General features: G+C 70.3%; 108 protein-coding genes and 7 pseudogenes. 50 read left to right on the forward strand and 65 right to left on the reverse strand.

Annotation, left to right across the window (positions count from 1 at the left end; genetic code table 11):
• Positions 1–230 (reverse strand): transposase family protein (locus ACIOWN_RS30775; protein WP_401984046.1); only part of this gene is annotated, 230 nt, incomplete at its 3' end.
• A gap of 598 nt (positions 231–828) precedes the next feature.
• On the opposite strand from ACIOWN_RS30775, the gene ACIOWN_RS30780 reads away from it, so the two are divergent.
• Positions 829–1,173 (forward strand): MerR family transcriptional regulator, encoded by a 345-nt coding sequence (locus ACIOWN_RS30780; protein WP_281155543.1) that lies wholly within the window; start codon positions 829–831, stop codon positions 1,171–1,173.
• Here the strand turns inward: ACIOWN_RS30780 and ACIOWN_RS30785 are convergent.
• The 12 genes and pseudogenes from ACIOWN_RS30785 to ACIOWN_RS30840 form a co-directional block, all read right to left on the reverse strand.
• Positions 1,118–1,518 (reverse strand): annotated as a pseudogene (locus ACIOWN_RS30785) (hypothetical protein); the annotation flags it as partial. The gene ACIOWN_RS30780 and the pseudogene ACIOWN_RS30785 overlap by 56 nt on opposite strands.
• A gap of 86 nt (positions 1,519–1,604) precedes the next feature.
• A complete protein-coding gene (locus tag ACIOWN_RS30790; protein WP_401983960.1) occupies positions 1,605–3,092 on the reverse strand; it encodes an oxygenase MpaB family protein in 1,488 nt (495 codons plus the stop codon).
• Positions 3,089–3,913, reverse strand: a complete 825-nt coding sequence (gene uppS / locus ACIOWN_RS30795; protein ID WP_401983962.1) for a polyprenyl diphosphate synthase — start codon at positions 3,911–3,913, stop codon at positions 3,089–3,091. The genes ACIOWN_RS30790 and uppS overlap by 4 nt, the downstream gene beginning before the upstream one ends.
• A 755-nt stretch (positions 3,914–4,668) precedes the next feature.
• A complete protein-coding gene (locus ACIOWN_RS30800) occupies positions 4,669–5,397 on the reverse strand; it encodes a histidine kinase (RefSeq protein WP_362357805.1) in 729 nt (242 codons plus the stop codon).
• A 31-nt stretch (positions 5,398–5,428) separates the two neighbouring features.
• Positions 5,429–6,637 carry an RNA-guided endonuclease InsQ/TnpB family protein gene (locus ACIOWN_RS30805; RefSeq protein WP_401983964.1) on the reverse strand — a complete coding sequence of 403 codons (1,209 nt, stop codon included), beginning with the start codon at positions 6,635–6,637 and terminating at the stop codon, positions 5,429–5,431.
• Positions 6,634–7,056, reverse strand: coding sequence for an IS200/IS605 family transposase (gene tnpA / locus ACIOWN_RS30810; RefSeq protein WP_401791447.1), 423 nt, complete (start codon positions 7,054–7,056; stop codon positions 6,634–6,636). The genes ACIOWN_RS30805 and tnpA overlap by 4 nt, the downstream gene beginning before the upstream one ends.
• 380 nt (positions 7,057–7,436) lie before the next feature.
• Positions 7,437–7,970 (reverse strand): dihydrodipicolinate synthase family protein, encoded by a 534-nt coding sequence (locus ACIOWN_RS30815; RefSeq protein ID WP_401983965.1) that lies wholly within the window; start codon positions 7,968–7,970, stop codon positions 7,437–7,439.
• 133 nt (positions 7,971–8,103) lie between these two features.
• Positions 8,104–10,233 (reverse strand): BTAD domain-containing putative transcriptional regulator, encoded by a 2,130-nt coding sequence (locus tag ACIOWN_RS30820; RefSeq protein ID WP_401983967.1) that lies wholly within the window; start codon positions 10,231–10,233, stop codon positions 8,104–8,106.
• Between the two features lie 254 nt (positions 10,234–10,487).
• Positions 10,488–11,039, reverse strand: coding sequence for a DUF3558 family protein (locus tag ACIOWN_RS30825; RefSeq protein ID WP_401983968.1), 552 nt, complete (start codon positions 11,037–11,039; stop codon positions 10,488–10,490).
• 32 nt (positions 11,040–11,071) lie between these two features.
• The gene (locus tag ACIOWN_RS30830; protein WP_401983970.1) at positions 11,072–12,508 is read right to left on the reverse strand and encodes a hypothetical protein; all 1,437 of its coding nucleotides are present in this window, start codon (positions 12,506–12,508) and stop codon (positions 11,072–11,074) included.
• Between the two features lie 583 nt (positions 12,509–13,091).
• Complete coding sequence (locus ACIOWN_RS30835) at positions 13,092–13,595, reverse strand: DUF3558 family protein (RefSeq protein WP_401983972.1); 504 nt, start codon at positions 13,593–13,595, stop codon at positions 13,092–13,094.
• A 330-nt stretch (positions 13,596–13,925) separates the two neighbouring features.
• Positions 13,926–15,359, reverse strand: coding sequence for a M20/M25/M40 family metallo-hydrolase (locus ACIOWN_RS30840; RefSeq protein ID WP_401983973.1), 1,434 nt, complete (start codon positions 15,357–15,359; stop codon positions 13,926–13,928).
• Positions 15,360–15,631: 272 nt separating this feature from the next.
• On the opposite strand from ACIOWN_RS30840, the gene ACIOWN_RS30845 reads away from it, so the two are divergent.
• The 3 genes from ACIOWN_RS30845 to ACIOWN_RS30855 all read left to right on the forward strand — a co-directional run bounded on the left by ACIOWN_RS30845 (position 15,632) and on the right by ACIOWN_RS30855 (position 19,834).
• Positions 15,632–16,072, forward strand: a complete 441-nt coding sequence (locus ACIOWN_RS30845) for an Lrp/AsnC family transcriptional regulator (protein WP_362357793.1) — start codon at positions 15,632–15,634, stop codon at positions 16,070–16,072.
• Positions 16,073–16,135: 63 nt separating this feature from the next.
• Positions 16,136–19,093, forward strand: a complete 2,958-nt coding sequence (locus ACIOWN_RS30850) for an aminotransferase (RefSeq protein ID WP_401983974.1) — start codon at positions 16,136–16,138, stop codon at positions 19,091–19,093.
• A gap of 213 nt (positions 19,094–19,306) precedes the next feature.
• Complete coding sequence (locus ACIOWN_RS30855) at positions 19,307–19,834, forward strand: GNAT family N-acetyltransferase (protein ID WP_362357789.1); 528 nt, start codon at positions 19,307–19,309, stop codon at positions 19,832–19,834.
• Positions 19,835–19,893: 59 nt separating this feature from the next.
• Here the strand turns inward: ACIOWN_RS30855 and ACIOWN_RS30860 are convergent, their stop codons facing one another.
• From ACIOWN_RS30860 to ACIOWN_RS30875, 4 genes are all read right to left on the reverse strand, one after another.
• Positions 19,894–20,184, reverse strand: a complete 291-nt coding sequence (locus ACIOWN_RS30860) for a LysR substrate-binding domain-containing protein (RefSeq protein ID WP_362357787.1) — start codon at positions 20,182–20,184, stop codon at positions 19,894–19,896.
• Positions 20,097–20,651 (reverse strand): hypothetical protein, encoded by a 555-nt coding sequence (locus ACIOWN_RS30865; protein WP_362357785.1) that lies wholly within the window; start codon positions 20,649–20,651, stop codon positions 20,097–20,099. The genes ACIOWN_RS30860 and ACIOWN_RS30865 overlap by 88 nt, the downstream gene beginning before the upstream one ends.
• Positions 20,652–20,745: 94 nt before the next feature.
• Entirely contained in the window at positions 20,746–21,315 is a 570-nt protein-coding gene (locus ACIOWN_RS30870) for a hypothetical protein (RefSeq protein WP_401983976.1), read from the reverse strand.
• A 33-nt stretch (positions 21,316–21,348) separates the two neighbouring features.
• The gene (locus tag ACIOWN_RS30875; RefSeq protein ID WP_401983978.1) at positions 21,349–21,504 is read right to left on the reverse strand and encodes a hypothetical protein; all 156 of its coding nucleotides are present in this window, start codon (positions 21,502–21,504) and stop codon (positions 21,349–21,351) included.
• Between the two features lie 531 nt (positions 21,505–22,035).
• On the opposite strand from ACIOWN_RS30875, the gene ACIOWN_RS30880 reads away from it, so the two are divergent.
• From ACIOWN_RS30880 to ACIOWN_RS30900, 5 genes and pseudogenes are all read left to right on the forward strand, one after another.
• Positions 22,036–22,692 carry a hypothetical protein gene (locus tag ACIOWN_RS30880; protein ID WP_401983980.1) on the forward strand — a complete coding sequence of 219 codons (657 nt, stop codon included), beginning with the start codon at positions 22,036–22,038 and terminating at the stop codon, positions 22,690–22,692.
• A 213-nt stretch (positions 22,693–22,905) separates the two neighbouring features.
• Positions 22,906–23,196, forward strand: a pseudogene (locus tag ACIOWN_RS30885) (transposase); the annotation flags it as partial.
• Between the two features lie 59 nt (positions 23,197–23,255).
• Positions 23,256–23,753 (forward strand): HAD domain-containing protein, encoded by a 498-nt coding sequence (locus ACIOWN_RS30890; protein WP_362358022.1) that lies wholly within the window; start codon positions 23,256–23,258, stop codon positions 23,751–23,753.
• Between the two features lie 88 nt (positions 23,754–23,841).
• Positions 23,842–24,198, forward strand: coding sequence for a transposase family protein (locus tag ACIOWN_RS30895; RefSeq protein WP_401983982.1), 357 nt, complete (start codon positions 23,842–23,844; stop codon positions 24,196–24,198).
• A 12-nt stretch (positions 24,199–24,210) separates the two neighbouring features.
• A pseudogene (locus ACIOWN_RS30900) lies at positions 24,211–24,516 on the forward strand (transposase family protein); the annotation flags it as partial.
• 602 nt (positions 24,517–25,118) lie between these two features.
• Here the strand turns inward: ACIOWN_RS30900 and ACIOWN_RS30905 are convergent.
• The gene (locus ACIOWN_RS30905) at positions 25,119–25,967 is read right to left on the reverse strand and encodes a chitosanase (RefSeq protein WP_362358021.1); all 849 of its coding nucleotides are present in this window, start codon (positions 25,965–25,967) and stop codon (positions 25,119–25,121) included.
• 218 nt (positions 25,968–26,185) lie between these two features.
• On the opposite strand from ACIOWN_RS30905, the pseudogene ACIOWN_RS30910 reads away from it, so the two are divergent.
• The 3 genes and pseudogenes from ACIOWN_RS30910 to ligA form a co-directional block, all read left to right on the forward strand.
• Positions 26,186–27,045 (forward strand): annotated as a pseudogene (locus ACIOWN_RS30910) (transposase); the annotation flags it as partial.
• Positions 27,046–27,234: 189 nt separating this feature from the next.
• Entirely contained in the window at positions 27,235–27,786 is a 552-nt protein-coding gene (locus ACIOWN_RS30915; RefSeq protein ID WP_362358019.1) for a hypothetical protein, read from the forward strand.
• A 369-nt stretch (positions 27,787–28,155) separates the two neighbouring features.
• On the forward strand, positions 28,156–30,243 hold the full coding sequence (ligA, locus tag ACIOWN_RS30920; protein ID WP_401983984.1) for an NAD-dependent DNA ligase LigA: 2,088 nt from the start codon (positions 28,156–28,158) through the stop codon (positions 30,241–30,243).
• 489 nt (positions 30,244–30,732) lie between these two features.
• Here the strand turns inward: ligA and ACIOWN_RS30925 are convergent, their stop codons facing one another.
• A complete protein-coding gene (locus tag ACIOWN_RS30925; protein ID WP_362348692.1) occupies positions 30,733–31,464 on the reverse strand; it encodes a TioE family transcriptional regulator in 732 nt (243 codons plus the stop codon).
• 57 nt (positions 31,465–31,521) lie between these two features.
• Here ACIOWN_RS30925 and ACIOWN_RS30930 point away from each other — a divergent pair, with 57 nt between their 5' ends.
• The 3 genes from ACIOWN_RS30930 to ACIOWN_RS30940 all read left to right on the forward strand — a co-directional run bounded on the left by ACIOWN_RS30930 (position 31,522) and on the right by ACIOWN_RS30940 (position 35,238).
• Positions 31,522–32,724 (forward strand): erythromycin esterase family protein, encoded by a 1,203-nt coding sequence (locus tag ACIOWN_RS30930; RefSeq protein ID WP_362348693.1) that lies wholly within the window; start codon positions 31,522–31,524, stop codon positions 32,722–32,724.
• Positions 32,725–32,961: 237 nt separating this feature from the next.
• Positions 32,962–33,249, forward strand: coding sequence for a hypothetical protein (locus ACIOWN_RS30935; RefSeq protein ID WP_362348695.1), 288 nt, complete (start codon positions 32,962–32,964; stop codon positions 33,247–33,249).
• A 1,257-nt stretch (positions 33,250–34,506) separates the two neighbouring features.
• Positions 34,507–35,238 (forward strand): hypothetical protein, encoded by a 732-nt coding sequence (locus ACIOWN_RS30940; protein WP_401983986.1) that lies wholly within the window; start codon positions 34,507–34,509, stop codon positions 35,236–35,238.
• On the opposite strand, the gene ACIOWN_RS30945 is transcribed toward ACIOWN_RS30940, so the two are convergent.
• Positions 35,198–35,698, reverse strand: coding sequence for an NUDIX domain-containing protein (locus tag ACIOWN_RS30945; protein ID WP_362348697.1), 501 nt, complete (start codon positions 35,696–35,698; stop codon positions 35,198–35,200). The two genes, ACIOWN_RS30940 and ACIOWN_RS30945, sit on opposite strands and share 41 nt — an antisense overlap.
• A 270-nt stretch (positions 35,699–35,968) precedes the next feature.
• Here ACIOWN_RS30945 and ACIOWN_RS30950 point away from each other — a divergent pair, with 270 nt between their 5' ends.
• On the forward strand, positions 35,969–36,550 hold the full coding sequence (locus tag ACIOWN_RS30950; RefSeq protein ID WP_362348699.1) for a hypothetical protein: 582 nt from the start codon (positions 35,969–35,971) through the stop codon (positions 36,548–36,550).
• A gap of 355 nt (positions 36,551–36,905) precedes the next feature.
• Here ACIOWN_RS30950 and ACIOWN_RS30955 read toward each other — a convergent pair whose 3' ends face one another.
• The 4 genes and pseudogenes from ACIOWN_RS30955 to ACIOWN_RS30970 form a co-directional block, all read right to left on the reverse strand.
• Positions 36,906–37,676, reverse strand: a complete 771-nt coding sequence (locus ACIOWN_RS30955; protein ID WP_362348701.1) for a glucose 1-dehydrogenase — start codon at positions 37,674–37,676, stop codon at positions 36,906–36,908.
• A gap of 307 nt (positions 37,677–37,983) precedes the next feature.
• Positions 37,984–38,688 carry a DUF2064 domain-containing protein gene (locus ACIOWN_RS30960; RefSeq protein WP_401984048.1) on the reverse strand — a complete coding sequence of 235 codons (705 nt, stop codon included), beginning with the start codon at positions 38,686–38,688 and terminating at the stop codon, positions 37,984–37,986.
• A 14-nt stretch (positions 38,689–38,702) separates the two neighbouring features.
• A complete protein-coding gene (locus tag ACIOWN_RS30965) occupies positions 38,703–39,401 on the reverse strand; it encodes a glycosyltransferase family 2 protein (protein WP_362348705.1) in 699 nt (232 codons plus the stop codon).
• A 43-nt stretch (positions 39,402–39,444) separates the two neighbouring features.
• Positions 39,445–40,526 (reverse strand): annotated as a pseudogene (locus ACIOWN_RS30970) (NAD-dependent epimerase/dehydratase family protein).
• An 80-nt stretch (positions 40,527–40,606) separates the two neighbouring features.
• On the opposite strand from ACIOWN_RS30970, the gene ACIOWN_RS30975 reads away from it, so the two are divergent.
• A complete protein-coding gene (locus tag ACIOWN_RS30975) occupies positions 40,607–41,980 on the forward strand; it encodes a glycosyltransferase 87 family protein (RefSeq protein WP_362348707.1) in 1,374 nt (457 codons plus the stop codon).
• 35 nt (positions 41,981–42,015) lie between these two features.
• On the opposite strand, the gene ACIOWN_RS30980 is transcribed toward ACIOWN_RS30975, so the two are convergent.
• Complete coding sequence (locus ACIOWN_RS30980; RefSeq protein ID WP_362348709.1) at positions 42,016–42,459, reverse strand: GtrA family protein; 444 nt, start codon at positions 42,457–42,459, stop codon at positions 42,016–42,018.
• Between the two features lie 360 nt (positions 42,460–42,819).
• On the opposite strand from ACIOWN_RS30980, the gene ACIOWN_RS30985 reads away from it, so the two are divergent.
• Together ACIOWN_RS30985 and ACIOWN_RS30990 are read left to right on the forward strand one after the other, a co-directional pair.
• On the forward strand, positions 42,820–44,103 hold the full coding sequence (locus tag ACIOWN_RS30985) for a molybdopterin-dependent oxidoreductase (protein WP_362348711.1): 1,284 nt from the start codon (positions 42,820–42,822) through the stop codon (positions 44,101–44,103).
• 1 nt (position 44,104) lies between these two features.
• Complete coding sequence (locus tag ACIOWN_RS30990; RefSeq protein ID WP_362348713.1) at positions 44,105–44,608, forward strand: hypothetical protein; 504 nt, start codon at positions 44,105–44,107, stop codon at positions 44,606–44,608.
• A 348-nt stretch (positions 44,609–44,956) separates the two neighbouring features.
• Here the strand turns inward: ACIOWN_RS30990 and ACIOWN_RS30995 are convergent, their stop codons facing one another.
• The 6 genes from ACIOWN_RS30995 to ACIOWN_RS31020 are packed head-to-tail and all read right to left on the reverse strand — an operon-like array spanning position 44,957 to position 51,697.
• The gene (locus ACIOWN_RS30995) at positions 44,957–46,105 is read right to left on the reverse strand and encodes a VWA domain-containing protein (protein WP_362348715.1); all 1,149 of its coding nucleotides are present in this window, start codon (positions 46,103–46,105) and stop codon (positions 44,957–44,959) included.
• Positions 46,098–47,003, reverse strand: a complete 906-nt coding sequence (locus tag ACIOWN_RS31000; protein ID WP_362348716.1) for a MoxR family ATPase — start codon at positions 47,001–47,003, stop codon at positions 46,098–46,100. The genes ACIOWN_RS30995 and ACIOWN_RS31000 overlap by 8 nt, the downstream gene beginning before the upstream one ends.
• Positions 46,996–47,922 (reverse strand): XdhC family protein, encoded by a 927-nt coding sequence (locus ACIOWN_RS31005; RefSeq protein ID WP_362348718.1) that lies wholly within the window; start codon positions 47,920–47,922, stop codon positions 46,996–46,998. Before ACIOWN_RS31005 ends, ACIOWN_RS31000 begins: the two co-directional genes overlap by 8 nt.
• Positions 47,923–47,932: 10 nt before the next feature.
• A complete protein-coding gene (locus tag ACIOWN_RS31010) occupies positions 47,933–50,305 on the reverse strand; it encodes an aerobic carbon-monoxide dehydrogenase large subunit (protein WP_362348720.1) in 2,373 nt (790 codons plus the stop codon).
• A complete protein-coding gene (locus tag ACIOWN_RS31015; RefSeq protein ID WP_362348722.1) occupies positions 50,302–50,823 on the reverse strand; it encodes a (2Fe-2S)-binding protein in 522 nt (173 codons plus the stop codon). The genes ACIOWN_RS31010 and ACIOWN_RS31015 overlap by 4 nt, the downstream gene beginning before the upstream one ends.
• Position 50,824: 1 nt before the next feature.
• Complete coding sequence (locus ACIOWN_RS31020) at positions 50,825–51,697, reverse strand: xanthine dehydrogenase family protein subunit M (protein WP_362348724.1); 873 nt, start codon at positions 51,695–51,697, stop codon at positions 50,825–50,827.
• A 124-nt stretch (positions 51,698–51,821) separates the two neighbouring features.
• On the opposite strand from ACIOWN_RS31020, the gene ACIOWN_RS31025 reads away from it, so the two are divergent.
• Positions 51,822–51,968: a hypothetical protein gene (locus ACIOWN_RS31025; protein WP_362348726.1), complete on the forward strand. Its 147-nt coding sequence runs from the start codon at positions 51,822–51,824 to the stop codon at positions 51,966–51,968.
• A 122-nt stretch (positions 51,969–52,090) separates the two neighbouring features.
• Here the strand turns inward: ACIOWN_RS31025 and ACIOWN_RS31030 are convergent, their stop codons facing one another.
• Both ACIOWN_RS31030 and ACIOWN_RS31035 read right to left on the reverse strand, forming a co-directional pair.
• A complete protein-coding gene (locus ACIOWN_RS31030) occupies positions 52,091–52,357 on the reverse strand; it encodes a hypothetical protein (RefSeq protein WP_401983990.1) in 267 nt (88 codons plus the stop codon).
• A 6-nt stretch (positions 52,358–52,363) separates the two neighbouring features.
• Complete coding sequence (locus ACIOWN_RS31035; protein ID WP_401983991.1) at positions 52,364–53,782, reverse strand: MFS transporter; 1,419 nt, start codon at positions 53,780–53,782, stop codon at positions 52,364–52,366.
• 477 nt (positions 53,783–54,259) lie between these two features.
• Here ACIOWN_RS31035 and ACIOWN_RS31040 point away from each other — a divergent pair, with 477 nt between their 5' ends.
• A complete protein-coding gene (locus ACIOWN_RS31040) occupies positions 54,260–56,626 on the forward strand; it encodes a M4 family metallopeptidase (protein ID WP_401984049.1) in 2,367 nt (788 codons plus the stop codon).
• Positions 56,627–57,118: 492 nt separating this feature from the next.
• On the opposite strand, the gene ACIOWN_RS31045 is transcribed toward ACIOWN_RS31040, so the two are convergent.
• Positions 57,119–57,499: a TraR/DksA C4-type zinc finger protein gene (locus tag ACIOWN_RS31045; protein WP_362348731.1), complete on the reverse strand. Its 381-nt coding sequence runs from the start codon at positions 57,497–57,499 to the stop codon at positions 57,119–57,121.
• Positions 57,500–58,150: 651 nt separating this feature from the next.
• Here ACIOWN_RS31045 and ACIOWN_RS31050 point away from each other — a divergent pair.
• Entirely contained in the window at positions 58,151–58,348 is a 198-nt protein-coding gene (locus ACIOWN_RS31050) for a hypothetical protein (protein WP_401983993.1), read from the forward strand.
• Positions 58,349–58,521: 173 nt separating this feature from the next.
• On the opposite strand, the gene ACIOWN_RS31055 is transcribed toward ACIOWN_RS31050, so the two are convergent.
• Complete coding sequence (locus ACIOWN_RS31055; protein ID WP_362348735.1) at positions 58,522–59,859, reverse strand: hypothetical protein; 1,338 nt, start codon at positions 59,857–59,859, stop codon at positions 58,522–58,524.
• Positions 59,860–60,170: 311 nt separating this feature from the next.
• Here ACIOWN_RS31055 and ACIOWN_RS31060 point away from each other — a divergent pair, with 311 nt between their 5' ends.
• A complete protein-coding gene (locus ACIOWN_RS31060; RefSeq protein WP_362348737.1) occupies positions 60,171–60,449 on the forward strand; it encodes a hypothetical protein in 279 nt (92 codons plus the stop codon).
• A 65-nt stretch (positions 60,450–60,514) separates the two neighbouring features.
• Positions 60,515–60,700, forward strand: coding sequence for a hypothetical protein (locus ACIOWN_RS31065; RefSeq protein WP_401983995.1), 186 nt, complete (start codon positions 60,515–60,517; stop codon positions 60,698–60,700).
• A 15-nt stretch (positions 60,701–60,715) separates the two neighbouring features.
• On the opposite strand, the gene ACIOWN_RS31070 is transcribed toward ACIOWN_RS31065, so the two are convergent.
• From ACIOWN_RS31070 to ACIOWN_RS31080, 3 genes are read right to left on the reverse strand one after another with little or no spacing between them, the layout of a single operon-like run.
• Complete coding sequence (locus ACIOWN_RS31070) at positions 60,716–61,054, reverse strand: sulfurtransferase TusA family protein (RefSeq protein WP_362348741.1); 339 nt, start codon at positions 61,052–61,054, stop codon at positions 60,716–60,718.
• Positions 61,051–62,238, reverse strand: coding sequence for a cysteine desulfurase family protein (locus ACIOWN_RS31075; protein WP_401983997.1), 1,188 nt, complete (start codon positions 62,236–62,238; stop codon positions 61,051–61,053). The genes ACIOWN_RS31070 and ACIOWN_RS31075 overlap by 4 nt, the downstream gene beginning before the upstream one ends.
• Positions 62,235–62,903 (reverse strand): metalloregulator ArsR/SmtB family transcription factor, encoded by a 669-nt coding sequence (locus ACIOWN_RS31080; protein WP_362348745.1) that lies wholly within the window; start codon positions 62,901–62,903, stop codon positions 62,235–62,237. Before ACIOWN_RS31080 ends, ACIOWN_RS31075 begins: the two co-directional genes overlap by 4 nt.
• A 285-nt stretch (positions 62,904–63,188) precedes the next feature.
• Between ACIOWN_RS31080 and ACIOWN_RS31085 the strand changes: the two genes are divergently transcribed.
• The 3 genes from ACIOWN_RS31085 (at position 63,189) to ACIOWN_RS31095 (ending at position 64,416) form a co-directional block, all read left to right on the forward strand.
• Positions 63,189–63,851, forward strand: coding sequence for a M15 family metallopeptidase (locus ACIOWN_RS31085; protein WP_401983998.1), 663 nt, complete (start codon positions 63,189–63,191; stop codon positions 63,849–63,851).
• 118 nt (positions 63,852–63,969) lie between these two features.
• Positions 63,970–64,119: a hypothetical protein gene (locus ACIOWN_RS31090; RefSeq protein ID WP_362349145.1), complete on the forward strand. Its 150-nt coding sequence runs from the start codon at positions 63,970–63,972 to the stop codon at positions 64,117–64,119.
• A 129-nt stretch (positions 64,120–64,248) separates the two neighbouring features.
• A complete protein-coding gene (locus ACIOWN_RS31095) occupies positions 64,249–64,416 on the forward strand; it encodes a hypothetical protein (RefSeq protein ID WP_362348749.1) in 168 nt (55 codons plus the stop codon).
• Positions 64,417–64,430: 14 nt separating this feature from the next.
• On the opposite strand, the gene ACIOWN_RS31100 is transcribed toward ACIOWN_RS31095, so the two are convergent.
• The gene (locus ACIOWN_RS31100; RefSeq protein WP_362348751.1) at positions 64,431–65,486 is read right to left on the reverse strand and encodes a protein kinase family protein; all 1,056 of its coding nucleotides are present in this window, start codon (positions 65,484–65,486) and stop codon (positions 64,431–64,433) included.
• Positions 65,487–65,637: 151 nt separating this feature from the next.
• Between ACIOWN_RS31100 and ACIOWN_RS31105 the strand changes: the two genes are divergently transcribed.
• Positions 65,638–66,009, forward strand: coding sequence for a hypothetical protein (locus tag ACIOWN_RS31105; RefSeq protein WP_401984000.1), 372 nt, complete (start codon positions 65,638–65,640; stop codon positions 66,007–66,009).
• Between the two features lie 114 nt (positions 66,010–66,123).
• Here ACIOWN_RS31105 and ACIOWN_RS31110 read toward each other — a convergent pair whose 3' ends face one another.
• Together ACIOWN_RS31110 and ACIOWN_RS31115 are read right to left on the reverse strand one after the other, a co-directional pair.
• Entirely contained in the window at positions 66,124–66,630 is a 507-nt protein-coding gene (locus ACIOWN_RS31110; RefSeq protein ID WP_401984002.1) for a DinB family protein, read from the reverse strand.
• 367 nt (positions 66,631–66,997) lie between these two features.
• Positions 66,998–67,141 (reverse strand): hypothetical protein, encoded by a 144-nt coding sequence (locus tag ACIOWN_RS31115; RefSeq protein ID WP_362348756.1) that lies wholly within the window; start codon positions 67,139–67,141, stop codon positions 66,998–67,000.
• Between the two features lie 71 nt (positions 67,142–67,212).
• Here ACIOWN_RS31115 and ACIOWN_RS31120 point away from each other — a divergent pair, with 71 nt between their 5' ends.
• Together ACIOWN_RS31120 and ACIOWN_RS31125 are read left to right on the forward strand one after the other, a co-directional pair.
• Positions 67,213–67,629, forward strand: coding sequence for an ester cyclase (locus ACIOWN_RS31120; RefSeq protein WP_362348758.1), 417 nt, complete (start codon positions 67,213–67,215; stop codon positions 67,627–67,629).
• A gap of 66 nt (positions 67,630–67,695) precedes the next feature.
• Positions 67,696–67,920, forward strand: a complete 225-nt coding sequence (locus ACIOWN_RS31125) for a hypothetical protein (RefSeq protein ID WP_362348760.1) — start codon at positions 67,696–67,698, stop codon at positions 67,918–67,920.
• Here the strand turns inward: ACIOWN_RS31125 and ACIOWN_RS31130 are convergent.
• The 5 genes from ACIOWN_RS31130 to ACIOWN_RS31150 all read right to left on the reverse strand — a co-directional run bounded on the left by ACIOWN_RS31130 (position 67,879) and on the right by ACIOWN_RS31150 (position 71,492).
• Positions 67,879–68,562, reverse strand: a complete 684-nt coding sequence (locus ACIOWN_RS31130; RefSeq protein WP_362348762.1) for a glyoxalase — start codon at positions 68,560–68,562, stop codon at positions 67,879–67,881. The genes ACIOWN_RS31125 and ACIOWN_RS31130 overlap by 42 nt on opposite strands.
• The gene (locus ACIOWN_RS31135; protein WP_401984004.1) at positions 68,562–69,080 is read right to left on the reverse strand and encodes a helix-turn-helix transcriptional regulator; all 519 of its coding nucleotides are present in this window, start codon (positions 69,078–69,080) and stop codon (positions 68,562–68,564) included. Before ACIOWN_RS31135 ends, ACIOWN_RS31130 begins: the two co-directional genes overlap by 1 nt.
• Before the next feature lie 154 nt (positions 69,081–69,234).
• Positions 69,235–69,645, reverse strand: coding sequence for a VOC family protein (locus ACIOWN_RS31140; RefSeq protein ID WP_362348765.1), 411 nt, complete (start codon positions 69,643–69,645; stop codon positions 69,235–69,237).
• A 39-nt stretch (positions 69,646–69,684) separates the two neighbouring features.
• On the reverse strand, positions 69,685–70,629 hold the full coding sequence (locus ACIOWN_RS31145) for a PP2C family protein-serine/threonine phosphatase (RefSeq protein WP_401984006.1): 945 nt from the start codon (positions 70,627–70,629) through the stop codon (positions 69,685–69,687).
• A 410-nt stretch (positions 70,630–71,039) separates the two neighbouring features.
• Positions 71,040–71,492 (reverse strand): Lrp/AsnC family transcriptional regulator, encoded by a 453-nt coding sequence (locus ACIOWN_RS31150; RefSeq protein WP_362348769.1) that lies wholly within the window; start codon positions 71,490–71,492, stop codon positions 71,040–71,042.
• Positions 71,493–71,622: 130 nt separating this feature from the next.
• On the opposite strand from ACIOWN_RS31150, the gene ACIOWN_RS31155 reads away from it, so the two are divergent.
• Positions 71,623–72,240 (forward strand): LysE family translocator, encoded by a 618-nt coding sequence (locus ACIOWN_RS31155; protein WP_362348770.1) that lies wholly within the window; start codon positions 71,623–71,625, stop codon positions 72,238–72,240.
• An 86-nt stretch (positions 72,241–72,326) separates the two neighbouring features.
• Here ACIOWN_RS31155 and ACIOWN_RS31160 read toward each other — a convergent pair whose 3' ends face one another.
• Positions 72,327–73,811, reverse strand: a complete 1,485-nt coding sequence (locus ACIOWN_RS31160) for a penicillin-binding protein 2 (protein ID WP_362348772.1) — start codon at positions 73,809–73,811, stop codon at positions 72,327–72,329.
• Positions 73,812–74,227: 416 nt separating this feature from the next.
• On the opposite strand from ACIOWN_RS31160, the gene ACIOWN_RS31165 reads away from it, so the two are divergent.
• Positions 74,228–74,989, forward strand: coding sequence for a maleylpyruvate isomerase family mycothiol-dependent enzyme (locus tag ACIOWN_RS31165; RefSeq protein ID WP_401984008.1), 762 nt, complete (start codon positions 74,228–74,230; stop codon positions 74,987–74,989).
• Positions 74,990–75,206: 217 nt separating this feature from the next.
• Positions 75,207–75,632, forward strand: coding sequence for a VOC family protein (locus ACIOWN_RS31170; RefSeq protein ID WP_362348774.1), 426 nt, complete (start codon positions 75,207–75,209; stop codon positions 75,630–75,632).
• A gap of 106 nt (positions 75,633–75,738) precedes the next feature.
• On the opposite strand, the gene ACIOWN_RS31175 is transcribed toward ACIOWN_RS31170, so the two are convergent.
• Both ACIOWN_RS31175 and ACIOWN_RS31180 read right to left on the reverse strand, forming a co-directional pair.
• On the reverse strand, positions 75,739–75,999 hold the full coding sequence (locus ACIOWN_RS31175) for a hypothetical protein (protein ID WP_100570841.1): 261 nt from the start codon (positions 75,997–75,999) through the stop codon (positions 75,739–75,741).
• A 41-nt stretch (positions 76,000–76,040) separates the two neighbouring features.
• Positions 76,041–76,223, reverse strand: coding sequence for a hypothetical protein (locus ACIOWN_RS31180; protein WP_362348776.1), 183 nt, complete (start codon positions 76,221–76,223; stop codon positions 76,041–76,043).
• 342 nt (positions 76,224–76,565) lie between these two features.
• Here ACIOWN_RS31180 and ACIOWN_RS31185 point away from each other — a divergent pair, with 342 nt between their 5' ends.
• A complete protein-coding gene (locus tag ACIOWN_RS31185) occupies positions 76,566–78,131 on the forward strand; it encodes a serine/threonine-protein kinase (RefSeq protein ID WP_401984010.1) in 1,566 nt (521 codons plus the stop codon).
• 39 nt (positions 78,132–78,170) lie between these two features.
• Here the strand turns inward: ACIOWN_RS31185 and ACIOWN_RS31190 are convergent, their stop codons facing one another.
• Together ACIOWN_RS31190 and ACIOWN_RS31195 are read right to left on the reverse strand one after the other, a co-directional pair.
• Positions 78,171–79,037: an SDR family oxidoreductase gene (locus ACIOWN_RS31190; RefSeq protein ID WP_362348780.1), complete on the reverse strand. Its 867-nt coding sequence runs from the start codon at positions 79,035–79,037 to the stop codon at positions 78,171–78,173.
• On the reverse strand, positions 79,034–79,870 hold the full coding sequence (locus ACIOWN_RS31195) for a DUF1990 domain-containing protein (RefSeq protein WP_401984012.1): 837 nt from the start codon (positions 79,868–79,870) through the stop codon (positions 79,034–79,036). Before ACIOWN_RS31195 ends, ACIOWN_RS31190 begins: the two co-directional genes overlap by 4 nt.
• Before the next feature lie 116 nt (positions 79,871–79,986).
• On the opposite strand from ACIOWN_RS31195, the gene ACIOWN_RS31200 reads away from it, so the two are divergent.
• The 3 genes from ACIOWN_RS31200 to ACIOWN_RS31210 all read left to right on the forward strand — a co-directional run bounded on the left by ACIOWN_RS31200 (position 79,987) and on the right by ACIOWN_RS31210 (position 81,727).
• Positions 79,987–80,199, forward strand: coding sequence for a hypothetical protein (locus tag ACIOWN_RS31200; protein WP_362348783.1), 213 nt, complete (start codon positions 79,987–79,989; stop codon positions 80,197–80,199).
• Positions 80,200–80,204: 5 nt separating this feature from the next.
• The gene (locus tag ACIOWN_RS31205; protein ID WP_362348785.1) at positions 80,205–80,924 is read left to right on the forward strand and encodes a DUF1990 family protein; all 720 of its coding nucleotides are present in this window, start codon (positions 80,205–80,207) and stop codon (positions 80,922–80,924) included.
• A 653-nt stretch (positions 80,925–81,577) separates the two neighbouring features.
• Positions 81,578–81,727, forward strand: a complete 150-nt coding sequence (locus ACIOWN_RS31210; RefSeq protein ID WP_401984053.1) for a hypothetical protein — start codon at positions 81,578–81,580, stop codon at positions 81,725–81,727.
• Positions 81,728–81,759: 32 nt separating this feature from the next.
• Here the strand turns inward: ACIOWN_RS31210 and ACIOWN_RS31215 are convergent.
• From ACIOWN_RS31215 to ACIOWN_RS31235, 5 genes and pseudogenes are all read right to left on the reverse strand, one after another.
• A pseudogene (locus tag ACIOWN_RS31215) lies at positions 81,760–81,930 on the reverse strand (alcohol dehydrogenase catalytic domain-containing protein); the annotation flags it as partial.
• Positions 81,931–81,984: 54 nt separating this feature from the next.
• Positions 81,985–83,190 carry a ferritin-like domain-containing protein gene (locus ACIOWN_RS31220; protein ID WP_401984014.1) on the reverse strand — a complete coding sequence of 402 codons (1,206 nt, stop codon included), beginning with the start codon at positions 83,188–83,190 and terminating at the stop codon, positions 81,985–81,987.
• Entirely contained in the window at positions 83,187–84,041 is an 855-nt protein-coding gene (locus ACIOWN_RS31225; RefSeq protein WP_362348789.1) for a PhnD/SsuA/transferrin family substrate-binding protein, read from the reverse strand. The genes ACIOWN_RS31220 and ACIOWN_RS31225 overlap by 4 nt, the downstream gene beginning before the upstream one ends.
• Entirely contained in the window at positions 84,038–85,195 is a 1,158-nt protein-coding gene (locus tag ACIOWN_RS31230; RefSeq protein ID WP_362348791.1) for an acyl-CoA dehydrogenase family protein, read from the reverse strand. Before ACIOWN_RS31230 ends, ACIOWN_RS31225 begins: the two co-directional genes overlap by 4 nt.
• A 233-nt stretch (positions 85,196–85,428) precedes the next feature.
• Entirely contained in the window at positions 85,429–86,238 is an 810-nt protein-coding gene (locus ACIOWN_RS31235) for an SDR family oxidoreductase (protein ID WP_401984016.1), read from the reverse strand.
• A gap of 329 nt (positions 86,239–86,567) precedes the next feature.
• On the opposite strand from ACIOWN_RS31235, the gene ACIOWN_RS31240 reads away from it, so the two are divergent.
• On the forward strand, positions 86,568–87,224 hold the full coding sequence (locus ACIOWN_RS31240; RefSeq protein ID WP_401984018.1) for an HAD family hydrolase: 657 nt from the start codon (positions 86,568–86,570) through the stop codon (positions 87,222–87,224).
• Between the two features lie 118 nt (positions 87,225–87,342).
• Here the strand turns inward: ACIOWN_RS31240 and ACIOWN_RS31245 are convergent, their stop codons facing one another.
• Together ACIOWN_RS31245 and ACIOWN_RS31250 are read right to left on the reverse strand one after the other, a co-directional pair.
• The gene (locus ACIOWN_RS31245; RefSeq protein WP_401984020.1) at positions 87,343–87,477 is read right to left on the reverse strand and encodes a zinc-binding dehydrogenase; all 135 of its coding nucleotides are present in this window, start codon (positions 87,475–87,477) and stop codon (positions 87,343–87,345) included.
• Complete coding sequence (locus tag ACIOWN_RS31250) at positions 87,474–87,776, reverse strand: zinc-binding dehydrogenase (protein ID WP_401984021.1); 303 nt, start codon at positions 87,774–87,776, stop codon at positions 87,474–87,476. Before ACIOWN_RS31250 ends, ACIOWN_RS31245 begins: the two co-directional genes overlap by 4 nt.
• A gap of 339 nt (positions 87,777–88,115) precedes the next feature.
• Between ACIOWN_RS31250 and ACIOWN_RS31255 the strand changes: the two genes are divergently transcribed.
• The 10 genes from ACIOWN_RS31255 to ACIOWN_RS31300 all read left to right on the forward strand — a co-directional run bounded on the left by ACIOWN_RS31255 (position 88,116) and on the right by ACIOWN_RS31300 (position 97,186).
• The gene (locus ACIOWN_RS31255; protein ID WP_362348798.1) at positions 88,116–88,550 is read left to right on the forward strand and encodes a VOC family protein; all 435 of its coding nucleotides are present in this window, start codon (positions 88,116–88,118) and stop codon (positions 88,548–88,550) included.
• A gap of 160 nt (positions 88,551–88,710) precedes the next feature.
• The gene (locus tag ACIOWN_RS31260) at positions 88,711–89,559 is read left to right on the forward strand and encodes a transporter substrate-binding domain-containing protein (protein WP_362348800.1); all 849 of its coding nucleotides are present in this window, start codon (positions 88,711–88,713) and stop codon (positions 89,557–89,559) included.
• A complete protein-coding gene (locus tag ACIOWN_RS31265; protein WP_362348802.1) occupies positions 89,556–90,401 on the forward strand; it encodes an amino acid ABC transporter permease in 846 nt (281 codons plus the stop codon). The genes ACIOWN_RS31260 and ACIOWN_RS31265 overlap by 4 nt, the downstream gene beginning before the upstream one ends.
• The gene (locus ACIOWN_RS31270; RefSeq protein WP_401984024.1) at positions 90,398–91,192 is read left to right on the forward strand and encodes an amino acid ABC transporter ATP-binding protein; all 795 of its coding nucleotides are present in this window, start codon (positions 90,398–90,400) and stop codon (positions 91,190–91,192) included. The genes ACIOWN_RS31265 and ACIOWN_RS31270 overlap by 4 nt, the downstream gene beginning before the upstream one ends.
• A gap of 439 nt (positions 91,193–91,631) precedes the next feature.
• Positions 91,632–91,838: a hypothetical protein gene (locus ACIOWN_RS31275; protein WP_362348805.1), complete on the forward strand. Its 207-nt coding sequence runs from the start codon at positions 91,632–91,634 to the stop codon at positions 91,836–91,838.
• 291 nt (positions 91,839–92,129) lie between these two features.
• Positions 92,130–92,774 (forward strand): dihydrofolate reductase family protein, encoded by a 645-nt coding sequence (locus ACIOWN_RS31280; RefSeq protein WP_362348807.1) that lies wholly within the window; start codon positions 92,130–92,132, stop codon positions 92,772–92,774.
• Positions 92,775–92,949: 175 nt separating this feature from the next.
• Entirely contained in the window at positions 92,950–93,339 is a 390-nt protein-coding gene (locus ACIOWN_RS31285; RefSeq protein ID WP_401984027.1) for a DUF5707 domain-containing protein, read from the forward strand.
• Between the two features lie 128 nt (positions 93,340–93,467).
• On the forward strand, positions 93,468–93,998 hold the full coding sequence (locus tag ACIOWN_RS31290) for a (2Fe-2S)-binding protein (RefSeq protein WP_401984029.1): 531 nt from the start codon (positions 93,468–93,470) through the stop codon (positions 93,996–93,998).
• Positions 93,985–94,974, forward strand: coding sequence for a xanthine dehydrogenase family protein subunit M (locus tag ACIOWN_RS31295; RefSeq protein ID WP_362348813.1), 990 nt, complete (start codon positions 93,985–93,987; stop codon positions 94,972–94,974). The genes ACIOWN_RS31290 and ACIOWN_RS31295 overlap by 14 nt, the downstream gene beginning before the upstream one ends.
• A gap of 4 nt (positions 94,975–94,978) precedes the next feature.
• Complete coding sequence (locus tag ACIOWN_RS31300; protein WP_401984031.1) at positions 94,979–97,186, forward strand: xanthine dehydrogenase family protein molybdopterin-binding subunit; 2,208 nt, start codon at positions 94,979–94,981, stop codon at positions 97,184–97,186.
• 43 nt (positions 97,187–97,229) lie between these two features.
• On the opposite strand, the pseudogene ACIOWN_RS31305 reads toward ACIOWN_RS31300, so the two are convergent.
• Positions 97,230–97,564, reverse strand: a pseudogene (locus ACIOWN_RS31305) (hemin transporter); the annotation flags it as partial.
• A 173-nt stretch (positions 97,565–97,737) separates the two neighbouring features.
• On the opposite strand from ACIOWN_RS31305, the gene ACIOWN_RS31310 reads away from it, so the two are divergent.
• Positions 97,738–98,220 (forward strand): GNAT family N-acetyltransferase, encoded by a 483-nt coding sequence (locus tag ACIOWN_RS31310; RefSeq protein ID WP_362348816.1) that lies wholly within the window; start codon positions 97,738–97,740, stop codon positions 98,218–98,220.
• Positions 98,221–98,267: 47 nt separating this feature from the next.
• Here ACIOWN_RS31310 and ACIOWN_RS31315 read toward each other — a convergent pair whose 3' ends face one another.
• The 6 genes from ACIOWN_RS31315 to ACIOWN_RS31340 form a co-directional block, all read right to left on the reverse strand.
• Positions 98,268–99,125, reverse strand: a complete 858-nt coding sequence (locus ACIOWN_RS31315; protein WP_401984032.1) for a hypothetical protein — start codon at positions 99,123–99,125, stop codon at positions 98,268–98,270.
• 132 nt (positions 99,126–99,257) lie between these two features.
• Positions 99,258–99,674 carry a hypothetical protein gene (locus ACIOWN_RS31320; RefSeq protein ID WP_401984034.1) on the reverse strand — a complete coding sequence of 139 codons (417 nt, stop codon included), beginning with the start codon at positions 99,672–99,674 and terminating at the stop codon, positions 99,258–99,260.
• 171 nt (positions 99,675–99,845) lie between these two features.
• Positions 99,846–100,382 carry an ArsR/SmtB family transcription factor gene (locus ACIOWN_RS31325; protein WP_401984037.1) on the reverse strand — a complete coding sequence of 179 codons (537 nt, stop codon included), beginning with the start codon at positions 100,380–100,382 and terminating at the stop codon, positions 99,846–99,848.
• A gap of 176 nt (positions 100,383–100,558) precedes the next feature.
• The gene (locus tag ACIOWN_RS31330; protein WP_401984039.1) at positions 100,559–100,996 is read right to left on the reverse strand and encodes a cytidine deaminase; all 438 of its coding nucleotides are present in this window, start codon (positions 100,994–100,996) and stop codon (positions 100,559–100,561) included.
• A gap of 116 nt (positions 100,997–101,112) precedes the next feature.
• The gene (locus ACIOWN_RS31335; protein WP_401984042.1) at positions 101,113–102,369 is read right to left on the reverse strand and encodes a M20 family metallopeptidase; all 1,257 of its coding nucleotides are present in this window, start codon (positions 102,367–102,369) and stop codon (positions 101,113–101,115) included.
• Positions 102,366–103,103, reverse strand: coding sequence for a trimeric intracellular cation channel family protein (locus tag ACIOWN_RS31340; protein ID WP_362348825.1), 738 nt, complete (start codon positions 103,101–103,103; stop codon positions 102,366–102,368). The genes ACIOWN_RS31335 and ACIOWN_RS31340 overlap by 4 nt, the downstream gene beginning before the upstream one ends.
• A gap of 361 nt (positions 103,104–103,464) precedes the next feature.
• Between ACIOWN_RS31340 and ACIOWN_RS31345 the strand changes: the two genes are divergently transcribed.
• Positions 103,465–103,701 (forward strand): hypothetical protein, encoded by a 237-nt coding sequence (locus ACIOWN_RS31345; protein ID WP_401984044.1) that lies wholly within the window; start codon positions 103,465–103,467, stop codon positions 103,699–103,701.
• Positions 103,702–104,096: the final 395 nt, after the last annotated feature.

Below are 104,096 nucleotides of genomic sequence, written 5' to 3' on the forward strand. Positions count from 1 at the left end.
CCGATGGCGCGGTCGAGGGCGTCACCGTCCGCGGCGGCCAGGACGAGACGGATGGTCGTGGCATGGGGCGGGCGGATCAGGCCGGTCAGCGGATCGGGCCGGAACCCGAGCAGGGCCAGGGCCCTCTGCGGTGCGTCGGCGACCCACTCTCCGATCGCCGTAATCGAGGCGGCGCCTGCCAGAACGGCGGCGGCCGCAGCGGTGAGCAGGGCTGTCCAAGGGTGACGTATGCGCGACGGGCCCGTGGGTCAGGCACCGTGGCCATATAACTCCGCAGGTCAACGGCTGCCTCCAGCGGGGCTGAGCCGGAGACGTCCCCCAGTTGTCGAAGGCATGACGGCATGCGGGAAGATGGGTGTGCAGGCATGGACTCGCTCGGTGCTCATACGGACTCGACACCCACATGATCACCAGCGGCCATGCCTGTTCTGCGTCCAGGGTCACCCACAGACAGAAGTCGACAAGCCGTCACAACCGGTGCTCAGCAAGCGAACCCGCCCACCTCGGCACTTCTCAAAGACCCTGGGCACAGGGGGCGCGAGCAGTACCCGCAGTATCCAGCTTTACAACCGAGTAACCGAAAGTAAGGAGTCGAACGCCATCCAGGATCGCCCGGGCCAGGAAGGAAGTCCGCCCGGGTACCGCAGGCCTCGGATTGGAAGTTGGTCCCCGGTCACGCATCCGCGATCCCCGCAGCCCCGCCCTCCCAGGCGGAACCTGCGGACACAGAAGGCTGGCGCAGTGTGCCGGTAGATGGTGTTGAAAGCTCGGGGCCGGGTGCCTGCACGGCACCCGGGCCCCCCGACGCGTCCACGAAAGAAGAGGTTTATGCCCCCTGCCGCTTCCCGTCCCACCGACAACCTCGACGATGACGACTACCCCGCCTACACCATGGGCCGGGCCGCCGAAATGCTTGGCGCCACCCCCGCCTTCCTCCGCTCCCTCGGCGAACACCGCCTGATCACCCCCCTGCGCTCGGATGGCGGCCACCGCCGCTACTCCCGCTACCAGCTGCGCATCGCTGCCCGCGCCCGCGAACTCGTCGACCAGGGCACCCCCATAGAGGCCGCCTGCCGCATCATCATCCTCGAAGACCAACTCGAAGAAGCCCAGCGCATCAACGAGCAACTGCGCACACAGGGCCGCGAGTCCCCATCGAAGACCTCAGCCTGACAGGACGCCGGGCGCCGAGTCGGACGCCGACAGCCAGCGGACAGATCAAGGTGCGGTCCAGCAGCTCCCGCCAACAGGTCCGCACCCACCTCTCCATGACCGAGTTCATTCTCGGCATCCGGGCTCCCGTCAGCACGACCTCGATCCCCACGTCGGCGAGAACGGGGTCGAACAGGGCGGAGAGCCTGCCGTCCCGGTTGCTGTGCTCGATTGATCTCCCAGACGGTGGGGGCGGCCACCTTCACGCCTGAGATCAGCAGCTCACCGTGGACGCGCCGGTACCCCCCACCCGGGAACTTCCCTTACCAGGCGCAGGACGAGGGAGACGGTCGGTGGCCGACTCGAACATGGCCGCCTGCACGTACGGCAGTCACCGACGCGAGTGATCAAGTGCGAGACGACGTTCGAAGCCCCAGGTCAAAGAGATCACATCAGGCGTCCGCGAGGAGGGGGTCGTACGGGGTGCCCGTGCGGCGGGCGGACATGAAGGAGAGGAAGTCACTCACGAAGGCGCTCCGGCCGTAGATTCCGTCGGTGGTCGTGAGGTCGCGGCGGAAGGCAGTGCGGAAGAGAGTCCGGTACTCGTCGGCGTCGATGGCCCCGCTGCCGTCCTTGTCGGCGGCGTCGAAGAGCACCTCGGCGACGCGGATGAGCGCGGGTCCGGCGAGGGAGGGGACGGCGGCGGCGTACTCGTCGGCGCTGACGCGGCCGTCGCCGTCCGTGTCGAGGGCGGCCTGGAGTTCGCGCCACCAGGCAGCGAAGGCCTCGTAGAGCCGGGTCTCCTCGGGTTCGTCCAGGTCGAGGCGGGTGGAGAGTTCGCGGGCCATGGCGGCGAGGTCAGGCCAGTCGATGTGGCCGTCGCCGGTCTGGTCCAGCACCTGGCGGAAAAACTCCTCCGCTGAACGTCGGCCCTCCCCCGTGCCCGCCCCGGATGCCGGGTCCGGATCGGTGTCACCGCCCAGCGGGGTCAGTAGGCGGAGCAGGGCGGATGCCCGCCTCATGCGGCCGCGCAGGGCGGCCACGGTCCGGGAGCGGGGGTCGTCGCTCCCGGGCGAGAGCGAGAGGAGTTCGATGACGTTTTCGGCGTTGAGCCAGCCCTCGGGCAGGAAGCGGGCCAGTCCGGCGGCGAGGTAGGCGCCCTGCATGAGGGTCTGGGCGCCGGGCATCTCCGGCAGGCCGGCCCGGCGCCGGTACGGCCCGGGGAGCGAGGCGACGGTGATCGCGCCGAGGAGAGGTCCGGCAACGGCCCGGCCTGCCGCCCACAGCGTCGGGGCGCCGTCGAGCAGCGGCGGGGCGGGCAGGTGGTCGAAGATCCGGTAGAGGATGACGCGGGCCGCCTCGGTGTACTCCAACTCGTTCTCGACGACCCGGTCGAAGTACTGCCAGAAATCGTGGAGGTCTTCGGGGAGTTCTCCGGCGTCACCGTCGAGGGCTGCCAGGAACGCGCGGTACTCGGCGTACATACGCTCCATCGTGTCCTGGTCGAGCGGCTGGCCGCTCAGCCGGCACATGGTGACGGCGCTCTCGAAGAGGGTGGCGACCACCCAGGCGCGGGTCGTGCGGTCCATCGCGTCATAGGCCCGCCCTCGGGAGTCGGAGCCGCTCATACGGGCGTGCAGCCGGTTGAGCCGGGCGGCCTCCCGCTCGCGTACCGCAGGGTCGGCGTCGAACATGCGCCGCATGCTGAGGAAGGTGTTGCGGAGCCGGCGCCAGGGGTGGGCGACAAAGGTGGAGTTGTCGACGAGGGCGGCGCCGATCTGCGGGTGGGCCGCCTCCAGCACGGTCGCGCGGACCATGGCGAGCGCCCAGCGCGGGTCGTCGAAGAACGCGTGGAACTGCGAATCCGGCCCGAACAGGGGCGTTCCGTCGGCCGGTCGCGTGGTGTCCGTGCGGGTCGCGCCGGTCGTTGCGGTCGTCATCGCGGGTCTCCGTTCGTCTGGGGCGGTAGGCCGCCGAAGCGGCGGTCGCGGCGCCGGTAGGTGTGCAGGCAGGCGAGGAAATCGGGGGCCCGGAAGTCCGGCCAGAGCACCTCGGGGAAGACCCACTCGGCGTAGGCGACTTTCCAGAGCATGAAGTTGGAGATGCGCTGCTCGCCGGAGGTGCGGATGACGAGGTCGACGTCCGGGGTGTCGGGGAACGGCAGGTGCTCCGCGAAGAGCCGCTCGGTCACCTCGTCCGCGGGCGTTCCGCTGCGGATCAGCGACCGGGTGGCCTCGACGATGTCCCGGCGGCCGCCGTGGTCGAAGGCCACGGTCAGCGTCATCCCCCGGTTGTCGCCGGTCAGCGTCGTCAGGTCGTCGAAGTCCCGGGCCAGTTCGCGGGGGATGCGCGGGTCGGCGGCCCCGAGGAAGCGGCAGCGGATGCCGCGGGCGAGCAGCAGCAACGCGTGCTTCCGTACGACCCGGCGGACCAGGCGCATCAGGTAGTCGACCTCGGCGCCGGGCCGGTTCCAGTTCTCGGTGGAGAAGGCGTACAGGCTGAGCCACTCCACGCCGGCGGACCGGGCCGCCTCGATGATGTCGATGACGGTGTTCTCGGCGGCCCGGTGGCCCGCCGCGCGCGGCAGTGAACGCCGCTCCGCCCACCGGCCGTTGCCGTCCATCACGCACGCCACGTGCCGGGGCACCGCAGGCGGCGCCCCGTCGCCCTGCCGTTGTCTGCCCTGCCCGTCGCTCCGCCGTTCACGGCCCGGCCGGTCCTCCGTCGCCGCGCGTCCGCCCGGGACGCCGTGGTCCGTCATGCCCGGTCCCCCCCCGGAGCGGCACGACCGGTCGTGCCGCGCTCGGTCACGCCCACCCCGCCTCGCCGCCCCCGCCTCGCCCGCGCCCCCACCGGCGCCTCGCCTGCCGGAATTCTGGCAGCGCAAAGAGGCCCGTACAGCCGATACGGGGCGCCGTCACCCTTGGCTCGTACGTCCGAGTCTTTTCACGCCGGTGTCGGCAGCGTCCCTCCGGCGACCGCGGTCGACGATCTCGTACGCCTCTGCCCGCCGTCCACCGTGAACAGGGCGCGGAACGAACGCACCCTCGGCGTGGCTCCCCCGGGGACAACAATCGGCTCGCCGAGACGTACGGTGCCGGGGTCTTCGACGAGATCGTCCGGCTGCTCGCCCCGACGCGGACCGCGCCGACTGCGCTGGGCGGAGCCGGGTGGGCGGGTGGTGCCGTGGGCCTTCGAGGAGCGGCCGCTGTGCGGCTGCGGGCCGGGTACGCGGTGACGGTCCGTGCGAACGCGGACCGGGCGCGTCAGCCGCTTCCACCGCACGCGGCACATCGACGTGCGGCACCGGGCAGGATTCGACAGGCCCTGGGTTGTTCTGGTCCGTCTGGAACTGGGCGCTCGTCGAGTGGGGGGCGGGACCCGTCGGCCGGTGGGCACGCCCGGCGGTCCGTTCGAGGCCCTGCCGCCGTCGGCGACGCTCGGTCATCACCGCGCCGAGGTCGCCGCATTGTGCGGACACGGCCGTGATTTGAGGCGCGTTCAACCAGCATTGCCTCAGACCAAGACGGTGATAGTGACGCGCGTCGGGCCGCCGGCCGGACTGTCGACGTCGAGCTGACCGTCGAGGATCGCCAGCCGTTGGACGATGCCGTGCAGGCCGCGGCCGGGTGCGACAACGGCGCCGCCGACGCCGTTGTCGCCCACCTCGACCCGCAGCACCTGCGGGTCGGTCACGTAGGTCACGGATGCCGCGGTCGCCTGGCCGTGTTTGACCGTGTTGGCCAGGCATTCGGCGATGGCGAAGTACCCGGCCGTCTGGACCGCCACAGGGATGTCCGGCGGCGGGTCGCCGGTGATGGTGACCGGCAGCGGCAGGTCGAGCGCGAGTGCCCGGACCGCGTCGGCAAGGCCGCGGTCGGCGAGTACCGGCGGCTGGATGCTGTGCATGACGGTACGGAGGTCCTCCAGCGCGCTGCCGGCGGTGGAACGGGCCTCGCCGAGCATCTCCGCCGCGGCGTCCGGGTCGCGGTGGATCAGGTCCTGAGTCATGCCGAGGGTCAGGCCGAGCGACACCAGGCGGGCCTGCGCACCGTCATGCAGGTCGCGTTCGACCCGCTTCAGCTCGGCCGCCTGGCTCTCCACCGCACCGCGGCGGGTACGAGTGAGCGTGTCCACCCGTGCGACCAAGGCCCGCTCCCGGTCGTCGGGGTGGCGGCTCACCAGGAACGCGTGTGTGCCCCACACCATGGACAGTGCCAGAAAGGTGAAGGTGACTCCACCCACGCGTAAACGCGCGGGCTTCCTGCGTCGGTGGTTAAGCCGCCGCGCAGAGGACCAGCCCGGCCCTGTTGAGGACGTTCGTCGCGCCGACGTGGTCCGCGTTCCCCGCGAACCCGCACGCCGTGCACTGGAACCTTTCCTGGGTGACGCGGTTCTCCTTCGCTACGTGCCCGCATTCGGGGCACGTGCGGGAGGTGTTGCGCGCGTCCACCGGGACCGTGAGGCGACCGGCACTCTCAGCCTTGTTCGCCAGGATTCCGAGGAACTGCGCCCAACCCGCGTCGAGGATGCTGCGGTTGAGGCCGGCCTTCGCGGCAGCACCGTTCGGCAGGAAGCTGCCGGGCTGCTCGGGGTCGGCCTTGGGTGCGGGGCTCTTGGTCAGGCCCACTGTGTTCAGTCGCTCGTGCGCGATCACGTCGTGGTCGGTGATCAGCGTACGTGCGGTCTTGTGGTGGAAGTCGGCGCGCTGCCGCCGGATCCTGCCGTGCAGCTTGGCGACCTTCCGGGCCGCCGCGCGGTGGCGCTTGGTGCGCTGCCGGGTCCGCTTCGGGAACGTCGCGAGGTGCCGCTGCGCTTCGGCGAGTTCGTCGGCCATCGCCTGGAGGAAGCGCGGGTTGGCGACGTGTTCACCGTCCGAGGTGGTGAGGAAGTGGGCGATGCCCATGTCGATACCGACGATCGCCCCGGTGGGCGGCAGCTCCTCGGCGGACACGTTGTCGCAGGCGAGGACGACGTACCAGCGGCTCCCTTCGCGCTTCACGCTGATCGTCTTGACGCGGCCCTGTACGGGCCGGTGCTGGTGCACACGGACGTGCCCGACGCCCTGGAGCCGTACGCGGGTCCGCGCATCGTGTGGGGTGGAGTCCCAGCGGCAGCCGTCGCCGTCCTTGGGGAAGGTGACGGTGCCGAAGTGCCCTGCGCCCTTGAAACGGGGGTAGCCCGGGGTCTGCCCGGCCTTGACCCGGCGGAAGAACGCCTGGAACGCCTTGTCGAGACGGCGCAGGGTGGCCTGCTGGGAGGAGAACGACCAGCGGCCCTGCCGCTCCGGGTCGAATGCGCGGATGTCTTTGAGCTGGGCGGACTGGTCGCCGTACTTGATGCTCGTCTTCGAGCTGTGCCGGTAGGCGTCCCGGCGCTCCTGCAACGCGCCGTTGTACAGGGAGCAGTGGTCCCGCAGCATCTCGCCGAGCGCTGCCGTCTGACGGGCCGTGGGGCGCAGGAGGAACTTGTACGCGCGGATCACGAGCCGTCCCCCTTCTTCCACGGGCGTTCCCACTGGGTGTTGATGTACTTCTCGACCGTGGCCGCCGACACGGCGCCGACCGAGGCGGCGAAGTACGACGACGACCACAGGGTGGGCATCCGTGACTTCAGGTGCGGAAACTCCTCGCGCAGCACGCGGGATGTGAAGCCCTTGAACTGGTTCGCCACGTACGAGGCCGACGACTTCGGGTCGTGCTTCACGAACAGGTGCACGTGGTCGGGCATCACCTCAAGGGCGATGACCTCCCACCCGCGTTCGTCGGCCTTCTGCCGGATCAACTCGTCCAAGCGTTCCGCGACCCGCCCGCCGAGGACCGGACGGCGGTACTTCGGGCACCACACCACGTGGAGCCCGAGGTCGTACACGCCGCCGGAGAATCGGCGAACCTTCCTGGTCACAGTCACAGGATCACTATACACGCGCCGCATGTCTAGTGCGGTAGAGAGGCCGGCTCAGGTGAACAGTGCAGATCCGTGCACCCAGTTGAGGCCAGAGCAGGGCTCAGAAGCCATTCCCCACCCCGCTAAAGCCGGGCGTCCCCTGGCTAGGTACTGATGGCAGAGAAGCGACGGAAGTTCGATGCGGAGTTCCGCGCCGGGGGCCGTACGGATCGTTACCGAGACCGGCAGGACCGTCGCCGAGGTCGCGAAGGATCTGGGACGCCGGAATCCGGGAGCGGGTGCGGGGCCGGGTGCTGGAGGTGATCGCCGAGGACACACTGGTGGTGGTGGCGCAGTCGCTGGGCTCGAGTTCTGATCGCGCGCGAATTTACGGACCGCTATAAACCGTATTGAGTCGAAGCGAGGTAGTTGTCACATATGCAGGCTTGCAGCGCCGAGCGGTTCGAGCCTTCGCCGATTTCGGCGCGGGGCGGGTGAACACCCTCCGCTCCGCCCGCGCGAGGGCCGCCAGTATCTTGCCGCGCCGCGGGGCGGCTGCAGCGAGTCGTCGATCGGAAGTCGTGGTCGTTGAGGGAGAAATCCTCGTCAGAGAGTGGCGTGCCATCGGCTGCCCACAGTTCCAGCATCCCGAACGGGGGCGGGGCGATGGCGTCGGCGGCCCGCGCCGCGAGCGGTTCGTACACCGTGCGGGCCTCCGCCAGCTTCCCGGCGACGGCCAGGTCGTACAGGCAGGCGGACTCCGCCGCGAAGGCGTTCGGGAAGCCGGCGAACCAGCCGGTGGCGCCCATCAGCAGACTCTCCAGCATGACGTCGTCGGCGCCGCTGATCACTTCCAGGCCCGGCGAGGCGTACCTGGGCCAGGGTTGCCGTGGGGCGGGTTCCCTCTCCGTGACGACCGCGGGATCGCTCATACCCGGCCGCTCGTTCTCGACGTGTGGTCGGCGCTTGGCCGGAGATGGTCGCGATCCGGCGGCCGACGTCCGGTGCGGCCCGGGACCGGGCGGGAGAGGCGAACCGTACGCCGCGGGCTTCCCGCCCGGGCGGTCACTCCGTGGGGAAGGGTGCGGGGCGGACATCGATCTCGTGCATGCGCTCGGCGTAGTCGCGGTAGCGGCGGCGTGCTTCGCCGTGCCGGCCCGCCGCGGAGAGTGCGGCGATCAGTCCGAGGTGGGCCGACTCGTCGTAGCCGTCCTCGCCGATCAGGCGCAGGTACCAGCCCGCTGCCGCGCCGCAGCGGTCCAGCCGCAGGCAGCGCCGGGCGAGGGTACGGACGACGTCGCGGTGCAGTTCGGCGAAGGCCGCGCGCGGGCGGTCGCTCCACTCCCCGGTGAGCTCACCGTCGTGGCCGAAGTCGCCGGTGTACATACCGACGACCACTTCGAGGCGCGCCACCACGTCGGCGGCGGCTGCCCTGTCCCGGCTGCCCTCGACCGCGGCGTACGCCGCGATGGCCGCACGGGCCGCGTCGTGGAACCGGACCGTGTCGAGGACGACGTGGTCCGTGTTGAGTCGCACGGTGGAGGTGTCGGTGACCAGAAAGCGGTTGGCCGGGTGCCGCCGCGCCGGGTCGAGGACCGCGCGCACCGTCGAAATCAGCACCGACAGCCGGCGGTTGGCCACCTCCTGAGGCGTCTGCGGCCACAACAGGGCGGCGAGCGCGGTCCGGGTGACCGGTCTTCCCAGCTGACCCGCCAGGACCATGACCAGCTCACGGGCCTTCCGTGACTGCCATCCGGCCGGGGGCACGGGCGTTCCGGAGAGCAGCACCGCGAAGTGGCCCAGGGTCTGCACGGCGACCTCGGGGACCGACGGCGGACCGATCGCCGCCAGCGGCCCTGCGATGTGCCAGACGTCGTCGCACACCCCGAGCCGGTGCATCCGCTGCCAGGCGACGTCCTCGGACAGCCGGTCGCCCGCATGGCGCGCCCGCAGCAGCGCGTTGGTGGCCAGGGCGATTTCGTTGCCCGCGTCGGTCCAGATCGCGGCCGCCTCCACCAGCCCGGCGGCACGGCGTCCAGCAGGGCGTCCCGGCGCCGCGGCCGCATCACTCCGGTATGCGGCGAGCGCGGCGAGTTCCATCGCCTCGGCCAGCCCGGCCGGGTCGCGGCGGCGGCCGGCCTCCGAGCGGACGTCTGCGGCGTACCGGGCGGCCGAGGCGGTGTCTCCGCTGCACAATGCGACCCAGCCCGCGGCCAGCTGACCGGTGACCGGCCCGGCGGCGCTCGGATGCGTGAGGGACAACTCCGCGTACCGCGCCGCCTCGGCCGGATCGTCGGCGTAGCAGGTGCGCGCCAGTCCGGCCCATGCCTGTGCGACGACCTGGGCGTTGCCGTCCGGCTCGGCCATCGCCACGGCCTCGTGGTACGCCGCCATGGCCTGCCAGGACGAGCCCCGGGCCAGGTGCACCCGGGCGATCATCAGCAGTCCGAACGCGGCGAGCGGGGAGCCCTCCCGCTGCCACAGGGTGAGCGCACGGTCGGCGTCCGCGCGGGCGGCGTTGAGGTCGCTGAGTCCCAGCCAGGCCTCGGCGCGGTTGTGCAGGGCCAGTGCGAGCAGCGTCTGCTGGGGGGTGCCCTCACCGAGACCGATCGCCTCGGTGAGGGCACCGACCGCCTCACGCAGACGCCCCTCCTCGACCAGGCGGGAGCCGACGTTGGAGCGGATCCGCAGTTGCAGGCCTATGTCCCCGGCCCGTTCCGCCGCCGCGAAAGCCATGGCGTAGGCGTGTTCGTTGGCGGCGCGGTCGCCCTCGCTGAAGGCGGCCAGCGCCTGGGCGAGGTAGGCCGCCGCCAGCGCGGCGTCGTCGCCGCTCTGCTCGGCAGCCCGCACCGCCTCGTCTGCAAGGCTCCGCGCCCGCGCCCGGTCACCACGGGCCCAGCGTGCTGCCGACCGGCCGGCCAGCAGCTGGGCCCGGTCAGCGCCGGTGTCCCCGGCATCGGCGGCCGCGCGTTCGTACAGCGACTCGGCGCCCTCGAACTCGCCCCGCTGATGGAGTACCCGGCCGAGCCGCCAGGCCAGTTCGGCAGGCAGCGGCGCGTCCGCCGGGAGCGTTGCGACATGCCGCGGCGCCTCGTGGTATTGCCTCTGTCGCAGGGCCGACTCCGCCAGCCGTGCGACGGTATCGGGGTCGCGCACCCGGTCAGCGCCCGCGGCCCCTCCCGCGCTGGTGGTCACCGCGTCAGGATACTCATGACGAAGGCGGACGGGCCGGGTGGTTTCGGGAAGTCAGGGACTACTCCGGGCGCGGTTTCTGGCGTGGGTCCCGGCGAGGTTTCCGGCAAGGTCTCCGGCGGGCACGGGGAGGCGGACCTCGCCGAGGTTCTCCGGCGCGCCGATCCGGTACTCGGCGGTGTTGTCGAAGGACGACGGTGACGATTGGGATCGCGGGAGCTCCCAGGGATGGGACGGGTGCGCGCCGCGGATGCGGGTCAGATCCGGGTGGCCACCTTCCGGGCCAGTTCTTCCAGTGGTGTGCGGTTCTCCGCCGGGTCGTTGAGGCGCACCAGGCGGATCGACACCCACAGGTCGGACCTGCGGAGGAAGAGCGCCTCGTCCTCGGCGTACGCCTCGTCGCCGACGCCGGCCAGCGGCCTCAGCGTGTGTCCGAGGTCGCGTTCGATGTCGAGGTACTTCTTCGCGCCGTCCCCGACGAAGATTTCCACCTGGGCCGTCGGCCCGGTGACGGGACCGGTGTAGGTGCAGGTCTCCCGTACCGGTGTCGCGGGGTCGAGCGCTGTACCGGCCAGCTTCTCGGCCTCCTGCTTGGTCACCAGGGCGCAGGGGTCGACGGCCGCCCCGTTCGGCGACGGCGCCTCGGTGCTCTTCTCCGGAGTCCGGGTTGCCGGGGCCGGGTCAGCCGACGAGGGGGTGGCGGCTGAGGGCTGCCCGTGGCCGCCGCACCCGGACAGCCCGAGCACGGCGAGCACGGTCAGGGGCACCAGTGGCGAAAGCGGGCGGCTGCGGTTGCGGTTGCGGTTCATCGGGATCCTCGCTGTCTGCCTTGGTGTCGGTGTCAGGACTTGCACAGGGGTACGTCCGGCAGCGTCTGCTGTTTGTGGACGAAAGGTGTCAGACTCTCCTGTTGCAGCTCGAACTTCATCGTGGGCAGGAGCTTCTTGAGGGCGGCCATGGCCACGGCGGAGACCGAGACCCCCACGCCCCCGCCGACCTTGCCGTCCAGCGTGGCTCCGACACAGCGGGTCAAGGAGGCGCCGAGGGCCGAGCCGTTGGTCACCCCGAAGTCCATGACGAGTTTGGCGTAGGGACCGGCGAAGGCGGCGGGCACTCCGACCCCGAACTGGACCTTGAACTCGACGGCTGTGGCGATGCCGCTGACTCCGACGGAGATTCCGGTGATCGAGTCCATGATGCTTTTGATCACCGAGAGCTTCGGGGTGACGATCGAGCCGTTGACCATGCCGATGGCACCGTCGAGCCCCCATTCACCACCGGCGGTCACCGTGGTGTTGTTGCCGCCGAGTGCGGTGGCGACGCTGAACTTCCAGCTGATGCTGAAGGCGAACGGGGTCCCCGCGATCGGCAGGGTCATCTCGACCGGTACCTCGGCCCGGATCTTCGAGTTGTCGATGACACCGTTGGCCGCACCGGCGGCGATACTGATCGCGGCGCTTTTGATGCCCTCGACGGCGAACGTGGCCCCGTCGGCGACCCGACCGCCGGAGATCCGTACATCGGAACGGATGTGCAGCTTCTCCGTCTTCAACGAGAAGTCGACGAAGACCTTGAGCCCGCCCGCGGCCTTGTGATTGAACTTCAGGCCGAACGCCCCCGGACTGCGGTACGGCTCGGCCTTCCATTCCCCGAGATTTGCTGTGACGCTGCTCGACCTGGCCGGCGGCAGCGTGTCCCCGGCCGCCGCGGCGAGCCGGACCGGTCCATGTGCGGCCGCGGTGCCGGCACGTCCCGAATGCGCGGCGCGCACCGATGTCCGTCCGATCGTCCGCGCCGTCGTCGGGACGTCCCGCGCGGCATCCTTCGCAACGCCCTTCCCGGCCTCCGTCGCAAAGTCCGCCGGGGCATCCGCAGGCACGGTCACCGCCCCGGGCAGGTCCGGGATCTCCAGGTAGTGGAGCGCGCCGTCGTCGATGTCCTGGTCGAGGCTGAGGTGGGCGTCGCGGAAGACCTCGGTGAACTCCACCGGGCCCAGGGTGGCCACGACGTCCCCGTGTGCCCGGCGCACCTTCTGCACCCGCCCCACCGCGCGGCTGGTGGCGTACAGGACCTTTCCGGGCCGAATGTCCTGGGCGCCGCGGGCTTTTCCGTCGATGGTCCAGGTCAGGCCGTCACTGGATGCCGACCGGATCGCTCGGGGTCCGTCCTCGACGATCACGACGTCGGGCTGGTAGGTGACCGACGGGTCACGGACCGGCCCGGTCCCGTAGGTGAGCGCGGCCTCGGACGTGCCGGCCGGACCGGAGCCCTCGTGCACGCGCCCGGGTGCGCCACCGCATGCCGCCGTGGTGGCCAGGAGGAGCGCGATCGCGAGCGCTGCGACCCGCCTCCCCCGGCACGCCGCACGCACGGCCCACCCCCGGCGCAGAGCCGCAACCCCCCGTGACACAGCCAGCAACAGCCGGATGATTCTCATGCCGTGATCCGTTCGCCATGGCCGACGCGCGCGGCGCCGTGTCCCCCGCGGACCATCATCGACTGGCGTGTTCGCGCCCTGTTCAGGAATCCTTCGGGCCACTGGTCGCCGCGTCGTCTCTCGTGGCCGCTGCGGCTGCCGGGCAGCGGCGGTGTTGACGGACGGCCTCGTGGACTGCTCCGCCACCGGCCGCGTCGCCCATGCGCGTCCGCACGCCCACGCGGACGTGCAGGGTTCCGGGCACGGCCGGACGAGGTGGGTCCCGGGAACGGTCCGCGCGGCACGACCACACGTCCGCCCGTGCCCGGCCCTCTCCTCCGGACCGAACGCCGGGGCACCGGGCACCCGCTGCCCCGGCACGTGCCCACGCCGAACGCGCACCGGGCTCGTGGGGTGCGGCACGGCGCGGGTCCGGCTGCCGGTGTCAGATGCGGGCGGCCACCGTCCGGGCGAGTTCGTTCAGCCGTCCGGCGTTGTCCGCCCTGTCCGCCACCACGGTCATCGCGACCCAGGTGCCCGACTTCCGGAAGAGCACGGCGAAGGTCCCGTAGTCGGAGGCGTCGTAGGAGTAGGCCTCATCGCCCACGCCGGGGAGCCGCCTCTTGTGAGCTCCCGCGAGCATGTCGTCGGCGAAGGCCTTGGCCTCGTCGCCCTGTACGGTCGAGGAGATCAGCACCCCTTCGTGCGAGTACTCGCAGCCCGTGGTGTTGAACTCGCTCGTCTTCGCCGTGACGGACACGCCTCCCAACTGCTGTACCTCCTGGACGGAGACGAGCCCGCAGGGGTCCGCCGTCGGCCTTTTCGCCGGGGTTCCGCCGCTGTCGCCCGTGCGGGCCGTGGCGTCCGACCGCGGTCGGTCGGCGGCCGAGGGAGACCCCTCGCCGGAGCCTCCGCACCCGGCCGCGGCGAGCGTCACGAGCAACGTCATGGTCAGCACCGGAGCATGCCGCGAGCGTCTTCCAGGCATCATCAGCCAGACCTCCTTGTCACCATCGCCGCAGACCCGGCGCCGCGCGAGGGCAGCGGCCGCGGCCCCGTACCATCCGGACCGGTCCACCATCCTGATCAGCATGGACGCAAGTGTTCGCGCCCCGTTGGGGAATTCTTCAGGTGACCGGAGGCGCCGCTCGCCGCCGGCTCGGCGAGCACGGCCCGCGCTTGTGCGCGGAACTGGTGACGGACACCATGGAATCGATCGGCCGACGCGGTGGGGCGGCACGGTTCGGGGTGGCCGCTCAGGGAACGGCCATGCCCGTGGTCAGGGCTTCGGAACCGGGAACGCCACCGGGCCACGCAGGCCGGCCCGGTTCACCGCGCGGACACCGAAGTGGACATTGTCCTTGGACAGGTCAACCGTGTGGCTGGTCACATCACCGACCTCGGTCACGTGGGTCCACTCGGGCGCCGTGGTCTCCCGCCACACCACCTCGTACCCGGCCAGGTCCGCCTCCGTACCGCGCTCCCACACCAGCTCGGTGTCGTTGGTCAGCTTGCTGGTGACGATCCCCACGCCCCTCGGGGTGCCGGGGGCCTGTGCGAGGGTCCACAGCGCGGCTCCGTTGACCTTGGCCACGCGCTCGATGAAGCCGAAGTCGCAGAACTCGGGCAGGTCGCCGAACTGTTTGCCGTCGACGACCTTCACGTCCTGGTGCTGGTGTGCGTAGTCCTCGGCGGGCTCGGTGAAACGGGCGGCGGCGAAGCCTCGTTCGAGGAAGGGGATGTGGTCGCCGCCGCGCAGATACCGGTCGCGGCGGTAAACGACGCGTACGTTCATGCCAGTCGCGCCGTTGACCGCGACATCGCGCACGAAGCGGGCGAGCTGTCGGGACGGGGAGTCGTTCTCGCCGCCCACCGAGCGGCGGGTGGCTGCCTGTTCGGGGGTCTCGGATGTGGGCACGCCCTCGGCGAACAGCCGGATCGTGTACGGGTCGCGGGTGCCGTCGTCGGCGGTGGAACTGCCGACGATGTCATTGGTGAACATGGCCTGGAGGTCCGCACCGGCAGTCTTGAACTGCTCGGCCGTGTGGGCAGCTCCGAGCAGGCCCTGTTCCTCGCCCGCGACGGCCGCGAAGACGATGGTCGCGGCGGGACGCCTGACCGCCATCACGCGTGCCAGCTCCATGGCCACCGCGACACCGGAGGCGTCGTCATCGGCACCAGGCGCGTCGCTGCCGGCGTCCATGACGTCGGTGGCCCGGGAGTCGTAGTGCCCGGAGACGACGTACACGCGATGGGGGGCGGCCGAGCCACGGAGGGTCGCGACGACGTTGGTGATGCGGGTCGGTACGGGGACGCGCGGTACGGGCTGTTGTAAGAACGACTGCAGTTCGACGGTCATCCGGCCGCCCGAGGCAGCGGCGTACTTCTTCATTTCGGAGAAGATCCAGTCGCGGGCGGCGCCAATGCCCCGCCGCGGGTCGTCCTGGCTGGACAAGGTGTGCCGGGTACCGAAGGAGGCGAGCTTGCGCACTGTCGCCTCGATACGGTCGCGGTCGACCTCCTTGAGAAGTTGACGCAGTTCGCGGGTGGGATGTTGGGCGGTGGCAGGCCGGCCGGCAGGCTCGTTGCCGCTGCTGGCGGCGGCTGCGGGCGTCGCGCCGGCCGATGCCGACGCGACGCCCAGTGCCGCGGCTCCGGCGGCCGCGGAGAGGACAGTTCTGCGGTGGGGTGCCGTGCGGGGCTGTTGTGACACGCCGGTCATGGTCATGACCCTGCCAAGAATGCACAAGGGGCACCTTCAGGCTCGCCCGCTGCGGCACGGACGAAAACCGATGACCCGCCGGCGTCGACTCGGTCAGCCGGCACGGCCGGGAACCTGACAGGACTCCGGCGCGCCCACAAAAGCCCGCGAGCCGGGGTTCGCTCGATTCCATCGTCAGCACACTTGATTCGAGCGCGACGATCCGTCATCGTACTTGAAACGATGACATGACTTGCCGTTCATGCAGATGAGGGAGGTCCGCCATGGACGACATCGACCGGGCCATCCTGCGAGAGCTGCAGGTCGACGGTCGCATCCCCTACGCCGAGCTGGGGCCGAAGGTGGGCCTGTCGCCCTCGGCCGCGAGGCACCGGCTGCAGCGCCTGATGGACACCAAGGCGGTCCAGGTCGTCGGGGTGACCGACCCGATGACCATGGGCCAGCAGACGATGGCTCTCCTGGGCCTGCGCATCGGGGGCGATTCCCGGGCAGTGGCCGATGAACTGTCCCGGCACGAAGAAGTCGTGTACACAGTCCTGACTTCTGGCCGCTACGACCTGTTCGCCGAGGTCGTGTGCGGTCGTCCCAGTGATCTTCTGGACTTCATCAACGACGTCGTACGGGCCGTCGAGGGCGTCGCATCCGTGGAGAGCTTCCCCTACTTCGCGATTCACACACACCGCTTCCTGTGGGAAGTCGACTGAGGCAGCCCAGCGTCCGAGCCCAGCCTGCCCACACCACGCCCCACACCAGCCGAGGAACCTTGCATGCCGCACGACGAGTACCGCACCATCGACTTCTTCACCCAGGAAGCGCTTCCCGTGCCACAGGTGACACCCACTCAGGCAGAGGGCATAGCCGCCCAGCGCTTCGGCATGAACGCTCACGCGCAGGCGCTGGGAAGCCAGCAGGACGCCAACTTCCTGCTGTGCGACGATGACGGGACGGCCTTGGCGATTCTGAAGATCGCCAACCCCGCCTTCAGCCCTACGGAGATCGAAGCCCAGGACACCGCCGCCGAACTGATCGCCGCGGCTCACCCGGAACTGCGCATCGCCACCGTCCTGCGCCACCCCGACGGGTCCCCGTACCGCACGACGGTGCACACCGAGAGCGGGCCGGCCATCGCGCGGCTCCTGCGGTACCTGCCCGGCGGCGCGCTCTCGGGACCACGGCACCTGTCCCCGGGCACCGTGGCGGCCATGGGAACGATCGCCGGAAAGGTCAGCACCGCCCTGCGCGACTTCCACCACCCGGGCCTCGAACGCGTTCTGCAGTGGGACCTGCGGCACGCCGACCGCGTCGTCGCCAAGCTCGCAGAGCACATCGACGAGCCCGACCGGCGCGCCGCCGTTCAGGCCGCGACTGCCGACGCCTGGGCGCGGGTCCAGCAGTTGGCCGCCGTGCTCCCGACGCAGGCGGTGCACCTGGACCTCACCGACGACAATCTGATCTGCTCTCCCGATCACCCCCTGCCCGTGCCCGACGGAGTCATCGACTTCGGTGACGTGACCACGAGCTGGGCAGTCGGCGAACTCGCCGTTTCGCTCTCCTCGATGCTCCACCACGACGGGGTCGAGCCCCATCACCTGCTGCCCGCCGTCCGGGCCTTCCACGCCGTTCGGTCGCTGTCCCCGGAGGAGGCGGAGGCGTTGTGGCCGCTCGTGGTCCTGCGCGCGGCCGGCCTGGTCGCCAGCGGGCGGCACCAGGCCGCCGTCGACGAGGACAACGCCTACGCCAAGGCCGCGCTCGACCGCGAGTGGCACATATTCGAGCAGGCCACCCGCCTGCCCCTTCCAGTGATGGTCCACCTCATCAAGGACGCGATCGGCCTGGCCGACGTCCCTGCCCGCGCCGATTCACCGGCGCACTTCCTGCTGCGCGGCCTCGCCGCCGACGACATCACCCTCCTCGACCTGTCCACCGACGCCGACTCCATGAACCACGGAGCCTGGCTCGAAGCCGGCGCCGAGGACCGGCTCGCGGCCTCCGCGCTCGCGGACGGAGCAGCCGCGGTGGCCACCCGGTACGCGCGTCCACGACTCACTCAGGCTCCGGCACTGTCAGCCGTCTCCGCTCCCACGGTGCCCACCGGCATCGACCTGCGGCTCGGGCGGCCCGACGTGGCGCAGGCCCCCGCCGCCGGGGAAGTGCTCGCCGCGGCACCGGGCCGGGTGGAGATCACCTACGGCCCGCGGACGCTGACGTTGTCCTTCCCCCGCACGGTTCACCCAGTGGTCTCCACCGGCTCGACGGTCCAGGCGGGCGAGGACCTCGCCCATCTCCCCTCCGGAACTCCGCTCCACCTTGCGCTGCGCAACGCCGACGGCCCCTCCGTCCCTGCCACCGTGCGCCCCGAGTACGCCGCCGGCTGGCTCGCGCTCACCGCAGACCCCGCCCCGCTCATCGGTCTCCGGGCCACCGACCGTGCGCAGGACAGGGACCTGCTCGACCGACGTGACGCCGTGTTCGCGACCGTGCAGGAGCACTACTACGCCAACCCGCCCCGAATCGAGCGCGGCTGGCGCCACCATCTGCTGTCCACCGACGGTCGCGCGTACCTCGACATCGTCAACAACGTCACCCCGCTGGGCCATGCGCACCCCCGCGTCGAGCAGGCGGTCTCCCGGCAGTTGCGACGGCTCAACACCAACTCCCGATTCCACTACGCCTCGGTGGTGGAGTTCACCGAACGCCTCGCCGCCCTCCTGCCCAAGCCCCTGGACACGGTGTTCCTGGTCAACTCCGGTTCCGAGGCGGTGGATCTGGGCCTGCGGCTGGCCATCGGGGCCTCCGGACAGCACGACGTCGTCGCTCTGCGAGAGGCATACCACGGCTGGACCTACGCCTCCGACGCGGTCTCCACCTCACTCCAGGACAACCCGAACGCCCTCGCCACGCGTCCGAGCTGGGTCCACACCGTGGACTCCCCCAATTCCTATCGCGGCCTGCACCGCGGGCCGGACGCGCTGCGCTACGGGCCCGAGGCCGCCGCGGTGATCGACGAACTGGCCGCCTCCGGCCGCCCGGCAGGGGCTTTCCTCAGCGAGACCTTCTACGGCAACGCCGGAGGAGTCGCCCTGCCCGACGGCTATCTCGCCGAGGTGTACGCGGCGGTGCGCCGTCACGGTGGCCTGGCCGTCGCCGACGAGGTCCAGGTCGGCTACGGCCGTCTCGGACACTGGTTCTGGGGCTTCGAACAGCAGCAGGTCGTCCCCGACGTCGTCTGTGTCGCCAAGGCCATGGGCAACGGGCACCCCCTCGGTGCCGTCATCACGTCCAAGTCGGTTGCGGACCGGTACCGCGACCAGGGTTATTTCTTCTCCTCCACCGGTGGCAGCCCGGTTTCCAGCGTCGTGGGCCTCACCGTCCTGGACACCCTGCGCGATGAGGACCTCCAGGGCAACGCGGTGCGCGTCGGCGGCCGTCTGAAGAGCCGGCTCGAGGCACTGGCCGACCGCTACGGCATCATCGGCGCTGTCCACGGCTCGGGCCTCTACCTCGGCCTCGAACTCGTCCGCGACCGCGTCACCTTGGAACCCGCCACGGAAGAGACCGCCGAACTCTGCGACCGCATGCTCGACCTCGGTGTCATCGTCCAGCCCACCGGTGACCACCTCAACATCCTGAAGATCAAGCCACCGTTGTGCATCGACACCACCGCGGTGGACTTCTTCGTCGACATGCTGGACCACGCCCTCGCCCAACTCGGTCACTCTCGCTGACGTCGTTCGTCCGGAGGCCGGATCGGAGGCTGCTTCCGAGATGGGTGCCGGTCCGTCGGCGTAGCCGTCGTCGTCTCCGGCGGGTTCGCATCCGCGGCGCGGAGTGCGGCGCCCATGCGGAAGGCGGCTCGTCCGACGGTGTGTGCGATCTCCATCCGACAGCCCGGAAGGAACCGACTTGTGCGTCGAGGCAAGAAAGAGAGAGACGTTGAGATGAGTCAGGCACACCACGTCCACGGTGACGTCACCCTCCACAAGGGAGGTGCTGAGCTCATCGACCGGCTGGAGCCTCTGTGGCTCGCGTTGCACGCTCACCACCAGTCCGTCGAACCGGGGTTCGCGTATTTCCCGGACGCGCGCTCCTGGGAACTGCGCCGCTCCTGCTACCGACGTTGGATCCTGGAAGAGGGGTCTTTCATCCTCCTCGCCGAACGTCACGGCAAAGCGGTCGGCTACGCCTTCGTGGAGATCCACGCCGGGCCCGACGACACCTGGGTGACGGGCACCCGCATCGCCGAGCTCCAATCGCTCTCTGTCGCATCGACCGAGCGTGGGAACGGCCTCGGCACGCTGCTGCTCGACGAGGTGGACGCTGAGCTGAACAGGCTCGACATCGGCGATCTGCTCATCGGGACTTTTGCGGCCAACACTGGTGCTCGGCGCCTCTATGAGCGTCGGGGGCTGCAGCCGGTCCTCACGTACTATGCCCGCTTCTCCGCCGGCGGGAAGCAGACCCGCTAGTGCGAGGACGGCCATCGGCGACCGCAGGCGGGATCCGGTGCCGGGACCCGCGTTGGCGGCTACAACCGGTCGCTCTGCGGAGCGTTGACCAGGGGCGTGATCAACTCGCTGATGATCGGGGGCGGATGCTGGGCTGCGGCAAGTATCTCGCGGTGGAGCGGTGCGGCCCTGGGCGGAAGAACAACCCGTTCGGCTCCGGACCGGTCGGGCTCTTTGCTGATGAGAGTGGCCGGGATGAGGCCCACCGCCAGACCGGTTTTGATCATGGCGGGCACGCCGTGCAGTTCCTCGGTTTCCAGCGTGACGTTGGGAGAGCTCCCCAGATCTGCGGCCCAGTGAGCCTCCGCCAACTTGAAGTCCTTGACAGGCGGGTGGTGAACCGGCCGTCGGGCAGTTTCCGCAGCCAGCGGCGATCGATAAGTCTTACCAGCTTGCTGCGTAGCGGTTCCAGCTTGGACCGCACGCTGCCGTCCACCCCCACCAGCTCGCCAACCTCACGGGCCATGACCGGCCCGGCGGCCTGCCGCACGGCGGCGATGATGCGCTGGTAGTCCCACGGGAGCGAGTCCTCCTCCACGCCCGGTTCGCGGTGCGGAATCAGGATCACTGCCCGGCCGGCCACCTGCCCGGGCACTGGTCCGGCGGTGGCGCGTTCCTCGGCGAGCTGCCCGGTCATCCGTTCGAGGACGCGTTCGGCGCCGGCGAGTTCGTCACGCTCGGCCCGCACTCCCGCCAGCTGATTGGCCAGCTGTTCTTCGAGTTCGTCCAGTTCCGCGCGCCGCGCGGTGATCCGTTCCAGCAACTCGGGATCCAGCATGCACCGGATCGTAGAGGGCCGCCTGGCCCCAGCGGGCAGGTACTGGAATGCGCTCGCGCTCCAGGGCTGGGAAAGGACACAAGGTGGCTCGTCATCAGTGCGCCCAGGGCAGACTAACCGCCTCGATCTCAGAGTCGTTCAGCAATGCGTTGATGAGGGCCGGCGAACCGGCAACCTTGGTGGCCCACAGGTCGTAGTCGGTGCACAGGATCCAGGAGCGATCGTCAGCCCAGAAGTTGGACGGGCTGAAGTCTGCTTCGGACTGGTCGTACAGGAGCTCGGCGTCGCCGAGCCGACCCTCACGCACGTGGAGGTTGTCGAAGTCGATGGCTCCGAGCGTCAGCGGGTTGTAGTAGGCCAGGCAGCGGGTCTCGGGGCCCCCAGGGCTGTACTGGGTGAGGATGGCAATCAGCCGGTTCCAGGTCTCACGGTCCAAGCTCCCCTCAGTCGGCGGGATCACTCCCAGTGGCCAGCTGCCTTCCTTCTTGGCCGAAGGAAAGCAGCGGTAGGAGGGCATCAGACCGTCGGGCACTATCGGGTCGCCGGTCCGCTGGGCAAGCTCGGTCCAGCGCAGCCGCCGCCAGCCAGGGCCGGGGTGCCGGGCACGGCCCAGACCTCCCCCCGTGGCGATGCTTACGGCGTCGAAGTTGATGCCCCCGAGCATGTGGGGCTGAATGCTCCCGTTGGCAAGGCGTGCCTAGTGGTATTCGTCGTACGACACCTCGTGTGGCCCCTGCTCGTGCTCGTACATGGCGTTGAGCGCCCACACCGCGTCAGGCATCGCCGAAGGCATGAACCCGGTTAGACCGTCGCCACACAGCTCCAGCAGCCAGTCGGTAGCGCCAGACGGCACGAGCGGCCACAGATTAGACATCGGGTTCGGTACCTCGGACATCCACTCATGATCCCAGGCGCAAATCCGCCCTTCTGCGAGGGCCGACATGATGCCGCCCCGAACACCGCCGCCCGAGCCCGTCTCCAGGCACCTGGCCGGAATGACGAGACGTACTTCAAGAACCGACAAGCCGACCGCTGACTAACGATCTACTCTGCGGACCCCCGCCCACGACCAGCATGAGCACCCCGAGGACCGGTCACACCAGCCCTTTGACTTGCGACTTCAAGTTGGCGGATGCTCAGTCGAGTTGAGCAGAACCCCGTCCACGTCGAACAGCACCGCACCGAGCGTCATGACCCCTCCCCGTCGAGATCGCCCAAGAACAGACGACCACCGTAGTGACATCCAATGTCATCGACATCGATCACGACGACTGGACCCGAGTTACTCGCCAACTCGCCTCGAAACGATTTCCGACGCGAGCTGCCGACACTTTCCACCTGCGGGTTCGTCACCACGTCTCTGAGTGGTGGATACCGTCGGGGCATGACTACCGACGCAGCCGAAGGCACGATATCCACATTTCCCGGCCAGGGGCGGCCGGGGCAGCGGATCGGCAACCTCCTCGCCCACCTGACCACGCCGCTTCTGGTGGTGGTACCGGCGATGCTCGTGCGAGCCGGTCTGGTCGACGACGGGCTGTGCCTGCTCGCGATGTTCTCGCTCCTGCTCGGTGCCGCAGCGGTGTACGGCGTCAATCAGGGCTGGCATGCACAACTGCACGCAGGCGGCCTGCTCTCCGCTCGCACGCTCACCGGCCGACGCACCATCGATCTCGCCCAGCTCAAGAAGGTCGGTTGCCTGGAGGTCTCCGGACGCGGTACCTCCGCTGCCTGGCTCGTCCTCACGGACGTACACGGCAATCGAATCATCATCGACAAGCTCGCAGGTGGCAAAGGAACACCTGACGCCGCAGTATGCGATGTGCTGCTCAAGCGCTCGGGCCCACCCGTTCTCGTCTCTGGCCGTGCGGCCGAGCGGTTGCGTGTGGAAGTCGGCCACGGGTGGGGCAACCGGCTGCAGCCGGGACGTTCCCTGTCCAACCCGCTTGCCGCGTCCCTCCCACTGCTTCTAGCCCTGGTGGGCATGCCAGTGAGCCTTGGTCTCGTGGTTCTGAGCCTGGCACTCGGCAACGTCTTGTGACGTTCGGCTGGCGCGCATCTCTGATGCCGGTCGGTGTTGCAACACCGATAGCCGTAGCGCGGAGACCCGAGGCTTGCTGAAGCAATGCTCAAGACCTGTGGATCGGCCTCGGGAGAGGTGCCTCGCGGAACGCGGAGGGCGTACCTTGCCGAGTGATCGACTTCTGGTCATCGAGTAGGCCCGCGTTGGCGCGCGGGTCGGGAAGGCACGCCCGTGCTCAGCGTAGTCAACAACGACGGAACCACCGAGACCGGCTTCCTGATGGACGACATCGTCCGCGAGGGCGCCCGGCGGATGCTCGCCGCGGCTCTGGAGGCCGAAGTCAACCAGTACATAGCCGAGTTGGCCGACCAGCGTGACGAAGCCGGTCGCGGGCTGGTGGTCCGCAACGGCCACCACCGCGAGCGCACCGTGACCACGGCCGCCGGCCCCGTCCCGGTCAAGGCGCCGCGCGTGAACGACAGGCGCGTCGACGCCGCCACGGGCGAGCGCGAGCGGTTCTCACGCAGCGGCGCCACATTCCAGAATCGCTACCTCGTCGAGCGTCGCGAGGTGAGCGCAGCATGACCAGGCACGGGAATCGTCCACTGCTCTTCCTGGACGTCGACGGGCCGCTCCTGCCGTTCGGTGACGGCCCGCAGCGCGATCTGGCGGGCACCGCATCGAACGCGCACCTGGCGCGGCTCGATCCGCAGATCGGGCCGCGACTCGCGGCGCTGCCGTGCGACCTGGTCTGGGCCACCACCTGGGAAGAAGAGGCCAATATCGAGCTGGCACCGCGGCTCGGCATGCCGCAGCTGCCGGTCGTGAACTGGCCAGAGCCCTCAGCGGCCCACGAACGCGAAGACCAGTGGTTCGGGCTCCACTGGAAGACCCGAACCCTCGCCGCGTGGGCGGACGGACGCCCGTTCGCCTGGGTCGACGACGAGATCACCGATGCCGACCGAGACTGGGTCTCCACCCACCACCCCGCCCAGGCGATGCTCCATCGCGTCGCGTCGTCCCGCGGCCTCACCGACCAGGACTTCGCAGTCCTCGATCAATGGCTACAGCTGGCTTGAGGCTCTCCCCGATGATCCACAGGATCTGACAGTTACTCCTGGTAGATGGGTTTTCGACCAAGAGAACCGTCTCCACCAGAGACTTCACGTGCTTGTTTACCCGTCGGGCGTCGACGCGTCCAGCTCAGCCCTCCGCTTCCCCACGCAGCAGTTGCGGCGGCACCGCCGTGCGATCGGTTCCCGTTGGCGGCGCCTGAGCGCCGGCCGCCAGGCTCTCCTCACACTCGCCCACCTGCGGGTGGGACCCGCCTGCGCCCAGCTCGCGGCCGGGTTCGGCGTCGGAACCACGACGGCCTACCGCTACGTCACCGAGGCCGTCGATCTCCTGGCCGCTCTCGCCCCCAGCCTGGCCGACGCGGTGCGGACCGTGTCGGTGAAAGCATATCTGATCCTGGACGGCACGCTGCTGCCGATCGACCGCATTGCCGCGGACCGGCCGTTCTAATCCGGCAAACACAGGAAGCACGGGATGAAGGTGCAGGTCATCGCAGACCCCTTCGGCCGACTGCTGTGGGCCTCACCGACCCTGCCCGGTGCCGTCCACGACGTCCGCGCGGCCCGCGAACACGGCATCGTCACCACCATCGCCGAGGCCGGCTCCGGTGCTGGGCGGACAAGGGCTACCGGGGGGTGTGGCGGCACGGTCCGCACCCCGTGCTGGGGACGGTGGGAGGCCCTCTCCGCAGACCAGAAGGCGGTGAACCGGTCCCACGCAAAGATCCGGGCTCTGGTCGAGCAGGCCGTCGCCACCCTCGAATCCTGACGGCTCCTCCGTGAACTACGGTGTTCATGATTTCGCGTAGCTCGTGCTTGGGCGGCCGACCGATGTCCAGCGCATGCCGACGTCGCTCGGCCCGCCGGCCCATCGGGCCCACAAGAGCCGATCAGCCCTGCGCTTGGCTCGGCATTTCGGCCGAGAATCGGCGGACGGTGGAATCCGCGGACTCGTTCGATCGCCACGGAGTGGTCCGTTCGGCGCCTCCCGCCCGAGGGCCGCCGGGGACACGGTGGCCGTAGTCGTGCCCGAGTGACCCGCGTACCTCAACGAGACGCCGCACGGCGCCCCCCACCGCACTCGAAGCGGCGGGCATACGCATCGCATGCACAGCGCGCCGCCAGTGCCCGACATGAAACGCTCGTAGGCTGAGCGGGAGTTGGCGGACGGCGTGCGCAGGGTGTCCCCGGCGCCCCGGTGGCCCGGATCCGCCGTGGCGGAGGCCGAAAACAGCCGGTCGGCCGCCCTGGATTCCCTGACGGACGCCGTCGCCGCCGTTGTGGCCGACGGCGACGGCGTCGAGGTCAGGCACGGTCCCCGGTCGGATTCCGGCCGTCGAGCATGCCGCTGTTCGCGTAGGGGCGGACTGGTCAGCCGATGTGGTAGCTGTCCCCGTACACCTTCCAGTCCAGCGGCGGGTTGAGGTTCAGGTTGCCCTTGCGCAGGAAGACCCGTTGTTCGGTGTCGACCCGGCTGGTGTCGCTGTGGGCCTCCTCCTGCTTCATGGCCCGGACCCGCGCGTCGAGGAAGGCGTTCAGGTATGCCACCTCGCCGCCGCCCTGCGCCGGTGGCTTCGCCGTACGCAGGGCGCGCTTGCGGATGTTGCGGAAGCTCGTGGGGTCGCTGCCGTCACCGTGCATGACGATGGCGTCGTAGTACGTGAACTGCCCCAGAACTCCGAGGCCGTCGGCCTTGCCCTGCTGGACGGCCGGGTTGAAGTACACCCGGTCGCGTTCGTCGTTCTGGGCCTGCTGGAAGGCCGTGTCCTGTGCCGCCTTGCGCCAGTCACTGGGAAAGTTCGGATCGAGTCCGGCATGCGAGTCGGTGCCGTTCACCCGGCGCAGGGCCGGCAGGTACTTGGCGAGGACGTTGCCGGGCTTGCGGTCGGTGTAGAGCTGCACGAGGTCGAGCATGTCGCCGGTGCCGGAACAGAATCCGATGATGCCGGCGGTGTAGCCGCGGCCGTCGCGGATGTCCTCGATGTAGTTGTACTGGGCCTTCCAGTCGAGGGAGGAGTTCTCGGCGCTTGACACCAGTTTCATGGCGATCTCCTTCTTCGCCGGGTCGTCGAGTCCGATCGCCTCGGCGGACACCGGGGACGCCGCGACGTGCGGGGCGTTCAGGAGCGGGACTGCCACCAAGGACGCGCCGATCAGGGCGAGGAGCGTACGGCGCGAGGTGGTGAAGCGGTCTGCGGCGTCGTGGGCTGAGTGGACCACGGGGCCTCCAAGTGAGTGTGGGGGGTGGTCAGTTGGAGTCACTGTTAGGAAGGTTTACTATCAGATGATCAGGGAGGTGGGTACCCGTGAGGTGAGAAGTTCGTAGGGATGAACAAGCCGCTCATTCCACCGGCCACTCCCGCATGCCCCACCCGCACCGCCGCGCCGCAGGAGTCACGCGCGCGCCACCTGACGCTTCGCCTTCGCCCCGGTGCTTCCACCGGCCGCTGCCCGCCGAATCCGAACTCGCCCAGGCCATCACCGTCCTGGCCCGCGCTCAGCAGGACGCCGTCTGGAGCCGGCAGCAGATCGCCAACCAGGTCCGCTCACTGCTGCGGGAGTACTACCCCGCCGCCCTGCATGCCTTCCAGGCAGAGAAGACGGCCTGACCCGCCCCGACGCCCGCGTCGTCCTCACCCTGGCCCCCACCCCGGCGGGAGCCGCGAAACTGACCCTCGCCCAGCTGCGAGCCGCTCTCAAGCGCAGCGGCCGCACTCGCTCCTTCGACAGCGAAACCGAGCGCCTGCGGGGCATCCTCCGCTCGGAGTACGCCCGCCAGCTCCCAGCCGTCGAGGGCACCCTCGGCCATCAGCCCCTGGCTCTCCCCAAGCAGCTGGACGCCGCCTGCCAGGCCGCGGACGACCTCGCGGCAGCCGTCGATGAGGCATTCCGCCAGCACGCCGACGGCGAGATCCTGCTCAGCTTCCCCGGCCTCGGCCCCCTGCTCGGAGCACGCGTCCTCGCCGAAATCGGCGACGACCGCAACCGATTCGCCGACGCCAGAGCCCTGAAGTCGTACGCCGGGTCCGCCCCGATCACCCGTGCCTCCGGCAAGAAACGCTATGTCGGCCGCCGCTTCGTCAAGAACAACCGGCTCATGAACGCCGGTTTCCTCTGGTCCTTCTCAGCCCTCCAGGCCTCCCCCGGAGCCAACGCCCACTACCGGCGCCGGCGCGAGCACGGAGACTGGCACAACGCCGCCCAACGCCACCTGCTCAACCGCTTCCTCGGCCAGCTCCACCACTGCTTCCAGACCCGGCAACCGTTCGACGAGCAAATCGCCTTCGCGTCTGGATGACCCGCGAACCCTCGTGGCTTTGTTCACGAGTTTCGACTCCGGCTCAGCTTCCGTGCTGCACAAGTGAATGCACCGGTGAATAAGGGCTGGGTTGTCAAGGCCGTGAAGGTGGGGCGTGCATAGACTCGTGGTGTCGATGTTCGCCGGTACGGCGGCAACGGGCGAATGGGAGGCACGCTGGTGTGCAAAGTGGATCACGAGGCCGCAGCGGTGACCGCGACAGCAGCCCTGACGGCGGCCTACCCGCACCTGAGGCAAGAGGCTTCTCCGCATCCAGCACTGGAAGGGTGCGAGGACGTGCAGTGGTCGTCCATTCCCGGCTGCCCGGTTGATGTCCCGGTCATCCTACGAGGACTGCTCGATCCCGACGCGGCTGAAATGGCCGAACGAGCACTGGACTGGCTTGTGATGTCAGGGCCGATGTCCATTAGTGCCACCATGCCGGCGGTCGTCCCGTACCTGCTGAGACTGACTGCCGATCCATCGATCCCACGCCGGAAGGAGTTGTTCGGGCTCGTGCTCGTAGCCGCCGCGCTGTCCGCACCGACCGACCCCGACAACGCGTGGGACCTGGCGGTCAGCGGCCCCGAGAACGACCACCCTGAACGGGCCCTCTGCCGAGCGGCATTCGTTGCCGACGCGGCATGGGTGCGGCGCCTGCTGGCCGACGACGAACTGCTGGCCAGCCTGCAACTGAACAAGGACGACCGGGCATCACTGGTCCAGGCGGCCGGACTGTAATGTGCAAAGCCCCGGGCAACCCGACGGCCACTGCTGCCAATCAGCGGCCTCAGCAACGATCAAGACTCCCGTTCCCTCTTGACTTCTTATCCCCCTGAGATGTCTGAGCGGGGAATGCGGGCTCGAACACGCCGCCGACCACGTCACCATCGCTCAACTGGCCCTGGCTCAACTGCCGAAGAAGTACCGGCGAGGGCGGCAGACGCTCATCCGCACGGACTCCGCCGGCGTGGCGCGCTACCGCGGAGCCCGCCCCTCCTGGAATGCCCTAGGGGCTGGGCGGCGCGGCCTCCGCCCCGTCTTCTTCGCGGTCGTTCCTCCGTCCCGCTGTATCGGGCGATGTCAGTGGTGGCAGGCAGGATGACGGGCATGACAACACCTGCAGCTGTGATCACGGATGCCGCCGCCTACGCGCAGGCGGTCGAGGACGCGGTGAAGGCGTCGGCCGCCTACTACGCGGGTGGGACGTCGGCCTTGGACGATGACGCCTACGACCGGCTGGTGCGAGGCATCGCCGCGTGGGAGGCCGACCATCCTGATCAGGTGCTGCCCGACTCCCCGACGGGGAAGGTCGCCGGCGGCGCCGCGGAGGGCGATGTCCCGCACACGGTGGCGATGCTGAGTCTGGACAACGTGTTCTCGCCGGAGGAGTTCACCGCTTGGACAGCTTCCCTGGGCCGGCGCATAGGGCACGAGGTCGAGCGGTTCAGCGTCGAGCCGAAGCTGGACGGGCTCGCGGTCGCCGCCCGTTACGCCGGCGGTCGCCTGAGACAGCTGATCACGCGCGGGAACGGGACGGCTGGAGAGGATGTCTCGCACGCGATCGGCACGATCGAGGGCCTGCCGGACGAACTGGCCGAGCCGGTCACCGTGGAAGTCCGGGGCGAAGTCCTGATGACGACCGCTCAGTTCGAGTACGCCAACGAGGTGCGCACCGCGCACGGCGGACAGCCGTTCGCCAATCCGCGCGGCGCCGCGGCGGGCACCCTGCGCGCCAAGGAGCGCACTTACACCGTGCCGATGACGTTCTTCGGCTACGGTCTGCTGCCCCGGCCCGATACCGGGACGGCGCTCGCCGCGCGGCTGGGCGAACTCGCGCACAGCGAGCTGATGGCGCAGGCCGCCACGTTCGGGATAAACACCACCGCCACCACCGCGGTGCCCGGCATCACCGCCGGCACCGTCGGACAGGTGCTGGCCCGGGTACGGGAGATCGCCGCCCTGCGGGCCGAGCTGCCCTTCGGGATCGACGGGATCGTCATCAAGGCCGACCCGGCCGCCGACCAGCAGACGGCAGGATCGGGTTCACGCGCTCCGCGTTGGGCGATCGCCTACAAGCTGCCCGCCGTCGAGAAGATCACCCGGCTGCTCGAGGTGGAGTGGAACGTCGGCCGCACCGGCATCATCGCCCCGCGCGCCGTCTTGGAACCGGTCGAGATCGACGGCGCCACCATCACCTACGCCACCCTCCACAACCCGGCCGACATCACCCGCCGCGACCTGCGCCTGGGCGACCACGTCATGGTCCACCGGGCCGGCGACGTCATCCCCCGCATCGAAGCCCCCGTCGCCCACCTGCGCACCGGCGACGAACAGCCCATCGCCTTCCCCAAGACGTGCCCGCGCTGCGGGGCCGGCATCGACACCAGCGAGCAGCGCTGGCGCTGCGAGAACGGACGCAACTGCCACCTGGTGGCCGCCCTGTCCTACGCGGCCGGCCGCGACCAGCTCGACATCGAAGGCCTCGGCCACACCCGCGTCGTCCAGCTCGTCGACGCCGGCCTCGTCGCCGATCTCGCCGACCTGATCGCCCTCACCCGCGAGCAACTCCTGAGCCTGGAACGGATGGGTGAAACCAGCACCGACAACCTCCTCGCCGCCCTCGCCACGGCCAAGGGCCGGCCGCTGTCGCGGGTGTTGTGCGCGCTCGGGGTCCGCGGCACCGGCCGCTCCATGTCCCGCCGTATCGCCCGGCACTTCGCCACCATGGACAACATCCGCGCCGCGGACGCGGAATCGATGCGGCAGGTCGAGGGCATCGGCACCGAGAAGGCCCCCTCGATCGTCGCAGAACTCGCCGAACTCGCCCCGCTCATCGACAAACTCGCCGCCGCCGGGGTGAACATGACCGAACCCGGCGCCACCGCACCCGCCCCGTACGAGGGCGGCCCCGGCGACCACGACGAGAACACCGAGCGTGCGGGCGGTCCGCTGGCCGGGATGACCGTGGTCGTCACCGGCGCGATGACCGGCCCCCTGGAGAAGCTCAGCCGCCACCAGATGAACGAGCTGATCGAGCGGGCCGGCGGCCGCTCCTCCTCCAGCGTCTCCAAGAAGACCACCCTCGTCGTCGCCGGAGACGGCGCGGGGTCCAAGCGAGCCAAGGCCGCGGATCTCGGTGTCCGCATGGCCGCCCCGGGCGAATTCGCCGCCCTGGTCGCCGACTACCTCAACTGAAGAAGCACCGCAATCGCTGAGTAAGGGCGTCTGAGCCCGCATGACAAGTTACGCGGGGCTTCGACGCAGGTCAGCCAGGGCCCGGGACGGTGCCGCGCCCGCTCGGTCCGTCGGCCGTGTGACGTCGTCGCTATACGCGTTTCCACCAGTTCGGATATGTGTCTACGGTCCGCTGTCGGGAACGCCGCTCTCGGCGGAGTGCCTCACCGGCCGCAAGGACGTACGCGTGGGGTTCTTCCGCCCGCGCGACACCGTTCACAAGGACGGCGGGCAGCACCTGTCCGAGCTGTTCGCACCGGTCTTCGAGAGCCTGCGCCGCGGACGCATGCGCACGGCCGTCGGAAAACGCACTCGGGCTCGGTGAACTTACCGGCCACCTCAAGAGCCCGGCAACCGGACCCGCGGGGAAGCTCCTCATCGAACCGCAGAGGTGCCCACCGCGGCGGACCCGGCCGGCGCTGCTCCCGGCGGAAGCACCCCAGGCATGTCTCATCCGCGCTCGCGGAGGTACGCCTCCAGTTCGGCGGCCCCGGTCAGCATCGCCCGTCCGCGGGCGGACAGCCGGCCGCGCCAGTCGCCCAGTGCGGCCTGCAGCGGCTCCAGCCCGCCGGCCGCCCGCACCTGGGCGATCAGCGGGGCGATCTGCTCCAGCAGGTAGCCGCCGCGTCTGAGTTGGTGGGCCAGCCGGACATCCCGGACGTCGGCCTCGTCGTAGACGCGGTAGCCGGTCTGCGGGTCACGGCGTGGGCGTACGAGTCCGGCGCGTTCCCATGTGCGCAGGGTCGCGGGCCGGATGCCGAGCTTGCGGGCCAGCGGTCCGATGAAGGTGCCACGGGGCCCGCGCACCGCGTCAGGCTCGGACGCCGCGATGGGCTCCAGGTCACGGAGGGCGCCCTCCACGGCCTGGAGGGTCCGCCGGTCGTCGAGGAGCTGGGCGTGGCTTTCGTCGATGAGGCGGAACGCCTCGTCGGCCGCGCCCTCGTTCACCGCCCGCATGATCGACGTCGCCGTCCGGTGGCCGTGGCCGGGCACCAGGGCGAGGAACGCGCGAAGGGCCGCCGCGTGCAGCGGGGTGTAGGTGCGGTAGCCGTGGGCTGTGCGGTCGGCGGCCGGGAGGATGCCGGCTTCCTCGTAGTTCCTGATCGCCTGCGTGGACAGCCCGTGCCCGCGCGCCAGGTCCACCGGTCTGAGCCGCTCACCGCTTTGAGAGTTTCTCCCCATGAGCCGACGATATCGTCGAAAAGTTTCAACCGAGCCTTCAACGATAGCGTTGAAGGCATGGCTACCGACATCAAGGACACCGCCCATGCCGTCGAAGCGGCGGCCGTCATGAGACTGCTCCCGGCACGGCCGCGGCTGCTCGCCCTGGGCGAGCCCACCCACGGCGAGGACGCTCTGCTCGCCCTGCGCAACGAACTCTTCCAGGAACTCGTCGAGCAGGGGGGTTACCGGACGATCGCGATCGAGAGTGACTGCTTGAAGGGCCTGGTCGTGGACGACTACGTCACCTCCGGAACGGGCGCCCTCGACGAGGTCATGGAGCACGGCTTCAGCCACGGCTGGGGCGCCTTCGCGGCCAACCGCGAGCTGGTGCGCTGGATGCGCGCCCACAATGACGGCCGGCCCGCCTCCGAGCGGCTCCGCTTCGCCGGTTTCGACGGCCCGCTGGAGATCACCGGCGCCGCGAGCCCCCGGCCGGCCCTCACCGCGCTCCACGGCTACCTCTCGGCCCGGGTGGACGCGGACCTGCTGCCCTGCACCGGGGCAACACTCGACCGCCTGCTCGGCGTTGACGAGCAGTGGACCGATTCCGCCGCGATGATGGACCCGGCCCAGTCCGTGGGGCGGTCGGCCGAGGCCGGACAACTGCGGCTGCTCGCCGACGATCTGGTGGCGCTGCTCGACGCGCAGACTCCCCACCTGCTCGCGGCGACCTCGCAGGACGACTTCGGCCGGGCACGTCTGTACGGGCGCACCGCCACCGGTCTGCTGCGCTACCACTACTGGATGGCCGACCCCTCACCGGCCCGCATGACACGGCTGTGCGCGCTGCGGGACGTGATGATGGCCCACAACCTCCTCGCCGTCGCCGCCCGGGGCCCTGCACTCGTCCACGCCCACAACTCCCACCTCCAGCGGCAGAAGAGCACGATGCGCATGTGGCAGGGGCCGGTGGAGTGGTGGAGCGCCGGTGCGCTGGTGAGCGCCCAACTCGGCGAGGAGTACGCCTTCGTGGCCACGGCCCTCGGCACCATCCGGCACCAGGGTGTGGACACGCCGCCCCCGGACACCGTGGAAGGACTCCTCTACGCCCTTCCGGAGGACCGCCGCGTCATCGACACCCGGCGGCTGGCCACTGCCCTCGGCGACACCCTGCCCTCGCCCCGGGTATCCCCCTGGTTCGGGTACGCCCCGCTCGACCCGGCCCAACTGGCGGACACCGACGGGCTGGTGTTCGTCAAGGACGTCCCACGGACATAGCGCCACCGGCTTCGGCTCCGATCTTGAACGACCCCTGGGGGTGGGGTGACGCGACAGTCCGGAGGGGAAGTGGAAGATGCAGTGGCGTGCACTGCGGGCGGCGGCCACGTTGGGTCTGTCCGGGGTGCTCATCACGGGATGTGGTAGCTCCGGGAACATGAATCCTTCGGACCAGCCTTCGGCCTCCCCTCGTCGTCGAGTGAACCGGTCTCGGCGAAGGCAGAGGCCGCCGAGGACGTGAAGCTCGTTCTTGAGGAGCGTCTCTCGGCGGATGAACCGCAGTTCGGTTCGGGCACGATCTCGCCCTGCTCGACCTCCTCACCTCAGATGTTCACCGCGAAGTGCCAGGCAGCGGCCGATGCCACCTCCGATGCCGCCGACCTGGCCCTGCGCGAGATCAACGGGCGCCGGGGATTCGCGACGCTCGGTTCCGTCGCCCGGAAGATCCAGGCCGCGGTTCGAACACGGAACCCTGGGATGTGCCACGGGCCCGACGGCAGCGGACACGCGCAAGGCATGCCTTGAGCCGGCTGCTGTCATCGCGCAGGGCATGTGGTTGAGGTGAGCCGATACGGTTGGCCGCGGCGGTCAGGCAGCGCTCTTCTTACGGCGGCGTGCGCTGCCGGCGAGGGCATCGATGAGTTGCTCGCGGCTCATCTTCGACCGGCCGGGAACGCCCTCAGCCTCTGACGCCCCATGACCTGCCCACTCTCCCTCTGCCCAGTTCCTTCCGGCGCAGCGTACCGGGCGAGGGGCCGATCATCGGGTTCATGGCAGCGGCCTCCGATGTTCCGCATGCTCCCGGGGCCACATTGCTCGCCCTATGGCGTTCCCGCGACGCCAGGCCCAAGGGTCCGCCGGCCTTTCCGCTCGGCCACGTCCTGGGACTCGTCGTCATCCGGGAGGGCGGCGGGCTCGACTCGTTCGACGGGCAGAAGGCGCGGAGAGGAGTCCGTCGGCTCCGTGCTCCTGGTGGTGCTCGGGCCAGTGCCCAGAGGGCGTCGCAGGGTGCTCACTGGGGGAGCCTCGCACGCGCGTGGGGTACGCCGCGACCGGTCGCTGGTCGGTCGACGCACACGGGGCCCGGCCACGGTCACCGAAGGGCGGCGTCCCACGGCGCTGGAGCGCGCCCGGGAGTCCGGGCAGCTGTGCCGGATCGAGGGCGTGGCCCGGTATCTCGAGGTGCGGCGGAGCGACGTCGGCCATCCGGACCGCGCTGGCTGGCTGGCTGCAGACCACGTGGGTCCGGTCGTACTGCCAACGTCGCCGGAAGCAGCACCGGGTGGCGCTGTACCCCCGCGGCGACCTCGACGTGCTGCTTGGGCATCCCGCGATCGACTCGGACGAGGTACGGGGCGACTCCTCGCGGCCGCCCGTCCGCCCTGGCCCGGCTCACCACTCGTGCCGGCGGAGGCGGTGAGTGATGGCCGGCCCCGCGTCCTCAGCCCGCCGGGTGCTCGCGAAACCACGCCACCATCTGCTGGATCGGAGCCGCCACCGCCATGGTGTTTACCCCGATCGTGTCCTGCCCATGGGCAGCGCGGGCCCCTGCCGAGCTGGACGCTGTTGGTAAATCCGTCCCGCTGGATCTCATCCAGCGGGGCGGTGTGCTGCGAAGAGTGAGATGCGGGTGCGGGCGAGGGGTCTGGCGATGAGCCAGGCATCGAGGCGGGCCAGGCTGATGGCGGCGCCGGTGGAGTGGTGTTGCAGCCTGTTTTTGGCGGGCCGCGGTATCGGGATCCGCAGGCCGAATAACCTCCGATTAACCGTGAGGAGATGGTCATGCGAATCAAAGGGGCACAGACGGGCGAAATCGCCTCTTGTGGCAGGGTCTTGCAACGCCGCTGGGCCGGGCGGCTCGCGGTCGCGCTGGCGGTCATCGGCGGCACGATGACCGTGGCGGGACCAGCTGACTCTGCCGTGGCCCAATTCGGCCCCCACACTTGCAAACAGGGCTTCGTGTGGCGGGAGGCGTTTCCCGGCGACCTGGTGTGCGTAACCCCCGGCGTACGTACGGACACGCGCAGGGAGAACGAGTTGGGGCCGTCGCGCAGGCGGCCCGGCGGTGGCCCCTTTGGGCCCGATACGTGCAAGCAGGGCTTCGTCTGGCGTGAGGCCCGTCCCTCCGACCACGTCTGCGTACCGCCGTCCAGCCGCGACCGGGCCCGCGGCGACAACGCGAGCGCGGTCATGCGTCTGGCCGCCCCCTCGGCGATTCCCCGTGGCGGCGTCCAGATCATCACAGCCCGGCACCAACTGGGCGGAGACCTCTTCGCCAGTGGAAGTGGCCTGACCCCCAACGGACGTGTCCAGTTCTGGAGCGCAGCTCCCGGCCTGCCGGCCGTTCAACTCGGCAGCCTGACGGCGAACTCCGGTGGTGGCCTGTCACGGCAATGGTTCTACAGGACGAACTGTCGAGTGCATGACCCGCGCGAGGAAACCGTCATCGTCCTGGATGTGGCCAGCGGCACTGTCACAACCGGCGGCACCACGCGCGTGCACTCGCGTTGCTGAGGTGGGCTGTCCGATTGGTGATCACGAAAGCAGAAGCGGACCCCGGCCGGTCGGCATACCCCTGATCTCCCTCCGGGGTGGACGCTGCGACAGCCTCTGCGGCTCCGCAGACGCGGTATCGCACGCACCATCCCCGAGAAGAGGGACCAACAACGGCAGCGGCACGGCCTGCCGCCGCGGCGGCAGGCCGCCAGGCGCGGACCTTACGGCCGCCGACGAGGTGGTCCTTGCTGCGCTCCGCGAGCTGCGCCCCCAGTTCGACCGCCTCCTCGTCGATACCGAGTTCCTCACGCAGCTCGCGGAGCGTCGCTGCTGCGTGGTCTTCCCCGTACTCCAGTGAGCCGCCTGGCGTCGCCCAGAAGCCGTCGTTTTCGTCGTAGCGCAGCAGCAGGACGCGATCGTCGGCGTCGAGAACGATGGCGCGGGCGGCTTCCCTCAGCGGCGGAGTGGAGGTCGTCATGCCCTCCAGTGTGGCGGTAGCCGTGCCCAGCGCCCTGGCGGACGAAGTACTTGAGGGTCGTCTCCGGCCGGTAGACCGGGGGGAGAGAGACGACCGCCGGTCGACGAACTCCAGGTCCTCGCAGTCACCCATCCACCGCCCCCGACGTCCGAGATCGGTTCGGAACAGGCCGATGTCCAGCGCGGTCTGACGGTGGAAGAGCACGTTGCAGCCGGTGACCCAGTCCGGCCACACGGCCAGTTCACGGCCCTCGGGCCAGTCCACCGCACCGTGGCACTCCCGCAGCACCTTCGTCAGGGCCACAGCCTGACCGCCCGGGTACTCCACGGTGGTGCGCCCGCCGACGGCGAAAACCTTCTCCTCCTCGATCGTGTCGACGACACCACCGCGGCGAACGTCCTCAACCACGCCCTGACCCGTGCCCAGAACCCCGCCGCCCGCCGCCTGTTCCAGCTACGCCTCGCCCGCGCCCTCGCCGCACAGGGCGACCGGATCGAACGGCGCGCTGTGCTGCGTGCCCTTGCAGCGGCGGAGAAACACCTGGGTGACGCCGGCGCCGACCGACCCGCCTGGTGCGCCTGGGTCTCCGAAGCCGATCTCGCCGTGGACTCCGGCCAGGCCCTCCTGGACCTCGGCGACATCGGCCGCGCTCACCGGCTCCTCACCGAAGGTGAAGACCTGCTGCCCCCGGCCCGGGACGAGACCCGCGGGGTGTTTCTCGCCTACCGTGCTGCGAGCTACCTCGATCTGAAGGAACCCGAGCCCGTCGCGGCCGCCGCCGAATCCCTGCTCTTGGCACGTCGCCTCGGAGCACCGCGCTGCAGCAGGAAGGGGCGGATCCGATACCGATGACGGGATGGCCGGCCGGGCACGTGCGTTGCGGCCCAGCGAGGAAGTCCGCACCCCCACCGACGCTGAATTGCAGGAGTCCTTCGGCCACTTGGACCGCACTCCGCCGCTCCAACGAGAGCGAACTCGTCAAGGTGCTGTCGAGCAGCTGATCGACCGGCAGACAGCCTTGCTCTGGGACTACGTACAACCAGGGCACCATGTGCACCTCCGCCCTCCCTCACGTGCTCCCAGGTCATCGACCTCCGTCGACGTCGGCAGCAGGGCTGCAAAGTCCAGATCCAAACGAAAGAACCAAGCCCCCGCACAGCAGAACGGGCTCTCAAACGAGGGCCCATTTCTGGCGCTGGGTCAGGCGTCAGCCGGCCGCCATGCCCGCGTCGACCGGTAGGGCGTGCCCTGTGACGTGCTTCGACAGGTCGGAGGCCAGGTACAGGCACGTCTGTGCGACGTCCTCGGGATTGATCAGCACACCGGTCGGGTGCAGCGCGGCCGCCTCCGGTTCGGTGAACATGCCGGCGTTGATCGCCTGGTCGAGCAGCGCGGTGCGGACGACACCCGGGCACACGGCGTTGATGCGGATGCCCTGCTTGACGTACTCGATGGCCGCCGTGCGTGTCAGCGCGATCACGCCACCCTTGGCCGCCGAGTAGTCAGCGATGCCCAGCGGCAGGCCGACCATCCCGGCGATGGAAGCCATGTTTACGATCGTGCCCCCGCCCTGGGCCAGCATCTGGGTGATCTCGGCCTTCATGGACAGCCAGACGCCTTTGAGGTTCACCGAAACCAACTTGTCCCACGTCTCTTCGGTGAGCTCGTGAAGCGGCGCGCCGCCCTGTTCCTCGATGCCCGCGTTGTTGATCGCGATGTCCAGCCTGCCGTAGGCGGCAACGGTCGCCCTGACCGCCTCCTCGAGGTCGGCCGACGAGGTGACATCGGCCCGAACGAACTGCGCTTCGCCGCCGGCCTTGGTGATCGTGGCGGCCGTTTTCTTCCCACCGTTCTCGTTGATGTCGGCGATCACGACCTTGGCGCCCTGCGCGGCGAACAACCGCGCGATGGCGGCGCCGATGCCCTGCGCCGCACCGGTGATGAGCGCGCTCTTGCCCGCCAGCAATGAATCCACCATGTGCCTTTGACTCCTTGTCGGGGATGAGGGATACCTCGCATATCCCTCTGGAAGAGAGAAATGCCGGTCTGCGGACCGGACGCGCCACCGACCTGGGCGCGCGCATCCACGAAGGTAACCCCACCGCTGACAGTCCTGTGCCAATCAAGTCCCTTCTCGCAGCCGATCGGGGTCCGCTGTTCACAACCAAGCCAAGTGGGCCGCACCCGGGTGCGGTTCCTCCTAGACCCCTTGAGGCCCGTGGGATGTGACACCCGTGGGTGCAGGTCGAATGACAGTGGGGGCGGAATCGGTAGCAACGGCCTGCTCATCGGGGCTGCGCGGGAGTGAGACCAACGACGAATCTCCGGCTCAGGAGACCAGGCCAGTGAGGTTGGCGCGTCAAGAGGGTGGCGAACCTGGATCCCGGCGCCGTGGCCGCCACCTCGGCAGCGTCGGGTGCTGTGTCCACGTCGCGCAGGAGTGGCAGGTCGCGTACCCGAAGGCCCGCCCTGGTGAGGCGGTGGCGCTGGGCGGCGGCGGTGTATGCGGTGGACATCGGGATGTCTCGCAGCAGCGCTGGGTCGGGTTCAGCCAGGCCGAGCGCCCAGAACCCGCCGTCCTCCGCTGGGCCGAACCAGGCGTCGCACTCCCGCCATGCGCCGGGATCCAGTACGGGGGCGAGGAGCTTCGAAGTGACCTGTGGGGTGTCCATGCCGACCAGCAGGGCGGGGCCGTCCGCTACGGCGGCGAAGGCGGCGGCCAGCCGCTCGTCCAGGCCGCCGGATGTCTGCGGGACCACCTCGATACCAGGCGGCAGCCAGCGTCCGGGCGCGCCGTCCAGGAAGAGCACTCGGCGGCGGGCCGGGCAGCGCAGCACGGTCTCGAGGGTGTCGGCGAGCGCTGCCTCCGCCAGAGCGGCCGCCTGTGCAGGGGTGAACGGCGGGGTGAGCCTGGTCTTGACGTGCCCAGGCCGCGGCTCCTTGGCGATCACCAACAGCGCGGTCAGTCCGTCCGCGCTCACGGGCGTCATCCCGGCCGGGCCGCTCACCGGGGTGCTCCCGCCGGGCTCCGCGGCGGCTCGTTGAGCACCGCGCGCATGTCGCGCACCGCGTACCAGGTCCCACGCCAGGTGCCGGTGGCCTTGGAACGGCCGGCGCGCGGGTAGTACGGCACGTCCACCTCGCGCACCCGCCACCCGGCGTCGGCGGCGCGGACGACCATCTGCAGCGGGTAGCCCGACCTGCGGTCGGTCAGGTCCAGGTCACGCAGGGCCTCCCGGCGGGCCACCCGCATCGGGCCGAGGTCGTGCAGGCGCAGGCCGGCGCGGCGGCGGATCAGCCGGGCCGGCTCGCGATTGGCGAGCCGGGCATGCACCGGCCAGGCGCCGCGCGTCGTCGGCCTGCGCCGCCCGAGCACCAGGTCCGCCTCACCGTCCAGGACGGGTTGGGCGAGGGACGGCAGCAGCCCCGGGTCGAGGGAGGCGTCGCAGTCGCAGAAGCAGACCACCGGCGCGGTGGCGGCGCGCAGCCCGGCCGCGCAGGCGGCGCCGAAGCCGCGTACCGGTTCGCCGACGACGTGCGCGCCCAGCGACGCTGCGATCACGGCGGAGCTGTCGGTCGAGCCATTGTCGACGACAATGGCTCGCCAGCCGGGCGGGATCCGCTCCAGCACCCAGGGTAGGGCGGCCGCTTCGTTGAGGCACGGGAGTACGACCTCCGCCAGGGGCCGATGCCTGTCGGTCACGTCTTTCAGCGTACGGAGAGAAATGGGATGGTGCGCCCGGATCTCACCTGATTCGCGCCGCCGCCGTCCACCGAGGCGCCGATGCCTGGCCGCGCAGGGGGGCCTTCGCGAGCTCCCGCATGCCGACGGCGAACGGTACCTGGGGCAGCCAGCCGAGTTCCTCGCGCAGCCGTGACGAGGAGGCGGTGATGTGGCGGACGTCGCCCAGCCGGTACTCGCCGGTCACCACCGGCTCGGGCCCGCCGCAGGCCGCGGAGAGTGCGGTGGCCATCTCGCCCACGGTGCGCGGGCTGCCGCTGCCGACGTTGCAGGCGCGCAGGGTCCCCGCCGGGATCGCGGCACCGGCCGCGTCGAGTGCCGCCAGGTTGGCGGCGGCCACGTCGGCGACGTGGATGAAATCGCGGAGCTGGCCACCGTCCTCGAAGACCCGGGGCGGCTCGCCGCGGGCGAGCGCGGAGCGGAAGAGTGAGGCCACCCCGGCGTAGGGGGTGTCGCGTGGCATGCCCGGCCCGTAGACGTTGTGGTAGCGCAGGGCGACCGCCCGGCCGCCGGTGGCCCGCGCCCAGGCGGCGGCCAGGTGCTCCTGGGCGACTTTCGTCGCTGGGTAGACGTTACGCGGGTCGGGTGGCGCGTTCTCCGGCACGAGGCCGGGGGTGAGCGGATCGCCGCAGCGCGGGCAGACGGGCTCGAACCGTCCGGCGTCGAGGTCGGCGACCTGGCGCGGGCCGGGCCGGACGGTCTCGTGGCGGGCGCAACTGTAGCGGCCCTCGCCGTAGTACACCATCGAGCCGGCCAGGACGAGCTCGCTCACCCGCAGCCGGGACATGGCCTTGAGCAGGACGGCGGTGCCCAGGTCGTTGCACTCCACGTAGGCGGGCGCGTCGTCGAAGTCCCGGCCCAGGCCGACCATCGCCGCCTGGTGACAGACGGCGTCCACCCCGCGCAGCGCCTCCTCGACCACCGCCCGGTCCCGCACGTCGCCGCGCACGAACGCGACGCCGGACGGGAACTGCGGCGGCTTGGGGGCCGCACGTCCAGCACGCGCACCCCGTGCCTGGCCTCGACGAGAGCCCGGACGACGTGGGAGCCGACGAACCCGGCCCCTCCTGTGACAAGGACGAGCATGCCTTCGAGGCTACGGCTGGATCAGGACACGCGGCGTCGCGAGACCTGCCGGCGTGTTCGCAGCTGCCACTGTGGCGACTGTGGGAGTACGCACGCTCTGCGCCACGGCACTGCTCGCCGCCCTCGTTGCCGTCGTCGCCGCGACGGTCCGCTCAGGCGGTGATCTCGGCCATCCGGCTGCGCTGCTGTACTGGTATGCCGCCGCGTGGGTGCTGTTCGCCGCAGCGGCGTGGACCGTGCGTCGCGTGCCGGTGCGCACCGCCGTGGCGCTGATCCTGGCCGGGGGGATCGCCCTGTGCGTGGCGGCGCTCTCGGCTCCGCCACGCACCAGCGACGACATGTACCGCTACGCGTGGGACGGTCGCGTGCAGGCCGCGGGGATCTCCCCGTACGCCTACCCGCCGGACGCGTCGCAGTTGGCCCGGTTGCGTGATCCGTGGCTCTTCCCCGCCGGGACCGCGTGCCGTGGGTGGGACCTCCACTCAGCGGCGGGTGCGTGCACGCACATCAACCGGCCGTCCCAGCGCACGATCTATCCGCCCGTGGCCGAGGGGTGGTTCCTGCTGGTGCACGCCGTCTCCCCGGCAGGCGGAAGGCATAAGCCACTGCAACTCGCCGGTGCGGTGCTCGCCGTCGCCACGACGGTGGCGCTGCTGCTGGTGCAGCGGCGTACGTGCGGTGACACGCGGCGGGTGGCGCTGTGGGCATGGTGCCCGGCGGTGCCGTTCGCCGCAGTCAACGACGCCCATGTGGACACTCTCGGAGTGCTGCTCGCGGTGGCCGCGCTCGGCACGGCCGCGGGAGCACGCCGTGGAGCGCTGCTCGGGGCGGCGATCGCCGTCAAACTGCTGCCCGTACTCGCCCTTCCGGGCGCGCTGTCGGGGGCGCTGGCCCCCGGGCATGCGCGTGCCCGAGGGCGGGAGACGGCGAGCGTGCTGCTCGCCGTCGTCGGTGTCGTGGCGCTCGCCTATCTCCCGTACCTGCCGGCGTCCGGTTCCGCGGTCCTGGGCTACCTCCCTGGCTATCTGCGGGAGGAGGGCTACGAGCCAGGTGACGTCAGCCGGTTCGCGCTGCTGCGGCTGGTGCTGCCGGACGCGTGGGCCGCTCCGGCCGCCGTCGCACTGGTGGCGCTCAGCGCCTGGTACGTCCTGCGGCGCGGCGATCCAGAGCGGCCGTGGCATGGATCGCTGCTGGTCACGGGCACTGCGCTGCTGCTCACCTCGCCCGTGTACTACTGGTATGCGCTGCTCGTCGTGGCCCTCGTGGCAATGGGTGGCCCATGGGAATGGCTCGCTGTCGCTGCCGCGGGCACCGTGCTGTATGTCGTGGACGGACTGCAGCCGCAGGGCGTTCAGGCCACCGCGTACGGGATGGCCGCCGTGACGGTGCTCGTTGGTGCACTGGTCCGGGCGCGGGCGCGCAGCGGCGGAGACAGGTGGCGCGGCGGTGCGTGAGGGCAGGTATGCCGCCCACATCGGGCGCCAGGGAGTCATCGTTGACGGCGCCTGAAAACGACCACCCGCAGGACGGTGAAGCGCACCACGGTCACCAGGGCGAAGCTCGGTGCGAGCACCAGGGTCTCCGACGCTGGTGAGGCGGTGGGCCGGTAGTGGCGGAAGAGCAGGACAGCGCCCGAGGTGATCAGATACGCCAGGAGGAACAGGCCACCCGCGGCCAGATGCGCCTGGAGGACCCGGACCGCGGACCCGCGAAAGGTCAGCCGGCGGTTGGCCTCCGTGTTGAGGACGGTGACGACGAGAAGGGAGGCGAAATTGGCCAGGACGGGCGGCGACCAGTGGCGCAGGACCCAGTACAGCGAGGCCTGGGCCACCGTGGAGGCGACACCGATCACGACGAACCAGAACACTTCCCTGGTCAGCGCGGTGCGGCCGGGCCGGGCGGCGGCGCTGTGCCGTGCGTTGAGGCGTCGCACCCCACCATCATGAGGCCACCGTGCGACCGTCGAGCCGTGCGGAGCGCCGGTTCAGCCGTTCGGCTGGCGGCGGACACCCGCATGCACGCCAGACACGGAAAGCCGACCCGATCCGTGCCAGTTTGTAGCTGACGACTTAACAGGCGCCGATGCCGCGGCGGGGTTCGATCCACCCCTTTGAGAGTCGGCCTGGCACAGAGGAGGCGGCCGATGGGCAGTGGCGGACAGCCGCCGGCCCCGGGCTCCGGCGAGCCGCAGCGCCCGAGTTCGGACGAGGGTCATACGCAGAGGCGCCTCGAGCGCGTTCGCGCTGCGGTGGGGGCGCGGGCCACCAAGGGGGCCGCTCGTACCCGGGCCCTGGTGCGGCGGGTCGAGCGGACTCCGCCGCCCCCGGGGCCGTTCCGTCCCGGCTTCTGGCGCAGTCCCATCCGCGGGCCCTGGCTGACGTCCGTGTTCGGCCTGGTGCTGCTGATCGGCATCCCGCTGATCTTCGTCACCGGGATGCTCTCCTACGCCTCCTACAACCCGGGACTCGGCCGCATCAACGACCAGACCCCGGACAAGGGCCTGCTGGGCTTCTACCTCTTCGACTGGCCCACTCGTCCATACTGGCTGTACCGGCTGACCCAGGGTGTGCACGTGACGCTCGGTGTGGTCCTCGTGCCCGTACTGCTGGCCAAGTTGTGGTCAGTGATCCCGAAGCTGTTCGAGTGGCTGCCGGTCCGCTCCGTCGCCCACGGACTGGAGCGGTTGTCCCTGCTCATGCTGGTCGGCGGGGTGATCTTCGAATTCGTCACCGGCATCATCAACATCCAGCTCTTCTACGTCTTTCCCGGCTCCTTCTACACCCTGCACTTCTACGGCGCCTGGGTGTTCATCGCCGCCTTCGTCGTCCATGTGAGCCTCAGACTCGGCCGGATGACCCGCGCCCTGCGCTCCCGCAGCCTGGCCGCGGAACTGCGCACCGACCTCGCTCACACACGGCCCGAGCCTCCCGACCCCGACGGCCTGGTCCCGACCGCTCCCGCGCCGCCGACGATGACCCGGCGCGGCGCGCTCGCCATGGTGGGGGGCGGATCGCTCCTCCTCCTCGTGGTCACCGCAGGACAGAGCATCGGCGGCCGGCTGCGCAGCACCGCCCTTCTCGCGCCGCACAACCGTACTCCGGGCAGCGGCCCGAACGGCTTCCAGATCAACAAGACGGCAGCATCCGTAGGCGTCACCCCCGCGCACGTCGGCCCCGGCTGGCGGCTGGAGATCCACGGCCCCGGTCCGACCCTCGTCTTCACCCGCGCACAACTCCTCGCGATGCCTCAGCATGCTGCCGCACTCCCGATCGCCTGCGTGGAAGGATGGTCCACTCCCAACCAGCAGTGGAGCGGCCTCCGGCTGGCCGACCTCGCCGCCCTGGCGGGCCTCCCCGACGCCGGAAGCGTCCTGGTGCGATCCGTCCAACCACCCGGCCCCTACAGCTCGGTGGTGCTGCGAGGCAACCAGATCCACGACCCTCTGTCGCTGCTCGCCCTGCGCGTCAACGGCGCGGACCTCTCGCTCGACCACGGCTACCCGGCCCGCGTCATCGTCCCGGCCAACCCCGGCGTGAACAACACCAAGTGGGTGCACCGGCTCACCTTCAGGACGTGACATGGTGCGCTTCGTCCGCTGGTACGGCTCCGGCCCCCTCCACCTTCTCGTCCTGATCGCCTCGTTCGCCATCACCGGCTACGCCCTGGTACGCCTGTTCGCTGTCCGCCCGATCGAGGTCGCGATCTGGTTTGTCGGCGCGGCGGTCCTCCACGACCTGATCCTGCTGCCCCTGTACTCACTCGCCGACCTGTCGGCACACGCCGTCCTGCGGCATCGCGCCACACGCATGCCACAACCACCGTGGATCAACTACCTGCGCGTGCCCACCTTTCTCTCCGGTGTGCTCCTGCTCGTCTGGTTCCCCCTCATCTTCGCCTTGTCGACCCCCTACCCGGGTGCCACCGGGTTGTCCATGGACATCTACCTCGGCCGGTGGCTGGCCATCACGGCCGTGGTCTTCGCCGCCTCCGCCGTGGCCTTCGCTCTCAAGCTCCGCCGCATCCGGCGGGCCGCCCGCGCCGACGAGGAACGACCCGCACCAGGTCACGACGCTGCATCGTGACGACCGTCGTTCTCGGTCACCGGGACTCGGCCTCTGGGCCTTTCTGATGAAGCACTACCGCCTCGCCGCGCCTGCAGCGGGGAGACACCGTACGCCGACCGGACGCCGAGCGCGGGGCGCGGCACCCGATCGGGGCAACTGTCGACAACCGGCACGTCCGATGCGCCGATCGCGCCGATTGGCTGGAGGACGACGTAGACCTCGCCCCGCTGCTCGACGACGGTACGCCGGTGACGTCTGCCCGCTGGTACACCGACTGCGCATCGCGGGCCCCACCTCGTGGCGATCGCCTCAGCGGTGCTCGGCTGTCCGGCCACCAGGCCGGACAACGGCACGGGACGGGCAGGGTCACCGGCGGCGGCGCCGGGCGTGCAGAGCGGCGGTGAAGTCGTCCAGGGCCGCGAGGTTGTGGGCGCTGACGACGGCGTCGCAGTAGGGCAGTGCCGCAGCCATGCCGGCCACGAGCGGACGGTAGCGCGGGCTTGCCGTGCGCGGGTTGACCCATACGACGCGGTAGGCGACCCGGGACAGCCGCGCCATGTGGGTGGCGAGGTCGACGGGCGCGCCGGTGTCCCAGCCGTCGGAGATGAGGGCGACCACGGCGCCGTGCGCCATGCCGCGCCGGCCGAACCGCTGGTTGAACTCCGCCAGGCAGTCCGCTATCCGGGTGCCCCCGGACCAGTCGGGGGCCGCCCGTCCGGCCCGTGCCAGGGCGTCGTCCGGCCCGCCTCGCCGCAGGACGGGCGTGAGGCGGGTGAGCCGGGTGGCGAAGGTGAAGACCTCGGCGCGGGTGGCGCGAACGGCACAGTAGAGCAGTTGCAGCATCGCGCGGGCATAGGGCTCCATCGATCCGGAGATGTCGCAGAGCACGATGAGGTCGCGGGGGCGGGCACGGGGCGCGAAGCGGTGCAGTCGCAGCGGGTATCCGCCGGTGCGCCGGCTGGCGGAGAGGGTGCGGCGCACGTCGATGCGCGCACCGTGGTGCGCTGTGCGGCGCCGACGGGACGGCCGTGCAGGGGTGCGAATCACGAGGGTGCGCATCACCTCGGAGAGCTGCGCCAGTTCCTCTGCGGTCAGGTCCGCGAAGTCGCGGCCCGCGAGACGATCGAGCGGACTGGCGGCAAGGGGCACGGGAGCCTCCCGCGGCTGTACGTCGGCATCGTGGCCTCGTCCGTCCGCGGTGTACTTCCGGGTGCCGGGGACGCGGCCGGGAACGGTGTTCGGGAGCGATCGGGGCGGGTCGCCGGGTTGCCCGCGCTGTGCTCCGCGGCCGTCCGGGCCGCCGAAGACCTCGCGGAAGACCTCGTCGAACAGCTCGATCTGCTCGGGGTCGGACACCAGGGTGGCGAGCGCGCAGTGTCGCAGCTCGCGCGTCGTCGACGGTGCCAGCAGGGTGACCGCCCGAGCGAAGCTCCGGGTACGGTCGGGCCCCACCACGATCCCCGCCTCGTGCAGGGCGGCGGTGAACGAGGCCGCCAGCTCAGGCAGATCAGGCATCGGAGCGGGCCTCCGCGTCGACCAGTTCCGCCAGTCCGGCCCGGCGCACGGCCTCCAGGTCCTCGGCGTACTTGAGTACGGCCCCGAGGGTGCGGTCGGCGGCATCGGCGTCGAGAACGGCGAGCCCCAGCGCGTGCAGCGCGCCCGCCCAGTCGATCGCCTCGGCGATACCGGGCGGCTTGGTGAGTTCCTGGCGGGCACGCAGGCGTGCCACCCCGCGCGCCACGCGCTCGGCCAGCCACTCGGCCGACTCCGGTACCCGTCTGCGGATGATCTCGGCAACTCGTGCGGTGTCCGGGTAGTCGATGCAGTGGTAGAGGCAGCGGCGTTTGAGCGCGTCGTGCAGATCCCGGGTGCGGTTGGAGGTCAGTACGGCCACCGGCGGCACCGCGGCCGTCCGGGTGCCGAGTTCGGGGATGGTGACCGCGGCGTCCGCGAGCAGTTCCAGCAGGAACGCCTCGAACTCGTCGTCGGCGCGGTCCACCTCGTCGATGAGCAGCACCGCAGGCCGCGGTCCCGGGTGACAGATCGCGGCGAGCAGCGGCCGTGGCAGCAGGTAGTCCTCGGTGAACAGGTCGGCGTCCCGCAGGGGCTCCCCGCGGGACTCCGCCAGCCGGATGGCCAGGAGCTGCCGTGGGTAGTTCCACTCGTAGAGGGCCTCGGCCGAGGAGAGTCCCTCGTAGCACTGCAGCCGGATCAGTGGGGTGTCGAGCACGGCGGCGAGCGCGCGGGCCGCCTCGGTCTTGCCGACGCCGGGCTCGCCCTCCAGCAGGATCGGCTGCCGCATGCGCACGGCCAGCAGCAGCGCCGTGGTCAGGGCGTCGTCGGCCAGGTAGCCGACCGCGTCGAGACGCGAGCGCAGGGCGGGGACATCGGGTACGGGGTCGAGGTCAGGCATGCGCGTAACGGGAGGGGTCGTCGGCGAAGGCGTGCCGGCACCCCGGCCCGCAGAAGAACACCCTGGTGCCGGCCCGGTCCAGGGAGAGGGTGTCGGGCGTGAGCGCCACGGTCATGCCGCACACCGGATCCACGTCCTCGGCCACGGCCTGCGGCGCGGCGGTGCCGGTTCCGCGGCGCACGACTCGCGCCGCCTTCGGCCGCAGCGCGATGACCTCGGCGTACACCGACAGCGCTATCTCCCCCGGGGTCCGCGCGCCGATGTCCAGACCGGCCGGCGTGTGGACACGCGCGCGTTGTTCCTCGGTGAAGTCCAGCCCGGCGAGCACCGCCGCGCCGCGCTTCGGACTGGCCACCAGACCGATGTACGGGATCCCGGCGCGTGCGGCCTCGATGAGCACGGTCTCCTCCTCGCGGCCGTGTGTGGCGATGACGACGACGTCCAGATCGGGCGGCAGCGGCTCCCCGGGCGAGGCCGGCCGGGCGTCGAGGCCGACCACGCGACCGACGTCGAGCAGGGCGCGGGCGACGGGGGCGTGTCCGTAGACGTACGCCAGCGCCGGGGGGAGGTTGGCCTCCAGGAAGATGTCGAGCGTCCCGCCGGACAGGCAGGGATTGGCCACCGTGACCAGGCCTTCGACAGGCTCCTGCGCGCCTTCGGTGCCGGTGCCCGCGCCGGGCGTGATCCTCAGCAGCAGCGACTCGCCGGTCGCCAGCACGCGCAGGCCCTGCAGTTGCACCGTCGTCTCGGCGCAGTTGCCGCCCACGAAACCCTCGACGGTGCCGTCGGGCAGCACCAGCGCGCTGTCCCCGGGCTTGGCGCTCGTGGGCCGCTCCGCGTGGACGACGGTGGCCAGCACGAACGGCGTACGACCTTGCCGGAGCACGTCCGCGCGGGTCAGCAGTTCGGTGTTCGTCATCGTGGGTGCCTCAGGTGATCGCCATGTCGGTGCGCAGCGGCCGGCCCTGCGCGGCCCGCCACACCACGGCCGGCGTCAGCGGCATGTCGACATGGCGTACGCCGAGCGGCTTCAGGGCGTCGACCACGGCGTTGACCACGGCGGCGGGCGACCCCACCGTGGCGGACTCGCCGACGCCCTTGGCGCCGATGGGGTGGTGCGGGGAGGGGGTGACGGTCTCGCCGAGCTCCCAGGACGGGCACTCGACCGAGGTGGGCAGGAGATAGTCCATGAACGACCCGCCGAGGCAGTTGCCGTCCTCGTCGAAGGCGATCACCTGCATGAGTGCCATGCCGAGGCCGTCGGCGAGTCCGCCGTGCACCTGCCCCTCGACGATCGTGGGGTTGATCCGGTTGCCGCAGTCGTCCACGGCGATGAACCGGCGGATCTTCACCTGGCCGGTGTCGGCGTCGACGTCGGCGACGCAGATGTACGCGCCGAAGGGGAAGGTGAGGTTCGGCGGGTTGTAGACGCAGGTCGCGTCCAGGTGTCCCTCGACGCCCTCGGGCAGCTCCAGGTTGGAGTGTGCGGCGAGCGCGATCTCGGCCATGGTCCGTCCCTGGTCGGGGTCGCCCGTGACGTACCAGCGGCCCTTCTCCCATTCCAGGTCGTCCGGGCTCACCTCGAGCATCGCGGAGGCGACGATCTTCGCGCGTTCGCGCACCTTGCGGGCGACCATCGCGGCCGCCGCTCCGGACACCGGCGTCGAGCGGGAGCCGTAGGTGCCGAGCCCGAACGGGGTCTGGTCGGTGTCGCCGTGCACCACCTCGACGTCCTCGGGCGGGATGCCCAGTTCCTCGGCGACGATCTGCGCGAACGTCGTCTCGTGGCCCTGCCCCTGGGTCTGTACGGAGATCCGCAGGACGGCCTTGCCGGTCGGGTGGACCCGCAGCTCGGCACCGTCGGCCATGCCCAGTCCGAGGATGTCCATGTGCCTGCGCGGGCCCGCGCCGACGGCCTCGGTGAAGAAGCTGACTCCGATCCCCATGAGCTCGCCACGCTCGCGCTTCTCGGCCTGCTCCCGGCGCAGGTCCTCGTAGTGCGCGATGTCCATGGCCAGCCGCAGGGCGCGAGGGTAGTCGCCGGAGTCGTACTCCCACCCGGTCTGCGTCCGGTACGGGAACTGTCCGGGTCGCAGCAGGTTGCGCATCCGCAGCTCGGCCGGGTCCGTGCCGAGCGTGTCCGCGAGCAGGTCGACCATCCGCTCGACCAGGTAGACGGCCTCGGTGACGCGGAACGAGCAGGCGTAGGCGACGCCGCCGGGGGCCTTGTTGGTGTAGACGCCGGTCACGGTGCAGTACGCGGCGGCCAGGTCGTAGGAGCCGGTGAAGACGCCGAAGAAACCGGCCGGGAACTGCGTCGGCTGTGCGGTGGCGTTGAACGCGCCGTGGTCGGCGATGACGTGGACGCGCAGGCCCAGGATCTTCCCGTCCTCCGTCGCCGCGATCTCGCCGTGCATGTGGTAGTCGCGGGCGAAGGAGGTGCTCATGAGGTTCTCCGAGCGGTCCTCCACCCACTTCACCGGCTTGCCGGTGACGATCGAGCCGACGACCGCGCACACGTAGCCGGGGTAGATGCCGACCTTGTTGCCGAAGCCGCCCCCGATGTCCGGGGAGATGATCCGGATCTTGTGCTCCGGGATGCCGGCCACCATCGCGTAGATCGTGCGGTGGGCGTGCGGGGCCTGGGTGGTGGACCACACCGTCAGCTTGCCGGTGATGGCGTCCATGTCCGCCACCGTGCCACAGGTCTCCAGCGGCGCCGGGTGCACCCGCGGGTAGAGCATGTCCTGCTCGACCACGACGTCGGCGGCCGCGAAGACCTCGTCGGTTCGCTCCTTGTCACCCGCCGACCAGTCGAAGATGTGGTTGTCGGTCTGGTGTTCCTTGTCGTCGCGGATCACCGGCGCGTCCGGCTCGAGCGCTCGTCGGGCATCGACGACCGGCGGCAACGGTTCGTACTCCACGTCGATCAACTCGAGGGCGTCCCGGGCTGCGTAGCGGTCCTCGGCGACGACGAAGGCGACCTCCTGGCCCTGGAAGCGCACCTTGTCGGTGGCGAGCACCGCCTGCGTGTCGTACGAGAGCGTGGGCATCCAGGCCAGCCCGAGACCGGCCAGGGTCTCCCCGGTGATCACGGACTTGACCTTCGGGTGCGCCTCGGCGGCGCTGGTGTCCACGGACACGATCCGGGCGTGGGCCAGCGGACTGCGCAAGATCGCGCCGTACAGCATCCCGGGCAGCCGCACGTCGTCGACGTAGGTTCCGTGGCCGCGGACGAACCGTGCGTCCTCCTTGCGGGCCATGCGCCCGAAGCCGACCGGCCGTTCCTCGGTGGTCGTCATGCCCGCACCTCCTCGCGGCCGGGCGCCGACTCGGTGACCGTGTCCGCGGTCCGCGCCCCGCCTCCGTGTTCGGCGGCCCAACGAATGGAGCGCACGATGTTCTCGTAACCGGTGCAGCGGCACATCTGTCCGGAAATGGCCTCCCGGATGTCCTCCTCGGACGGATCCGCGTCGTGGTCGAGCAGCCAGCGGGCGGTCATCATCATCCCCGGTGTGCAGAAGCCGCACTGCAGCCCGTGGCAGGCGATGAATCCCTGTTGCACCGGGTCGAGTTCGGTCCCGTGCGCCAGTCCCTCGACGGTCCGCACCTCATGGCCGTCGGCCATCACCGCGAGCACGGTGCAGGACTTGACCGGCGTCCCGTCCAGCCAGACGGCGCACACCCCGCAGTTGGAGGTGTCACAGCCCCAGTGGGTGCCGGTGAGTCCGAGTTCGTCGCGCAGGAAGTGCACGAGCAGCAGCCTGGGCTCCACGTCCCTCGTGCGCTGCTCGCCGTTCACGGTCACGGTGATCCGCATGTCACGCCTCCTGCCCCTGGGCACGTGCGGCGGCGACGCGCAGCGCCCGCGTGGTGAGCTCCCCGGCCAGATGCCGCTTGTAGTCGACCGGGCCGCGCTGGTCGGCCGTCGGCCTGCACTCCCGCGCGGCGATCCGGCCTGCCTCCGCGAAGCCCTCGTCGTCCGGCCGTCCGCCGCGCAGGAAGTCCTCGGCCTGCTCGGACACGAACCGTGGGGCACCCACCGCGGTCAGCCCGATCCCGGCCTCGGTGATGACCCCGTCGGAGATCTCCAGCACCGCTCCCGCGGCGACGACCGCCCAGTCGCCGACCCGGCGCTCGACCTTGCGGTACGCGCTGGCGTGCGAACGGATGGGCACGCGGATCTCCACCAGGAGCTCCGCTTCGTTCAGCGCGGTCTCGTAGGGGCCGAGGAAGAACTCCCTGATCCCGATGGTGCGCCTGCCGCCGGGGCCCTGAGCGACGAGAGTCGCCCGCAGCGCAGAGAACGCCGCGGACAGGTCCTCCGACGGATCGGCCTGGCACAGCGAGCCGCCCACGGTGCCGCGGTTGCGTACGAGCGGGTCGGCGATGACCCGTTCCGCGTCCCGCAGGATGGGGAAGTGCTCGCCGACGACCGGTGAGGCGAGGAGCTCCGCGTGGCGGACCATCGCTCCGACGGTCAGGTCGTGCCCGTCCACCCGGATCAGCGCCAGCTCGCCGAGGCCGTTGATGTCGATCAAGGTTTCGGGCTGAGCCAGCCGCAGCTTCATCATCGGCAGCAGGCTGTGTCCGCCCGCCACCACCCGAGCCTCGGGGCCGTAGCGTGTGAGCAGCTCGATCGCGTGCTCAACGCTGGTGGCCGTCTCGTACTGGAAGGCAGCTGGAACCTGCATCGGGCCCTCCTGAAACGCTGTGCTCTTCAGACTGCGCTTTTCCGCACCGGCCATGCAAGAGGTCGATAAGCATTCACTTATCCATCTAAACGTAGGAAAATCTGATAGGCCGCGCGCCTTGGGCATGAGCGAGTCGGCCGTGTCGCAGGCGCTCACCGCGCCGCGCACCCACTGCAGCGATCCGCTCATCCGGCGCACCGGCGGCGGTGGAATGCGTCTGGCGCCCGCGGGCGCGCGGCTGCTGCCGGTCGCGTCGCAGTGGTCGCGCTGAGCGCGGATGCCGAGGCGGCGGTACGGGCGGCACGGGGTGCGCCCGACGAGCTTCGGGTAGTCGCCACGAGCACCCCGGCCGAGTTCGCGCTCCCCTCGCTCGTGGGGGCTTTCGCCGACCGCTCAGGGCGCAGGACCGAGACCTGCTTGGGGGTGGCCGCCGGCAACGAGATACGTGCGCTGGTCGAGAACCGGCTGGCCGACGTCGCGCTCCGGCCGCTGCCGGCGGCTGCCGCGCCGTCCCTCCGGGACCGATCCCATCTGGTGTCGCCCCGCATCCGCGGTGACGAGCTGCGCCACCTTGGAGAACGAACTGCTCGGCGACCGTCCCCGGCAGAGCAGGTCCGTCGCCCGCACGGCGGTCTTCGAGTCGTTCGAGGGCTGGTACAAGACGCGCTACGTTCCTTTGGGCTTCGCCGGCACGCACAGCCACGCCAGGCCTGCGGCGGTCAGGTAGGCGAGGGCGCCGATGGCCATGCTGGTGCGCAGCCCGGTGTTGTAGTGGGTGGCCGTGGCGAGCAGGCTGCCGCCGAGCGCTACGCCGGTCGCGCTGCCGACCTGGCGAGTCGTGTTGAACAGGGCGGAGGCGGCCCCTGAATACGCCGGGGGCGCGGCGCCCATCACGGTCGCGGTTGAACCGGTAAGGGCGAAGGAGGTACCGAACCCCGCGGCCATCATCGGGGCCACCAGCACCGCGTAGGCGGGGTCGGCTCCCGATGAGGCCCAGCCGGCCAGGCCCAGAGCGGCCACGAGCATGCCGGTGATCACCAGCGGACGATCGCCGGTGAGGCGGGTCAGCCGCCCGGACAGGACGGAGGCGAACATGGTCATCGCCACCGCCGGGAACAGGGCCAGTCCGGTGCCGAGGGCGCTGAAGCCGCGCTGGTGCTGGAATTCCAGGCTGGCAGTGAACACCATGCCGTAGAAACCGAAGTTGAACAGCAGGCCGATGACGGCTCCGCCGATCATCGTACGAGACCGCAGCAGGCTCGGCGGAAGGGCAGGAGACCGGGCCAGCCGCTCACGCACCGCGAACGCCGCGGCGGCCAGCCCGGCCAGCCCCAGCCCGGCGAGAACAGCCGGAGCGGACCACCCCCGCCGTCCGGCCTCGTTGAGCGCCGCGGTCAGCAGCGCCACCGCCGTCACGACGGCGCACTGCGCCGGCCAGTCCAGGCGTCGCGCGGCGTGCCGGGGCGAGCGTGCCACATGCCGCAGCGTCAGCACCAGGCAGGCCGCACCGACGGGCAGGTTGATGAGGAACACCCAGCGCCAACCCACCGTGGAGGCGAGCAGCCCGCCCAGCAGCGGCCCGGCAGAGGCCGCGATGCCCGCCATCGAACCCCACAGCCCGAAGGCGCGCGAGCGTGCGGCCGGCGCAGGGTAGGCCTGCTGAAGCAGGGCCAGGGACCCTGGCACGATCAGCGCCGCGCCGAGCCCCTCCACCAGGCGAGCCACCACCAGGAAGGGGGCGTTCGGCGCCAGCGCGCACGCGGCCGAGGACAGGGTGAACACCGCCACGCCCGAGCAGAAGACGCGGCGGTTGCCCAGCCGGTCGCCCAGCGCGCCACCGGTCAGCAGGAAACCGGCGAAGACCAGCGTGTACCCATCGGTGATCCACTGGATGCCGGTGAGCGAGGCCGACAGCTCCCGGCCGATCACCGGCACGGCGACGTTGATCACCGTCACATCCAGGATCACCATGAAATACCCGGTGCACACCGCCAGCAGCGGTGCCCAGGACCGTGGTTGGGACTTCGGGGCCGACTCGGGGGAGGGCATGGACCGACCGCCGCCGTCCGACTCCGCGAACGTCACGGCCCCAACTCCATCCTGCCCGCGGAGATCTTGCGTCAAAAACCACAATAAGGGACGTATGGGCCAGCTTGAAGGAGCCCGGCTGTCGCCGCCCCGGTGCCGGGCGGGCGTCCACGCCGCTTTCAGGAGCGCGACCCGTCGGATCGCGACTACGTCCACGCGTGGGCTGACGGCGCCCTCCCGAAGGTGAGGCGCGGCCGAGCGCATTCGTACATGCCGGCTCCTGCTCGGGGTGCCGCCGGACGGCACCGGGGGCGGTGAGGGATAACCCTCGAATCGGCGTCTGCCGAGTGACATGAACCGATCAATGCTGTCACTCTTCCTCCAGCCACGACCGGACCGTCGCGGTGTGACGGTTCCCCACGCACCGTTCAGCTCGTTCCGGACAGCACGTCCCGTCTGCCCGGTCTCTCAACGGCCGCAGGACTCGCGGCCGCAGCAGGAGGAGTACGAGTGAGACACAATCCCCGTCGGGCGATGGCGGCAGGCGCTCTGGTGGCGTCCACCGCCCTGCTCGTCCTCGGCATTCAGACCGTCCCCGCGACCGCCAAACCCGCCCCCCACACCGGTGCCCTGCGAACGGGCGCGCTGCAGGCGAAGCTCACCGGCGCCCAGCGCGCCGCGCTGATCAAGAGCGCGGATGACAACTCGGCCCGGACGGCGCGCTCCCTCGGCCTGGGCTCGAAGGAGAAGCTGGTCGTCAAGGACGTCGTCAAGGACAACGACGGTACGTTGCACACCCGCTATGAGCGCACCTACGACGGTCTGCCCGTCCTCGGCGGCGACCTGGTCGTGCACACCCCGCCGGCCTCCGAGGCGTCCGGCACGGTGAGCACCACCTTCAACAACAAGCGCTCCCTCAAGGTGTCCACCACCACCGCGGCGATCACCAAGTCGGCCGCCGAGACCAAGGCGCTGAAGACGGCCAGGGCCCTCGACGCCGAGAAGCCCGCGACGGACAGCGCCCGCAAGGTGATCTGGGCCGGCGACGGTACCCCGAAGCTCGCCTGGGAGACGGTGGTCAGCGGTTTCCAGGACGACGGCACGCCCAGCAAGCTGCATGTCATCACCGACGCGACCACCGGCGACGAGCTGAACCGCTTCGAGTCCGTCATGACCGGCACCGGCAATACCCAGTACAGCGGCACGGTGACGCTGGACACCACGCTGTCCGGTTCGACGTACCAGCTGTACGACACCACCCGCGGCGGCCACAAGACGAACACCCTCAACGGCGGCACCTCGGGCACCGGCACCCTGATGACCAGCTCCAACGACGTCTGGGGCAACGGATCCGGGTCCAACACGGCGACCGCGGCCGCGGACGCCGCCTACGGCGCCCAGACGACGTGGGACTTCTACAAGAACACCTTCGGCCGCAACGGCATCAAGAACAACGGTGTCGCGGCCTACTCCCGGGTCCACTACAGCAGCAACTACGTCAACGCCTTCTGGGACGACAGCTGCTTCTGCATGACCTACGGCGACGGCTCCGGGAACACGCACGCGCTGACCTCGCTGGACGTCGCCGGCCACGAGATGAGCCACGGCGTCACCGCCAACACCGCCAAGCTGAACTACTCGGGTGAGTCCGGCGGCCTGAACGAGGCCACCTCCGACATCTTCGGCACCGGCGTGGAGTTCTACGCCAACAACCCCTCGGACCCCGGTGACTACCTCATCGGCGAGAAGATCAACATCAACGGCAACGGCACCCCGCTGCGCTACATGGACAAGCCCAGCAAGGACGGCGCCTCCGCCGACTACTGGTCCTCCAGCGTGGGCAGCAAGGACGTGCACTACTCGTCCGGTCCGGCGAACCACATGTTCTACCTGCTCGCCGAGGGCAGCGGCGCCAAGACCATCAACGGCGTCAGCTACAACAGCCCGACCTCGGACGGCGTCGCCGTCACGGGCATCGGCCAGGCTGCGGCCTTGCAGATCTGGTACAAGGCGCTGACCACGTACATGACGTCCAGCACCAACTACGCCGGTGCCCGCACCGCCGCCCTGAATGCCGCCGCGGCGCTGTACGGCACCAACTCCACCCAGTACGCCGGTGTGGGCAACGCGTTCGCCGGGATCAACGTCGGCAGCCACATCACGCCGCCGTCCTCGGGCGTGACCGTCACCAACCCCGGTGACCAGTCCTCCACCGTGGGCAAGGCGGTGAGCCTGCAGATCTCGGCCTCCACCACCAACGGCGGAGCGCTCACCTACAGCGCGACCGGTCTGCCGGCCGGTCTGTCGATCGACAGCTCGACCGGTGCCATCTCCGGCACCCCGACCACGGCGACCACGTACAACACCAAGGTGACGGCGACCGACAGCAAGGGTTCGTCCGACTCGGCATCCTTCACCTGGACGGTCAGCGCCTCCGGCGGCGGCTCGTGCACCTCGGCCCAGCTGCTGGGCAACCCGGGCTTCGAGTCGGGCAACACCGTCTGGACCACGACCAGCGGCGTGATCGACAACAACCAGAGCCAGCCGGCGCGCAGCGGTTCGTGGAAGGCCTGGCTCGCCGGGTACGGGAGCACGCACACCGACACGCTGTCCCAGTCGGTGACGATCCCGGCCGGCTGCAAGGCGACCTTCAGCTTCTATCTGCACATCGACACCGCGGAGTCCACCACCGGCTCCGCGTACGACAAGCTGACGGTGACCGCCGGGTCGACCACGCTGGCGACGTACTCGAACCTCAACGCCGCCCCCGGTTACCAGCTGAGGTCCTTCGACCTGTCCTCGTTCGCGGGCTCCACGGTCACCCTGAAGTTCACGGGTGTGGAGGACTCCATCCTTTACACGGGCTTCGTCGTCGATGACACCGCCCTGACGGTCAGCTGACCTGTGTTCCATCCGTGGGGGCCGTCCGCCGGGACGGTCCCCACGGCACGCTTGCCGGTCCTTCTCGTGCGCCCCGCGGCCAGTCGTCCCGTGGATGATGGGCACCACCGGGCTGGGCGTCGGCGCCACCACCACACACACGATGGGGACGACCCCGATCGTCTCCGGCAGCAGCCACTGTCCTGCTCCGCTGTGACAGCGGTGTCAAGCCACGGGAGAGTGGTCCACGGGCCCCGCGCACCACAGCCCGGGCCGCGACGGTCACGAACCCCGGCTGGTTGACCGTGCCGCAGCCGGCCGAGCAGAAGGCAGCCGAACCGGCAGAACAGACGGAACGCCACGCTACCCAAAACGTGCTCCGACGGGCTCACCAGCACCTTCGAGGCGATCACATCGTGACCCTGACGCCGCAGCTCAGCATGGGCGACGGAGTTGCCGGCACCCACAGGTCCGGAGGTGGGGGCCCGGACTGTGTTCGGCACACGGGAAGGCTCATCCTGCGGCGCAGCGTACGCAGGTGCGCGCCGCCGGGCGCACCTCCAGGCGTTGGGTCGGGATCGGCTCGCCACAGCCCTCACATCGTCCGTAGTCGCCCTCCTTCAACCGCTCCAGCGCCCGATCCAGATCGGTCAGATGGTCGCGCGCCTGCGCCAGCAAGGCGGCGACATGGGCCCGCTCGAAAGCGGTGCTCGACCCCTCTGGATCGTGCTCGTCATCAGTTGCGACCAGGGCGTTCGCCTCGACGATTCCATCGAAGTCACGGCTCAACGCCGCGATCTGCACGCTCGTGCCGGCACGTTCGGCCGCCAGCAGCCTGCGAAAGGACTCACACTGCGGCGGGGAGAAAAGGGCGTTTCTGCATGAATTGCTCATAGAGGGGCAACGTCGGCGCCATGGGTTCGTATTTCGGAGACCAGCAGCGCCACCAAGCCGAATGCCGCGGTGTCCGGGGGACGGGTTCGCTCCACTGCCGGGACGACGGTGCCGGCTACGTCCCGCCGTCTGCGAGCAGGCGCATCCAGCTGTCGGTGAGCAGCGCGAGGGCCTTGGCGAGTCACAACAGCACGGTCGATCATCATGCCGACGTTGGTGCGGGTGGAGGGAGCCGGCTGGTGGGAACTGCGCGAACCGCAGTCGGTGTGGTGAATGACGGCGATCTCGAACCAGTCCGCGTCGGGGGTCTTGTTCTCAGGAGCAGTGGCAGCCTGAGGCCGTGAGACCGGCACCGCGTGCGTGCCGTCGCTCTCCGCGATGCGCGAGCCGGCCCGCTCGGCCAGGCACCACACCGCACAGCGAGCCGTCCTTGGCGCCACCATCACCCACGAGCGGAACATGCGCCAGGCGGGCTCGCCCGGCAAGGGGGAGCCGAGCACCGCCCGCCTGAAGACCTACCGCGAACGACCGCCTCGTGATCCGCCAGACGGGACCTGGACGTGGGGTTATGGCCGGCTGCGTGGTCGGGCCGGCCGCGGCGACAAGGGGGCAGAATCCTTGCGCGCCGGTTCCCCCTCCTGTGGGGGTGAGGTGAGCGCGCTGTCCGGCTGCGGCAGGAAGTGCGGCGTCGACCACGTCAAGGCTCGCACCACCAGCGGCAGCCGCAGGGTCACCACACCGCCTGCCCAGTACCAGATCTCTGCGAACAGCTACAACGGGGACAAGGACGTGACGTTCGAGAACGACCCGTCCGGCAAGTACCGCCGATCTGTCGACAAGCAACGGTGACTTGACTGTGAAGTCGGCAGCGTAGTCAGTGACCGGACAGGTCCGGCCGGCCACTTCGAGCACAGCCCGCGAGTCGACCCCTGAAGACCTCTCCCGGGGTGGCGCAAAGGGGGTGGCGCGTCGCGCGGAGAAGACCCGCGCGACGCGCTGAGACAACATGCCTCTGGTAGGCGCTAGTTCACGGTGAGCACGGCCGTGTTGTTCGTCGGGTCCGGGTCGTGGAGGAACTCGCCGAACGGCGGATGGATGCTGACCTCACCTGTCGCTGAAGGCACCACCGTGTCGATCCGGAGCTTGAACGCGAAGGAGCGCTCCGTGTTCTCCAGCACCCAGTACGGCAGCGCGCAGTCGTAGCGCGGGGCGCCCGTGCGGTTCGGGTAGTAGCTGCCGGAGAGGGTTCGCGGGCCGCAACCCGCCGGCACGCCCGTGACCGTGGTGCCGGGCGGAACGATCAGCCGGACCGCGGCGACCGGGTCCCCGGAGCCCAGGTTGCCCAGCCAGCCGGGCCCGTTGTTCTTGAACGTGAGCGACGCGGTGACCGTCTCGCCCGCGGCGCCCGTGACCGCCGCGCCGGTCACCGAGAAGTCGGCGGTGTTGTCGGCACCGATCGGCAGCGCCACGTAATCGTCGTAGCCCCCCAGGTCGGTCGCGCCGACCGGCTGCGCCCAGATGTCCACCCGCTCCTGGAGCGCGTGCCGGGTGAATGCGATCCGCAGCGGCTCGGGCAGCTCGAAGGAGGCGCCCGGGGCCAGATCCTGATCGAAGGTGCAGTCCGCGAACGACATCGGGGCATAACCGTCCCCGCTCGACGTCGTATAGACACATGCGTCGTACCGGTTGACGTATCGCACCCCGTACGAGGCCATCACCCTGATGGTGAAGCCGTGCGCGGTCTCGTTGCCGTAGTTGGTGACCGTGAACGGGAGCGTCTGCTTGCTGCCCGGCAGGACGTGGTCGATGGCGCCGCCGGCCGTGATCCCGAGGTCGGGTCCCGACGCGACCGTGACCGTGGTGCTGTCCCGGTGGGCGGTGAGCGTACCTGCCGGGCCGGCGGTGGCCGTCGCCTTGAAGGTTATACGGCCCCGCGCCCCGACGGCCGCCCCGTCAGCCGCGCGGACCTTCAGATGCACCTCGCCGCCGGTGTTCCCGGTCGCCGGCACCTCGGGCACATCGCACACCGCGGTAGCGCCGCTCGGCGTGCAGTTGTCCGGCCAGGTGATCTCGGCGACCCCGGCGAGACCGGAAGCGTCCACCGTGAGGCGGCCATCGGTCACCACGAAATGGTCGTTGTCGTGGTTGAGCCTGACATCGAGCGTGCGGGTCAACGGTGTCCCGCCGTCGATGCCGAGCGGCAGGTTCGGCTCGTACGGGGCAGTGATCCAGAGTTGGTCGGTCTCCGGCTCGGTCTCAGCGAACGCAGGAGCAGTGGTGAGCCCCACGGCGACGAGTCCGGCAGCGAGCGTGGTACAGGCTCCGAGCCGCAGTACGCGGCGCACGGAGTCAGCTCTCATGACATCTCCAGGTGAGAGACGGTCAGGTCACGCAGCCGACGTGGGCGCCGATCAGCGGCCCACGCCAGGCCACAACTCCCAAGACGATCAAGAAGAGTTGACGGTTGCACAACAACACCGACCAGTTGGCACACACGTCCATCAACCCACCGAAGCCAAGGACCGGCTGTGCTGTCGGGTTGTCGCTCCGCCACATCCGCAACCAATAGAATGGTGCCCCCGCTGAGACGCTCCGTAGGGCCATCCCTCCCCTGCCGCATGGGCCCCGCGCTCGAAGGGAACGCCCCGACTCCCCAGAGAGACGTCTCCTTGTGCTGATCGCAACCGCCGCCGTGGGCATCACGGTCTTCTGTCTCACGCTCTGGTGCTCGCTCGCTGTTGCCCGGATGCGGGACCTTCCCGCGTGGCGCAGATGCCTCCCCCTGTCCCTGTTCCTGATCGCGCTCGGCGCGAGCCTCCTGCGCGCCTTCGGCATCACCCAGATTGCCGGCGCCCTCTCCTTCCCCCTCACCCTCGCGGCCATCGTCCTGGCGCTGAGCGAGATCCGCAGCCGACGGAGCAGAGACCGAGCAGACCTTCCCGCTGGCTGAACTACGCACACGAGCGCAAAGACAGCTGCCTCAGCTTGACTGTGCCGGGGATCAGCGTGTGCTTCGTGTTCTTCCAGCTCGCGGGATTCGCCGCACTGCCGCACATCGTCCCGCGGCGCCAACTGCCCACCGCAGTCGCCCAGAACCAGGCCGGTGAACTCGGCGCGGGCCTGGCCGGGCGCCCGTTGGGCGGCGCTCGGTTCGCCGCCGGTCACCTGCTGCCGTTCGTGGCGGACCTGCTGAGCTGGTAACCGCAGTCGGCGTGGTCAGGGCAGGGTGGTGTGCCAGGGAGCGTCGGGTCTGGTGGCATGTGCGTCGGCGCTGATGCGGAGCGCGTACACCGTGTGCTCGGCCTGCTCGGTGCCGCTGGGGAGGGGGCCGAGGTAGGTGTGGCCGGTCATGTGGCACCAGGCGGGCAGGTCGAGGGGGGCCGCGGGGTCGGTGGCGACGACGTGGACGAGGGTTCCGGGCGCGGCCCCGCCGATGGCGGCACGCAGCTTCAGCAGCAGCGTGACACACAGCAGCCCGGCGCCGTCGACGGTGAGGTCCGCTTCACTGCGAAGTTCGGCCGGGGATGGTTCGCCCGAGGGCCCGGTGGTGGTCATCGGCTGCTCGCGGTGGTGGAGACGGCGCGGGTGAGGGCGTCGGCCGCAGCGGTGATGTCGTCGGCGGTGCTCCAGCGGCCGAGGGTGAGCCGGAGTGCGGCCAGCGCCCGTTCGGGGTCGTAGCCCATGGCGGTCAGGACGGGTGAGGGGGTGTGGGTGCCGCTGTGGCAGGCGGAGCCGGTGGAGGCGGCGACGGTGGGTGCCGCGGCGAGGACGTCGTGTCCGCGGGTGCCGTCGATGCTGATGTTCAGCGTGTTCGGTAGCCGCCGGGCGGCCGGGCCGTTGAGGCGGAGCCGACCGGGCAGGGCGGCGGTGAGGCGGGCGTGGAGCTCGTCGCGCAGGGACTGGATTCGGGCCGGGGCACCGCCTGCGAGGTCGTCGGCGGCGAGTTGAGCGGCGGCGCCGAGGGCGACGGCGAGGGCGGCGTTCTCGGTGCCGGCGCGCAGGCCCGCTTCCTGGCTGCCGCCGTAGACGACGGGCTCCAGTTCGATGCCGTCGCGGATGCAGAGGGCGGCGGCCCCCTTGGGCGCGTACATCTTGTGGCCGACGAGAGTGAGCAGGTCGGCGCCGAGGTCGCGCACGTCGAGGGGGATCTTCCCGGCGGCCTGGGCGGCGTCACAGTGGAAGAGAGCGCCGGCCCGGTGGGCGGTCTCGGCCAGTTCACGGACGGGCTGGAGGGTGCCGGTCTCGTTGTTCGCGGCCATGACGGAAACCAGGACGGTGTCCTCATCGAGGGCCTCGGCGAGCGCGGCGGGGTCGAGCACGCCGTCATGGTCGACGGGCAGCACGGTGACGCGCGCGCCATGCAGGCGCGTGAGGGCCTGGCAGGTGGCCAGGACGGCGGGGTGCTCGGTCGCCTGGGTGATGACGTGGGGGCGGGGGCGGCGGGATGCGAGGACGGCGCCGCGCAGAGCGAGGAGGTCGGCCTCGGAGCCGGAGGCGGTGAAGACGATCTCGCCGGGTCGGGCGCCGATGAGGCCGGCGACCTGGGCACGCGCTGCCGCGAGGGCGCGACGGGGCTCGGCGGCGTAGGGGTGGGTACTGGAGGGGTTGCCGAAGTGGGTGGTCAGGTAGGGGAACATGGCGTCGGCGACGCGGGGGTCCACGGGGGTGGTGGCGTTGTAGTCGAGGTAGACGGGGCCGTTGGCAAGGCCTGGATGCGGCGGCGGGGTCCGGTGGGTCACGCCAGGGCTCCGGCGACGACGGGCATCTCGGCCAGGCGCCATTCGAGCATGCCGTCGTTGAGGCGGATGGCGCGGCGGCCGTAGTCGCTCAGGAGCCGGACGGCGTCGTAGGCCAGGGCGCAGTATTCGCCGCGGCAGTAGACCACGACGTCGGCGTCTTCGGGGAGTTCGCCGATGCGACCGGCGAGTTCCTCGACGGGGATGCAGACGGCGCCGGGGATGTGCCCGGCCTCGTACTCCTCCAGGGGACGCACGTCCAGCAGGACCAGCTGTCCGGCGTCCGCGCGGGCGGTCAGCTCCTCGCGGGTGACCTCCGGTTCGGCGCCGTCGCCGAGGTAGGCGTCGCGGGCGGTGGGGACGGCGGCCTGGTGGGTTTCGGCGACCTTGCGCAGCAGCGCGAGCAGCTGGGCGACGTCGTCTCCGGCGATCCGGTAGTGGATGCGTACGCCCTCGCGGCGGGTGGCGACGAACCCGGCCTGCTTGAGGGTCTGCAGGTGGGAGGAGGCGGTGGTCAGGTTCAGGCCCGCCGCCTTGGAGAGCGCGTCGACAGTGCGCTCGCCCTGGGCGAGCAGGTCGAGCAGTTCCAGGCGCTTCCCGCTGGCCAGAGCCTTCCCGCTGGCTGCAAACGCCTCGTACAGCTGCGCCTTCGACTCCTTGGACGCCATGATCCCTTCCCTTTTTTCCATGGTTCTATGGAATAGCCTATCGGGTAGCCACGGGCAACCGAGCGTGACTGACCCTCCCGGAGGCCGCGGGTCCCCATGCCCGTGGTCGTGTACGGGGACCGGCGTCATCGCGGACCGCACTCTATGCGGGGGCCTCAGCAGATCCGCTTCGCCGCAGGCATCGCAGCTCTCTACTCGAACATCCTCAGAAGCTTCCGCTCCATCGGGATGTCCTTGACGACGGATTTGCGTTCGCCGGGTTGAGCCCTGCGGGATGATCGCGTCATGACTCAGATCGTGTTGATGTCGGATCCGAAGGTCGCTGCCATACCTGTCGCCGAGTGCGGTGAACGTCTTGTGGACGTCCGACGCGGCGACTCGTTGCTGGTCGATACACGCGAGCAGGGGCCGGCAGATGCCTTCGCGTATGTGCGAAAAGGCGTGCTGGAACGGCTGATCAAAGCCCAGGCGATGCTTCCGCAGGGCCTGCGGCTGCTGTTCGTCGAGGGGTACCGGCCTCCTTCTGTTCAGCGGCAGTACTTCGAGGAGTACGCCGAGCAGCTGCGGGCTACCCACCTCGATTGGTCCGCCGAGCAGATCCACTCGGCGGCGAGCCGGTATGTGTCACCACCTGACATCGCGCCGCACAGCGCTGGTGCGGCCGTCGACCTCACTCTGGCCGACGCCGGCGGGCAGGAACTGGATCTGGGCACGCGCATGAATGCGGACCCGGAGGAGAGCGTGGGTGCCTGCTACACCCATGCGGCCAACATCAGCGAGGAGGCCCGCGCAAACCGGAAGTTGCTGGGTGCGGTACTCACGGCTGCAGGGCTGGTGAACTATCCAACGGAGTGGTGGCACTGGTCTTTCGGGGACCGCTACTGGGCCTTGATCACGGGAGAGGCCGCGGCCCTCTACGGCCCGAAAGAGGTCGGCGCGTACAACTGACCCGCCCGGCCTTGCCGGACTGACCGGTCACACGATGGCCGGTCAGTCCGGCGGATGGTTTTCTCGCTGCGGACGCGGACGCGTTCGCGTCGTTGGGCGGCCAGGACATCGGGGTGACGTGCGGCGTTCTGCCCGGCACAAGCTCGAGGGCGTGCGGCGGCTCTGCGCGGACACCGTCCTCGTCTGCTCCAGCGTCTCCCCGCTCGCTCTGAACGACGACGACCTCGCCGCCGAGCAGCTGAGCCGGCTCGCCGACCTGGCGCAGTAGCACGGCATCCGGGCCGTCTACGGGGCTCTCGCCTGGGCCGTCACATCAAAGACGCTGCCGCCGTGGCGATCGGAAGGCCGATGTGGAGGAGAGCTTGCTTCCGCCGGACTACCAGCGCATTCTCGCGGTGTGCAGCAGGCCGCCGGACCGGTCATGGCTCGGCAGGTCGGCGAGATGCTGGGAGTGGACGTCAATGTCCGGGCCGAGCTGGAACCGCCGCGCGGAAAGCTGGTCAGACGCGTCGACCGCGGCTGGCTGCGGAAGCTACCCGACGGCCGGTTCACCACCCGTCTGTGACTTGCTGCTGCTGATCACGTACTTCGCCCCATCCGACAGATCGCCGCCAGCGGATGGGGAGCTGCTCGGCTCTCCTGCTGAAACGCGCGATAGAAGTTGCCCATCACCGCGGCGACCGGTGCGTAACGGACAAGAAGCGCCGCGACCGACGCGGGAACCCCCTCCGGGGGCATCCCTTGGGCGCACGCATTCACAAACGCCTCGCGTTCTTTCGGTGTGTGTCCGTAGAGAGCGACGGCCAGCCAGTTCACCAGGTGGGTGACGGCGTAGCACCGGTCGTAGGCGCGGTGCTGGTCGAAGAAGTCGGCCTCGTCCCGTGTGAGGTCGAAGCGTGAGGAGATCGCGAGGCCGTAGTCGGTGAAGAAGAGCTGTCGGCCGTTGGTGAGGATGTTCTCGAAGTGGGCGTCGAAGTGCAGGAGCCCGCGGGCGTTCATGAACGAGATGCCGGCTTTCAGCTCGTCGTCGACCATGGCGCATGCCCGCTCGGCCGCCTCGTCGCCGGCCCCGATCTGGACGCCCAGCCAGTCATGCAGGTTCTGCGGGATGTACTCCAGAAACAGCACAAGGCTTGCCGTGGACTGCTGGAGGGCTTCGATCCGCCGGCGAACCGCTGATCCGCCTCCCCAGTAGGCGACAGCTCGATCCACATCGGCCAGTTCCCCGGGCAGCGGCTGTCCGGAGTCTGGGATCACTCGCCAGTGGTACATCAGGGGAAAGCCCTCGTAGTCTCCCGCGACCACCCAGTTCGTCGTCATGGTGTGCACGGCCAACTCCCGCCAAGCCCCGAACCCCGGGCCGCCGATGGTACCGATGCCGTAGTGACAGAAGGCCGGGAGTCCGAAGGGATCCGCGGTGGAGTGGACATGCTCCGGCCGTCGCTCCAGATCGGTCAGCCGTACCTGCTTGACGAAGACCCGAGTTCCCTCGACCTCCAGCAGGACCGTTTTCCCGCCGATGCCCGACCCCAGCGGAGCGCCGGCGTCCACGAACTCACGCAGGCTGCGGTCACTGCGCAGCGCCAGCGACGTGGAAACGGCGCCATGGGCGGCCAGACGCTCACGGCGGGACATATCAGGGCCCTTCACTCACGCCTCCAACCGTGCCCCGCCTCTTGTCCAACGGCTCCAGCAGACACCGGCACGGATCCAAAGGCCACCCTGCCACGTCGGAGCCGGTGAGATGTGGCGTAACTGGGGTTCCTTCAGGTGCCGTTGAGGCTGCGTGACGAGAACCGAAGAGCCTGCCGAGAGCTCCTGCTGTCTCAATTACCAGTGCCGTTCACCGCTGTCCACGCGCACCGTCAGCCACCTCGCCGGTCTGCTGCGACGTCATCTGAAGATGATTCGGTCCTGGTGGCGGATCCTGCCGCCCGGAAGGATCGCGGTGATCGTCCTGACCGTGCTGTGGCACGACCAGCGCCTGGCCGACATGGCCGGCGGCAACAACCTGTCCGAGTCCACCGTCCGCCGCTGGCGCGACGAGCTGATCGCCCTGCTCGCCGCGCAGCTCCCAAGCGCGGCTACATCTTCCACGGCACCGTCGCCGTCGCCTCGATCCGACTCTGGCTCCGGCCATGATCTCCGCCGGGTCTAGGGCCTCTCGTTTGGATCATGCCGGGCTCGCGGGCCCTGGCACCGCACCTCGCGGCGTTGCGAGGCACGGCACCAGACCCCGCTTCCTGATCCGGCCTGATCCAAACGAGAGGTCCTAGTCGCCGGTCGTGCCGTCGAGCATCTCGCGCAGGATGTCCAGGTGGCCATTGTGGCGGGCCGTCTCCTCGGTGAGGTGGAGGAGGATCCAGCGCAGATCGACGTGGAGGCCGTCGCGGACGGCTCGCTGGGCCTGCTTGTCCAGGGCGTTCCCGGCGACCAGTTCACGGTGGTCGGCGCTCTGTTCAGCGTATTCGTCGAGCAACTGCGTGAGCGGGAAGTCGACGGCGATACGCATCTCGCGGTCGGGGTCCTCGTCGGTCCAGGGGCCCCGGTCTTCCTCGCCGAGGAAGACCACTTGGAACCAGTAGTACTCGACCCAGCGGAGGTGGTTGATCACTCCGCTCATGGTCATCAGCGGTGAGCCCGGCAGGAGTGCCTTGCGTGCGTTCTCCGCAGAGACGCCATCGCACTTGGCGCGGGCGGTGTCACGTGCGTAGTCGAGGAACGTGGTGAGCTGGGTGCGCTCGTCCCACGCGGGCGGCGTGTCGTCGATTCTGGTCATCGAGCGAAGCGTCCCCGATCACCGCGACCGATGTCGAGGCATTTATCGACGGACCCAACCTGCTCCACCCAGTCTTCAACGATGTCTTCCGCCAGGCGGACGCGGCACCGACGGCCGTCGACGCCCGCCGCTCGCTACTGGTCCTGCAGGGGGCGGTCGGGGCGGCCGAACTGCCCGCGCCCGTCGGGCATCGCCTTCACCGAACTGGCCGCGTGGATCCTGGGCGGTCTGTTCATGGGACTCGTGCCCACCATCGTCCGGGACCTGCCGGGCCTCCGCAGCGGCCTGCCGAACGGGGCGACGGCCTTCATCGAGATCGAGGTGCCGCACCGGAGGGCGGGCTGTTCCCATCCGTCTGCCTGGTCGCCTACCTGAGCTTCGGCATTCCGGCCGTCAGCGCGGGCCCCAGGTCGCTCCGGCCAGTCTGCTCGGGACCGTCCTCGGCTACGGCGCCGTCGTCGCAGCCGCGGCCCTCGGGCTCTTGGCGCAGTACCGCATCGGCGGACGCCACTGGCCCGGACCGTGGGAAGCATCAACGAGACACCCCGCCTCCACAAGAACCAGACAGAGGGTGACCACCTCATGAGCACCGTCGAGGACAGGAACAAGGCCATCGTCCGCGAAGCGTTCGACGCGCTGTTCAACAAGCGGGACTACGCCGCCGCCGAGCGGTTCTGGTCCCCCGGCTACATCCAGCACAGCGCCCACATCGCACCCGGCCGCGAGGGTCTCTTCGACCTCGTGAGGAGCTTCCCGGCGGATCTGCGGCACGAATGCGAACTGATCATGGCCGAGGGGGACATGGTCATGGTGCGTGGCCGGTTCTCCGGGCGCGGCCAGCCCGCCCCGTGGATCGCCGTCGACTTCCTCCGCCTCGAGAACGGTGTCCTCGCCGAGCACTGGGACGTGATCGAGGTGGAAGCCACCCGCGAGCAGTCCCTGAGCGGCCTGCCGATGTACGGCGACGAGTTTCCCGAGGAACGCGAGCGTGACCACTGACCGAGTCCAGGTATGCGCGGCACTGCCCGCGATCTCCGCGACGGCAACCGGGTAAGACGCCTACCCATGCAGCGGGCGGGCGACGTCGTCAGCGACTACGCCACCCTCGTGGTCGAGTCCCTGGCCGAGCCCCTGGTCGACAGCGCCTCCCCCGAGGCCGGCCCTTGCTACGCCGCACTCGACATGCCCTTCGCCGTCCACCAGGCCTGGCCCGACGCGTCGGAGATCCTGAGGTTCGCCGATCCGGCGTCAGGACGATGCGGGCGCCGTGGGCGCCTCGGGGGCGGCTGACCCGGCGGTCTCCCAGGTGAATCCGTCCGGATCGGTGAAAGGGTCGGCGGCGGTGCCGAGGACGACGCGGTGGGAGCCGGTGCCGTCGTCGAAGACGCCGAGATCCTTGGCCAGGCCGCGGCGCTTGTACAGCGCCAGCTTGACGGGGCTGGAGTCGCCGGAGGCGAACTCGGCGTACTTGCCGCCGAAGCTTCTGGCCACGGTCAGACCGCGGCCGGCGTAGAACTGCTTGCTGACCTTCACGTCCTCGACGCCGAGCAGGAGGACGACCTCGTCGATCTCGCGAGTGGCCGGGCCGGTGTCCTTCTTCGCCGAGGTCGCCACCTTCCAGATCGTCCCGTCCGGGGCCTGGACGACGCCGCCGTAGCCCCACAGCGACTTCGCGGCGGACTTCAGCACCGTGGCGCCCGCGTCGATGGCGGCGTCGATGAAGCCGTCGACGGTGGCCGGCCGGGCCACCGTGAGCGCCAGGGTGAAGCCGCGGAATCCGGTGGAGTGTTCCTCGGACGCCCGCAGGCTTACGTACGTGTCCACTCCGAAGGCGGTGTAGAAGCGGTGGGCAGCCTCGGGGTCGGCCACCTCGAGGATGACGGAGGCGATGGACGTGGTGGATGCGGGGGAAGTCGTGGTTGCCATGACCATCACGCTAGGGGCTGGTCGCGAGCCGGCGCTTCTCGATTCCTGACCGGTCTTGTCACTTGCTTCGCCACACACGCCGGCATCCCCTCCACCGTGATCGCAGAACCCCCGTCGTGGGACGCGCCCACAGCACCGGCATGACCGGCCAGCTCCGCCGCCTGCCGTCGGAAGGCCCCGGGCGGCATGCCGACGAGCTCGGTGAAGCGGGTGGTGAACGTGCCCAGCGACGCGCAGCCGACCGCGAAGCAGACCTCGGTGACGCTGAGGTCGCCCCGCCGCAGAAGCGCCGTCGCGCGCTCGATGCGACGCGTCATCAGGTACGCGTACGGTGACTCACCGTAGGCTGCCCGGAACGACCGGCTCAGGTGCCCGGCGGACATGTTCACGTCCCGGGCGAGCGCCTCCACGTTCAGCGGCTGCGCGTACTCCCTGTCGATCCGGTCCCGGACGCGGCGCAGCCGCGCGAGATCGGCCAGGCGCTGCGCCTGGACGCGTGCTCGCCGCCACTCGGGCCGGCACATGGGCACACTCCCCCTTTTTCGTCTTTCATCGACGTCCACGAGTGCCCCGGTGCGGGCGGCCGGAAAGGCCGGCACCTCGGCGGTGGTGCGCCGCCGCGTTCCTCACGGGCGGCGGCGCTGCCGGACCGCACGGGCTCATCGGCACCCGCACGACTCAGCGAAGCTCCTGGATGCGGACGAGGTTGCCCGCAGGGTCGCGGAAGGCACAGTCGCGGATACCGTACGGCTGCTCGGTCGGCTCCTGCACGACCTCGGTGTCCCCGGCCTGCACCCTCTCGAACGTGGCGTCGAGGTCCGGGGTGGCCAGCAGGATCCAGCCGTAGGTGCCCTTGGCCATCATCTCGGTGATGGTGCGGCGTTCGTCTTCGGTGATTCCCGGGTCGGCAGCCGGCGGCGCCAGAAGGATCGACGTGTCGGGCTGACCGGCCGGGCCGACCGTGATCCAGCGCATCTTCCCCTGCCCGACGTCGCTGCGGACCTCGAAGCCGAGGACGTCGCGGTAGAAGGCGAGCGACGCATCCGGGTCGTCGTGCGGGAGGGAAGTCGCGTGAATGGTGACGTTCATGACGGCCAGATTAGAGGCGGCCCTGGGCGTCGCGCTTCTCTATTCCTGATCGATCGGGACAGGGGTTGAGTTCTCTCGAGGGCGAAGCTCGGTGTTGCGGCTGGGCCCCAGCCATTCCAGGCAGAGCACGGTGGCGTCGTCGGCCGGCTGCCCGGCGTGGTGGTCCACTATCGCGTGCATCAAACGTCGCATCGTCTCGGAGAACGGCAGGCCGTCGGCGTGGTGGCGGACGATGAAGTCGGTGAGGCCGTCCAGGCCGAACTCATGGCCGCAACGGTCTCGTGCCTCTGTGACGCCGTCGGTGTAGAGCACGATGCGGTCTCCGGGTTCCAGTTGCTCGCGGCAGAGGGTGGCGGGAACGTCCAGTTCGGTCCCCAGCGGGTGCGAGGGTGGACAACTCAACGTGGTGATCCACCGCCCGCCTCTGATCAGGACTGGCGCCGGGTGGCCGCGGTTGCTCCAGGACAGGACTCCGGTGGTGGAGTCAAGACGGGCGAGGACGGCGGTGACATAGGTGCTGTGGCCGAAGTGCTCGACCAGGACTTCCTCGACCTTCTCACCGGTGGCCACCAGGTCGCTGCCCTGGCGGCGCTGGTTACGACAGGCCGCGACCGCGAGGTTGGCCGTCAGTCCGGCGCGGCTGTCGTGTCTCACGGCGTCCCAGACCGCCAGGTGTATCTGGTCGCCTGCGACCGCGTAGTCGAAGGCGTCACCACCGATCGCGTAGGCGGGCTCCACTGCCGCCACGATTGTCACGGCGTCGTTGGCGAAGCACAACGGAGGCATCAGGTTCCACTGCATCTCGGCGGCCACGTTCATCGCCTCGGTGCGCACCAGACGGGCGTAGGAATCACTGTGCGGACGTTTACTCGTCAGCAGCAGCGCGACCAGCGAGGCCAGCACGGCTGCTCGCTCGGGCCCGGCTCCCGGGGCGAGATCGACCCGCAGCACGCCGAGCCGCTCGGTGCCGCCAAGGATCGGCACCCACCACCGGCGCGGCTCCTCGTCGCCGCCCGGCAGGAGTTGGCTGCCGGCGAACGCCCGGCCCGGCAGGGTGCCGTCGACGTCGTAGGTCTCACCACCGGCGCCGGCGTCGAGGCCCTGGCCGTGACCTCCCGCAGCAGCTTCCGGCGCAGGTCCGGAAGGAAGACGCGCGCATCGCTCATCCCCGCCCGAGCCGCATGCCTGGCCACCAGCGCGGGCAGCTGATCGAAGCCGCGCATGTGGCCCTCACTGAGGATCCCGGTGAGCCATTCGTCGCCGTCCGGCAGAGCCACGCCCGCCACCTCCGTCCTTCCGGTCGTGGTGTCATGCCGCCCTACTGCTCAGCCTTTCACCCGAGCCTGGCGCCGCTTTCACCCCAAGTCTGCTCGCGTGGTTGCGGCACTCGCGTGTCACAGGGGCAGAGGGCGGGCTGAGACGACGTCCGCCATGACAAGAGTGGAGCTGAGGCGCTGGACACCGGGCAGGGTGGCGAGACGCTCGTCGTAGAGCTGCCGGTACGCCTCCAGGTCACGGGCGACGACACGCAGGAGGTAGTCGGGGTCGCCGAACAGCCGCTGGGCCTGGATGACGTGGGGAATGCCGGCGACGGCCGCCTCGAAGGCCGCGACGGTCTCGCGGTCCTCATAGCGCATGGTGACGAAAACCAGCGACTCGAAGGTCAGGCCGAGAGCGGCGGCGTCGAGCCGGGCGTGGTAGCCGGCGATCGCGCCGGAGCGTTCCAGGGCACGGAGACGGCGGTGGCAGGGGGACATGCTCAGGCGGACCCGCTCGGCGAGTTCGGTGAGGGTCAAACGTCCGTCCTGCTGCAGCTCGGCAAGGATTCTCCGGTCGACGTCGTCCATGAGGAAGACTCTTCCACACTTCCGCGGAGACCGGAAAGAGATTGGAAGCACCTTCCGCGCAAGCCCGTCTAGCCTTCCCTTCAGGAAGCCGGGACCTCGTGCGGACCGGCGCAGCTAGCGAGGTGAGAAGATGGCGATCGCCGGTGTCACGGCCTTCTGGACGGTGTCTTTGCTGCTGGTGCTCGTCCCGGGCGCGGACTGGGCCTACGCGATCACGGCTGGACTGCGGCATCGGACGATCGTGCCCGCCGTCGGCGGACTGCTGGCCGGCTACGTGGTACTGACCCTTGTGGTCGCGGCGGGTGTGGCTGCGCTGGTGGCCCGCTCACCACTGGTGCTGACCGTGCTGACCGCCGTCGGCGCGGTGTACCTCGTCTGCCTTGGAATCACCACCGTGACATCCCCGTCGACGCCCCAGGCGGCCGAGGACGAGAGCGTCGGCTCCTGGCTGGGACGGGCCGCCAGGGGCGCGGGCATCAGCGGGCTCAACCCGAAGGCTCTGCTGCTGTTCCTGGCCCTCCTGCCACAGTTCGTCGCCCGTGGCGCGAGTTGGCCGCTCATGGCTCAGATCGCTGTGCTGGGCCTGGTGCACACCGCGAACTGCGCCGTCGTCTACACAGGCGTGGGCACCGCCGCGCGACGGGTGCTGCGAGCACGTCCTGCCGTCGCCTCAGCAGTGACCCGTTTCTCGGGAGCCGCGATGATCGTGACCGGTGTCCTGCTGCTGGTGGAGCGACTGCTCACGTAGCGCCAAGGCCGCGGCTTCCCGTGGCCGGCCCTGGCGGCGCCCAGGTCCCTTCTGGAACCTTGGCGCCGCCTGCTGCAAGCCCGCTACTACCGCAGTACGGCCATCATGACGCTGCGGGCGATGGGAGCACCGAGTCGGCCGCCGGAGATGTCCTGGCGGGAGATGTCCATGTCGGTGGGGTCGATGAAGACGGCGACGGCAACCGAGGCGCCGTCGGGCTTTTTGCCGTAGGAGACGAACCAGCCGTAAGGCACTTCGTCGGCGACGTTCACGCCTCGCTGCGCTGTGCCGGTCTTGCCGCCGACCACGATGCCGTCGATCAGCGCGCGCTGGGCGCTGCCTTCCTTGGCAGTGTGCTCCATCATCTGCTGCACCTTGTGCGCGGTGTCGGCGGAGACGGCCTGGCTCATGACGGCCGGCGCAGCCTTCTCCAGAGCGCTGAGATCCGGCCCCCGGATCTCGTCGACGATGTAGGGCTGCATGAGCTTGCCGTCGTTGGCCAGTGCCGCGGTGACCATGGCCATCTGCATGGGAGTGCTGGTGAGGCTGCCTTGCCCCATGCCGGTCAGAGCGGTTCCTGGCTTGTCCAGGTCCTGCGGATAGATGCTCTTCGTGGCGCGCAGGTCTGCGAAGTCCGGTGAGTAGACGTCCTCGTTGAACCCGAACTTCTCCGCCGTCTCGCGCATCCGGTCCTCCCCCAGCTTGGCGGCGGCGTCGAGGAAGACGTTGTTGCAGGAGTACTGCATCGCGGTCTTCATGGAAGCGTTGCCGCAGATCGCGTCGCCGGCCTCGCTGCCGATCCGGTTCGTCGACTGGGGCAGCGGGTAGGGGGACACCGCCCCGCTCGGAGCGTCGATGTCCGAGACGATGCCGTGCTCCAGGGCCGCGGCAGCCGTGAGGATCTTGAATGTGGATCCGGGCGGATAGGTCTCCCTCAGCGGCCGGTTCGCCAGCGGCTTGCGCTTGTCCTTGTCCAGCGCCAGGAACCTGTCGGACTCCTTGAAGGTGTTGCCCGCGAACACCGACGGATCGTAGGACGGCGCCGACGCAAGGGCCAGCACCTTCCCGGTCTTCGGATCCAGAGCGACCACGGCCCCCCGCGCACCCTTCAGACCGGTCAGTCCCTTGTACGCCGCCTTCTGCGCCCGCGGGTCGATCGTGGTCACCACGGACCCTGTGCCACGTTCCTTGCCCGTCGCCACGTCCAGGAAGTGCTGGAACGCCAGCCGGTCGTCCTGCCCCGACAGGATTCCGTCGTAGGTCTTCTCCAGCAGCGACATGCCCTGTGCCTGCGAAGCGAATCCGGTCACCGGCGCGTACATCGGACCGTTGACGTAGGTGCGCTTGTACTTGAGTTCCCTGCCCGCGACCGCCTCGGCCCCGGTCACCGCCTCGCCACCGACGATGATGTCACCCCGTGGAGAGGCGAACCGTTCGATCAGCACCCGGCGATTGTGCGTGTCCGACGCCAGTTCCTCGGCATTCACGTATTGCAGCCAGTTCGCCCGAACCAGCAGAGCCAGCATCAGCAGGCCGCAGAAGACAGCAATCGCCCGCACAGGCCGGTTCATCGCAGGCCTCCAGTTACGAGCCCGGGCCTGGTGCCCGTGGTCAACTGGGCAGGTCGCAGGCGGTTCCTGGTGGTTATGAGGGTAGGTTGAGCCATGCGAGCACCATAGCCGCACAGTTCGCACACGGGTTCGGGCTCCCCCGTCGCTGCGGCGGATCGCCGACAGGGCGGATCCACACAACACGCGGTACCCCGTACATCAGGGGGCGCCACGACACCACTGGAGCCGACTTCCCTACACAGGTCATCCGGCACCATCCACGGAGGAGCGTTCCCCTTCCCCATGACTCGTCCAACGAGCCGGCCAGGAAGGGTATATGGCTACGACCAGGCTTTCTATCAGGTGCTCGAACTCCCGCAGCCGACGGCCTGGAAAATAGGGTGCGGTCGGCTGAGCCGGGTTGATAGGTAAGCGATGTGACAGAAAGTCTTGAGTATTCCGCCCTGCTGCAACTGATCGACGAGCGGTCAGCCGCGTTCCGGAGTGCGGTTGCCGCCGCGCCCAGCCTTGACGCGCCGGTGCCGTCCTGCCCCGAGTGGACGTTGTTCGAGCTGGTGCAGCACCTGGGTACGGGCCAGCGCTGGTGGGCCGCGATCGTCGCCGCGGGCCCGGCCGAGGCTCCGCCGGCCAAGGATGCCGCGGAGGTGCCGCGCGAGCTCGAGGCGCTGCTGGCCTGGTACGCCGAGTCGAACGAGCTGCTGCTGAGTGCGCTGCGCGAGGCCGGCCCGGAGCGCGAGTGCTGGGCGTGGTGGGGCGCCGGCGTATCGCCGGCGAATGCCTGGGGCGTTGCCCGGCGCCGGGTGCACGAGGTGCTGGTGCACACCTACGACGCCCAGCTCGCCGCAGGCGCCGTGCGGCCGATGCCGGCGGACGTCGCGATCGACGGCGTGGCCGAGTTTCTCGACACCTGCAACTCCACCCCGGCGGCCTGGCCGCACGAGGCCGCCACCATCCACTACCACGCCACCGAGGGCCGCTCGTGGCTCCTCGCGCTGGACAGCACCGGCGCCTGGCCCGCACCCCTCACGGACGACGCCGCGCCCGCCTCCGCTTCGGCCACGGGCACGGCCGAGCAACTGCTCCTCTTCGTCTGGGGCCGCCTCACGCTGAGCGACCTGAAGATCGAGGGCGACCAGCAGGTGTTCGAGCAGCTGATCGCCTGGGAGCCCGAGGAGTAGCCAGTCAACCGCCGGCGGACGGCCTCGATGACGTCCGCGTCGGTGAACGTCGCGAACAGCTCCGCCTCCGCGCGGCGGACGGCCAGTACGGCCTCGTACAGCTCAGGCCCGAGCGCCTCCCGCAGCACTGCCGACTCAGCCATAATGATCCCCGACTGGCCGGACGGGTGGCGCGGCCCCATAGGCTGAGCCCCCGTTCGTACTGTCTGGGGGAGTAATGACCAGTAGGTTCACCGAGTTGGTTGTCGACTGCCACGATCCGGAGGGGCTCGCGGCCTTCTGGTGCGCGGTCCTGGGCTTCAAGGTGATCGACCGGAGCGAGGGCAAGGTCGAGATCGGCTCCTGGGTGCCGACCGTCGAGGAGGTCCGGGCCCACCAGATGCCGCCCACTCTGGTGTTCATCCGGGTGTCCGAGGGCAAGACCGTGAAGAACCGGCTCCACCTCGACGTCAGCCCGATCGACGGCAGTACCGACGACGAGGTGGCCAGGCTGCTCGGCCTGGGCGCCGCCAAGGTGGACGTGGGCCAGGGCCCCGGCCGGAGCTGGGTGGTCATGGCCGATCCCGAGGGCAACGAGTTCGATGTCCTGCGCACCCTGGCACCGTCCAACCAGATGATCGGTCCCAAGGGTCAGCGGTCGTAGGCGGTAAGTGAGCGCAGGACGGACTGTCCGCTCTGGTCGTTGATGATCAGGGGCATCATCGTCGACCTGCACGTCTACGCAACTTGTTGACCAGGTCTTGACGCAATCAAGAGCCAGGACGTGTACGGCCTGGGACGGCCCAGCCGCGGATCACACGGAGCTCCACGCCGGCGTCCTGGGCAATGTCCTCGGGCGCGACGCCGGTGCTCCAGGCAACGAGGACGGCACGTCGGAGCTCTTCCGCACGCGTCTCCATCCCGATCTCGGCGGCTTCCCCCGACGCGGCCATCAGGGCGGCCGCGTCCTCGGTCAGCCGTTGCCTCGCGCGGCGAACCGCCAGGCGTGCTTCTTCCTGCGGACCGTTCACCGTATGCCTCCCACGGGCCGCGCTGTCGATCAGCTCGTCGATCAGCTCTGCGTGGACGACCGGGCGAGCTTGACGCCGAGCCACAGCAGGCTCACCGGCATCCCGACGCCACACGCGTCGGCCAGGGCGAGCACCGCCGGTTCGGCGACCGGCCGCAACTGCCGCAGACCACGCTCGGCCACCTCGGGAACAGGGAAACGGGGCAGGGTGATGGTGATCGTCATGACGCACCTCCGCCTGATCGGCACCCGAGGCGCGCCGGCGGCGAACACGATCACCGCCCGGCGTTTCGCCCTTCGAGTCGAGGCGGCCGTCAGAGGACGGCGCGGTGGCCGCCGGGCGCCCCGGGTGCAACGGAATGGGAGCTGGGACTACTACTGCAGGGACTCATCCCGTCACCTCCTCGGGTTGGCAGCGGTCACACGGTGCGGGGGCACAACCCACTCGACCCAGGGTACAACCGTCTGCAACGCGCGCCACGGGTGAGAACCACGATGTCCACCAGGTCGACGAGCGAGCCGCCTCAACCGCCTACGTGATCTCACACAGTCCCTGATCTGTTGCGCATGGGTGCGGGGGAAGATCTCGTGGACGGACGCTTCCAGCTGATCGAACGGCTCGGAAGCGGCGGAATGGGCACGGTGTGGCGGGCGCAGGACACGGTGCTGCAGCGGGAGGTCGCGCTCAAGGCCGTGCGGTCGGACGCGGAGGTGTCTGACGTCTCGCGTGAGCGCGTGCTGCGCGAAGCGCGGGCGCTGGCCCGGCTCAATCACCCGAACGTCGTGACCATCCATCACATCGTCGATGCGGATCCTCACCCGTGGCTCGTGATGGAGCTGGTGCCAGGGCCCTCCCTCCAGGAACGGCTCTCGGTCGGCCCGCTGACGCCCGTGGAGGCGGCCGGCCTGGGACGTCCGGTGCTGTCCGCGTTGCGGGCCGCCCATGCGGTCGGCATCCATCACCGGGACGTCAAACCCGCCAACGTTCTGCTGCGCGCCGACGGACCGGCCGTGCTCACCGACTTCGGCATCGCGGGGATGCGCGGCTCGGCCTCGCTGACAGCGACGGACGAACTCGTCGGATCCCCCGAGTACATCGCTCCCGAGCGCATCCGCGGCCACGACGACGACCCCGCGTCCGACCTGTGGTCGCTCGGCCTGCTGCTGTATGTGAGCGTCGAGGGCATCAGCCCGCTGCGGCGTGCCACGACACTCGCCGCCCTCGCCGCGGTGCTGGAAGAACCCGTGCCGCCGCCGGTGCGCTCCGGCGCCCTTGCCCCCGTGCTCCAGGCTCTGCTGGTACGCGACCCGGCGGCCCGCCCGGACGCCGAGCGGCTGGACGCGATGCTCGCGCGGGTTGAGTCCGGATCGGCGCCCCACTGGGAGCGGCCGACGGTCACCGCGTCGGTGCCGCCGGCTGCGGCGCTTCCTCCCCGGTATCCGTCCACCCGGGTGGACACCCCCGGATCCGCCCTCGCACCTGGCCTTCCGCGGAATCGGACACCGGCCGTCATCGCGGTCACCGCGACGGTGCTGGCGGCCGCCACGGCCGTGACGACCGCGCTGGTGCTCACACTTCGCGGTCCGGAGACGGACGGGGCGAGCAGTGCGGTGGGCACCTCGCCGGGCATGACGTCCACTCAGCCGGCGACCACCGCGGTGAGTTCCGTGCCCGAGCGGACTGCGGAGACTCCGGCGGCCCGGACGAAAGACGCGGCATCGGGCGCGACGACGGATCCGACGGGACGGACAACCGCTGAAGCGACGCGGTCGGCCGCCCCGGCCGAACAGCCTCCCCCGCCTGACGGCCGCTGGATCGCCCAGCTCTACTCCGATCCCGTCGGCGCCGGCACCGCCGACCGTGACAAACGGCTCGCCACGATCCGGCGGTCGGTGCCCGAGGCGGAGGTGCTCCGCAGCGACGACTACGCGTCATTGCGCCCGGGCTACTGGGTGATCCACGCCCCGGGCCCCTTCACCGACGGACACTCCGCACTGGCCTTCTGCGCCGCGCGCGGCAGAACCACGGCCAACGCGTGCATCGGCCGCTACCTGAGCACGAGCGCGGCCGACTTCCCCCTCCAGTGCCGCCCTCCCGTCGAGCGGCCGACCGGCCGCTGTACCCGTTCCTAGGGTGACCCGAGAGGCCGTTGGGGCGGTGCTTCCGCCAGGTCAGCGACCGTGGTCGGCTCGTCCACCGGCGCCCAGTGGGCCCGTGGCGCGCAACGGCCGCCCAGTGTCCAGGTGAAGCAGTGCGTGGCGGGACACTCGCAGCACGACGGGGGGCAGGGCTGAGCGCACCGCCTGAAGGGCGCGCAGCCACGACGGCACGTAGACGGCGCCGCGGCGGCGCTCCACCGCTCGCACGAGTCGGGCGGCGACCACGTCGGCCGGGTGGATGGTGGCCGCGGGCGGGGGCATGTGGGTGCGCAATTGACGCATGGCCGTGAACTGTTCGGCCTCGCGGATCATGTCGGTGTCCGTCCAGCCGGGATAGGCGATGCCCACGGCGACTCCCTCGTGGGCCACTTCCGCCTGCAGCGCGTGGGCGAAGGCCTCCACGCCTGCCTTGGAGGCGCAGTAGGCGCTCAGCATCGGGGTGGCGCCGAGTGACGCCAGCGAGGCCACCTGCAGAAAGTAGCCGGACGTTGCGACCAGGTCGGGCAGGAAGGTGCGTGCCGTGTGAGCACTGCCCGTGAGGTTCACATCGATGATTCGACGCCAGGAGGCGGCATCCGATGTCGCGAAGGGGCCTCCTTCGGCGATCCCCGCGTTCGCCACGACCACCGACGGCCGGCCCAGGTGGCGGCGGACCTCGCCTGCCGCATCGTCCAGCGCGGTGCTGTCGGTTACGTCGACGGCGACCGCCAGCGCCGTGGCGGGCAGGGATGCCGCCAGTGCACGCAGTTCAGGCTCCTCATGACCGAGGAGAGCCAGGCGCGCTCCGCGCCGGGCCAGTTCCCGCGCGAGTGCCGCGCCCAGCCCGCGCGCGGCTCCGGTCACCACGACGGTCCGGTCCTTGAGGGGGCTGTCCGTCACCGGCCGTTTCTCCGACGCCGGTCCCGCCTCACGCCCGCCGCACGGACCGCTCCGGCCAGGTGGCGAGCGGTGAGTCCGGGCCGCGCAAGAAGAGTTGTTCCGGTCCGCTGCCTCGGGCGGCCCGGTGCCGCGCCCGGACGGTCGAGCCAGCGGGTGCGGATGTGCACTCCGTCGACCAGTCGTCCGCCGGAGGCCGTGACGGCGGACAGACAGAACCGGACCCACATGTTGAGCTGAATCTCCTTCGCCAGACGCAGGTGCGCATAGAGCAGGTGCACCAAGCGGCTGGCGGCGCAGGCCCACAGCTCGATCTCGAACACCAGCAGGTCGTCGTCCTGTCGCGCCCGGAACTGCACCTGTCCGGCCTCCATGTGGCCGCGCAGGGTCGCCAGGCGCAGGCAATCCACGTCGCGGCGGACGACCCTGACGGGGCCGTTCCAGGGGCCCGGCATCTCCACCAGCAGCTCGTCCGCGACGTCGAGGCCTTGAGCGCGCAGCTCACCGGTACGGATGTCGACCACCTCCGAGGGGACGAAGCGCTTGAAGTCGCGGCACACCCCTTCGATGAGCCGGCCGGCGTCGAGGTCGGCGGCAGCGATGCGCACCTGGAAGAGGCGGTGGCACAGGAGGCCCCAGCCGTCCTCGGCTCGTTGCACCCGGTCGTCGATCGCTTCCAAGGGCAGCCGGGGCGGGCGGTCGCTGTCATCACCCGGCGCGTCGCCACCGCGGTGGAGGGGGGTCGTCTCCCACAGGTAGCGCCAGGTGACCAGCACCGTGCCCAGGAGCCACCGCGCCAGCACGGCGAGAATCCGAGGGCAGGCCGGTCCCGACATCCGCGCCCCCTTTCAGCCGGGCAAAACGTTGGAAACAGGTATAAATATGTGTATACCTTGCCGTACAGGCGGTGACAAAGTGTGACGCCGTAAGTGGGCGAACCCGGGAGGTCCACATGGTGGTCCGGCTCCTGCATCGGGCGGGCGTACGCCGTGCACACCTGCAGTTGGCCTCCGTCGGGGCGATCGGTCTCTGCCTGACGTTGTGGGTGCGCGCGAAGACGGTCGACCAGGATCAGCGCGGGAACGCCGAGCGGCGTGCCCTGTTCGTGGGCCTGTGGCCACCGACGCTGTGGCTGATCGGCGAGTCACTTCAAGAATTCGAGTGATCGCAATGGGTGACGCGGTCTTCGGGCGGCTCGACGCCGTACAGGTGTGGAGAAGGCTCGCGAAGTCCCCCGTCAACTACTCACCTGACGAGGTACGCCGCCCGTACTGGAACATCGACACCTACAGCATCCCGCTGCCCATGGAGCGACCTGGCGCTCCGGAGCCGGGAGGACCGTGGGAGCACGCCTGCCATCTGGTCCGCGACTACGAGTTCTCCCCGCCGGAGATCGTCCGGGCACTCTACGACCCGGCCGCACCCCTCCTCGGCAGGAACATGCTCCTCGAGGCCCGGTTCCACGGCCTGCGCTTCTACTGCGGTGTGCGCGTCACCGAGGTGGTGAACGAGAAACGGAACAACGCGGAACGCGCCTGGGGATGGGCCTACGAGACCCTGGAGGGCCACCTGGAGCGCGGCAAGGTCACCTACGAGGTGGTCAAGCAGCAGAACACGGGACAGGTGCAGTTCGTGATCTCCTGCCATTCGCAGGGCGCCCCCACCCTGGACCGGATCACTCTTCTCGGGTGGCGGCTGTTCGGCCGTCGCACCCAACTGCGGTTCTACCGCCGCTGCGGTGAACGCCTCCAGGCCTTCGTCGAGGCCGCGTCGCACGGTGAGCAGCCGAATCCCGGCCCACCGGTCGGCGATCACCTGGTGTGCGCGCCGTCCGACGCGAAGACGCGTCGCTTGGACGTGCTGGCGATCCGCCGCGTCGCGCCCGGCTGAGGTGATCAGTCACCAAGCTTCGGGCCGGGTGCGAGCGGACGCCGAAGAGTTTCGATGGGAACCTCGCCGGCCGTGGACTCGGCTCCGCGAGGTCCCGGCAGATCTCTGGCCGGCCGGGTCCCCGGCGGTGGTCACCTCTGCGGGTCGATGAGGATCTTCCCCGCGGGGCCGCTTGCCGGCTTTCGAGGTGGCCGGTGAGTTCGCTGAGCCCGATGCGTTCACCGACGGCCGTGCGCAGGCGTCCGCGGCGCAGGCTCTCGAAAACCGGTGCGAACAGCCCGGACAGGTGCCGTCCGCCCTCCTTGTGAACGGTGTCGCGCAGGCGGAAGAGTTCCACTCGTACGTCTTTGCGGCCGGTGAGGCACTCCGCCGAGAGCGGCGCTCCCGACAGCAGGCCGTAGTGGACGAACGCGCCGCCGCGGGCCGTCAGAGTGAACACCTCTTCGCCCATGCCGCCACCGCAGCAGTCGAAGGCCGCATCGACGCCTTGAGGTCCGATCACCGACCGCAATTCTTCGCGCCACCCGGGCTCGTTCGTCCGGATCACTGCCCGCCACCGGGACGGCTCGGCCACCGTCCGGCCCGGCGTTCCGCGCACGATCCCGACCGGTGCGACTCCACGATCGGTCAGGAGTTCCGCCAGGTGTCGGCCGATGGCCGATGTCGCCGCAGTGACCACCACGTTCCGCACGCCCGGCCGGCAGAACCGCTCGACCATCATGACGGCCGTCAAGGGGTTGATGCAGGCGAAGCAGGCGACCTCGTCGGGAAGGTCGTCCGGCACCGGGACACACCAGGAGTAGTCGAGTCTCCTGTACTGCTGCCAGGCCCCGGCAAACCCCAGCGGCAGGACACGCCGGCCCACCGCCGCAGCAGGCACTCCCGGGCCGGCAGCGTCGATCACACCGACGCCCTCGAACCCCGGAACCATGGGGAACGACGTCCGCGAGCCGTAGGCACCCGAGACGGTCACCTCGTCCGAGGGATTCACGGTCGACGCGAGCATGCGCACCACCACCTCCCCCGTGGGTGCGGCCGGCCCGGCTCGGTGGAGCGCGCGTCACATGAAGTTGCGGGTGTGCAGTGCGGACAGGGCGGCCGCATCGCCGTCGGAGAAGCCCAGACGGGACAGGCGGTGGCGGCGTCCCTCGTCCATCTCGGTCCGCAGCCGTCGCACCGCCTGCCAGCCGCGTGCGATGTCCTGCGGCTCGAAGGAGCCGGCAGCCAGCAGCACCAGGGAGTCGAAGACGTCCCGGTTGAGTCCCGCCGTCCCGATCAGCGCGTCGTGCCGCCGCTCCACCGCGGCCCGCAGCCGGTCGTGCAGCAGCGGGTCGGCCGTGGCGCGGTGCTCCAGGTGCCCGACCCCGAACGCCACGTGCCGCGCCTCGTCCTGGCGGACCAGACGGCTGACGCGGCGGGTGACCGGGTCGGGGGCGTGCCGCTCCAGGAACGCCAGGAGGCTGAGGAAGCTGCCCTCCCCGAGCACGGAGAGCAGGAAGGACGCGATGGAGAAGTCCGGCTCGGTCAGCAGGGTCGCGAGCGACGCCCTGCCACCCACCGAGGAGGTGCCCATCGAGCCGCCCCGCAGCAACGCCCGCCGGGTGAAGACCTCCACGTGCCGGGCCTCGTCGGCGGCCTGGACCGCGAGCAGTTGGAGCACCTCGCGGAAGTGGGGATGGACCTGGACCAGCAGCCGCGCCGGCACCACGAGGGCGGCCTGTTCGTTCTCCACGAGGTATGTCATCACCTGGACGACGGCGGCCTCGATCTCGCCGGGCAGGGTGAAGTCGGCATCCCATTCCACCGCACTCTGCGGGTCCCACTGTGAGGCGGCGGCCTGCTGGTACAGGCGCGGTGCGAGGTCCGCCCACGCGATGTCCCGGTCGACCACCGTGAAGGGCACCTCAGGGCCGCCCGCCTCCACCAGCGCCCCGCGTGCCGCGAGGCCCCAGTGCAGGGGCGCCCGCTCGGCGATCTGCGCGGCGGACGGGCCACCGGCGCGTTGCGCGGCCTTGAGACGGGCACCCGCGGCAGGCCCCGCCCGCAGGCGCGCCACCACCGGTGCCTCCCCCGGCTCGGCGGTCCGAAGCTCGTGCCCTTCATGGCGGCACCAGACGGCCAGGTGCGGCAGCAGTGCCGGGTCCGTGCCGAGGACCTCGATCCGGCTGCCGTGCGGCGCCTGCCGCAAGGCGCGGTCCAGCAGCAGGTGGGCGCCCTGCTCGAAGCCGAGCGCCCCGAGGTCGACCACGTTCGTGCCGGGGGTCATGGCCGGTAGCCGTCCGCGGTGATCCGGCCGCTCGGGTCGTAGAAACCCGTCGCGTCGACCGCCGCGGTCAGCGGGCCGAAACCGGTCTCCCGCCCGGGCACCCACCGGGTGAGCCCCTCCAGGTCCAGGAGCCGGCGGACTTCGGGATCGTCGTAGGACATGGCCAGCAGGAGTTCCGTGAACCGCTCCCCGAGTTCCGTGTCCAGGGATGGTCCCGCCGCCAGGAGACAGTGGTCGTAGGGCGGGGTACGCGTCAGCAGGCGTGTGCTGCCGGGCGGGAGGGTGCCCTCCTGCGCGAACAGCAGGTGGTTGGCGTCGATCATGCAGGCGGCGTCCGCCGCTCCCGCCATCAGGGCGCGTGCCGCGTCCCGTTCGCCGCCGATGTGGTCGCCGTGCAGGCCCACTCCGGTGTCGTGGCGGCGTACCTCGAAGTCGGTGCCCGCGACCAGGCCGAGGTCGGCCAGGTGACGCAGCGGGATCAGGGTCGCCTGGGGCGAGTCGACCGCGCCGACGGCAACGGCCTTGCCCTTGAGGTCGGCCGGCGAGCGGAGTGTGCTGTCGCACCGGACCACGACCACGGAGGTCAGGTCGCGGTCCGTGTCCCGCATGACGAGCGGTCTCACCACCGTCCCGGCCGTGGCGGCCAGCCGACGGGTACGCAGCCAGGCCAGCGGTGAGTGCCAGGCGGCGTCGATCCGCCCGTCGACCAGGTCGCGGGTCTGCCGCTCGTAATGGGAGTGGAGCACGAAGTCGAAGGGCAGGTCCCGCGCGCGCAGCCACGACCGGAATCCGGACCAGATGGTCACGACCTTGGGGTCGTACGCGACGGCGCCGAGCACCAGCTCTCTCATCGGGCCTCCTCGAAGAGCGGCAGGCCCAGTTCCGTGCGGCCGCAGAAGTCGTGCAGGGCTTCGGTGGTCGGTGCCATCACACGGGCCGCGAGCGCGTCGCGGAAGCGCCGTTCGAGGCCCGTCTCACGGCGGAAGGCGGAGCCGCCGCACAGCCGCATCGCACCGTCCGCGACTGCGGCGGCGGTCTCGGCGGCGAGGGCCTTGATCTGCAGGACCCGCAGCGTCGCCTCCGGGCGTCCGCTCTCCAGCGCGGTGAGCGTCTCCCCCATCATCGCGCGCAACGAGTCGGCGCGCAGCCGCAGTTGTGCGAACTGGTGGCGCGTCAGCGGCTGCTGCGCGAGCGTCTGCTCCAGGTGCTCCAGCCGCGTGTCGCGAAGGTGTGTGGCGGTGAGGCCGAGCAGGGCTTCGGTCACACCGAGCGAGAAGGCCGCGCTGAGTACCAGGAAGCACGGCAGCACCACCTCCAGAGCCGTGGTCAGCCCTTCCCCGTCGGCTCCCAGCAGTGCGGTCCGGGGGACGCGGACCGCTTTGGCGGACATGGGGCTGGAGGCGTTGCCGCGCAGCCCGAACCCGTCGTACTCGCCGCGCACTTCGAGCCCGGCGCTGCCACCGGGCACCAGCCACAGCGACATCACGCCGTCCTCCTGGACCGGCCTGCTCGACCAGACGTAGCTGTCGGCCTGGCCGGCCGAGGTGACCCACGACTTCTGCGCGTCCAGGTACACCGTGTCGGCCCCGTCGGGCGTGGCCGTGCCCACCGGGGCCCAGAAGTGGCTGCGGGAACCCCGCTCGGAGAACGCCAGGGTGCTCAGATGACGGCCCGCGGCGATGTCACGCCGCACGTCGTCCGGGGCGTACCGGTCCAGGACGCTCATGGCCGAGTAGTGCATCAGCAGCACCATGGCCGTCGACCCGCAGGCACCCGCGAGCCGCTCGATCACCTGCGCGCCTTCGCGCAGTCCCGCGCCCGCCCCGCCGCTGTCCCGCGACAGGAGCAGGGCCAGCAGGCCGGCCTCGCCCAGTGCCCGGACCCCCTCGCTCGGGAAGCGGCCGGCCCGGTCCACGTCGTCGGCGAGCGGTCCGACGATCTCGCGGACGACGGCCTCGAACTCGTCGGTCCAGGGGTACGGGGATGCTGCTCGACCTGCCTGCATATTCACGCACCTTGATACGAGTAGTCACGAGATGCCCTGTGTTGTTCCGAAGTCAAGCATTCCGTCCGGCGTAACGAGAGGAGCACGCGCCGCTCACCACGGGAAGAGATGAGGCGCGTCCGACGCAGTCGTCCTCCTGTCCTCCCGGGCGCGTCCCGCATCACCGGCCGCACCCTGACGGTCGACGGCGGCTGGACCGCGGCGCTGCAGCGATCCCCCCGCCGGTCGCCCGCTCAGGGGCGCCTCCAGTCGTCGCCCTCCAGGTGCGAGCCGGCCATGGGGCCCATGCGCAGCATGCCGCCGTCGACGCTCCAGGACGCGCCCGTGACGTAGGAGGAGTCGGGACCCGCGAGGAAGGCGATCACGGCGGCGACCTCGCGGGCGTCACCGGGCCGCCCGAGAGGCACCCCGGGACGCCGCTCGGTGTGCACGTCCGTGTCCTCCTGGCCGGTCATGGGCGTGGCGATCTCGCCGGGCGCGACCGCGTTGACGGTGATGCCGTGCTCGGCGAGTTCCAGGGCCATGACCTGGGTCAGCAGGCCGAGGCCGGCCTTGGCCGCGCAGTACGGTCCGGCGCCGACACGCGGCTGGTGCTCGTGCACGGAGGTGACGTTGACGATCCGGCCGCCGTGGCCCTGCCCGATCATGCGGCGCGCCGCCTGCTGCCCGCACAGCAGCGGCCCGACCAGGTCCACGTCCAGCACACGTCGCACGTCGTCCGGGGCGAGGTCGACGAAGGGCGTGGCCGTGCCGATGCCGGCATTGTTGACCAGCACGTCGAGCCGGCCGAGCTCGTCGCACAGCTCGTCCAGTACCTCCGCGGCGGCGGGCGGGCGGGTCAGGTCCATCCGGGCGAGTGCCGCCCGGCGGCCCGCGCCGCGGACCTCCTCGGCGGTCGCCCTTGCGCCCTTGTCGTCGCTGTGCCAGGTGATGCCGATGTCCATCCCCTCCTGCGCCAGGCGTACGGCGGTGGCCCGGCCGATACCGGAGTCGGCACCGGTGATCACGGCGACCTTCGGGACGGGTGCGGCGGGAGCGGACATGGCCGGCCTCCTACGGGGCGGATCGGCTCGGACGACCCACCGCAGTACCCGACGGCGATCCGGGCAAACCGGCAGGGCTGTCGGACGGGTCACACGGGGCCCCGGGTGATGCGGTCCCCCGGTGGCGCCGCGGAACCCTTTGAGGAGGTGGAGGCGACGACAGACCCGGACGAGTGCGGAACGCCCCCGGAGCGCGTGGTGACCACGTGACCGGGTACCAGTTGCTGGACATGACCCGGGAGCGCCGGACGCCGCCCGGTGTGGCGGGCACCTGACCCGGTGCCCGTGCCTCTCATCCGTTCGACTCTCATACGAAAAGGGACCCCCGGATGGACCGTGCCGCCGTCTTCGACGTCGACGGAACACTCGTCGACACCAACCACCTCCACGTCACCACCTGGTGGGAGGCCTTCCGGCAGGCAGGGCACCGGGTGCCCATGCACGCCATCCATCGCTCGGTCGGGCTCGGCTCCACCGATCTGATCGCCCACCTGCTCGGCGAGGACCGCGACAAGGAGCAGGACAGCCGGCTCAGCGCCGCCCACACCGCCCTGTACGCCCAGTACTTCGACAGGCTGCCGGCACTTAAGGACGCCGGGCGGCTGCTCCGGCAACTGCACCGGAACGACTGGACAGTGCTCCTCGCCACCTCGGCGAGCGGCCCCGAACTGAGCGCGCTGCGCCGCGCCATCGACGCGGACGAGGCCATCGCCGCCACGGCCAGTTCCGACGACGTCGAACAAGGCAAGCCGGCACCCGAGCCGGTCGCGCACGCCCTCGAACTGGCCGGGGTCCCCGCCGAGCGGGCCGTGTTCGTGGGCGACACCGTGTGGGACATGCAGGCCGGCAGCCGGGCCGGGGTTCGCTGCGTCGCCGTCCTGTGTGGCGGCATCCCGCGCGCCGACCTGGAACAGGCCGGGGCGGGCGCGGTCTACGACGACCCCGCGCACCTGCTGGCCGGCCTCTCGGACAGCCCCCTGGCCTGAACACCCCCGCAGCACCCCGAACCAGCGCTTCCGCATACGGGACGGCCCGGCCCTGGGGCACCTTGCCGCCGGCCGGTGCGGTGGAACCGGGGGCCGAGCAGGACCGGCGGCCCGTACGTCAGCGCACAGTGATCACGGTCTTGCCGCGGGGGTGGCCCTCCTCCACATGGCGCATGGCCTCGGCCGTATCGGCCAGGGAGCAGGTCCGGCCGACCACGGGAGCGACCTGACCGGCCTCGATGAGCGCGGTCACGGCGAGCAGGTCCTCATGGGCCGGACCGTCCGGGGTCGCCGGGTGATCGGACGCAGGCTGTGCCGGGTGACCGCGTTGGCCGCGGCCAGCTTCAGCATGGAGCCGATCGCCCCGAACACCCGGCCGGGTGAGCCGCCTCCGTTGGCCACCAGGATCCCGATCGGAGTGAGCGCCCGGCGCAGTCGACCCGGCGGAAGGCTGCCCACGTTGTCCAGAATCACGTCGTAGCGGGCACGACCGTCGGTGAAGTCCTCGCGGGCGTAGTCGATGACGTGCGCGGCGCCCAGTGACTCCACCATTTCGGTGCTGCCGGCGCTGCACACCCCGGTGACCTCCGCGTCCAGGCAGGCCGCGATCTGTACGGCGACAGACGCTCGGGCTTGGGCACCACCAAATCCGCCGCGGCGCAGGCGTATTCGGCGAACGCCGCCGTGCCGCGCAGGGGTCGCCGCGTATCATGTGCATCTCCTCGGGACCCGTCACGACGGGCACGTGTCCGCCGCGCGAGTGAGGGCAAGGCAGGCGTAAGCACTACGGCCGTCAATGCCCGCCGGCGGGCAAAACGGGGTGCGCCCTCCCGAAGTCCGCCAGGGCTTAATCCATGGAGCGCCGATCAAGTGCGCCCATACGATGGGCCGATGGCGTCGATCAAGCAGTTCCAGGTCACCTTCGACTGTGCACAACCCGAGCGCGTCGCTCGCTTCTGGTGCGAGGTGCTGGGGTACGTCGTACCGCCGCCACCGGAGGGGTTCGCCACTTGGACCGATTTCGAACGCACTCTGCCTCCTGAACGTCAGGGTTCAGGGTTCGCATGCGTCGATCCCTCGGGTGTGGGCCCGCGGCTGTACTTCCAGCGCGTTCCCGAAGGGAAGGCCGTCAAGAACCGGCTGCACCTTGACGTGCGGGTCGGCACCGGGCTCGTGGGTGAGGAACGCGTGGCCGCGCTCGAGGCCGAGTGCGCACGGCTGATCGCGCTCGGCGCGGTTCGCGTGCAACTGCTGCTCGCCGATGGCTTCAACGAGTCGTGCCTCGTGATGCAGGACATCGAGGGCAACGAGTTCTGTCTCGACTGAGTGGCCGCGGACGTGGCGCCTTCGCGAGTCGACCGGTGCGGCTCGCGCACAAGGTGACGGCGGTGCGGGCACGGAATCATCTGCGCCTCAGGTTTGTTTGAGGGGGTCAAAGATCTTCTTATAGTCTGCATCCGCACGTCCCCCACAGAGAGGTCCCCCCGTGAACACGCTCCTCGGACGCCGGGTCCGCATCCTGGCCGCCATCACCGCGACAGCCGGAGCGGTGCTCGTGGCAGGCTGCACGTCAAGCGGCAGCGGCGGCGCGGGCAAGTCGGCCGACGGCGGGGTCGACCTCGTCAAGGCGGGCCGGCTCACGACCTGCACGCACCTGCCGTACCCGCCCTTCCAGTCGGAGATCGACGGCAAGGTCCAGGGCTTCGACGTCTCCCTGATCGACCTGGTCGCCAAGGACCTCGGGGTGAAGCAGCAGATCCTCGACACGCCTTTCGAGAACTTCAAGACCGGCGCGTTCCTCAACTCCGGCGAGTGCGATCTGGCCGCCGCGGGCATGACCATCACCGCCGAGCGCAAGAAGAACGTCGACTTCTCCGACCCGTACTTCGACGCCACGCAGGCCGTCCTGGTCGACAAGAAGAGCGGCATCACGTCCCTGGCCGATGTGAGGGCCAAGGGCAAAAAGCTCGGCGCCCAGGCGCAGACCACCGGGGAGGACTACGTGCGGGGGCAGGGCTTCGACCCCGTCTCCTTCGAGTCCTCCGACGCCGTCCTCAACGGCCTGCGTACCGGACAGGTCCAGGCGGTCGTCATCGACTACCCGGTGGTCCAGGGCTGGCTCAAGGACAAGGCCAACGCCGACGCCTTCAAGGTGGTCGGCAACCTCGACACCGGTGAGCAGTACGGCTTCACGGTGAAGAAGGGCAACTCCGCACTCGTCGCCGCGGTCAACAAGGCGATCAAGAACGCGAAGGCCGACGGCACCTACCAGAAGCTGTACGAGCAGTGGATCGGCCCGTACACCCCGTCCGCCGCCTCGCCGTCCGCCTCATGAGCGACGCCATCCGCACCGCCGGCGCCGAGGGCCGGACCCGAAGAAGGCGTCTGACCAGGAGCCGGCGGCGTGCCCTCTCGCGCGGCGTCCAGTACGCCGTCTTCGTCGCCGCCGTGATCGCCTTCGCGGTCACGGCCGACTGGGGCCGGCTGGGGAACCAGTTCGCCCAGGCGGACATCGCGCGGCGGATGTTCCCGGACGTCATCACCCTGGCGCTGAAGAACACCGTGCTGTTCACCGTGACCGGCTTCGTCGTCGGCCTGGTCCTCGGCATGGTCATCGCGCTGATGCGGCTGTCCTCCGTGGGCCCCTACCGCTGGGTCGCCGGGGTCTACATCGAGATCTTCCGCGGTCTGCCCGCCCTGCTGATCTTCATCTTCGTCGGTGTGGCCGTGCCGCTGGCCTTCCCCGGCACGGAGATCATCGGGGGAACGTACGGCAAGGTGGCCCTCGCGCTCGGACTGGTCTCGGCCGCGTACATGGCGGAGACGATCCGCGCCGGCATCCAGGCCGTGCCCAAGGGGCAGATGGAGGCGGCCCGTTCGCTGGGCTTCTCGCCGGCCCGGGCCATGGTCTCCATCATCGTTCCGCAGGCGTTCCGCATCATTCTCCCGCCGCTCACCAACGAACTGGTCCTGCTCTTCAAGGACTCCTCGCTGGTGCTGTTCCTCGGCGTCACGCTGGAGGAGCGCGAACTGTCCAAGTTCGGCCGGGACCTGGCCAGCCAGACCGCCAACTCCACGCCGATCCTGGTCGCGGGCCTGTGCTATCTGCTGGTCACGATCCCGCTCGGATTCGTCGTGCGCCGTATGGAGGCCAAGACCCAGGGAGCCGTCAAGTGAGCGCTGTCCCCGAGGTACTCGTCCGCGGCCTGCACAAGTCCTTCGGGGACAACGAGGTGCTGCGCGGCATCGACCTGGAGATCGGCCAGGGCGAGGTGGTCTGTGTCATCGGGCCCTCCGGCTCCGGCAAGTCGACCCTGCTGCGCTGCGTGAACCTCCTGGAGGAGCCCTCAAAGGGGCAGGTCTTCGTCGGCGGCACCGAGGTGACCGACCCCGATGTGGACATCGACGCCGTACGCCGCCGTATCGGCATGGTGTTCCAGCAGTTCAACCTCTTCCCGCACCTGACGGTGACCGAGAACCTCACGCTGCCGCAGCGCCGGGTCCTCGGCCGGGGCAAGGCGCGGGCCGCGGAGATCGCCGCGGAGAACCTGGAGCGTGTGGGCCTGTCCGAGAAGGCGGACGCCTATCCCGCCTCGCTCTCCGGCGGTCAGCAGCAGCGCGTCGCCATCGCCCGCGCGCTCGCCATGGGCCCCGAGGTGATGCTCTTCGACGAGCCGACCTCCGCGCTCGACCCCGAGCTGGTGGGCGACGTCCTCGCCGTGATGCGCATGCTCGCCGACGAGGGCATGACGATGATGGTCGTCACCCATGAGATGAGTTTCGCGCGGGAGGTCGCCGACCGGGTCGTCTTCATGGACGGCGGGGTGATCGTCGAGGACGGCACACCGGACCGGGTCATCGGAAACCCGGCTCATGAGCGCACCCGGCACTTCCTGTCCCGGCTCCTGGACCCCGCGAAGGCGCAGGTCGAGGAGGACAAGGCGGACCGGGCGGGCGCGAGCGGGTAGCACCGGACCACGGTGCGGTGGCTGAGCGGTCGCGCGGTGCCGCACGTGGAGGGACGGACGCTCGTCGGACCGCGGAAGTTCCGCGACGAGCTGTGAGTGGTCGGCGGCCGGACCTCGTACGGCCGGCCCGTCGGCGCCCACGACGTCCATCCCGCCGAGGCATGAGCCCCGCCGGGACCAGTCGACGCGCACGGTCACGTCGGTCTGGGACGTCACGGGATCCGTTGGTCAGCCGTGAGGCGGTGCAGTTCCGGGCGGCCGGACCAGGTACAAGTGCTGCCGCCGCAGCGCCCGTAGGCTCCGACAGGACGCGTACACGAACACCCGCATGTACCAACCCAGTGGGCCGACCTTGTTCAAGCCGTTGGTGATCGTGAAGCAGAGTGTTTGCACGGGAGCGGGGAAGGAGTCAGAGCGGGAGGGAGGACAGGAGACAACCGTGACCGTCCTCGCGATCTTTCTCCTCATCATCGGGACGCTCTTGGTCTTGATTGGGGCGCTTCTGGTCCTTGTCGGGACGTTTCTGATCGCCATCGGGGTGGTTTTGATCCTTACGGGGATGGCCCTGATCGCCGCGGGCACGCTCTTGTTGATCCGGAAACTTCTCGGCCACGATCGAACACGATCCCATCCCTGGTGGATCTGAGGGTGGCCCTTCAGTACAGCCACAACTGATCACCGACGAGCGTGACCTGCGGCCGCCCGAACTCCACGGACTCCCTTTCCATCTCCCACCGCACGCCTTCCAGCGGCCCGTCACCGCCGAGGACGTCCAGGCGGGGTCGACAGCACGGAGGACTTCGCCGTTCGCCTGGTTGTCAGGGCCGAGCTGAGCCGTCTGCCGGATGACGGAATTCTGGCCGGTCATGGACGCAGCGATGAGTTTTTCCGGCTCGGAGAGTCTCAACATTGTTGTCCGACAACACAGGAGGAATCCGTGGCTCAGCTATTGAGGGTCCAGAACTTCAGCGTCTCGAGTGACGGCATCGGCGCCGGTGAGGACCAGAGCCTTGAGAGTCCGTTCGGCCACGTCGATCCCGGGAGGCTGTTCGCATGGGCCGGCGCCACGGCGAGCTGGCCCATGCGCACCGATCCCGGAGGGAGCCGGGGCCTCGACGACTACTTCACGCGGGACTACGCGCGCAACATCGGTGCCGAGATCATGGGCCGCAACAAGTTCGGACCCCAGCGCGGGCCCTGGCAGGGCCACGAGTGGCGCGGCTGGTGGGGTGACGAGCCCCCGTTCCGCACCCCGGTGTTCGTCATGACTCATCACAAGCGTCCGTCGTTCACGCTCTCCGACACCACGTTCCACTTCGTCGACGGCGACCCGGCCGCGGTCCTCGAGCAGGCGCGGGAGGCGGCGCTGGGCAAGGACGTCCGACTCGGCGGCGGGGTTACCACCATCCGGCAGTTCCTCGACGCCGACCTCGTCGACACCATGCATGTGGCGGTCTCGCCGGTGAAGCTCGGATCCGGACTACGGCTCTGGGAGTCACCCGAGGAACTGCTCGACCGGTTCCACCTGGAGGTCGTACCCAGCCCGAGCGGCGTGACACACCACCTGTTCTGGCGAAAGTGACACGAGGTGCGGCCGGCCGCCAAGACCCAGTGCGACCGCCTGGGTCGAGCCGGGCCAGTAACCCTGCGCGCGTCCGCTCACCTGCGGTGGTTCCGCCGCCTGGGGAGTTCTTCACCGCCCGCTGCTCCGCCCCCGACGGCACCGCGACGGCTCGCTGGTCTTCGTCACCGACGTCATGGAGTCCTCCGGTGTCAGGAGCGTGAAGGTGCTGGCCTGGCCGCAGCAGTCGTCCTTCGCCGAGAGGAGGCCGACCGCCGCGGACCTGACCGCCACGGAGTCGGCCGTCTGCAAGCCCGCCGGGCAGGACACCGTGCGCTGCACCTACACCGCCCGGGTCACCGACGCCGACGCCAAGTCGTCCCCGCGCGGTACCTGGCACGTCGCCGTCCTGGTCACCGCGAAGGACGGCACCACGACCCTGGACACCGAGGCGGCCGGCTTCACCGTCCGGTGCCCCGGACGCTCGCCCCCGTCTCGCTGGGCCATCGGCACAGGCGTCTTGGGAGAGGGCGGTGTGGAGACGAGCCGGCACCCCGTGCCGGTACACCCGTTCGGCGTATATTGAGGAGAAAGGCGGATGTATTGGCATGAAAAGGTCGATTCCCGCCTTTCGTGGCGCCTGAGGGACCCACTCACCGGATCCGCCCCCACCTGGGGCACGAGTCGTATCCGACCCGTCCGGAGGAGGACGCGATGAGGGACGTGGCGAGCGAACGGGACGCGGACGGCCGTCCCGCGGTCACCGAGCGGGTCGTGACGCTCACCGTGAACGGCCGGTCGCACACCCTGCGCCTGGACACCCGGGTCACCCTGCTGGACGCCCTGCGGGACCGGCTGGGCCTGGTGGGCACGAAGAAGGGATGCGACCAGGGTGCCTGCGGCGCGTGCACGGTCCACCTCGACGGCAGGAGGGTGCTCGCCTGCCTGACCCTGGCGGCCCAGGCCGAGGGCCGGGCGATCACCACCATCGAGGGCGTCTCCGGCGCCGGCGGACCGCATCCGGTGCAGCGGGCGTTCATGGAGCACGACGGCTTCCAGTGCGGCTTCTGCACGCCGGGACAGATCATGTCCGCGGTGGCGCTGATCGCCGAGGGCCGGGCCGGCTCCGACGAGGAGATCCGGGAGTTCATGAGCGGCAACCTGTGCCGTTGCGGCGCCTATCCCAACATCGTGGCCGCGATACGCGAGGCGGCGTCCGCAAGAGGTCCCGATGCGCGCCTTTGACTACGTCCGGGCCACCAACACCCAGGAGGCGGTGCAGCTGCTGGCTGACGACCCGGCGGCGTCCTGCCTGGCGGGCGGCACGACGCAACTGGACCTGATGAAGGACGGGGTCCTGGAGCCGCCGCGGCTGATCGACATCACCCGGCTTCCGCTGCACGGCATAGAGCGCCGCGGCGACCGCCTCCACGTGGGGGCGCTCGCCAGCATGGAGGAGCTGGCAGCCGACGCCACGGTGGCCGAGCGGCTGCCCATGATGCGCGAGTCCCTGCTGCAGGGCGCGTCGGTGCAGCTGCGGAACATGGCCACCATCGGGGGCAACCTGCTGCAGCGCACCCGCTGCCGCTACTTCCGCGACCCGACGGTCGCCGAGTGCAACAAGCGCGCACCGGGTTCCGGCTGCGCCGCGGTGCAGGGCGTGGCACGTATGCACGCCGTGCTCGGCGTGAGCGAGCGGTGCATCGCGCTGCACGCCTCCGACCTCGCCGTCGCCCTGGCGGCGCTCGACGCGGTCGTGCACGTCCAGGGGGTCTACCGGCGTCGCACGGTGCCGCTGACGGAGTTCTACCTGACGGCCGACGAAAGCCCCGAGCGGGAGAACGTGCTGGAGCACGCCGAGCTGATCACCGAGATCGAGATCCCGCTGCCGCCGCCGACCGCCCGGTCGGGCTACCTCAAGGTCCGCGAGCGGGCGTCGTACGAGTTCGCCCTCACCTCGGCCGCGGTGCTGCTCGTCATGCACGGCGGCACGATCCGCCAGGCCCGTATCGGGCTCGGCGGGGTCGGGTCGAAGCCCTGGCGGGCCTACGAGGCCGAGCACGTGCTGACCGGAGCGCCGGCCACGACGGCCACGTTCCAGGACGCGGCCGGGGCCACGATGCGCGATGCGTGGACCGTCCCGGGCACGGCGTTCAAGGTGCCGCTCGCCCGGCGCACCCTGGTGCGCCAGTTGCAGACCGTCTCGGGAGCGCAGGAGTGACCGCATGAGCACCGTCGAGAGCAGGCCGCTGGTCGGCGCGGGCATCAACCGGGTCGACGGCCCGCGCAAGGTCACCGGCACCGCCCCGTACCCCATGGACTTCAGCGTCCCCGGCCAGGCCTACGGCGCCGTGGTGCAGAGCACCGTCGCCGCGGGCCGGATCGTCCGCATGCACACCGGGGCGGCCGAGCAGTCCCCGGGCGTGCTCTCGGTCCTGACCCACGAGAACGCCCCCGAGGTCGCCACGGGACCGGCGACGGTGCTCGGGGAGCCGACGCCCTCACCGCTGCGGAGCGACCGGATCCTCCACCACGGACAGCACATCGCCTTCGTGGTGGCCGAGACCCCGGAGCAGGCCGCCGCCGCGGCACGGCTGGTGCGGGCCGACTACGAGGCCTCGGAGCCGCTGCTGGACCTCCAGGACCCCCGGGCCGAACAACTCGCGGACCCGTGGGGGACGGACCACTCACGCGGCGACGCCGCCGCGGCGCTGCGGAGGGCGGAGGTGACCCTCCGGGCCACGTACACCACGGCGGACAACACCCACAACCCGCTCGGGCTGTTCGCCACCCTGGCCGTGTGGGAGGGCGACACCCTCACCGTCCACGACACCAGCCAGTGGCCGTCGATGGTCCGCACCACCCTCGCCACGGTCTTCGGCATCCCGGAGAGCTCGGTGCGGGTGCTGGTCCCGTACGTCGGTGGGGGCTTCGGCGCCGCGCTGCGCGTGTGGCCGCACGTGATCCTGACCGCCATGGCCGCGCGTATGCTCAACCGCCCGGTCAAGCTGGTCCTGACCCGGCCGCAGATGTTCACCTCCGTCGGGCACCGCCCCAGCGGCGTGCAGTGGCTGGCCGTCGGCGCCACTCGCGACGGCGAACTGATCGCCCTCGACCACCGCAGCCTCAGCTCCCTGAGCATGGAGGGCAGCGACTACGAGCCGTTCGCCTCGGGAACCGCCTTCGCCTACCAGTGCCCCCACGTGACCACACGGGACCGGCAGGCGCGGCTCAACATCGCCCTGCCGACATCCATGCGCGCCCCGGCCGCGGCACAGGGCAACTTCGCGTTGGAGTCGGCGCTCGACGAACTGGCCTGGACGCTGCGCATGGACCCCCTGGAGCTGCGGTCGCGCAACCACACGGACGTCGATCCGCGCAACGGACTGCCCTGGTCGGGCAAGGCGCTCCTGGAGTGCTACGAGGCCGGCGCCCGCCGCTTCGGCTGGTCCGACCGCAACCCCGAACCGCGCTCCATGCGCGAGGGGAACTGGCTCATCGGCTACGGCATGGCGAGCGCCCTGTTTCCCTACTTCGCGCAGCCCTGCACGGCGCAGGCCACCATCCACAGCGACGGCAGCGCGCTGGTGCGCAGCGCGGCGACCGACATCGGGACAGGCACGTACACCGTGATGGCCCAACTCGCCGCCGAGGAACTGGGTCTGCCCCTGGACGTGGTCCGCTTCGACCTGGGCGACTCGGACATGCCGCACTCGATGATGGCGGGCGGCTCCGGCCTGACCGGCGCGCTGGGCAACGCGGTTCACAACGCCTGCCGGCAACTGATGCGCTCGTTCGCGGGACTCGCGCGCGGCGACACCGACTCGCCTCTGCGGGGCGCGTCCCCCGACGACGTGGAGTCCACCGGTGGGCGGCTCCACCTCGCGGGCCGCCCCGACCGCGGGGAGCCGTACGCCGACATCCTCGCCCGGCACGGGCTGTCCGAACTCACGGCGAACGGGAACAGCACGCCGCCGTCCGCCACCGAACTGGGGATGTCCCTCGCCGGCGCGTACGGCGCGACGTTCGCGGAAGTCCGCGTCGACGCCGACCTCGGCCTCGTCCGGGTCACGCGGGTGGTCTCCGCCATCGACGGCGGCCGCATCCTCAACGCGAAGACCGCCAGGAGCCAGATCATCGGCGGCATCGTCGGCGGCATCGGCATGACCCTCTACGAGGACACCGCCACCGACCCGCGCACCGGACGCGTCACCAACGCCACGCTCGCCGACTACCTCGTCGCCGTGAACGCCGACGTACCCGAACTCGACGTGGTCTTCGTCGGCGAACCCGACCACGCCACCCCGACCGGCACCAAAGGCGTCGGCGAGGTCGGCCTCGTCGGCATCGCACCCGCGCTTGCCAACGCCGTCCACCACGCCACCGGAAAACGCCTCCGCGAACTGCCGATCACCCCCGACGACCTCCTCTGAACAGCTGTTGGTTGCCGTCGCAGTCGCGGAGTGACTGGACAAGAGGCATTCGTACCCGGACGCTGACGCACTGGCCGGCGCGGGCCGCGGGAACCGGGCCGTCGTCGGCCGGGCGCAGCAGGAACGACACCACGTCCGGGGTCTCCTCCCGCCGCTCCACGACAGTCCACTGACGCCACGGATCGCGCGGGTCGACCTGCGATTCCTGGTAGAGGCGCGCCTCCCGTGCTATGAGGGCGCCGGCCATCAGCCAGTACCCCTCGTCCCAGGCGGCGGCCACCTCGCCGTGGCGAAGCCGGCGATGGCCCCCGCCGGCGCCCGGCGCTGTGCGCCGCTTGCCTGGTTGCCGCGGTTGAACAGCCCGTCCAGCAGTTCGGGCTGAGTGACCGGGCCTGTTGGCCCGGGTCGGCGTGAGCCCGGACAGCGGCGCCATGACGAGCACGGCCCGGCGTGCCGGTCACGCTCCGGATCGTGTGTGTCGCATACGCTGCGACGGCGGCTCTTCACGTCGGCCCGGTGGCGAAGTCGCCGGAGCGAGGAAAGGGTGTGGCATGAGGTCCCCAGGCGTGCACCTACGGGAGATCACCGACGACAACCGGGATGCCGTTCGTGCCCTGCGCGTGCGCCGTGACCAGAAGCAGTTCGTCGCCTCCGTGTCCTGGTCGCTCGAGGAGGCGGCGAAGACGCCCGAGGCCAATCCCTGGTACCGGGCCGTGTACCGCGGCGACGAGCCGGTCGGCTTCGTGATGCTGTCATGGAAGCCGCCGACGGGTCCTTTCGAAGGACGGCACTTCATCTGGCGCCTCCTCGTCGACAAGCGGCACCAGGGGCGAGGGATCGGCCGGGACGCGCTCACGCAGATCGCCGACCTGGTTCGCGCGGACGGCGGCACCGAGTTGCTGACCAGCTACGAGTCCGGCGACGGCGAACCGGAACCCTTCTACCGGAAGTTCGGGTTCGAGCCCACCGGGGAGACCTACGACGGCGAGATCGTTCTGCGGCTCGCCCTGCCCACGAACGCCGGGGACGGATGATACGGCGGACCGGCTCGAACAGGCCGTGGGCCGGCAGGTCTCGCGGTTCAGGGGGCAGGGAAGGCGAGGCGCACGCCGTACCGTCTTTCCGCGCGCCGGAGTGAGGGGACGAGGTCCCGGCGCAAGTCACGTACTTCGGTCGCGTGTTCCGTGAGGAAGCTCCGGCGGGCGCGCACTCTGGCCGGTTCGCGGACCGCCTCCACGGGGCGCATGCAGGTTGCGTAGACACTGCCGAATTCCCGGTCGAGACGCGGCAGTTCGGTGGGGGCGGCGGTGTTGAGGGCGGCGTCGGCACGGGCGAAGAAGCCGTCCTCGTCACGTGCCTTGACTCCGTGGGCGCTGAAGCAGGCCGACAGGGAGCGCAGGGCGCGGGCCACGGCCGGGTCGCTGCGGAGGGATGAGAGCCCGCGGAGCCACTGCGCCTGGAGTCCGGCGTAGGGACCGCGCAGCGTCTCGGCGGCGGCCTGAGCCCGGCCTCGGCAGTCGCGGGCCGTGGCGTGGTCGGCGGAACGTCCGGTGGCGGGGGCGCCCGCCGAAGGCGCCGGTGCCGTGGGCTCCGGTACCTCGGCGCTCTGCCCGAAGCCGTGCCGGGCGACGAAGTCCAGGTCCGGGACGTCGGAGAAGCGGATGAACGCGAGCGGCGGCTGCCCAAAGAAGCCGGTTCCCGTGCCGCGCGCGCAGGAGGCGGCGGTGACGCGGGCCACTTGCTGGGTGAAGACCTCGAGGCCCTGGGTCCAGCGGGTCTCGGCACCGGTCGCCGGGAAGAGCATGGTCGCCGGGTCGTCCGGCAGGTCGTAGCCGAGCCGGGCGGGGCTTGCCTGCGGACCGCCGGCGGTGCTCGACCGGTCCGCGGGGACGGCACCGCCCGAGCAGGCCGTGACCAGGGCGGCAGCCGCCGCGGTCATCAGCAGTGCCGGTCTTCCACGGCCTCTCGTCTGTTTCCTGGACCCCATGACTTCCCCCCTTCATGACGACCGGGGGTGCGGCCGGCCCGCGACCGCACCCCCGGCGCCCCCTGCGCTGCCGGGGACTTGTTGTCAGTGCGTGATGTTGACGGAGTCGCCGCCGTCGAAGTAGCTCGCCACCGTGAACGGGGTGTTGTCGGCGACGACGGTGCACAACCAGTAGGTGGAATCGTTGACGCTGTGGCTGCCGTTCGCGGCGTAGACGTAGCCCTTGCTGCAGGTGTACCAGGTGCCGTTGGAGCGGCGGAGGCGACCGGCGTAGTAGTCGTAGCCCGAGCCCGACGTGTCGTTCGAGTAGGTGAGGTTGAGGTCGTCGCAGGTGCTGGTGGCGGACTTGTAGCGGATGGTGCCCACGCCCTCGTAGCCGCCGGTGGTCAGCGACTGGGCGCCGCAGGACTGTGCCGAGGCGGACGCGGTCGGGACGAAGGCCATCAGGCAGGCGGCGACGGAGGCCAGCGCGACGGCGCCGGCCACGATGGTGCGCTTCATGGGATCCCCCTTGAATCGGGTGTGGGACGCGCGGATGCCGGTGCTGTCCGGGGCGCGTGCACGCGCGCTGTCGCGCTCCCGGGCGTGCTGTTCTTTGCCCCGTATTCGCATGGTTCGTCCCGGAGCGTGCGTGCTTCGTGGGAAACATTCGCAGAGCGGGAAGCGCGCGGACTACGACCTTTGACGGGAGTCGAAACTGCGAGACTGGGCGGCTGAGTTCGATGCTCCGCCCTCGTCCGAGGCCGCTGGGGCCGGCGGGCGGAGCAGCGCCGCCCCGAGCGGCGTGAGAGTGTGCAGCACGGTGTTGTGCACACGCTGGCTGAGGACCAGACCGGCGTCGCGCAGCACCGAGGTGTGGTGCGTGGCGGTGGCCGGGGACACGCCCAGGACCTGGGCCAGTTCGGAGGTGGTCGCCCCGAGCGCGAGGTTCCGTAACGCGGCGGCGCGGGTCCGGCCGAGGAGTGCGGCGGGGGAGGCGTCGGAGGAGAGCGTCGACGCGGGCGGCGGGGCATGCTGCAGGGGGTAGACCAGGACCGGCGGCAGGGTGTCGTTGGCCAGGGCTTGGCGCGGTACCAGTCGGCGTACGCCCAACCGCCCCCTGGTGGTCTGGAGCCGGTGCAGGCTGCAGGTGATGTCCCGGAGTGGATCGGGGCGTCTCGCCAGCCGGATACGTCCGAAATCCTCCGGCGTGAAATGGATGCGCAGCATGCCTCTCGCCCTCCCCGTCGGCGTCCTGCTGCTCGGCGAGCACGTGGAGACTCCCGTGACGGGAGACGATGCCTCAACTCTCTTTCGCGCCACACTCACATGTCACTGGTTGACCGCGGTGCCACAGGATTCTGTGGCACCGGCCGTCTCGACCGCCCTGTTGTCGGCCGGCGGTGTCAGCCCGTGCCGAGTGGCGCGGTTTCCCCGTCGTCGAGCTGGTGGTCGGCCCAGACGTAGCTTTCGGGCAGCAAGTCGGTGATGGGGACGGTTCGGATGCGGTCGCCCCCGCCGACGATGACCTTGAGGGCGGGGAAGTAGTCGAGAAGGACCTGACGGCACCGGCCGCACGGGGGAACGACCCCTCGGTCGCGGTCGCCGACGGCGACGATCGTGTCCAGCTCGTAGGCGCCCTGGGCGGCTGCCGTGCCGACGAGGACCAACTCGGCGCAGGGTCCTCCGGTGAAGTGGTAGGCGTTCACCGCGGTGACGATCCGGCCGTCCCGGGCGCGGGCCGCGGCTGCCATGGTGTGGTTGTCGCCCCGGCAGCGTGTACGAGCGACATGGGCCGCGGCCTCGATGAGTTCATGGTCGAGAGGGTGGGTCTGCGTGGTCATCTTCTCTGCCTTCGTCGGGTGTCGGGCGACGCTGACCCACTTGACGAGGGTGCGCAAGCGAATATCGGCGGTGTGCTTGCCTAAAGCGCTCGTCGGAGACCTGTGCCGGGTTCACGTCAGCGGCCGAGCCAGGCGAGGGCGGCCACCGTCATGGCGCTGACGCCGGTGTCCAGGGTCGGTTGGACGACGGGGGCGAAGGCGGGGCTGTGGTTCACCGGGACGTCCTCGGTGACGGTGCCCTTCTTGGCGGCCTCGGCGTACAGCCCGGCGTCGATGCCTCCGATGCCCCAGTAGCTGAACGGAACGCCGAACGCCTGCGGGATCTCGCTCATGTCCTCGCTGGCGGTCTGCAGGTCGATGGTGTGTGCGTCGTCGCCGAAGTGGGCCGCGAACGCCTCGGCGACGCGCCGGGTCGTCTCCTCGTCGTTGACGGTGGGCGGGAAGGCGGCCGTGCGTTCGATCTCGGGTGCCTTCGGCGACCCGGACGCCTCGCTCTCGGTCCGGACGATGCGCTCGATCGCCTTCAGCACGTGGCTGCGCGTCGCATCGTCGTAGGTGCGGACGTTGAGCTCGATGACGGCGCTGTCGGGGATGACGTTGGGACCGGTGCCGGCGTGGATGCTGCCCACGGTGACGACGGCGGGGGTGATGGCGGCGAGTTCCCGGGACACGATGGTCTGCAGGCGCACCACGATCATGGCGGCCATCACCACGGGGTCGACCGCTGCCTGGGGCATGGAGCCGTGGGCCCCTCGGCCGTGGACGGTGACGCGCAGGCTGTCCGCGGCCGACAGGAAGGACCCCGGACGGGTGCCGACGTAGCCGGCCGGATAAGGCAGGACGTGCTGGGCGAGCACCACGTCGGGCCGGGGCGCCCTTGCCGTGAGACCGTCGTCGATCATGGCCTGGGCGCCGTCGCCGTTCTCCTCCGAGGGCTGGAACAGCGCCACGAAGGTACCGCGCCAGGCGTCCTTGGCCCGAGTCATCAGCTGTGCGCAGCCGAGCAGGGCGGTCACGTGCACATCGTGCCCGCAGGCGTGCATGACCGGCTGCTCGGTGCCGTCCGGACCGGTCAGGGTCACGGTGGAGGCGTAGGGCAGACCGGTCTGTTCGCGTACCGGGAGGGCGTCCATGTCCGCGCGGGCCATGACGGTGGGCCCGTCGCCGTTGGCCAGTACGCCGATCACGCCCGTGCCGCCGATGCCGTCGGTCACCTCGTAACCGAGACCCCGCAGGGCGTCGGACACCTTCTTCGCCGTGCGGTGTTCGCGCAGGCCGAGTTCGGGATGCCTGTGCAGATCCCGGTAAAGGTCCTCGAGATCGGAGCGGATACCGGCGAGGCCGGACAGTACCGCGGCGTTTCGGTCGGTCACGACGTCTCCTTGCGCGGGTGGGACTGGTCCTCGTTCCCTTTCCGGGCGGCGGTGCCGGTGCCGTGCCGCAGTGTCGCGGCCATCCTGGAACGGGGCTGCCAGTTCAGGCTGTTGGGCAGATTCCAGCCGAACCGCACAGCGCTGAGCCGGAAGGCGAGGGCCAGGGTGATGCCCAGGCCGGCACCGATGGCCGGCACGCCGAGGTACACGCAGAGCACCGTGACTCCGGCGACCGCGATGGCGACGGTGGCGTACAGACCATTGCCCCCGAAGACGGCCGGCACCCGGCCGAGGACGACATCGCGCAGGGCGCCGCCGCCGACGGCGGTCACGGTGCCCAGGAGGACCGCCGGAAGCCATCCCAGCCCCACGGCGAGTGTCTTGTTGACTCCGGTGACCGCCCAGAATCCGAGGACGGCGGCGTCGAGGGCGGTGAAGAGCCGGGTCCAGGACGCCTCGCTGATCTTGATGAGGAAGACCACCACGGAACCGGCGATGGCGGTCGGCAGGTAGGCGTAGTCGGTCAGCGCGACCGGCGTGCCGTGCTGCAGCAGCACGTCCCTGATCACGCCTCCGCCCAGACCGGAGATGATGCCCACCACCAGGAACCCGAACAGGTCCAGGCGGGCCGTGCGGGCCACGGCGCCCCCCAGCAGTGCGCACGAGAAGACACCGGCGAGGTCGAGATAGCGCGTCGCGACCGCCATTCCGGCGGGGATCGGAGAAGCCGACATCACACACACGGTGGACACGATGTCGAGCCTAGTGACTCGGTGTCCCCACGGCACGCGCAGCCCACCACGGACAGCGACGTCCCGCGACAGGCGGCCACCAGGCCGGATGGCCCCGCGGTCACGGGCGGGGCGCAGAAGACCTGGCCGGCGGGCAACCGCGCTGCGTCGGCTCCGTGACATCACCGCAGTCGAGGCGTCCCGGCTGATCGACGAGCACGTCGGAAGGTCCTCGGGGACGCGGCAGCAGTGCAGCAGAAGGCCGGTTCGATCAAGTACTCGCTCACGAAATTGCGGAGTCTGCCGATTGCCCCGCTGAAGGGGCCGATTCCGGCTGACGCGATCGAGCAGGTCCTGGCTGCGCATGGCAGACCGGGAGGACCGGCATTGCCGGCTGCTGTCGGAGGAGTTTCCCGACTACCGGCTGATGCTCGCGTCGCTGCCCGAGGCCACGACCCGGGTGACGGTCTCGAAAGATCTCTTCCTGCGAGCGCTGGAAGAACACCCGGAAGGTCGAATCACACTGCGGGTGACCCATCACGGCCTGAATGTCCTGGCGACGGAGGCAGCCGCCCCAGTGTCCCGCCGGCGGCCACCATGACGGGGCAGGATCTTCAGATCTCCCTCGAGCTGACCACGCTCTATCCGGCCGTCAGCACCGCCGTCGGCCCCGACGTGATGCTCGACCTGCGAGGACCAAACCAGCCCGTCACGATCCGCTCCGCCGATCGCGGTGATCTCACCACCCTGACCATGCCCATCAAGCCCGGCCACTCAGCCTGGGCAAGAACGAGGGACAACACCATGACCTCCGCTGCTGAGGTGGCAGAGGCCCATTCCTTGAGAGGCCTTCGTGGGGCGGCACGGTCGGCCGGCCCGGAGGAGCCGGGCCGGCCGAGTGGGGTCTGTCAAACGAGCGGTGTAACCAGGGTGGTTGGGGTTACTGACGGGCTGCGGAGAGTCGGCCGTCGAAGGTGATGTCGAAGGCGTTCAGGG

The organism is Streptomyces sp. NPDC087787, assembly GCF_044743035.1.
Classification (GTDB): domain Bacteria; phylum Actinomycetota; class Actinomycetes; order Streptomycetales; family Streptomycetaceae; genus Streptomyces.

Coding starts and splice junctions, on each gene's coding strand:
- ACIOWN_RS30780 (WP_281155543.1), top strand. CDS start 829: ATGCCCCCTGCCGCTTCCCGTCCCACCGACAACCTCGACGATGACGAC.
- ACIOWN_RS30790 (WP_401983960.1), bottom strand. CDS start 3,092: ATGACGACCGCAACGACCGGCGCGACCCGCACGGACACCACGCGACCG.
- uppS (WP_401983962.1), bottom strand. CDS start 3,913: ATGACGGACCACGGCGTCCCGGGCGGACGCGCGGCGACGGAGGACCGG.
- ACIOWN_RS30815 (WP_401983965.1), bottom strand. CDS start 7,970: ATGAGCGATCCCGCGGTCGTCACGGAGAGGGAACCCGCCCCACGGCAA.
- ACIOWN_RS30825 (WP_401983968.1), bottom strand. CDS start 11,039: ATGAACCGCAACCGCAACCGCAGCCGCCCGCTTTCGCCACTGGTGCCC.
- ACIOWN_RS30835 (WP_401983972.1), bottom strand. CDS start 13,595: ATGACGTTGCTCGTGACGCTCGCCGCGGCCGGGTGCGGAGGCTCCGGC.
- ACIOWN_RS30845 (WP_362357793.1), top strand. CDS start 15,632: ATGGACGACATCGACCGGGCCATCCTGCGAGAGCTGCAGGTCGACGGT.
- ACIOWN_RS30850 (WP_401983974.1), top strand. CDS start 16,136: ATGCCGCACGACGAGTACCGCACCATCGACTTCTTCACCCAGGAAGCG.
- ACIOWN_RS30855 (WP_362357789.1), top strand. CDS start 19,307: ATGAGTCAGGCACACCACGTCCACGGTGACGTCACCCTCCACAAGGGA.
- ACIOWN_RS30865 (WP_362357785.1), bottom strand. CDS start 20,651: ATGCTGGATCCCGAGTTGCTGGAACGGATCACCGCGCGGCGCGCGGAA.
- ACIOWN_RS30870 (WP_401983976.1), bottom strand. CDS start 21,315: ATGCTCGGGGGCATCAACTTCGACGCCGTAAGCATCGCCACGGGGGGA.
- ACIOWN_RS30880 (WP_401983980.1), top strand. CDS start 22,036: ATGACTACCGACGCAGCCGAAGGCACGATATCCACATTTCCCGGCCAG.
- ACIOWN_RS30890 (WP_362358022.1), top strand. CDS start 23,256: ATGACCAGGCACGGGAATCGTCCACTGCTCTTCCTGGACGTCGACGGG.
- ligA (WP_401983984.1), top strand. CDS start 28,156: ATGACAACACCTGCAGCTGTGATCACGGATGCCGCCGCCTACGCGCAG.
- ACIOWN_RS30925 (WP_362348692.1), bottom strand. CDS start 31,464: ATGGGGAGAAACTCTCAAAGCGGTGAGCGGCTCAGACCGGTGGACCTG.
- ACIOWN_RS30930 (WP_362348693.1), top strand. CDS start 31,522: ATGGCTACCGACATCAAGGACACCGCCCATGCCGTCGAAGCGGCGGCC.
- ACIOWN_RS30940 (WP_401983986.1), top strand. CDS start 34,507: ATGCGAATCAAAGGGGCACAGACGGGCGAAATCGCCTCTTGTGGCAGG.
- ACIOWN_RS30945 (WP_362348697.1), bottom strand. CDS start 35,698: ATGACGACCTCCACTCCGCCGCTGAGGGAAGCCGCCCGCGCCATCGTT.
- ACIOWN_RS30955 (WP_362348701.1), bottom strand. CDS start 37,676: ATGGTGGATTCATTGCTGGCGGGCAAGAGCGCGCTCATCACCGGTGCG.
- ACIOWN_RS30960 (WP_401984048.1), bottom strand. CDS start 38,688: ATGACGCCCGTGAGCGCGGACGGACTGACCGCGCTGTTGGTGATCGCC.
- ACIOWN_RS30990 (WP_362348713.1), top strand. CDS start 44,105: ATGGTGCGCTTCGTCCGCTGGTACGGCTCCGGCCCCCTCCACCTTCTC.
- ACIOWN_RS30995 (WP_362348715.1), bottom strand. CDS start 46,105: ATGCCTGATCTGCCTGAGCTGGCGGCCTCGTTCACCGCCGCCCTGCAC.
- ACIOWN_RS31000 (WP_362348716.1), bottom strand. CDS start 47,003: ATGCCTGACCTCGACCCCGTACCCGATGTCCCCGCCCTGCGCTCGCGT.
- ACIOWN_RS31005 (WP_362348718.1), bottom strand. CDS start 47,922: ATGACGAACACCGAACTGCTGACCCGCGCGGACGTGCTCCGGCAAGGT.
- ACIOWN_RS31010 (WP_362348720.1), bottom strand. CDS start 50,305: ATGACGACCACCGAGGAACGGCCGGTCGGCTTCGGGCGCATGGCCCGC.
- ACIOWN_RS31015 (WP_362348722.1), bottom strand. CDS start 50,823: ATGCGGATCACCGTGACCGTGAACGGCGAGCAGCGCACGAGGGACGTG.
- ACIOWN_RS31020 (WP_362348724.1), bottom strand. CDS start 51,697: ATGCAGGTTCCAGCTGCCTTCCAGTACGAGACGGCCACCAGCGTTGAG.
- ACIOWN_RS31025 (WP_362348726.1), top strand. CDS start 51,822: ATGAGCGAGTCGGCCGTGTCGCAGGCGCTCACCGCGCCGCGCACCCAC.
- ACIOWN_RS31040 (WP_401984049.1), top strand. CDS start 54,260: ATGGCGGCAGGCGCTCTGGTGGCGTCCACCGCCCTGCTCGTCCTCGGC.
- ACIOWN_RS31045 (WP_362348731.1), bottom strand. CDS start 57,499: ATGAGCAATTCATGCAGAAACGCCCTTTTCTCCCCGCCGCAGTGTGAG.
- ACIOWN_RS31055 (WP_362348735.1), bottom strand. CDS start 59,859: ATGAGAGCTGACTCCGTGCGCCGCGTACTGCGGCTCGGAGCCTGTACC.
- ACIOWN_RS31070 (WP_362348741.1), bottom strand. CDS start 61,054: ATGACCACCACCGGGCCCTCGGGCGAACCATCCCCGGCCGAACTTCGC.
- ACIOWN_RS31080 (WP_362348745.1), bottom strand. CDS start 62,903: ATGGCGTCCAAGGAGTCGAAGGCGCAGCTGTACGAGGCGTTTGCAGCC.
- ACIOWN_RS31085 (WP_401983998.1), top strand. CDS start 63,189: ATGACTCAGATCGTGTTGATGTCGGATCCGAAGGTCGCTGCCATACCT.
- ACIOWN_RS31100 (WP_362348751.1), bottom strand. CDS start 65,486: ATGTCCCGCCGTGAGCGTCTGGCCGCCCATGGCGCCGTTTCCACGTCG.
- ACIOWN_RS31110 (WP_401984002.1), bottom strand. CDS start 66,630: ATGACCAGAATCGACGACACGCCGCCCGCGTGGGACGAGCGCACCCAG.
- ACIOWN_RS31120 (WP_362348758.1), top strand. CDS start 67,213: ATGAGCACCGTCGAGGACAGGAACAAGGCCATCGTCCGCGAAGCGTTC.
- ACIOWN_RS31125 (WP_362348760.1), top strand. CDS start 67,696: ATGCAGCGGGCGGGCGACGTCGTCAGCGACTACGCCACCCTCGTGGTC.
- ACIOWN_RS31130 (WP_362348762.1), bottom strand. CDS start 68,562: ATGGTCATGGCAACCACGACTTCCCCCGCATCCACCACGTCCATCGCC.
- ACIOWN_RS31135 (WP_401984004.1), bottom strand. CDS start 69,080: ATGTGCCGGCCCGAGTGGCGGCGAGCACGCGTCCAGGCGCAGCGCCTG.
- ACIOWN_RS31140 (WP_362348765.1), bottom strand. CDS start 69,645: ATGAACGTCACCATTCACGCGACTTCCCTCCCGCACGACGACCCGGAT.
- ACIOWN_RS31150 (WP_362348769.1), bottom strand. CDS start 71,492: ATGGACGACGTCGACCGGAGAATCCTTGCCGAGCTGCAGCAGGACGGA.
- ACIOWN_RS31155 (WP_362348770.1), top strand. CDS start 71,623: ATGGCGATCGCCGGTGTCACGGCCTTCTGGACGGTGTCTTTGCTGCTG.
- ACIOWN_RS31160 (WP_362348772.1), bottom strand. CDS start 73,811: ATGAACCGGCCTGTGCGGGCGATTGCTGTCTTCTGCGGCCTGCTGATG.
- ACIOWN_RS31170 (WP_362348774.1), top strand. CDS start 75,207: ATGACCAGTAGGTTCACCGAGTTGGTTGTCGACTGCCACGATCCGGAG.
- ACIOWN_RS31180 (WP_362348776.1), bottom strand. CDS start 76,223: ATGACGATCACCATCACCCTGCCCCGTTTCCCTGTTCCCGAGGTGGCC.
- ACIOWN_RS31185 (WP_401984010.1), top strand. CDS start 76,566: ATGGGTGCGGGGGAAGATCTCGTGGACGGACGCTTCCAGCTGATCGAA.
- ACIOWN_RS31195 (WP_401984012.1), bottom strand. CDS start 79,870: ATGTCGGGACCGGCCTGCCCTCGGATTCTCGCCGTGCTGGCGCGGTGG.
- ACIOWN_RS31200 (WP_362348783.1), top strand. CDS start 79,987: ATGGTGGTCCGGCTCCTGCATCGGGCGGGCGTACGCCGTGCACACCTG.
- ACIOWN_RS31205 (WP_362348785.1), top strand. CDS start 80,205: ATGGGTGACGCGGTCTTCGGGCGGCTCGACGCCGTACAGGTGTGGAGA.
- ACIOWN_RS31210 (WP_401984053.1), top strand. CDS start 81,578: ATGGCCGATGTCGCCGCAGTGACCACCACGTTCCGCACGCCCGGCCGG.
- ACIOWN_RS31220 (WP_401984014.1), bottom strand. CDS start 83,190: ATGACCCCCGGCACGAACGTGGTCGACCTCGGGGCGCTCGGCTTCGAG.
- ACIOWN_RS31225 (WP_362348789.1), bottom strand. CDS start 84,041: ATGAGAGAGCTGGTGCTCGGCGCCGTCGCGTACGACCCCAAGGTCGTG.
- ACIOWN_RS31230 (WP_362348791.1), bottom strand. CDS start 85,195: ATGCAGGCAGGTCGAGCAGCATCCCCGTACCCCTGGACCGACGAGTTC.
- ACIOWN_RS31235 (WP_401984016.1), bottom strand. CDS start 86,238: ATGTCCGCTCCCGCCGCACCCGTCCCGAAGGTCGCCGTGATCACCGGT.
- ACIOWN_RS31240 (WP_401984018.1), top strand. CDS start 86,568: ATGGACCGTGCCGCCGTCTTCGACGTCGACGGAACACTCGTCGACACC.
- ACIOWN_RS31250 (WP_401984021.1), bottom strand. CDS start 87,776: ATGGTGGAGTCACTGGGCGCCGCGCACGTCATCGACTACGCCCGCGAG.
- ACIOWN_RS31255 (WP_362348798.1), top strand. CDS start 88,116: ATGGCGTCGATCAAGCAGTTCCAGGTCACCTTCGACTGTGCACAACCC.
- ACIOWN_RS31265 (WP_362348802.1), top strand. CDS start 89,556: ATGAGCGACGCCATCCGCACCGCCGGCGCCGAGGGCCGGACCCGAAGA.
- ACIOWN_RS31285 (WP_401984027.1), top strand. CDS start 92,950: ATGGAGTCCTCCGGTGTCAGGAGCGTGAAGGTGCTGGCCTGGCCGCAG.
- ACIOWN_RS31290 (WP_401984029.1), top strand. CDS start 93,468: ATGAGGGACGTGGCGAGCGAACGGGACGCGGACGGCCGTCCCGCGGTC.
- ACIOWN_RS31295 (WP_362348813.1), top strand. CDS start 93,985: ATGCGCGCCTTTGACTACGTCCGGGCCACCAACACCCAGGAGGCGGTG.
- ACIOWN_RS31300 (WP_401984031.1), top strand. CDS start 94,979: ATGAGCACCGTCGAGAGCAGGCCGCTGGTCGGCGCGGGCATCAACCGG.
- ACIOWN_RS31310 (WP_362348816.1), top strand. CDS start 97,738: ATGAGGTCCCCAGGCGTGCACCTACGGGAGATCACCGACGACAACCGG.
- ACIOWN_RS31315 (WP_401984032.1), bottom strand. CDS start 99,125: ATGACCGCGGCGGCTGCCGCCCTGGTCACGGCCTGCTCGGGCGGTGCC.
- ACIOWN_RS31320 (WP_401984034.1), bottom strand. CDS start 99,674: ATGAAGCGCACCATCGTGGCCGGCGCCGTCGCGCTGGCCTCCGTCGCC.
- ACIOWN_RS31325 (WP_401984037.1), bottom strand. CDS start 100,382: ATGCTGCGCATCCATTTCACGCCGGAGGATTTCGGACGTATCCGGCTG.
- ACIOWN_RS31330 (WP_401984039.1), bottom strand. CDS start 100,996: ATGACCACGCAGACCCACCCTCTCGACCATGAACTCATCGAGGCCGCG.
- ACIOWN_RS31340 (WP_362348825.1), bottom strand. CDS start 103,103: ATGTCGGCTTCTCCGATCCCCGCCGGAATGGCGGTCGCGACGCGCTAT.
- ACIOWN_RS31345 (WP_401984044.1), top strand. CDS start 103,465: ATGGCAGACCGGGAGGACCGGCATTGCCGGCTGCTGTCGGAGGAGTTT.